Here is a 115,343-nt window from a genome sequence, read left to right as displayed (position 1 = left end):
GAGAGTTGGGGTACCGTTTTCATAAGAATACCTTTCTATTTGACGACCCTGTTTGTCAGCCTGCCCAGCCCCTCGATCTCGACAGTGATCTCGTCGCCCGCCTGCAGGAAAACCTGGGGGTCGCGGGCAAAGCCGACGCCTTGCGGCGTGCCGGTCAGAATCACATCTCCAGGTCGCAGGGTGGCAATCTGCGAGATGTAGCTGACGATTAAGGGCACATCGAAGATCATCTGGCCGGTATTGTCATCCTGCATGATCTGGCCGTTAAGTGTGGTGCGAATCGACAGGCCATTGGGATTGGGGATTTCATCGCGTGTCACAAGGGCTGGCCCCAGCGGGCAGAAGGTGTCCAGCATCTTGCCGGAAGTGAATTGTTTCGTTCGATATTGCAGGTCTCTGGCGCTGACATCGTTGGCCACGGTGTATCCTGCTACGTAATGGATTGCCGATTCCTGTGAGACGGCTTTGCAGGTCCGGCCAATGATGATCGCCAATTCGCCCTCGTAGTCTACCTGTTCCGTGATCGGGGGAATAACAATATCACCACCAGCACCCAGCAATGAGCCAGCGGTCTTGTGAAACAACATGGGATATTCGGGTGGTGTATGGTTCTTTTCGGCAGCGTGGGCCAGGTAGTTCAGCCCGAGGCAGATTACCTTCTCGGGATCCAGGACCGGTGGTCGAAGGGTCACCTGGCCCAGGGCAAGAACCAGGTCGGCGCGTCCGTCGTCGGGTATTTTCTCAAAGGTGCGCTGTAGTTCTTTCAGCAGCCCAAGCCCTTCCTCCCCCATCTCAAGCAGGCCGATCATGGATGAAGGCAGCGAGTCCTGGTTGTTAGGCAGCAGGCGTTTGAGGCCTGTTTCAACCGGAAGAATATGATCGTCTTGCAGGATGCCCAGCTGGGGTCGATTTTCGTGTTGGAAGGTGATGAGGTGCATATCCACTCCGGAGTCGCCCGATGGTTGCGGAAGATTGTGCAAGTGCATTGTACCCGAGCCGCAGCGTACCCGTCAATCTGCAGGCCTCCCCGACACCCTTATCCCTGTGCAATCAGGCGAAATTGACCGACTCCTGGCTGTGATCTGTGGTATAATAGGTGCATTGACCCTCAAAACCACATATTGCGCACGGGAGGCACACCATGAAAGCGTTTCGGCTCATTTCCCTCATGATTGCCCTGGCCCTGTTGACCACCCTGGCTGTGGCGGCAGGCGCACCGGAACCGGCGACCCTGAACAATGGCGGCTGCAGCACATCGACTGGCATCTACGACCCTGCCTGCGATGTCGACCATGATGGCGATATCGACGTCCACGACATTCAGCTTACCGCCGGTCACTGGAGTGAGACCGGCACCTTCACCAGCGACAACGACCACAACCACCTGGGGCAGACCTGGGTGGGCATCGACAACCCTCTGGTCATCAGCGGGGCGTTTAGCTATCCTGACTATGCAGCTCCCCTCTGGCTCAGTAATAGTGTTGGAACCGGATTGGAAGTGGACTGGGTGGCCGGTGACGGCGTGTATGTGAATCATGCGGACAACAACGGCCTGCACGTGAACTCAGTGGGCGGCAACGGCGTGCAAGTGGATTCGGCGCACCAGAGCGGCGTGCAAGTGGACTCGGCGAACAATCACGGTGTTTGGGTGGGCACGGTGGGTGACGCCGGTCTGTACGTGGACTCGGCAGGCGGCGACGGCGTGTACGTGGGCTCGGCGACAGAGATCGGTGTGGTGGTGGAATCGGCGGGCAACCACGGTGTGCGTGTGGGCTCGACGGTGGGCGGCAACGGTGTGCATGTGGACTCTGCGCATGTCGATGGCGTGCACGTGGAATCGGCGGGCAATCACGGTGTTTGGGTGGGCACGACGGTGGGCGGCAACGGTGTGCATGTGGACTCTGCGCATGTCGATGGCGTGCACGTGGAATCGGCGGGCGACCATGGTGTGCGTGTGAGCTCGACGGTGGGCGGCAACGGCGTGCAAGTGGATTCAGCACAGCAGAGCGGCGTGCAAGTGGACTCAGCGAACAATCACGGTGTTAGGGTGGGCACGGTGGGTGACGCCGGCCTGTACGTAGACTCGGCAGGCGGCGACGGCGTGTATGTACACGAAGCTGATAGCAACGGTGTTTATGCCCACACCACCGATGCGGACGGTGAGTGGGGTCTCATCACCCCCGACAAGATCTCGGGCAGCAACGTTACCCTCAGTTCCCTCACCATAATCGCCCAGGTCACGGGCGACCAGGCCCTCACTGCCGGCCAGGTGGTGGCAGCGGTAGGAGTGACTGAACCGCTACCGGACAGCTCCGTACCACTGGCCCTGGTTCGTCCAGCCGATTCCGGTTCCTTCGGTGGTATCGTGGGCGTGGTGGAGGGGCGCATGGCGCTCACCCCCAAGCCCCGGCACGAGGATGAAAAAGACCAGGACCTCGTTCTGGAACTGCGCAGCGCCGAGGGCCCAGCCCAACCGGGCGACTACGTGGCGCTCACCGTGCTGGGCGTGGCTCAGGTCAAGGTGGAAGCCGGCGCGGATATCCAACCGGGGCGGCGATTGACGGCATCGGATGTGGCGGGCAACGCTCGTGCTCTGAAGAAGGTATGGGTTGAAGGTGTACGGCTGGCGGAAGATGCACCGTCGATTGGCATTGCCCTGGCTGCGCCGGAGCCGGGGCAGGACACCATCCCGGTCTTTGTCACGCTGCGCTAGCGTCGCCTCTCCGGCCGGTTGAGATGGTTTTCCATTGAATTGGGTTTACCGGCAGCCGGTCCTCATTCCGACACTATCACGGGCAGGTTGTCCAGATCGGGGGGATTCTCGATGAGAAAAGCGGCGATCCAAACCGTGCCCAATCCATCTACTTCCAGAGCCAGCCAATCGCCAGCCTGATTCCTGCCAATCACAGCGACCACTGTTCCCTCGGTCAGGCCACCTGCCCGATCGAAATCGGCGCCAGGGCCAGCCCTGAGATTGGATCCGGCATTGACCGTCGGTGGTTTGGGTGATGTTTCCCCCAACTGTTCCAGGCCGAGATCGGGCAGGTCAATCTCCGACAGGCCCGGAAGATTCAACTCCTCAAGATTCAGCTTGTCCAGGGGGAGATCATCCAAATCGAGGTTGATCTTTTCCTTCAGCTCATCGATCGCTGCCTGATTGGATTTGAGGCCGTCGAGACAGCTCTGGCCTGTTACGGTGGCCTGGCTGATGGCGTTGACATCCAGGTTGTCAATGCCGTCGAGGACAATGTCTACCGTCTTCTGGCAGTCACCGCATACGTCTACGAGGGCCTGGTAAATGCCTGCCACCCCCTCGGGGGGATCGACAAGATGAATCTGGTTACAGACCAGGCGCACGACCGTCAATTGGGCTCGTACCGAACCGGTCCAGCGCACATTTCCCATCTCTGGCGATTCCAACAGGGCGCCCAGGTTCTCCTGGGAGGCGGTCAACGTGGCAACCTGCCGGGCCAGTGGTAGAAGCTGCCGGCCTGTGTCGATGAGCTCCTTCAATTGGTCGGGAGAAACATCAGGCAGGTTGATCTCGTCGATAGTGCCGCTGCCAGGAATGTCGCAGGCCAGGGAGGTCACAAGGATAAGGACAGGGATCAAAAGAAAGGGAAGGAAAAGGCGGCTCTTCATGGGAATCTCTCCGTAAGCTCTCGGTAGCTACGTGGCAGGTACAGGTAGACGAGGAATAGGGAAACAAGTAGACAAGGAAACAAGTGGACCGGTACCTGCAATACCTGCTACCCGCAGTATTTCGACGTGAGCATCGATCGTCTGGCTATTATACGTTACTTGACGGGGTAATCGAAATGATCGCCGCAGCCCTGGCATCAAGAAAGAAAACTGATCCCACATGATTTGATCCAGAGATCGTGCGGATCTTGCCTGGTTGCCGGGATGAATCCCACATTCTGTTTGACGAAAGCGATCTTCCATGGTAAAATGCGCACGCATAACAAAGATTATGTGCAGAGTTCTGAACCACTGACAAGATGACGCTTTCCTGGGCCCAAGCACTGAACCGATTCGAGCTATACCTCAAAGAGAGCGGACTGGCTCAAAATACAGTTGCCAGCTACCGGCTTGATGTGCGCAGTTTTGTGAACTGGTTGCAGCAAGCAGAATGCAGCTCGACACCGGACACTTTCTCCTCGCTTGATGTGGCAGCCTATAAGCTGTACCTGCAAGAAGCGGTGGCTCGTCCACCTGCCAGCATAAACCGCGTGATGCAGAGCCTGCGCAAGTTCGGACGTTTTTTGCAGGCAATGGGTCTGCAACAGGACAACCCTGCGCAGAAGGTGCCATTGCTGGCCCTGTCGAGCCCATCGACGATCCGAGTGTTGACACAGGAGCAAGTCCAGCATCTCATGGAGATCGCCGAGGCGCCCAACTCCCGGAACGCGGCGCGAGACTTGGTTGTCCTCCATTTGCTGTTGCGTGCAGGGTTACGGGCCCGTGAGATCACCCTTCTTCAGATGGATGACCTGCAACTTGGCCAGCAGAGAGCCCTGTTGACCATTCGTCAACAGGGCAGAACAGCGGCGCGCACTATCCCGCTAAGCAGGGCGACGCAAGCCGCTTTGCAGGACTTTCTCGATCAAAGACGTCCGTCGGAGCCTGGCTGTCCCTACCTCCTTTTCGGTCGAGACGGGGGCCCGCTATCGATTCGCTCCGTGCAACAGAGCGTAGCCAATCTGGGAAAAGCCGCCAGGCTGGATCTTACAGCAAAATCGTTGCGCGATTTCTACGCGAGAGAACTCTGGAAGAGGACCGGTGATTTTGACCTGTTGGTACAACGTCTGGGTATCCGTCGCCCGGAGACTGCTGTGAAGTACATTACGGCCAGAACGATGGCCTGACATCGGCAAGAAGAGCTCAGTCAACGCCTGGATAGGAGAACACAATGGATTTTGCAATCGGTGACCACGTCGTTCACCCGAGATTGGGGACCGGACAAATCACCGGCGTGAGAAGTTTCGATTTGATCGAAGGCTATGAACGCTACTACGTCATCGAAATGAAGGAACAACGCCTTTCGGTGCGGGTTCCGATCGCCAATGCCGTTGAATTGGGCGTCCGTCCGGTCATGTCGAGAAGCAAACTCAATCGGGTTCTGGACATCCTTGGGAGCGCTCCCGACGAGTTGCCGGAGAATTCCAAAGCCCGGCAGGCTACTGTCCGCAAGAAACTGGAAATGGCCAAGGCGATCCCCCTTGCCGAGGCTGTACGTGATCTGGCCTGGCACAAGGAAGTGGATCATTTGACCAAGGCCGATAACGACCTGCTGAACTGCGGGCGAAACATGCTGGCCGAGGAGATGGCCATAGTGACCGGCAGCAATACCGAGGAGGCAGACCAACTGATCATGTCGGAGCTCTCCACTTTCATGAAGGAGAATCCCGATCTGATGGTCGCATAGTCATCCCACAAGCCTGGCTTCTTTTGGAGAACTGGAGTTGCACAGGTAACAATGTGCTTGGAGGACGGCAGACCGCGACACGGCCTTCAGAAGACCGCAGACGACGGACGGCAGTTGTGTGTCGGCAAGAATCAGCCGCGGTCTGCGGTCGGTGGTCAGAGAACGGCGGCCGGCAAGGTATCACTCCAACTGCGTAACATCAGTTAGAGAATAAAATGGGTGAAGAAACGGAAGATTGGTAACTGCGAAATGAAAAAAAAGATGACAGCTGAAGAACAGAAACTGAAAGAGAAGCTGGCGCGGTCTCAGGAGGAATTGGAGACGTTAAACAAGCGACTCCAGGATCGCCCCGAGTTGGGCTTGGGCACTGGCAGCACCGGCGTCTATTCCTGGGAAATGGCTCTGGCACGGAGCGGGCGGATCGAACAGCAGATCGAAGAGTTGCAACAGGCGTTGGCCCGAGTTGCCGCGGGGGATTATGGCCGATGCGATATGTGTGGCGAGCGCATTGATCCCGAACGGTTGGAAATCGTGCCGGCCACGACCCTGTGTGCAAAGTGCGCTCGCAGCCATGCTGCGCAGGCAAACGGACCGGCAACGAGCCGAACGGCAGTGCTATGAGCCAGGCCCAATTCTCGGTTTCCGTTGGCAAGCTGGACCTATGTGCCTGATCGGCGCATATCACGCCCAAAAAGCCTTCTTTCCCACTTTTCCCCTATTCGTGGACGGCCTGCGCCAGGAGAGGGGACAGTTGTTGGTTCTTGACTCTCGAGAAGCCCCGGAACAAACCCGGGAAGCAAGTGTGAGAAGCAGCCAGCACGACCGGTTCTCAGGATGGCGCATCCAGTTTCAACGCAAGCAGATAGCGGTGATGCGCCCAGACTGCCTTGAGTTGCCAGGGCAGCGGGGCTTCGTCCAGCCAGGCGTAGCGCAGGACCTCTTCCCGCAAATCGGGCTGAGTCCCCAGGTAGTAGGCCATAGTGGACCATTGCCAGTCATCGCCGCTGAATTGCCCTTGCAGGCGACTTGATCGAATGCCCAGCTTCTCCAGGACCTCTCCTGCCGGCATGACGGTATCGGGCCAGGGTGGTACGTCAAGCACACCCTGGTCGATGATTTCAAGCTCCAGGGCTTCCAGGTATCTCCTGATTGCTGCCATGTTGGTCCAACCTTCTCGCTGTCCAATGATTTCGAAGAACTCCGGTTCCAGCAGGTATTTCCGCAGAAAATAGCCCACCTGCCAGCGGTTGGGCATGGCAACAAAAATCAGCTTTCGGCTTACCCGAGCCAGTTCCCTTAACAGGCCTCGGCCGTCGGGCAGGTACCAAAGACCTGCCCATTCCCAGGCCAGATCGAAGCAATCGTCTGGAAAAGGCAGACGATCCCACTGCCGCACCTGGACCAGGTTCACCGGCAACGCCAGCTCGTCCCAAATGCATTGGATTCCTGCCAGGCGTTCAGCGTTATCGTCGGCAAGGGTTACCTGGCAACCAACCTGAGCCAATGCGACACTGTTGATTCCGCTGACGCCGGCCATGCCGTAGAGAGGGGCCTCAAGAACCTGTTCAACGCCGTGGGTTCTCTGAAGGGCCAGCAGAAAGTCGTTGAGAATGAAGCGCTCGTAGACCAGGCCGAGTCCTTCGTTGTAGTCGCTAAGATAGTGTTTCCAATCCATCGATTTTCGCTTCTCGTTTCCAGGATGGTTTCGGTGTTGCTACGCCTGGCCAGCAGTTTCAGCGCCAGCCATCGGGGTGGGCCCTGGCCTGGCCAAAGGTGTCGTGCCAAGATAGCGCCAGTTCAACCACAGGAACAACACCACGTTGATCACGGCAAGCAAGACCCGTTCCCCTTCCACCGATGCAAAGCTCCGATAGAGCCAGGGCGCGAAGGGTAATACTTCGAGCAGGTTTATCAATACCGTGAACGATAGCAGCAGGTAGGCAATCAGCAGACCGCGCTGGCACCAGGCGATCATAGCCAGAAAGGCCAGGGCTGGCAAGATGTAGCGTTCGTGGATCTCGGTGGGCAACATGAAAAAGCCGAACACGAGCATGCCGGCGGCGAAAAAAACATGCAACTCGTGATCCATTTCCTCTCGATTTTTCAGCCACCAGCCAGTTCGATCAAGCCGCCAGAGGACCAGCACTGCGTAGCCAGCCATCAGGAGCAGGCCGATCCACCTCAGGGACAGCGGGCCAATTACCTGGTAACTGTCCAAAAAGTGTTCTCCAAACAGCCGCTTGCCAAGAACATCGACCAGCCACCATGTGTTATAGGCATTGACGGTCAATTTGTCAAAATAGCCGACCGAACCCCCATACACCTGCATCATCGGTAGCAGCGTATTTGATCCCGCAAAGAGAATCAGGGTGGTAGCGAGGGTCCCAAGGCTGCCAGCGGCAAAGCGGCCCAATGATCTGTAGCCTGCTCGCCACGCGAGGTAAAGGAGCAATGGCAACAGCACCACGGCCTGCAGCTTAGTCAGCAGTCCCAATACTATCAGGACACCGGACATTCCCCAACGCCTGGTCAGGGCTGCCATAAGTGCAGCCAACAAAAAGAAGGTGTGGATCGAGTCTACCTGGCCCCAGAAGGCGCTTACATAAATTACCGCCGGATTGAGTGCCCAAAGGGCCGCCACCAGAAAGGCAAAGGTGGGAAAACTGTTTACCGGCAGCCATGCCCGGGCGAAACCCAGCCTGTTCGATCCGCTGACCCATCTCGCGCCCCGGTATAATAAAAACACGATGCCAAGATCTGCCAGCACCGCCGGCAGCTTAATCAAAAAACTTTGCAGAGGCGAAGCTGGCATCGCCGGAGCAATGCTCTTGTAGAGGAGTCCCGCCAGTGCCAGCCATGAAAGATAAAGTGGAGGATAGTTAACCGGAGGATCCCCATGGCTGTAGAGATAGGCCAGGCCCTGTTCGGCCCCTTGCTGCATCCAGGGTGCCCAAAAAGTTGTCAGGTCTGCATCATAGGGATCGGGAAGTGGCATGAGTACCAGCCGCAAGGCCAGGGCCACTGCCAGCAGTACCCATAGGTCACGTTGTTTTCCTGTCAAAACCCCGACACCTCATCAGCAAACGATTGCGGGATCAATCAGAATGCACCACCTCACCCGCGTGTCTGGTGGGATCAAAACCGGCCCACAGCCAGTTTTTCCCCGACGATTTCCTGGGCTATGGCAGCGTAGCCTCGAGCCGCGAGCAGTACATCCTCAAGCCGCACATGCTCGTCAACTGTGTGGGCCAGGGTTGGGTCTCCCGGACCGAAGCCGACCGTCGGAACGCCGGCAACCCCTCGCGTATAGGTTCCGTCGGAGGAGAAGGGCCAGATAATTGAGTGCGGATTCTTGCCAGTAACCCGAGCCACACTTTTGATAACCTGCTTAACCAGCGGCGCATCCCGGGGCATCAACCAGGGCGGATAGTACTCTCTGCCGCGGCTTACGTGTCCGGTGTAGGTTCGGGTCTCGTACTCGGCAACCCTGACCTGTCCTTTCACCCCCTCGCGCTCCATGATCTGTCGTACTTCGGCCACTGCCCGTTCCTGCGTCTCACCCAGGGTAAGCCGGCGATCGATGACCAGTTCACAATGATCAGGCACCGCGTTCCTGCTGTTGGCGGAACAGGTGATACCGGTCACTGCCATCGATCCCCGGCCCAGATCGGGATCGCCCGCGAGCCGAGTGCCAAGAAGATCGATGCCGAAGATGACCTTGGCGGCAGCATTCAGGGCGTTTTCGCCCAGGTGCGGGGAGGATGAATGGCAGGCGCGGCCCTGGGTCTCAACTCGCAGTTCGACGCGACCTCGTTGACCCAGGGCCACCTGTAAATTGGTGGGTTCCCCCAACACCACGTGGCTGGGCCAGAGTCCTTCCTGCTCCATGAGGATCTGCATGGCCATTCCTTCGCAGGGCTCTTCCTGTACGACCGCCGCAACAATGATTTCGCCTTCAAGAGAGGGCTGGCGGGCAAGCAGAGATTTGACGCCATAGATCATCGCCGCCAGGCCAGATTTCATATCCACAGCGCCGCGCCCAAAGAGCACTGCATTTTCCACATGAGCCTCGAAAGGATCGTGGGTCCAGGCGGCGCGGTTGCCTGTGCCGACGATATCCATGTGGCCGTTGAAGAGGAGCCGTCGCTCACCGCTGCCAATCCGTCCAATGATATTGCCTGCTCGGTCTCGCTGAACCGACGGAAAACCGACGCGCCGCATCTCATCGGCGACGCGGGCAGCCACTGCGGCCTCCTGACCGGAAAAACTGGGAATGCGAATCAGTTCTTGCAGGAATTCGATGCAGGCTTTTTCATCTTGAGGGGTCAGTGGTGTCATGGGTCCTATCCACGCTTGCCGGCCTGTGTAGTTGGGGCTGTGCCTTCTGCGGCTTTGAAATAGAGATGGTCAGAGTGATCTATCAGGCGATTTTGTGGGCGTCAATAAGCGCCGCTCCCGGCCAGCACCTTTGGAATGGTCCGGAACATGATGCTCAGATCGAGCAAAGGCGACCAATTCTCAATATAGTAGATATCCAGCAATACCATCTCGTCAAATGGAATGTCGCTTCGGCCGCTGATCTGCCAGAGTCCAGTGATCCCGGGAGCTGTCGCCAACCGCGTCCGGTGCCAATCGGCATAGCCTTCTACCTCTTCAGGAAGGGCGGGTCGCGGTCCCACCAGGCTCATATCCCCTCGCAGGACGTTCCACAGCTGGGGAAGCTCGTCCAGACTGCTCCGGCGCAGAAAACTGCCGGCTCGGGTGACCCGGGGATCATCTTTTATCTTAAAGAGGGGGCCGTCGGCCTCGTTTAGATGCCGGATCGCATCTTTTTTCTGGTCGGCGTCCTGGACCATAGTGCGAAATTTGTAGACCTCGAAGCCTTTTCCATTGCGTCCGATTCGGGGCTGACGAAAGATTGGCGAGCCGGGGCTATCAAGCCGGATGATCGTGCCGATGATCAGCAGTATGGGCGACAAGATGATCAGGCCAATTCCCGACCCAATCATGTCGATAAGTCGCTTGGATGCTCTTGCACCACTGCCGAGTTGTGCCTCGCTTGGACTCATCATCGGGATGCCAGCCACGTCCTGTAACTGGACCGAGCTCAAGCTCATCTGGAACAGATCAGGCACGACGCGCGGGCGCACTCCTGCTCTTGTACTCTGACTGACCAGATCCAGGATTTTGGTTCGGAAACGCCAGGGTATCGCAATGATGACTTCGTCGGCTTGTTGTTGCTGGAGCACCTCTGCAAAATTCTCAATACTTCCCAGGGCAGGAATCCGGCCGATGTCCTTGCTGCCGCGTTCGGGGTCATCGTCCAGAACGCCGACGACCTTGTAGCCAAGTTCCGGTCTTGCGACGAGATTTCTTATGACGCTCAGACCGACGCTGCCGGACCCAACGATAAGCACACGATCTACCCCGATTCCCCGGCTGCGCAGGTATCCGAGAAGCATCCTTCGTATCACCCGGGCGAGGATCAGCAGTACAATGATCAAGGCCGTGGCGTACACAAAAATGAGGCGGGAGTAAACCAGCGGACGCCAGAAAAAGACGATAAATACCATCACCACGAACCCGGTGGTGGTACCGTTGATAACTGCATAGATTTCATCGCCAAAGGTTCTGGATCGGCTCGGACGGTAGACACCTTCCAACAAGAAGGCCACGAGGATCAACCCGGCAAGGAGAATCGCCAGAGGAATGTATGGCTGGAAGGTTGTGTAAAAGGCAGGATCGATGTCGCGAAACCATTGAAACCGATAACGGATCTCGTAGGCGAGTCCGAAGGCCACGAAAATCAGGATGATGTCGACGATGGCGGTTATGAGATTCACCGTCTTCATCGTGCGATGACTCACGAGTCGCCTCCGGTTATTCCCAGGGCTTTGCGGTAAACAGCGGCGGTCTCGATGGCAGTGCGCTGCCATGAAAAACGCGCCGCTTGCTGCAATCCCAGTTGCACAAGTCTATCGGCCAGGTCTTGATCCTCAAGGATGGCGATCAAGGCGTCCGACAACGAATCCTGCGATTCCGGATCGACCAGAATGGCCGCGTCACCCGCGACTTCGGGCAGTGATGAGCGCATCGACGTAACTGTTGGGGTTCCCGAGGCCATGGCTTCCAACACCGGCAGGCCGAAACCTTCTAACATCGACGGGTAAGCAAATACCGCTGCAGCACGATACCACCAAACGAGTTCCTCATCGGGAACATAGCCGGGGAAGAGCACATCCTGTTGTAGATTTCGTTTGGCGACTTCCTCGAAGATCGAGTCGTAGCCCCAACCCTTGCCGCCCGCCAGCACCAATTTCAGGTTGCTCGCATCAGGCACAACGGACTTGACCCGATCGAAGGCGGCCACCAGGTGCACCAAGTTCTTGCGCGGTTCCAGGGTTCCCAGGTGCAAGATAAAGCGCTCGGGCAACCCCTTCTGCCGGCGGAATTCCGCGACTCGAGCGGATGGCGCCGGTTCAAAACCCTCGTCGACGCCGTTGTAGACCACGTCAATCCGTTCGGGGGAAACCTGCCAGGCATTGATCACATCCTGCCGGGTCGCTTCAGAAACGGCGATGACCCTGGTTGCCGTTTGGACCGAACGGGGCACCATGGTCCGCAAATAGTGTCGCTGGAATGTGGGAAACGCCTTCGGGTAATGCCAGAAGCTCAGGTCGTGGACACTGATCACTGAGGGACATCGAGCGATTATCGGATTGATGTTGACTGTGCCATGTATCAAGTCAAGATCGTGGCGATCGATCAATGCAGGCAGTGCCAGCTGTTCCCACAGAATTCGCTGCAGCGGGCGTCGTGTGTTCCACTGGCCGCTGTTTTTTACAGCCATGCCGTTTACCGATAGCTGCGAGTTCCCGGGGAGAAAGGCTGTCAATTGGATGTCGGGAGCAACTGAGGGAAGGTGAGTAAGCAACTGCCGGATATAACCACTCACACCCGCGCTACGATACGTGCCACCGTCCGAGAGCAGTTGGCCGTTGATACCGACTCGCGCAGTCCATTGAGCTGTCACGAGCGCAATTATACCACGGAGCCAGTCAGGTTGGAAGCAGTCGCAATGCTCTCTGCCGCGGCCTCCGGACCCCCAAGGCGGGACATTTGGGTCCGCCAATGCAGGTCATGGGATTACGCCAGGACGAACGGTCAGCCGGAACCGGTCAGTTTTTCCTCGGGCCGACGAATGACAGTTGTGTAAACCGCCGTATCGGTGGCGCCGAATCGGTATTTGTAGACCTCATCACCCTGGAGAAAATCGAAAACCGAGTAGCCTCGGTCGATCGCGTCCTCGATGACCAACCCGGTCAATACGATCCCCGGACTCAGTTCGCGATACCTGTTCGGATCATAGCCGGAGTTATATAACAGACAGCGGTCCTCGTAGCATAGGCTGAGCATGGATGCCGCCTTGTCGCCATTGACCTCGATGAAGGCCAGACTCAGCCAACCCGAATCGTACATGGCCCGGGCAATCTGGCGAAAGAACTGTTCCATCTCCCCGGTCATGAAGCCCTCTTTGGCCTCGGCGCTCAAGCGATGGAGCCGGACAAAATCATCGATTTCCGCGTCCAGGGCCCGGGTGTCGTCAACGACGTACCAGTTGACATCAGCCTCTCTTTGAATCTTCCTCTTCTTTCGCCTTATTTCGTGACGCTGTTTTTTATCCAGGCGCGTCTGGAGATAAGTTTCCCAATCTTCAGGCAACTGGATAACCGGGCAGACGTCCTCCAGGCGGGTAATAGCGTGTAGACCCCGGGCAGCAGCATGCTCAGGCAGATACCGGTGACTGGGGGAATGTTGCGCCAGGTTGCAGAGTGCCAGAACATCCCAGTCGGGCGCCTCGGGCCCCAGCAACCAGTCGAGGAAAGCCCTGAAGACTTCTTCTTCGCGGCCGGCAGCGATGATCAGGTCAAGGTAATCGGAGACTTCTATGCAGCCAATCGTGTCCAATTGCCGCTCTCCCTCTGCGTTGATGGTCAGGTAGAGGGGAACAATAGCGACAAGCTCGCCCTGATCACGCCAGGTAACGACCCATAGATCTCCGGTTCCCAGGTTGTTCCACCAGGTGGTCTGCCACTCCCAGGTCAGGAACGGCGTATTGACCTGGCTTTGGGCCAACAGGGTATTCCACTCAGCCCGCAGTTCTGTCAAGCTTTCTGCGTCGCGGTAGATTTGACGCTCCAAGTGGCATTCTCCTCTCACGGATGACGATCGGTCTGTGACAGGGCTTGATACCGAAACGGCATCTGGAGCAGGATTAACCAAGGAAAGAGGCAAGAACGGCCACCGTCACAGCGACGATCACCGTCAACAGGAGCAGCCCGGCCCATGGTGCCAGCGTGCGCAGGATATCCTGTAACGGAGAGCCGCCGGTGGGAATCTGCTCCTCCTCATCCGACGATGGAACAGGAGTCATGGCGTCCTCGATCCCGGGCCAGGGGGTAGTCGTTCCGGTGGCTTCGACGGTAACCACGGTCACATCGGGTGCCAGTATATCTGTCGGCAGCCTCTCGATGTCGAGATCGTCGGGGATGAGCACAACGGGGGGGGTAAGCATATAGTCGATCGGCGGTGGCATAAACTCCTCAGGCGGCGGCATAAACTCCTCAAATGGTATGAACTCCTCTTTCGGAAGATTATAGGGCACTGGCACTGGCAGGGGTTCTGAACAGCTCAACAAGGCCACATCATCCAGGTACATCGCGGTAGGGCCGCGCGTTCCGTCGTTACGAACGTTGAAATAGACGGTTAGCAGCTTGCCCCGGTGGCGGGTGATATCGAACTCCTTAAGGAGCCAGCTGGACGTGTTCTCCGTGACACGCCACAGCAGCTCAATCGTTGCGCCACCCCGGTTCGGATCGAGCAACACCAACTCCTGGTAATTCAGATTGCCGGCAGTCCCATACGACTCGGGATAATAGCGAAATCGGATCGTTGCCCTTGGAGTGTCAGCCGGCACGTACACATCCTGCCGTATGGAAGAGAAGGAATCGACGTTTGGCAGTTCTTGTGCAATTCCCAATCGCATGCTTCGGGTGCCGGCATAATAGGGCGTGGGCACATAGGCCGCGGGCCGGGCGGTTTCACCAAGGAACCATGTACCGTCCCATTCGAAACCACCATTTTCGATCAGATCAACACAGCCTGCGGGAACGGTGGGAGCCACCGTTGGCCACACTGTTGGATATACCGTCGGCCATACTGTCGGGTACACCGTGGGCCACAACGTCGGGTACGCCGTTGGCCACACTGTCGGATACACTGTTGGCCACGACGTTGGATATGCCGTTGGGCTGCCAATAACGGTCAATCGCCCGTTGCCTCCGGCACTGGTGTCAGCCCAAACCTTGGTCGTGCCACCGTTGCCGCTGCACCAGGCAGTATATTCGTAGAGGCCTGCGGACAGGGATCCCAGATTGATGCCGTACCGGTCGGCACTGCCACCCGGGGCGTCACCCGAATAATACATCGGTGCATCGATGATATTGGTCCACGGACCACCGAAAGAAGCGACATTGCCGTAGTGCAAGAAACAGAAGATGCCCTGTCCCTGTCCCGGTGAATCGGTGACATAGCGCGCGAAGACGTCGACGGAAATATAAAGGGCACTGGTGCTGTCGATGGTCTGCGGGTTGTTGCCGCCCGGATACAAATTGCTCACCGAGTTGATCACCACGCCTGGGGTAGTGGTAAGGGTCGGCCAGGGTGTGAAAGTGGGAGCTGCAGTCGGTATGGGGGTACCGGTGGCTGCTGGGGTTACGGTGGTGGCAATAATCGTCAGCCTGCCGTTGCCACCGGTCGCACTGTTGTCCGACCAGATTTTTGTGGCGCCGCCATTGCCCGAACACCAGGCGGTGTATTCATAGAGTCCTGCGGGCAACGGCCCCATATTTATGGCGTAACGGTCGTTGTTGCCGGCGTCCTGGTAGTAGGCCATCGGCACATCGTCGGTATTGAACCAGGGTTCACCGAAGAAATTGACCTCACCGAAATGTAAGCTACAGCCAATGCCAGCCCCCTGTCCAACGGATTCGGTCACGCCAGGCGCATAAACGTCCACCGTGACGAAGAGTGCACTTTGATCATCGATGGTCTGTGGATTATTGCCGGACGGGTTCAGGTCGCCGACCCAGCTGATCGTTACGCCGCTGCCCGGCGGAGTCGGGGTGGGCGAAGGCGTGGGTGGCATCCCGGTACAACTGGTCACGCTCACATTGTCCACGATCATTGCCGTGCGACCACCAAAACCGTCGTTGTAGGCATTGAAATAGAGGTCGAACGTACCGCCGATGTAGTCGTTGAGAGGAATCGTGACTTGCTGCCAGCTGGGGTTGTTCAGCAGGACCCGCCAGAGTACCGCCACCTCGCTGCCGCTGCGTTCGTTGGCGCCAGGAGGCAGAAGTAGCAACTCTTGCTTGTCGGCACCGGCACCAGCCTCGCTTTCGGTCCAGACCCAGAAGGTTACCTGGGCGCTGCTCGCATTCGATGGGATGGTAATCCTTTGTCGAATGGATGAGTAGGCGTTGACATTCGGTTGATTGCGGATGCCCATCTGCATGGCCCAGAAGCCGTCGAAGACCGGCGACTGGACATAGCGGGCAGGGGATGCACTATTGCCTCGTTGCCAGGCGTGGCGAGCCTCGAACCCACTATTGGCAATCAGGTTGGTGCACGTCTGAGCTTCGGGAGCTAAAGCCTTGGCTGGCGGAATGGCCGCGCTTAGACTCAGTGTTATTGTGACGAGCAGCCACAGGAGGATGAGGCGGCGGAAACGGGTCATTCGGCGGCTTCCTTCTGAGAATCGAACATAGGACGCAAGGTATCAAGTGTCTATTTTACCATAATTGCGCAACATAATCAATCAGAACGGCAGCGGGTTTTCGATAGCGTATGGATTTGACTTACCTGTTCAGTTGCACTATAATCTGTCGAGATTTCAGTGGACGCTCCTCTACCGCGGGTCGTATGGGAGCGTTGTATTCGGTGGAGGGCTAGCTTTCCGGCTTCTCTCCGTGACAATCACCCAAAAGGGGGTTGTGATCAGCAGCAAAACGCAACGAATAAATGAAGGCATCAGGGCGCCCGAGTTGAGAGTAATCAGTGCCGACGGCAAGCAACTCGGTGTTATGCCGCGATCTGAAGCCCTGGCATTGGCTCAGGAACAGGATACCGATCTGGTGGAGGTAGCCCCTCAAGCAAGGCCGCCCGTCTGTCGCCTGATGGACTTCGGTAAGTTCCAGTACGAAAAAGCAAAGCGGGACCGTGAAGCCCGCAAAGCCCAGAAGCAAGTTGATGTCAAAGAAGTGCGCCTTCGCCCAAAAACCGGCCAGCACGATATTGACGTGGGATTGCGTCGAGCCCGGCGTTTTCTCAACGATGGTGCCAAGGTCAAGGTACGGGTACGTTTCAGAGGCAGAGAGATCACCCATCCCGAAGTGGCCCGGGACCTTTTGGCCCGGTTTGCAGCCGAGTTGGAGGATGTTTCTGAAATTGAGAAACGGCCTGGCATGGAAGGGCGCAGCTTGTTAATGATTCTGGCCCCCAAGGTGGATAAGAAGTAAACAGTACCTGGCAGGTGCCGGTTCTTTGGGAACCTCAGCTGTCAGGGTTGTCAGATCGAAACGATAGTTTCCTGGTTGCCCAAAACGAGCGGTACGGTTTTTTGTGCCCCTTTTTTGGACCGCAGACCTGTGCTGAACGAAGCCGAAGCACCTGGTTCTGGCTTATCCAGGTTAGGAGAAACGACGTGCCAAAGATTAAGACTCACAAATCGACTGCCAAACGCTTCAGGTACTCCGGCACCGGCAAACTCATGCGAATGCGCCAGGGCAAGGGCCACTTGCGGCGAAAAAAGTCGTCGAAGGTAAAGGCCACATACCGCTACGCCCACGAGGTTGAAGCCAAGGGCGAGCGCGACCGCGTTAAGCGCCTGGCTCCCTACAAGTAGGCCTGGCGAAATCAAAACAGTGCAAAAGGTAGATAACAATGACACGAGTTAAACGTGGTGTGACGGCTCGAGCCCGTCACCGCAAAGTACTGAAGCTGACAAAGGGTCAGAAGGGTTCCAAGCACCTGCTCTTCCGACGTGCCAACGAAGCGATGTTAAAATCGCTTTGGTATGCTCATCGCGATCGTCGGAACCGCAAGCGTGACTTTCGACGCCTGTGGATTGCCCGTATCAATGCCGCTTCCCGGCTGAATGGATTAAGCTACAGCCGCCTGATTTACGGCCTGAAGCGGGCAGACATTGCCCTGGACCGGAAAGTGCTGGCCGATATCGCCGTTCGTGATGCGGCAACTTTTTCGCAATTGACCGAGCTTGCTCAGGAGTCGTTGATCTAGGAAACATTTGGGGCGCATCCGGGGAGTCTGGTGTTACGGGGAAGATGCCCCGGTCACTTCATAGTGTTTCCGGTCGGGACGTTTGCACCGGTAGCCTCCTTTTGGGATTACAGCAGAGCACCATGGCGTCGGGCAAAATGGCAATGCCCGGCGCTTTTTTCGTCCAGGTTTCTTCGTGACCGGTTGCAGAAAAGCATGAAGTGTTGTATCATCACCTGTGGTATTATCTCATGATTATCATTCATCTATTCATCTGTGTCCGGAAAAACCTGTTGGCCGCCTGGCTGATATTCCTCATTGGGGGCTGGACACGAAAAAATACTTATAAGGAGGTGCAGCATACGTGGCAGTCGATAAAATCTTTCGTATCATTGGATTTATCGTTTTTGCAATCATTGGTTGGTACATCGGCATTGTCCTCGCTGGTTCATCCGAACTTACCGTCGATACCCTGAAATGGGCGATTCCTGCCGCACTCATCAGCGCCATATTTGGCGCTATGATAGCACCCTGGATTACGACCAAACCGGCACGCTACGTGCGCCGGGTAATCGGGCAACTTCCGGTGCAGCAACTCATAGCGGCCATCATCGGTGTGATCATCGGTCTCATCGTGGCAGCGTTGCTGGCTATACCGCTTTCTCGACTCCCATCACCCTTCGGTGACGTGCTGCCGGCGGTCGGTGCCGTCGTGTTCGGTTATCTCGGGATTACCGCCATGACGATGCGGGCTCAGGATATCACTGACCTGATGGGTGGTCGCTTCAGGCGTTCCACAGCCCAGGAACCGGTCGAAACTGAGAATTCGGCACAGGATCCGGAAAAGGATTTTGAGGCCGAACGCACGCCGGTCCTCCTGGATAGCAGCGTGATCATCGATGGGCGGATTGCCGATATCAGCCAGACCGGCTTCATCATGGGGCCCATGCTGATCCCTCGCTTCGTGCTCAACGAAGTGCAATACATCGCCGACTCGGCCGATGCCCTGCGCCGGAATCGAGGGCGCCGGGGGCTCGACATGCTGAATCGACTTCAGCAGGAATCTGCCGTGCCGGTGATCATCAGCGATATGGATGTGCAAAATGTTCGCCATGTCGACGACAAGCTGGTCCAGTTGGCCAAAAAGCTCCAATGTCCCGTAGTCACCAACGATTTTAATCTCAATCAGGTAGCCCAACTCCAGGGCGTAGATGTGCTCAATATCAATGCGCTGGCCAATGCGGTCAAGGTGTTGGTGCTACCCGGAGAGACGATCCGGGTCACCGTAATTGACGAGGGCAAGGAGATGGGTCAGGGGGTTGGCTATCTGGACGACGGTACCATGGTCGTGGTTGAAAATGGGCATCGTCATATCGAGAGCGAGATCGATGTCCAGGTAACCAAGGTGCTTCAGACCAACGCGGGGCGGATGATTTTTGGCCAGCCCCAGGAACGGCGCTAGGCATGGCTCTTCAAGTCTATAACACATTGTCCCGCAAAAAAGAGGCCTTTGAGACCATTGAAACAGGCAAGGTACGCCTGTATGTGTGTGGACCGACTGTATATGACAAGGCTCACGTGGGGCATGCCATGTCCTCCATCGTCTTCGACGTGGTGCGGCGTTACCTGGAATACCGCGGCTTCCAGGTGCGTCATGTCATGAACTTCACCGATGTGGACGACAAGATCATTGCGCGTTCGCTGGAGACCGGGCAGGACCCGTTTGAAATCGCCAATCGCTACATATCAGAATACAAGCGCCACATCGACGAGTTGAATATCCTGCCGGCCACGCAATACCCGCTAGTATCCGAAACCATCGGTGAAATCATTGAAATGGTGCAGACGTTACACGAATCACGCTACGCCTACGAATCGGGCGGCGATGTCTATTATCGGGTGCGTCAGGATGAGGACTATGGCAAGCTGAGCCGCCGCACGACCGACAAGGCTCTGAGTGGCACCCGGGTCGAGACGGACGAAAGCAAGGAAGATGCCAATGATTTTGCGCTCTGGAAGGCGCAGAAACCGGGTGAGCCTGCCTGGAATAGCCCCTGGGGACCAGGACGTCCCGGCTGGCATATCGAGTGCTCCGCCATGGCTCTGAAGCACCTGGGCCAGCAGATCGATATCCATGGCGGTGGAAACGACCTGATCTTCCCGCATCACGAAAACGAGATCGCGCAGACCGAGAGTTGCACCGGCAAGTCCTTTGCCCGTTACTGGATGCATAATGGCATGCTGCAGCTGAGCGGCGAGAAGATGTCCAAGAGTCTGGGTAACCTGGTGACGGTGGATGACTTTCTTGCCGGGCACGAGGCTGATGTCCTGCGATTGCTCATCCTTTCCTCCCATTATCGCAAGCCCCTGTCTTTCAACGAAAGGGTGATTGCCGATAACGAACGAGGGCTGGCGCGCCTTCGTACGGCGCTCAAGCCGCCGGCAGGCAGCCAGGTCTCCGGACAGGAAGTGGACGCGTTGCTGACCGCCGTCGAAACAGCGCGGGCGAACTATGTTACGGCGATGGACGATGACTTCAACACTGCCGGGGCACTCGGGCACATTTTCGATCTTGTTTCGGCGATCAATCGGGCCAGGGATGCGGGTATAGGCGGCGAGCCCTTCGAGACAGCCCAGGCGCTGATCAGGGAGCTGACGGGAGTTCTTGGACTGAGGCTCGAAGAAACGGGCAGCGCCTGGGCTGAAGCTACACCCTTCATCGATCTTCTGGTGGAAACCCGTGCCAGGTTGAGAGAGGCCAAACAATGGCAGCTTGCCGACGAGTTGAGGGATCGGCTGACCGGGTTAGGCATCGTTATCGAAGACACCCGCGAGGGCAGTACCTGGCATTTTGGCTAGTTGTAAGGTTCATTGGCATAGGGCGATTTGGTGATTGAAAACCTGTACGGCCGGCATGCAGTCCACGAGGCGTTGCGGGCAGGCCGGAGACGTTTCTACAAACTGATCCTGGGGGCCAATGTCAAGGAGACTGGCCTGATTCAGGATATTGTGCACCTGGCATCCAAGGCCAGGTGTCAGATTCAACGGGTCGAAAAACAGCGTCTGGACAGGGCTTTGCCCGGCGTGCGGCACCAGGGCGTGTTACTGGAGACGGGGGTTTACCCTTATGTGCCTTTGGAGACCATGCTGGAAACTGCTGAGGTCCTTCAGGAGCCTCCGCTGATGCTGTTGTTAGATCATCTGGAGGATCCCCAGAATCTTGCTACGCTGTTGCGCACGGCCGAGGCGATGGGTGTGCAGGGCGTTGTGATCCCGCAGCGGCGGGCCGCAGGGGTAACCCCAGCTGTCGTCAATGCTTCGGCCGGCGCCGTTGAGCACCTCTCGGTCGCCCGGGTCAACAATATGAGCCGGAGCATCGATGCGCTCAAGAAAGGCGGTCTGTGGGTTGCCGGACTGGAGGATAGACCCGATGCGCAGGCTTTGGCCCGGTGCGATCTGACCGGCCCCCTGGCGATCGTTGTGGGCGCCGAAGGCAAGGGGCTTAGCCGGCTTGTTCGTGAGAAGTGCGATTGGCTGATACGTATCCCTATGATGGGCCGGATTCAGTCTCTGAATGCAGCGGTTGCTGGCTCGGTCGTCTTAGTGGCAGCCCGCACAGCTCGGGAGATTGGCTCTTGAAAGCGATTGCAAATTTCTATCAAAATTCAACCAGGAGGTATCCCGGATGACTGTCGATGTGGGCGGTCAACTGCTGAATAGCGTCCGGACATGGGAGGATCTGCCAGATCCTCGCCGGATGCTACATCAACAGGACCCCGAACTGTATAATGCCATTGAGGCAGAGCGAGAACGCCAGAGCGATGGTATCGAGTTAATTGCATCGGAGAATTACGTGAGTCCCGCGGTTTTGGCCGCGCTGGGCTCGGTCTTGACCAATAAATACGCCGAAGGTTATCCCGGGCGTCGCTATTATGGCGGTTGTCAATATGTCGACGTGATTGAAGAGTTGGCGTTAACGAGAGCGAAGACGCTCTTTGGAGCTGACCATGCCAACGTGCAGCCCCACAGTGGTGCGCAAGCCAATGCCGCTGTCTATCTGGCGTTGCTTAAGCCGGGCGACACCGTGCTTGGACTTAAACTCGATCACGGTGGCCATCTCACTCACGGCTCCACGTTCAACTTCAGCGGCAAGCTGTACAACTTCCAGCACTATGGCGTGGATCGGGTGTCAGAACGAATCGACTGTGATGAACTGGCGCGCCTGGCAGACGCTCATCAGCCGCGGTTGATCGTGGCTGGCGCCAGCGCCTATCCCCGCTGGTTCGATTTTCCCCGCCTGCGAGAGATAGCGGACAGCGTCGGTGCTTTTTTGATGATGGATATGGCCCACATCGCCGGCCTGGTTGCCGCGGGCCTTCATCCCGATCCAGTGCCATACTGCGATGTGATCACCACGACTACGCACAAGACCCTGCGGGGTCCCCGGGGCGGCCTGATCCTGAGCAAGAAGAACCTGCAGAAGAAGATCGACAGCGCTGTTTTCCCGGGCACGCAGGGTGGCCCGCTGATGCACGTGATTTCCGCCAAGGCAGTTGCCTTTGGGGAAGCGTTGCAGCCTGGGTTCAAGGCTTATTCTCAACGGATCCTGGACAACGCCCAGGCCTTAGCTTCCGGATTGCAGGAAGAGGGCCTGCGATTGGTGAGTGGTGGTACCGACAATCACCTGATCCTGGTTGACCTGCGCGCTGCCGGCATATCGGGCAAGGCAGCTGAAAAAGCCCTCGATAACGCCGGCATCCACACCAACAAAAATATGATTCCCTTCGACCCTGCCAAGCCTACCGTTTCCAGTGGCATCCGCTTGGGCACACCTGCAGTGACGACTCGTGGCATGGGCCCGGCGGAAATGCGCAAAATCGCCGGCTGGATCGGTGAGATTACCCATGATGTCGGGAACGAGGGCCTACAGGAGCGTATTCGAGCTGAAATCCGCCTTCTTTGCAGCGGATTTCCAGTGCCTGCGTGAGCTACCGGCCCAGAGGTTCCCGATTCGACTGGAATGGCGTGAGCAGTGGCGGTGGCTCAATCCTGGCTATCCATAACCATCTCCCGTGAATATCCTGAACCTGGTTGCAGCAGCGGCCCTTGGCTATCTCCTGGGCTCGATTCCTTTTGGTTACCTGGTGGGCAGCCTGTGGGGCGTCGATGTTCGCGAAGAAGGCAGCGGCCGTACCGGCGGCACCAATGTCTGGCGAGCTACCCACAGGACGATTCCAGTTGCATTGACTCTCTTTGGCGATACCTTCAAAGGGGTGGCTGCGGTCTTGATCGCGCGCAACTTCCTTGAGCCGCCAGAGGCGACCGCTGCACTGGCCGGGGCTGCAGCCGTGCTCGGCCACATCTGGCCGCTGTTTCTCAACTTCAACGGGGGTGCAGGAGGATCGACGGCCGCCATTACGTGGATTGCACTCAATCCAGTTGTAGGGATTCCCAACCTGATATATGCTCTGTTTGTCTTCGCGTTTGGCCGCTATGCCTCTCTCGCTACCCTGACGGTCGGTGTAAGCGGCGTAATCCTGGCGGTACTCTTGTTGATCGTCCGTCCCGATCTTGTAGGAATCTGGGACGTGGTGTTTGGCCTGATCGTAACGATTGCAATGGTGATCACGCTTCAGCCTAATCTTCGTCGCCTGCGCCAGGGAAGCGAGCGACGGATTGATCTTTGGTAGGACTGCAGCAGTGACTCCCGGCCTCGTTGTCCTCCAGGATGCTCAAGGGACCCGGTGGTTGCGATTCAGCGATCCCGTTGCTGTTTTTTCCGCCACTTCCCTGGAGGAGGTGGGTCCCAGCCTCAATGCCATAGACCATGCTGTGACCCATCACGGTCTTCACGCAGCGGGCTACATCGCCTACGAAGCAGCGCCCGCCTTTGATCGGGCTCTCACCGTGCACGCTTCGGTGATTCCTCTTTTATGGTTCGGTCTTTATAAACCCCCCGAAGTTCTTTGGGAGATCCCCGGATCCTCCTCGTCAAGCTACGATCTTGGTGATTGGCAACCAGCGGTCACGGAAGATGCATACGGCCAGGCTATTTCCGCTATCAAACAGGCCATTGCCGCTGGATTAACCTATCAGGTGAACTACACCTTCCCGATGCATGCCTCCTTCGGCGGTGATCCGTGGGGATTGTTCGTGAAGTTGTCCCGAGCCCAGAAAGCCCGCTACGCTGCATTTCTGGATACCGGCGATTTGGCGATCTGCTCGGCCTCGCCGGAGCTTTTTTTCCAACTGGATGGCACAACCCTGTTGTCCAAGCCGATGAAAGGCACTGCCTCCAGGGGCCGCTGGCCAGCAGAAGACCAGGGCCGGCGCCAATGGCTGCGTCATTCCAGCAAGAACCAGGCGGAGAACGTCATGATCGTCGACATGATCCGCAATGACATGGGCCGGGTGGCTGACATTGGAACCGTTCATGTCCCCAGGTTGTTCGAGGTTGAAGGGTACCCTACCGTCTGGCAGATGACCTCCACCGTAATCTCCCGGACCCGGGTGCCAGTGCCCGATATTCTCAATGCGCTCTTCCCGTGCGCTTCCATCACGGGCGCACCCAAGGTTCGAACGATGAAGATCATTGCCGGATTAGAGCCTCATCCCCGAGGGGTTTACACGGGCGCGATCGGGTATATTGCGCCCGGTCGCCGGGCTCAGTTCAATGTTGCGATTCGCACTGTGCTGATCGACAGACGCCTTGGCCTGGCGACCTACGGTGTAGGTGGCGGCATTGTCTGGGACTCGAGTACCGATGACGAGTACCAGGAGGCACAGTTGAAGGCACGCGTTTTGACGGAAACATCCCCTTCTTTTGATCTCCTGGAAACCATCCTCTGGACGCCTGCAGATGGCTATTTTCTTCTGGATCAGCACCTGGATCGCCTGGCTCAGTCCGCGGCGTACTTTGCCATCGATGTGGATCTGAGAGATATCGAACGTCGATTGGCGAAAAAAGCTGTGGGTTTGGGGAAAGGAACCAGGCGCGTCCGCCTGCTTGTTTCGCAAGATGGCGAAGTCGGGATCGAGGCCTGGCCTTTGGACCCGACGCCGGAAAAGGAACCGCTTCGGATAGGCCTGGCCCGATGGTCCGTCGACAGCAACGATCGTTTTCTCTATCACAAGACCACCCATCGTTCGGTCTATGAGCAGGCGAGGGCCTCCCGGCCCAACTGCGACGAGGTGTTGCTCTGGAACGAGCGTCGTGAGATCACCGAGGCCAGTATGGCAAACGTGGTCCTTGACCTGGACGGCGAGTTGGTGACACCGCCGGTTTCCTCGGGCCTGCTGGCCGGTGTCTACCGCGGTCGGCTCCTGGAACAAGGAAAGATCCGCACGCGGGTTCTTTGCCTCGATGACCTGAAGCGCTGCGAGAAGCTGTTTCTTGTCAACTCGGTGCGACAATGGCGCGAGGGGGTCCTTTCCAGATCAGACCACTGATTTTTCGGCTACCCGTTGAAATGTCCGAAAAACGTGATACAATGAAATAGTGGGGAATGATACGGCGCTGCGGTATTGCCGCGGAAAAAGCGTTTGATTCAAGGGAGGCACATCATGCGCACTCGGAAGTATGTCGTGCTGGTTTTCTGTCTGATGCTCGTTTTCGTCGCGACGGCGAACGCAGGGGGGGCCGGGGACGAAATCGAGTTGGGACCAGGATGTTCAACCGGTTCTTCGTATGATCCCGCCTGCGATGTGAATCGGGATGGGGTCATCGATGTGGTTGACATAACGCTGACGGCCTCGCACTGGGGCCACCAGGGACTGTGGACGGCCGATTACTGGTCATTGTATGGCAATGCGGGGACCTCGCTGGGCAGCAATTTTCTTGGGACCACCGACGACAGGCCAATTGTGCTGCGAACCAACGATAGGGAGGCAATGCGCGTGACGGTCGATGGACGGGTCGGTGTCGGCACCGATGCGCCAGGCGCCCAACTTCATGTGGATGCGCAACGGGTCGGCAAGGGGATACGGGTTTCCGGCGCCGGTGACGATGGTGTGGCGGTCGATTTTGCCGGCGGCGATGGGGTCGATGTGTTTACCGCACGCGAGGATGGTTTTCAAGTGTTCGCAGCTGGTGACCCCAGCTTTTCCCAGGACTCCGACCTTGAGAATGGAGTTGAGGTGGCGGGCGCTGGCGGTAACGGCCTCTTCGTGGGACGCGCGGATATCCACGGGGTGTCCATCGAATCGGCTGGCAGCAACGGCATGCTGATCGTGGATGCCGCCAACTACGGTATCGACATCCGCACAGCAGGCGGCGACGGCATCACGATCGGTGAAACGTCAGGATCCGGGATGACTGTTGGCGATGCGGGAGAGTCGGGTCTGTACATCGGACAGGCTGCAGAAAACGGGGTCGTAGTATCGGAAGCGGGAGACGCGGACACCTGGTACTGGTCTCCCGAAAACGATGGTCTTGAAGTGGGGGCTGCCGAAGGACACGGGCTTTTCGTGGGTCGCGCTGACCTGGATGGCATCCATGTCCTCGACCCGGGCCAGTGGGCCGCCGATCTCAACGGCGATGTGAGGATTTCGGGCAGTTGCGTGGGATGTAAATCCGCCAGTTTCGCGCGAAACGTTGGCGACAGATCGCTTGACCCCGGGGAGATTGTCGTGGTACGGGGTGTGGCACCGGGAACGGAAGTTGGCCAGCGGCTGGTTCTGGATGTTGCGCCGGCGAGCGAAGGGGGACGTGCCATTGGTGTGGTCGCTGGTCGGGCGAGCATAACAGAACGCCGCCTGGGTTTGCGGGGAAAGCAGGAGATCGTCCGGACCCTGGTGCCTGCTGAAGGTGCTGCCCAATCGGGCGAGTTTCTCATCATTGTGACCCATGGACCCATGCGGGTGCAGGTCGATGCGGGGCAAAACGCGATCGAGGTAGGTGATTCATTGATGGTCGATAGGGATGATGGTCACGTGCGGGCCGCGCGGCAGGCAGTCGTGGATGGCATCACGGTGGCGGAGATGGGATCGATAGTCGGCGTGGCTTTGGAGCCGCTGTGGTCCGGTGACGGACTGATGTGGGTGCTGGTAGGAGCGCAGTGAGGTCAATAAGTCGCTGAGGCGCAGTCGAGTCTCCCGATTGGGCCGGTGACCTGCGGTTTTCAACCGAAAGGAGCGAAGTCATGATGGCAGCCAGATTACTTGGAGTACTGATTACCGTGGCCGCACTGATGATGGCGAGTGGTGTGGTTGTCGCACAGGGCCCGGAGAATTCGGCCAGCGATGGATGCACCTCTTTACCTGGCTATGATCCGGCCTGCGACGTGAATCAGGACGGCGACATGGATGTTCTCGATATTCAGCTGACGGCAGGGCATTGGGGCGAGACCGGCGTCTTCAGCGCTGACTACTGGGCATTGACCGGCAACGCCGGCACCAGCCCGGGCACTCATTTCCTGGGCACCACCGATAACACGGCTCTGGAACTTCGAGTTAACGGCCAAAGGGCGTTGCACCTGGCGCCCCATGGCACCAGCCCCAACCTGATCGGTGGCTATAGAACCAACGAGGTGAGCGCCGGCGTCTATGGCGCCACCATCGGAGGAGGGGGCAGCAGCGGCGGTCCCAACCGGGTGACCGACAACTACGGCACGGTGGCCGGTGGCTACAAGAACCAGGCCGGCAACGACGGCGGCGCCACCACCGATGCCGATCTGTCCACCGTCGGGGGCGGCTGGGGCAATACAGCCAGCGATGAGTACGCTACCATCGGAGGCGGCGCTCAGAATCTCGCCGATGGCTTTATGGCCTTCGTGGGGGGTGGCTGGGGCAATGCTGCGATCGCGGAATATGCCACTGTGGCTGGCGGAGGACGGACGGTGATCAGTGATCCCGATACCGCCAATCGTGTTACCGACAAATATGGTTTCGTTGGGGGAGGTGGAAACAACCAGGCCGGCAACGGCGATACCAACCTGTCCAACCGAAACTACGCTACCGTAGCCGGTGGCAAGGATAACACCGCCAAAGGAAGTCAGGCGACGGTCAGCGGCGGCGCGGGGAATAACGCCAGCAACAGCTACGCTACAGTAAGTGGCGGTGGATTCAACGTGGCGAGCGGTTTTGTGGCAACTGTCGGAGGCGGCTCGTACAATGAGGCGCCGGGGGAAAACGCCACCGTCAGCGGCGGCGATGGGGGAATCGCCGCTGGTGACTACGCCACGGTTGGCGGCGGCCGGAGCAACCAGGCCTCCGTGGATTACGCTACGGTTGGCGGCGGCCGGAGCAACCAGGCCTCCGTGGATTACGCCACGGTTGGCGGCGGCCGAAGTAACCAGGCCACGGGAAACTATGCCACCATCGCCGGCGGTGGGCGCAGCGATGATAGCGATCCTGACACCGGCAACCGTGCCACCGACGATTATTGTACCGTCGGGGGCGGTGGCAACAATCAGGCCGGCGATGGCCCAACATCCACCGATACAGCCAAATATGCCACGGTCGCTGGCGGTATTCATAACACTGCCAGCAGCCACTACGCCACCGTCGGGGGCGGGTTTGCCAATCTTGCCTCGGGTTGGTGGGCCACGGTGGCCGGTGGCGAGGCCAACAACGCTACGCATTACAACGCCACCGTCGGCGGCGGCGACGGAAACTTAGCCAGTGGCCAGGGCTCTACCGTCTGTGGTGGCATTGATAACACCGCAAGTGGGTATGAGTCCTTTTCCTGCGGTGGCAGCCTCAATGTCGCGGCGGGCGACGGCGCGGTCGCGCTTGGCGGCGAGGGAAACCTGGCCGGAGGCAAAAACAGCTTTGCCGCAGGCTATCAGTCCCAGGCAGCGCACGACGGCACCTTCGTCTGGTCAGATTCGGCGGCCGCGAAGGTCATCGCCTCCGGCGCCCCGAACCAGTTTGTAGCGCGGGCCTCCGGAGGGGTGTTACTTTTCACCGACGGCGATGCCAGTGTAGGCGCAATTCTGCCTGGCGGATCGGGATCCTGGTCGTTTCAGAGCGACGCCGACTCCCGGGTCGAGCTGGAGATGGTTGACGGCGATAGCGTGTTGGACAGATTGGCGGGATTGTCGATTCAGCGATGGCACTATCGAACTCAGCCTTCTGAGGTGCTCCATGTCGGACCCAGCGGTCAGGATTTTTCTACCGCCTTCGGAATCGGCGAGGACAGTCGCTATATCAGTGCGGTGGATGCGGATGGAGTCGCTCTGGCGGCCATTCAGGCGCTCTACCGTCGGACGCTGGACCTGGAGGCCGAGAACAGCGAACTGCACAGCCAGCTTGAGGACCTGTCTGCCCGGCTAGCCACCGTCGAGCAGTCCGGTGGCGGTGGCTGATCGAGTAGCCCTGGGCGTCGCAGCCTGGACTGGAGCGCCGGGGGAGGACAATTATGAACAAACTGTTATCTGCAGATATGATCTGGATCATATTCAGCATGAGGATTGTCGCATATCATGGTAATGTAAGGAGGGAGTCCTTGATCACTGGCTGATTCCTGCAGGGTGGCTCAGCGCGTCGGCGAGCCTTTCGCTCACCGAGGTCTCTGGGGGACAACCCGAAAGCCAGTGCCGACGAATGCTCGTTTTGTACCAGGATTGGAGGGATTCATGCGGCGGTCCATCTACATTTTCATTGTTGTTGCACTTCTTGTGAGTATCAGTCCGTTGGCCTTTGGCTCAAGTGGCACAGCCAACCTGCCGAACGATAACGTCAAAGTAACGGAGGCGTACCATGGGAATCCTCAGGAATCAAGGCACGTAGACAGCGAGACGATCGTTGTACCCTTTGCCGATGGCACTGTGGGAACACAGACCAGCCTGTCCTACTCTGGCAGGGTTCGCGTCACCGTGTCTGGGGTTGGTCAGGCAAACGCGACAAGTTACTCCGACGCGTTTTACATCTATACCGATAACGCGGGGAACCCGATCCCGCCGGTTCATCCCACTGCGTGGTTCAACTGGACGCTCTGGATCAACGACGGCCCTGCCGATAGGTTTGTTGACCCGATTCCTGCTTACCGAGATGATCATGTCTATTCGTTTACCATCGAGGCGCCGGGCGGTCCCCTAACCTTTGCTGTAGGGGATGCTTTGATTAACGACAACACGGGCGAGTATATTGTGACGGTAACGCCCGAATACCCGGCCCCTCACTTCACTTCGCCCCCGACTATCGATGGATTGCTCAATGACTGGTCAAGCAACCCATCGATATATCTGGATGCCGAAAATGCAAGCTACGTCTGGGGCGAAGTGCCTACACCAGCTGACCTGAGCGGCACGATGCGCGCTGGATGGGACAGTCAAAAGCTCTATTTTGCGATAGAGGTCACCGATGACATTTTCATGGTCGATGGCGATGAGATCTGGCGCGACGATTCGATCACGATTTCGCTGGACGGTGCCAACGACGATGTTGGGAACAACGAAGATGACCACCAACTTGTGGTAGCAGCGGATGGGGAGTTCAAGGATTTCGGTTACGCGCCGGTGGATGGGGTCGAGGTCAGTGTGCGCCCTACCGGCCAGGCAGCGGGCTATGTGGTGGAAATGGCTGTCGACAAATCGCTGGTGCTGGGCACACTGGAAACCGGCCGGGTTATCGGCCTCAACTTCGCCTTGACCGATGACGACACCGGTGGCCGCCAGGACTCCTGGCTGGTAATGGTTGGGGAAGAGACTTACCACGGGGAAGAACACTACATCGATCTTTTCCTGGATGATACCTCCTGGTCACCGCAGGATCCTCCCGGCAGCTACTGGAGCACCGTGGGATCGGGAACCAGCAATCACCTGAGAAGCATCGATATGCTGAGTGCTGGTGAGGGGTGGATAGCCGGGAAAACCGGCACGATTCTCCAGTACGAGAACGATGCCTGGGTAAACAACGATGCGCCTGGAAGCGATGATCTCTTCGGCATCGACATGGTTTCGCCTGAATCCGGCTGGGCTGTCGGCAAGGATGGCACCATCTGGAAGTATGAAACCGATGCGTGGCAGACCGAAACCAGCCCCAGCCAGGAGTGGCTTTTTGATGTCGATAGCGTGTCGCAGGAGGATAGCTGGATGGTCGGAACAGGTGGTGAGATCCTGCATTATGATGGCACTGGCTGGGCAACGGCCACCAGCCCCACGACCTCGGGGGGAGGACTGGCCATCGACATGATCGCCGGGGATGACGGCTGGATCGTAGGACAGCATGGGATTATCTGGCACTACGACGGCAGCGAATGGACCGCCGTCGATTCGCCGACAACGAGCGATCTCTACGACGTCGCGATGGTCTCACCCGACGCGGGATGGGCAGCGGGCGAGGATGGCGTGATCGTGCGCTACAAGGAAGGTGAATGGCTTCGCTGGGGAAGTCCCACCAGCGTAACCCTGCTTGGCGTAAAGATGGAAAGTGAAAGCCTGGGATGGGCGGTCGGTGAAAACGGGTTGATCCTGCGTTACAACGACCGCGGCTGGGGTTGGGAAACGTCCCCGACGGAGGACAAGCTGGAGGATATCTCGGTCCTCAATGAAAACAATGCCTGGGCGGTGGGCGAGAATGGTACCATCATTCGTTTCCGGCCACCCGGGGCTCCCACCGAGACTCCAACGCCCACACCCACCGAAACCCATACGCCGACGGCCACCCCGACGCATACGCCGACGGCTACCCCGACGCATACGCCGACTGAGACACCAACCGCGACACCGACGCATACGCCGACTGAGACACCAACCGCGACACCGACGCATACCCCAACCAGGACGCCAACGCATACCCCAACCGCGACACCCACCGATACGCCGACATTTACGCCAACCCCAACGGCTACGGGCACGCCAGTGTTGGCTCCCGATCTCTCCGGGTCGAGCAAGAGCGCCGATCCGGAGGTCGTCGACTACTTTGAGGATATCACCTATACGATCGTGCTGGAGAATGCCGGCCCCGGGGATTCCGACGTGACTCTGGTGGATGTGCCACCCTTGCCTTATCTGGCGGGAAGTGCTATCGGCGGTATCTGGTGGGATGACACCGCTGGGGCAATTCGCTGGCAAGGTTCTCTGGAAGCGGGAGATTCGCGGGTTTTCCAGTTCAGCGTCCATGGTCCGGTGCCGGTGATTCCACACAATACGACAATCAGCAACGAGGTGATCATCGACGATGGTGTCCACGATCCCTTTGTTCGCTCGGTGGAGGTCCTGGCCAATCCTGGGCCAACCCCAACCGCCACGCCCACGCTGCGGAAGTTGTATCTGCCGATCATTCTGAAGTAGCCTGGTGTTTTGACCCACTCCCCGGCCCACTGCCAACCTGGGAGGATGAGAGGTTTCTTCTCCCCTCCCAGAGCCGGTGGCCCTTCGCGGTTGCTCTGGGGGCCGCGCACGGGCTGGGGGAGGGGTTTTGAGAGTCACCCGACAAGAACTGGAGTCCTTCCCCTGGGGCGTAGCCACGATCCTCCGTGGCCTGGTTGACTCTGGCGACTACAAGCAGTTCGTTTACATCACTTACCTTAAAATCCGCGATAGGGGGGCAATAACGGAAAAGGTAACTGGCGATCCCCATGGCATCCATGCTATAATCGTCTGCAGCAATGTCCTGCAGGGAGACTTTGGGTCAACGGCAGGACTTTCATTACTCACGTGATGTCACACACTCCCGTCAACCAACCAAAAAGTGAACGCCCATGACTGACGACTTCGTACACCTCCACGTTCATTCCGAGTTTTCCCTGCTTGATGGCCTGGGCCTGGTCGACAAGCTGGTTGAGCGCGCCAAAAAACTGGGCCAACCTGCGCTGGCCCTTACCGATCATGGTACGATGCATGGGGTGATACCCTTTTTCCGGGCCTGTAAAGAGGCGGAGATTCATCCCGTCATCGGTGTTGAGGCCTATCTGACCCCATGGGGAAGGTCGATGGAGGCGCGCGATCCCCAGAAAGATCGATTCCGGCACCACTTATTACTCCTGGCGCAGAACCAGACCGGCTACCAGAATCTGCTCAAGATATGCTCGGACGCTCAGATGAAAGGGTACTACTATCGGCCTCGCATCGACGCGGCTTACCTGGCCGAACACAGCGAGGGGTTGATTTGCACCACCGGCTGCCTGGCCGGGGAGGTGCCAAGCTTACTTTCGAACGAGAAGGGGCGAGTACCGGATGAACAGCGAGCTCGGGATCGTCTTCATTGGTACCTGGACGTCTTTGGCAAGGATCGTTTCTTCATTGAACTGCAGGAGCACGACATTCCGGTTCTGCAGCACGTCAACAGGACGCTGATCGACTGGGCCGAGCGGGACGATGTGGGCATGATGGTTAGCAACGATGTCCACTATGTCGAGCCTGGCGATGACAAATTCCACGATGTCTTGCTCTGTGTGCAGACCGCCTCACTGGTCAATCAGCCTGATCGAATGCGGATGCCCGGTGGCAGTTTCTACCTGAAAACGGGCCAGGAGATGCGTGATCTCTTCCGCCCCCTGGCGACCCTTCCCGAAAGTGCCTTCACCAATACTCTGCGCATCGCTGAGATGTGCCAGGTGGATCTGGAGGACAGCTCCTTTCACTTGCCCGACACTGAAATCCCGGAGGGCTTCACCTATCAGACCTATCTGCGCCATCTGACTGAGAAGGGTCTGCAACAACGTTACGGCCAACGGGCAGATGATACCGATGTGCGGGACCGTATGGAGCATGAGCTCAAAATCATCAACGACATGGGCTTTGATGTCTACTTCCTGATCGTGGGCGATCTCTGCGATTACGCCAGGGAACGAGATATCTGGTTCAACGTGCGCGGATCGGGCGCCGGCTCCATTGTCGCCTACGCCATCGGCATCACAGGGCTCGATCCCCTTTCCAATAACCTGGTCTTCGAGCGGTTTCTCAACCCGGGCCGCGTCAACATGCCCGACTTCGACCTGGATTTCCCGGACGACCAACGGGAAGAGATGATCCGCTATACCATCGACAAGTACGGCGCCGACCACGTAGCCCAGATCGTGACATTCGGTCGAATGAAAGCCCGGGCTGCCGTGCGCGATGTAGGCCGTGCCCTGGATATACCTCTGCCCGAGGTGGACCGCGTCGCCAAGCTCATTCCAAATGTTCCGGGCAAACCGGTGACTCTCAGCCAGGCCTTGGGCCAGGACGCTGAAAAACCGGAGCTGGTTGTCCCTGAGCTCGTCGCCGAATATGAGAGCAAGGACTACATACGGGATCTGCTCGATACGGCCAGTGCCCTGGACGGGGTGGCTCGTCATGCCTCCACCCATGCAGCGGCGGTGATTGTCACCGATGAGCCGCTGGTGGAGTACCTGCCTGTGATGCGGCCCCAGAAGGCAGTCATCACAGAATCGGTGACCCAGTTCGAGTTTCCCATCTGCGAATCGATTGGCTTGCTCAAGGTTGATTTCCTGGGTCTTCGCACGCTTACCATCATGCGGGAAGCTACCAGGATAATCGAAGAACGCCACGGCGAAAAGTTCACTCTGGAAAACATTCCGCTGGATGACCCGGTGAGTTATCAGTTGCTCTCAAGTGGTGAGGTATCAGGAATCTTCCAGGTGGAGGGCGCCGGGCTGCGCCGGACAGTGGCTGAGATGCAGCCAACGGAATTTAACCACATTGTGGCCGCCATTTCCCTGTATCGTCCCGGTCCCATTGAGTTCATTCCCGATTACATCGCAGTCATGCACGGCGAGAAAGAGGCCGTGTATGTCCACGAGGCCCTGGAACCGATCCTGGCCGAGACCTTTGGCATCTGCGTGTACCAGGAACAGGTCATCCAGCTGCTGACCGACATCGCCGGATACTCGGCCGGTGACGCCGATCTCGTGCGCCGGGCGATCAGCAAAAAGAAGGAAAAGGTGCTGGTCGAAAACCGAAAGATTTTCGCCAGGGGTGCCAAACAGCGATCTGGCCTGACCCACACCGAATCGGACGCTATCTGGGATGCCTTGATGGGCTTTGCTCGCTACGGTTTCAACCGGGCCCATGCAGCAGATTACGCGGTCATTACGGTTGAGACCGCCTATTTGAAGGCCCGCTACCCGCTGGAGTACATGACGGCGTTGCTGCTTGTCGAGCGCGATAACACCGACAAGGTCGCCTATTATATCACCGAATCCCGTCGCATGGGCATCGAGGTCCTTGCTCCCGATATCAATGCCAGCGGGATGGATTTCGTGATGGAGAAATTGCCGGAAGGCGTCCATCCACCTTCCGGCAAGGATTCGCGCATCGGCTATCCCTTTCCCGTGCCCGAGGGCGCTGCCATCCGCTATGGTCTGGCGGCGATCAAAAACGTGGGCGAAGGACCAGTAAATGCCCTTCTGGAGGCTCGCGGGAGCAAGGGGGCTTTCACGTCGCTGGATGATTTCTGCGAACGTGTCGATCTTCGCAAGGTGGGACGGCGCCCACTGGAGAGTCTGATCAAAGTAGGCGCCCTTGACGATTTTGGCGAACGTGCCTGTCTAATGGAAGCTCTTGACCAGATGATCGGTGTAAGCAAACAGAACCATGATGCAGCAGCAGCAGGCCAGCTCAACCTCTTCGGTCTTTTGGGCGCGGGCGACGGCGCGGACGGCGGGCTCACGATTCAGCTGTCTGCTGTGGAGCCGATGTCTCCCAAACAACGATTGGTCGAGGAAAAGGAGCTTCTGGGGGTTTTTGTCTCTTCCCATCCATTGCAACAGATGGCAGCAGATGTGAGTGACGTGATTACCTGTTTCTGTGGCGACCTGGATGATAGCTATGCGGGCAAAAACGTCGTGATGGCCGGAAACGTCGTAAGAGTGAATGAGATTACCACCAAGAAGGGTGCCCGCATGGCGTTCGTTACGCTTGAGGACCTTCAAGGGCAGTGTGATGTGGTCGTCTTTCCGAAGATATGGGAGGAAAGTAAAGCGCTGTGGGAAGTGGATAAAATTGTCCTGATACGGGGCAAAGCCGAAAAGCGGGCGGAAAAGGTCAATGTGCAGTGTGAGCATGTCCAGGATTTCCTGGAGAGGGCTGTCGCCTCGGACGAGCGCGATGACCCCTATGCTGACTTGCGGATCCAGACCGTGTTTGAGGACCGTAACGGTGCTCGCGGCATGTCATCCAGGCAAGGGGTCGAGCGAAATGGGCGCGACCATCTGACTTCTGATCTGGGCACAGGCAGCGACCAGAGCCCCTTCGCTGCGGAAGAACCTGAATGGCTTAAAGAGGGTCCAGGATTGGGGCAACCCACCTTCTCCGCTGGTGCCGGGAAAGTTGAGGCAGGCGCGGATGACTCTGCGGACAAGGGGGCTATCATTCCTGACCAGTCTTCGACAGAGAGGAAAGAAACCGCAGAATCGACGCAACAGGTTGTCGACGGCGGGTCTGCGTTGCCTCCGGAGCCCGTCCAGGTCCGTGAACCGGTGGAAATCCGGGTCACCATTCAACGGAGTCATGTGGCTGAGCGAGACAAACGGCTTCTTACCTGGGTTTACGAGCAATTGAAGGAGCGACCTGGCCCAGACCGTTTTTCTGTCGTGCTTCGAAAGAATGGCGAAGTGTTATTGATGGAATTTCCCAACAACAGCACTACGGTGACACCGGAGCTCGAGGACCGGATAGCCAACCGTCTTGGAATGTCCAATGTGGAGATACGGGAGCCAGGGCGCGGCTAGCGCTCAGTGATAGTGTATTCGTAGGGCGCCACCTCGGTGGTAACGGGTGCCAGGGCGCTGATCGCCAGTATGGCATCCTTGCGGCGACCCAAATCAGGTACCAGCCAACGACCCTCGCCATTTTCGTCGACGCCCAGGCGTGTCAGCACCGGTTCCTGACCGCTTTGAAGCTCTATCAACTGGATCAACCACCTCTGTGGCAGTTGATTGTCCGTTCGAATCCAACCCTCCGATACCCAGTTATCATCCCCATCTTCGGCACCGTACTCATATCCGATCTCCGGAATGCTGATGTCGTCGATAAAAAACCCCGGGTAGGTGACCGCGTCGTCGGTGATGTACTGGAACCGCACCAGTACCTCTTGTCCTGTGTAGGGCGTCAGGTCAACCATCTGTTCGATCCATTTGGCATTGCAGTCATCGCCCGCTTCCTGGCTGTCGGGATCGCCAGAACAACCTGTGATTCCCCAGCCGAAACTGTTGCCATTGGGATTGGTGTCTGTTGTTTCGCCAGTTTGCATCGGGGTCCAGGTCTTGCCATCATCGGCCGAGACCATCACATAGGCATAGTCCCAATCGTGTTCGATATCGTACCAGGACCAGAACCGTAAGGTTGCCTGGTCGACCTCGCTCAGGTCGAAAGCGCGGGTCAAACGTGCATCGGAATCGTCCACCCGGTTGGCCCACCACATAAAATCGCCACCGTGGGCATTGGTGGAGGCAAGCCGGGCAGTGGTTGCGCCACGGAAATCCACATCCAGATCACCGCTGCCACGCAATCTCACATAATCGGTCGCATACTGGTGAACTTCAGATTCTCTCTGCACGGGGTAGCGGCGGTGTTGTGCGTCCACGGCCATCGGCTCAATTTCGTCCCGTTCGTAACCGAAGCGGCCATCAGCCAGGCTGGTATCGTTCAGCAGGTTTGCAATCACCCAGTCCGCGAACACGTCATCAAATCTAAGGCCGGTGCCGCTGTTCTCAAGCGCTTCCTCAAATCCCTCGATGCCATTGGCATCGCTGGCGATCACTGCCTGGGTTAACTCGTTGCCGAATCGATCCAGCCAATAGGAGACGAAGAGATAGGCGTTGCCGTAGTGTTCGGTTCGACCGTCCGGGTCGTCACTCCAGGTGTTGAGCTGGGTATCGGGCAACTGGCTGAACACCCGATCGGCGCCGCCGCGGCTGTAGCCGTTGAGTTCGCTGGCGAGTTCGCTCATGCCCTCATTGACCCAACTGCTTTCGTTTTTATCCTGGTACCAGTGGATCATATGTTGGAACTCGTGGGCTAATACGCCATCGTAGAAATCGGAGTCGGGCTTGGCGTTGCCAAGATGGATGTAGAACATTTCTCGCTCGTTGGAGAATGGCTGTGCCTTGTTGCTTACCTCATCAGCGCCACTGTAATAGCCTGCGATGGTGTCACCGAGCTGATTCGAGTGCAGGATATGGAGTCGAGGATCGCTGTCGATGCCTGGGCTCCACTCACTGCCAAAGAAATTCCGATTGGTGGGATAGGTTTCGTAGGCGAACTTATCAGCCGAGGTTATGATATCGTCAAGATTATACCGCAGGCCCTGCTCGATCCAGATGTAGAGAACATCGTTGGCGTAAACCAGCTCCGCATCTATCTGGAAATGCTCTACGTCGTCGCTGTTGCTCACCCAGAACGACTCGTTTTCGCCGAGCGAATATTCCGGTGGCGACTCGTGCACGATTTCAGGAATCGGACCGGTGCCACGCATTTCTTCGGCCAGGCGTCGCAAGTCACGGGCTGGCACCACGGCTTCCGCCAGGGCTTTCTCAGTGGCAGACAGACCCTGATGCGCCGGCGGCGCGATGGCCGGGTCCGTCCCACTGGACTGCCAGGTCGCCGTGGGCAAGGACGACTGTCCCGATTCGGGAATAGCGTCTATTTCGATGGTGGGAATGGGCACGACCGGTGGTTCCGGTGCGTTGACCGCGTTCAATCCAAAAATAATACCGCTGGTTGCGACCACGAATAGACAGCAGCAAAAAAGAACCGCTGCCAGGATGCCGAGGATCCACCAAATTGTGTTGTTGTCTTGTTTGTTCAAAACCTGTTCTCCCAATCAATTTCTTTTGGCGCAATTTTCGATCGGCTGCTGTCTCAACGTCTGGCCTCCAGAAGCCACCTCAATCGCCAATAGTTACGTCGACAATACATTGGCCGAAATTTCCCGTGTTGTCAACGGTTACCAGCCTGAGTTGATATGGCCCGGGCGGGAGACCTGACGGGTCCCACGTACCCAGGGGGCCATTGAGGACAGCCGCCTCGCGGCTTAGATAGAAGTTGAAGTCTCCAGCACCGCCGACCGGCTTGAATTCCAGCTTGAAGTACTGGAAACTGTCAGTTTGCGCAGTTCCAATCACCTGAATTGGTCCCGTGATCTGCTGGCCGGCGCCGGGTTCCAGGATTACGGCCCGTTGATCGGTACAATTAGCTGGTGCCACTGCCCCTTGTACTTTCTCCGGCTCAGCAGTTGGAATGGGACGCGGCGTGGCCCGCGGGCGGGGAGTGGGCGTAATTGTGGGCGTTACCGTCGCAGTCGAGGTGGGTGCGGCAGTTTGTGTCGGTGTGTTGATCAAGAAGGGTGGCGTTGGGGTCGGATCGGCCTGCGCAATGATCGGTTCGACCGCTTCTACAAGATAGGTGCTGATAAAGAAGATAGCACCCATGAAAAGAGCCAATATGATTGTCAACCGAAAGATGCCATGGGTCCGATTGAGCGCAGCCTCCCGCTCAAGGCTGAACACGGCATGCTTACGTTCGCGCCGAGCCAGAATCGCAGAGCGAAGCAGGACCACAGCGGCGATTGCGCAGAGTGCGTAAAACCAGTTCGAATATTCGCTTATCAACTGGACCACGATGGCCATGCTACGTCAAGACCTCAACATCAAAACAGATGCCCAGCAGTTGGCAGGGCATCTTTTCTCGGAAATACCTCCGATCTTCCCATTATATCACGTTTGCGCTGGGGGGGAAGTTCACAACTGTCTCAGGATTCCCTTGATCAGGCTGGTCAGACGAGGCACCAACAGTTGACCTGCTTCCAGAACCTCTTGATGGCTGGCCTCACCCTCTACGTCGATTTGGTCAATGGCAACATTGCTGATGCCGGACACACCCAACACACGCATCCCGCCATGCCTGGCAACGATGGCCTCGGGTACGGTCGACATGCCGACAGCATCGGCGCCAATCAGCCGCAGGAATCGAATGTCGGCGGGCGTTTCGAAGGTCGGACCAGAGAGGCCCGCGTACACTCCTTTGTGCAAGGGGATGGCCTCCCTGTCGGCCACGTCCACTGCCATTTGGCGCAAATCCCGGTCATAGGTCGCTGACATGTCAAGAAAACGGGGACCGAGGGCGGGATCATGCGGACCACGCAGGGGAGTCGCGCCTCCGAAGCCAACCAGGTTCAGGTGATCCTCGATCAGCATCAGGTCACCTGTGCGAAACTTCTGGTTTATGCCTCCAGCAGCATTGCTCAACATGAGGGTGTCCACACCCAGGAGGCGAAACACGCGAATGGGCAGGGTTACCTCCTGCATCGAATAGCCCTCATAGTAGTGGGCCCGGCCTTGCATGATGAGTACTGGCTTGTTCTCCAGGGTTCCAATGACCAACCGGCCCCTGTGTCCGGGAATGGTCGAAATCGGAAAGTGGGGGATGTCGCGGTAGTCGATGCTGACCGCGTCCTCGACCTCATCGGCCAGCGGGCTCAACCCGGAACCCAGCACAAGAGCGATTGTCGGTTCAAGGGTACTGGAGGCCTGGACCACGGCGGCAGCTTCCAGGAAGTCTTCGCGACTTGGAATTTCGATCATGGATTGTCCTCGTAGATTGGGAAAACGGGCATGCCATAGCGCCAAGGCGCGGCACCAACCGGTGCCGCTACCGTGAAATGTTGACCATGATCCGTAGACAGGCTCTGCTCTGCCTTCCGTTTTCTGGTGACCGGGGATCGCGTGGCACGAACCCTGTCGGTTATGCCCTGGGATGGGCCTCGTTGTACGCCTCCCTCAGATGGTCTCTGGTGACCTGGGTATAAACCTGGGTGGTCGAGATGTTGGCATGCCCCAGTAGCTTCTGCACATCCCTTAGCTTGGCACCACCGTGGAGCATGTGGGTCGCAAACGAATGGCGCAGTGTATGGGGCGTAACCTCGCCTTCAATCCCGATGGCGTCCACGTATCGTTTGATGATCAGCCATAAGCCCTGACGGGTCAATCGCTGGCCGCGATGATTGAGGAACAATGCCGGTTCATCGTCCCCTCTAACCAAGCGAGGCCGCCCACGTTCCAGGTAGCTGGCCAGAACCTGAGCTGCCTGGTCGTAGATGGGTACAACCCGCTCCCGGTCTCCCTTTCCGACACAGTAGATGGTACCGGCATCCAGGTCGACATCGTTGACGTTCAACGAAACCAATTCGGTGACGCGCATGCCGGTGGCATAGAGTACCTCGAGCAGAGCAGCGTCGCGAAGTGATTTGGGACTGTCCGACTTGGTCGGCTCGTTCAGCAGCCTTTCCACATCCTCCACGGAAATGGCCTTTGGCAGGTGCTTTTTTACCTTGGGCGATTCCAGGCTGAGGGTGGGGTCTTCCTGAATAATCCCTTCATCGTAGAGGTAATGAAAGAAGGATTTGATGGCGGCTACTTTGCGCGCGACCGTGGAAGAAGCATATTGCCGCTCCTTCATGTGCAGGATGAAACCCACGATCTGGGCTTTGGTAACCTGATTCCAATTCGTAGGGGCGGCATCGACGGGTAGATCGTTGAGGTACTGGGCGAATTGAGTCAGGTCATTTCGGTAGGCTGCCAGGGTGTTTACCGAGTAGCCTTTTTCCGTTGCCAGATAGTCAAGGAACTCGTCGATACGCGCTTGCATTGCTGCACCCCTTCCGCTGTTTTGCCTTGAAGGTGCTGTTCCGGTCTGACAGGAAGAGCATTTTCACTGCTTATTGAAAACTCGTTATGGTAATTTCTATGTCCCTATTGTACCACAGCTTGCCATAATGTCAACTGGAAATTCTAGACCAAACGCTCTCGCACCACGGCACTGACATAGTCCATGATAGCCACGACGATGGCGATAGCCCATACTGCCACGGCTGCTTGCTTGTACTGGAGTAAATTAATCCACTGGATCAGAAGGAAGCCGATTCCGCCACCGCCCACCAGGCCGATGACAGTGCTCATTCGCACGTTGATATCCCAGCGATAAAGGGTGAATGCAATGTAGGGTGGCACAATCTGTGGCACCACGCCGTAGATGACATTCTGCAGCGGATTGGCGCCCGTGGCGGTGACTGCCTCAATAGGACCAGGATCGATGCTTTCGATCTGCTCCGAATAGAGCTTTCCCAGGGCGGCGATGGAGTGCAGCGTGAGAGCCAGCACTCCGGCAAAGGGACCTACACCCACCCAGACGGCGAAAATGATGGCCCAAATCAGGGGCTCGATTGCCCGCAGAAGGTTCAGGGTGAGCCGAACCACGTAGTAAATCACAGTGCCGATCCGGCTGCGGGTCATCAGGTTACGGGCGGCGAAAAAACTGATGGGCACGGCAAAAACTACCGCCAGTGCCGTCGCCATCATGGCAAGGAGAACCGTCTCGATCATTTTGTCGATGACCAGCTTGGTGGTTTCGGAAAGAGTCAGCGGTCCGGTAACGATGGTATATTGGGCCTGAAGCCGGTGGGCAAGAAACTCCTCTCGGGAGAGCCAGTCCGAGGGGACAGTGATAACCGTTTCGAATGATCCATCGCCATCGCTGGTCACAACATCCAGGATGTCGATACGGGGGTTATCGGCTGCCGCCAGGCGCAAAGAAATCTCCGTATCCGGCGGGAAATTCTGACCAACGACGCCGACCTCCTCCCCTCGATCCGCGCAGGTGCTGCTCAAGATCATGTAACCTTCCTCGCGCGGCTTCATTTGAGCCGGTGGATCATCGCTACATGGCACCTGCAGGAGAGCCGTAATTGTAAAATCCTCTTCCTCTCGCGATAAAACCTCCGGGTGCATCAGTGCACTCAAGAGGGGTTTGACATCGTCGAATCCCTCGGGCAGCGCAGCCAGGTCGATTTCGGTGACTCGCCAAGCCCATACAAAAATGAAAATGCCGGAGATGATCAGAATCCACCGCAGTAGATACTGCCAGAAGGACTTGCGCGGGCGATACTCATCGTAGAGGCTCATCGAACCTCTACCTCCATCGCCTCGTCTCCGTAGATTTCGAGGAATCGGGCATCGTTGATTTCGACTGGCAATCCGTCGAACATTATCACGCCATCCTTGAGAGCGATGATGCGATCACCATACTCCCGGGCCAGGCTCAGAAAATGCAGGGAACAGATTATCGTGATGCCATCCTGTTGGTTCAGGTCCTGAAGATAATCCATAATCGAATGGCTCAGGGCCGGGTCCAGGGAGGCTACTGGCTCGTCAGCCAACATCAGGTGCGGCTGCTGCATCAAGGCCCGGGCGATCCCGACCCGCTGCTGTTGCCCGCCGCTGAGGGCGTCGGCGCGGTTCCATGCTTTTTCGGCGATCCCGACCCGGTCGAGGTTAATCATCGCCTCTTCCTTGACACTCTTGGGCCAAAGGTTGAGCATGGATCGCAGGCTGTTGGTGTACCCAAGGCGCCCACTGATGACATTGGTGAGGACGGAGTTGCGTTTCACCAGGTTGAAGTGCTGGAAAATCATGCCGATTTCCCGCCGGATCTTGCGAAGGTCTCCGCCGGAGGCCGCCGTGATATCTCTACCATCCCAAATGACCTGGCCTGCCGTTGGTTCGACCAGTCGGTTAATACAACGCAAAAGGGTGCTTTTTCCTGATCCGCTCAGGCCGATGAGCACGAGGAACTGACCCTGCGGCACCTTGAACGAAACGTTCTTGAGTGCCTCGGTACCATCCTCATAGGTCTTGCTGAGATCTATGATTTCCAGCACAAACGATCTCCTTGATCGGCACGTTACACCGGGAACGGAATTGGTGTGAGGGATTTTCGAGGTGCTGTCTGCTGGCCAGCTTGTGCATCATACACCGATTCGCAGCGCGGGGCAAGTGGGATCATAGTCGGAACAGCGCCGGCCTGTTGCGCCATCCCTGTTCTGTTGACTCAAACGGAACGCTAACGCTTCGCTAGCACCATTCTGACACAAATCGGGTAAACTGAAAATCAAAAAACAATCCACTCCATTGATTCATTGGAAGAATGTGCTATAATAGATCTCCGTCATCAGAGAAGATCGGCGAGAATCTGCGATGAGAAAGAAAAAAACACAACCGCAGAAAACGCCGATGAACGCTGATGGACGCAGATCAGATATCAGAAAAGATCAGAAAAGATCGGCGAGAATCTGCGCCGGAGGTCTGTGTAATCTGCGGTCCTCTGCCCGGCAAGGGGAATCGATAAAATCGGGAAGGAGTTTTTGAGAAATCGCTATGAGAATGGATAGATATACACAACGAGCCCAGGAAGCCCTGGTGGAGGCTCAGGCTTTAGCCGAAAGCTACAGCCATGCCCAAATGGAACCTGAGCACCTCTTGCTTGCCCTGCTTCAGCAGGAAGAGGGAGTGGTTCCCAAGGTCGTGCAGGGACTCGGTGATGACCCCCTCCAGCTCATGGAGACGGTCGAGGCTGAGCTGCAGAAGCGTGCCAAGGTGTACGGCGGTGCAAGCCAGGTCGGGGTAGGAAGCGCTTTGCGACGTGTCCTGCAGGCGGCTGAGAAGGAAGCCGAAACCATGCGGGATGACTACGTGAGTACGGAGCATCTATTCCTGAGTCTGGCCGACAAACAGGGGGATGCCGCTCAGCGCCTGCTGGCCGCGGCAGGAATCACGAAAGCCGCCATTTTGCAGGCCCTGCAAGCTATCCGGGGCAGTCAGCGCGTGACCACCCAAAATCCTGAAGCCACCTACGAAGCCCTCACCAAGTATGGCCGCGATCTGACGGAAGCGGCCCAGAAGGGAAAGCTGGATCCTGTTATCGGACGGGACGAGGAGATTCGCCGCGTCATTCAAATCCTGAGCCGGCGCACGAAAAACAACCCGGTGCTGATCGGCGAACCTGGTGTTGGCAAGACCGCCATTGCAGAGGGGTTGGCAAGCCGAATCGTGCGGGGTGACGTGCCCGAGGGCTTGAAGGATAAAAAAATCATAGCCCTGGATATGGGCAGCCTGGTAGCGGGCGCCAAGTTCCGCGGCGAGTTCGAGGAGCGGTTAAAAGCTGTACTCAAAGAGGTCACCGAGAGCGCCGGCGAGATCATTCTCTTCATCGACGAACTGCATACCGTGGTGGGGGCCGGGGCTGCCCAGGGAGCGCTGGATGCCGGCAATATGCTCAAGCCATTGCTGGCCCGGGGCGAACTGCATGCCATTGGCGCGACAACCCTGGACGAGTACCGGCAGCACATCGAAAAGGATGCCGCGCTGGAAAGACGGTTCCAGCCTGTGCTGATCAATGAGCCGACGGTGGAAGACACCATCAGTATTCTCCGTGGCCTGAAAGAGCGCTACGAGGTACACCACAACGTTCGGATCACCGATGCTGCTGTCATCGCGGCGGCTGCTTTGTCCCACCGGTATATCTCCGATCGATTCCTGCCTGACAAGGCCATCGATCTGATGGATGAGGCCGCCAGCCGGCTGCGCATGGAGATCACCAGCGACCCGGCGGAGTTGGATGAGATCAAGCGCAAGGTCATGCAGCTTGAGATCGAGCGGGAAGCGCTAAAGAAGGAAAAGGACAAGGCCAGCAAGGCTCGCCTCGAGAACCTGGAGCGCGAGTTGGCCGATCTTGAGGAGCAACAAACGGCACTCAATGCCCAGTTGGATACCGAGCGCCAGATGATTCAGCGGCATGCCCGGCTCAAGGAAGAGATCGAGAATACGCGGCTCGAAATTGAACAGGCTCAGCGGGCCCAGGACTGGCAGACAGCCAGTGAGCTGCAGTATGGCAAGCTGGCCCAGGAGGAAGCTGAATTGGCCCAGGTGGGCCAGCAACTGGCCGAGATGCAGGCCCGCGGCATGATGCTCAAGGAAGAGGTTGACGCGGAGGACATCGCCGAGATTGTGGCACGCTGGACGGGAGTCCCTGTATCCAAACTGATGGAGGGTGAGGTCGAGAAGTTGCTGCAGATGGAAGGCAATCTGCACGACCGTGTCGTGGGCCAGGACGAGGCCATCAAGGCAGTGGCCAATGCGGTACGCCGTTCCAGGGCCGGCCTGCAGGACCCCAACCGGCCCATTGGCAGTTTCATCTTCCTGGGCCCGACCGGTGTGGGCAAGACGGAACTGGCCCGCGCGCTGGCCGAATTCCTCTTCGACGATGAACAGAACATGGTTCGCATCGACATGTCTGAGTATCAGGAGCGACACGCCGTCAGCCGGTTGATCGGTGCGCCGCCTGGATATGTCGGCTATGACGAGGGAGGCCAATTGACCGAGGCTGTTCGCCGAAAGCCCTATTCGGTGGTCCTCTTCGATGAGATCGAAAAGGCGCATCCGGAGGTGTTCAACACGTTGCTCCAACTGCTGGATGATGGGCGTCTGACCGACGGCCAGGGCCGCACGGTGGATTTCAAGAATGCGGTTGTCATCATGACCAGCAATGTGGGTAGCGAGTATCTGAGTTGGGATGCCTTCCAGAATGGGTCTGACGATGCCGTGAGGGAGCAAGCGTTGGAGGCATTGCGCGGCCATTTCCGCCCTGAGTTCCTGAACCGGATCGACGAGACCGTGATCTTCCATCCGCTCAACAAGCAGCATCTGGTTAAGATCGTCGAGATCCAGCTGGAACGCCTGCGCCAGTTGCTGGCCGACCGAAATATCAACCTGGAACTGACTGCGGAGGCGCGCCAATTGTTGGCCGATGCCGGATACGATCCGGTGTACGGCGCCCGGCCGCTGAAGCGGGCCATTCAGCGACTGATCCAGGATCCGCTGGCAATGGCGCTTTTAAGCGGCGAGTTCGAGGATGGCGACACTGTTGTCGTCGACGTGGAAGATGGTGAAATAGTCTTTCGTCGCCAGGTGGCAGGGGAACCGGTGTAGGCATCATCCCGGGAAACGACAACTGGGAGAGGCTGATGGTCGCGATGGATTCTTAGCTTTTTTTCATCCCGCCGGATATTGACATCTGGCAAGGTTCTGGTTAAGATTGCAGCAAAGGCAGATGAGTTCTTTTGCCAGTTGCACCGAACTGGAATTGAAAGGACTCGACGACTGATTTCGTTGCTTGCCTTTGCAGGTTTTCAAATTCACCCACTTGTCCGATCAGGAGGAACACAATGTCTTCAGAAATCCAAGAAACTGCACAAACGGTCAGCTTTCCCCGACTCAACGAACCGGCGCCCGCATTCGAGGCGGTTACGACTCATGGCGTGATCCAGCTTTCCGACTATGAGGGCAGTTGGCTGGTGCTTTTTTCGCACCCGGCTGACTTCACGCCGGTCTGCACAACCGAATTTGTAGGCTTCGCTGAGATCTTTCCCGAGTTGCAGAAAATGAATGTTGAACTGCTGGGCCTGAGCATCGACAGTGTCTATTCCCACATTGCCTGGGCCCGCAACATCAACGAGAACCTGGGCGTGGAGATTCCCTTCCCCATCATTGCGGACCTGGATAAACAGGTCGCGACGGCGTATGGCATGATCATGCCGGGCGAAAGCAAGGTTGAGACATCCCGCTGCGTCTTTGTGATCGACCCCGAGGGCATTCTGCGGGCAATGATCTATTATCCGCTCACCACGGGACGCAACATGCAGGAGATCCTGCGTTTGATTACGGCGCTACAGACCGCAGACGAGCATAAAGTTGCGACGCCAGCCAACTGGATACCGGGTGACCAGGTCATTGTTCCGCCCCCCCAGACGGCGGAAGCGGCAGACGAGCGGGTGGCGGCTGGCTACGAATGCATTGACTGGTATCTTTGCAAAAAGGATCTTGAGGTATAAGGATGGCCTGCATCAACGCTGACGGGACCATCTCCGCTTCAGGACAGGCGGTGCTCCAGGCCCTGCAACAACCGGCCTCGGCCGGCGACATCGCTGAGCGTACCGGCCTGCGTTTGTTTAAGATCCGCGGCAGCCTGCGGGAATTGGTGGATGGTGGGCTGCTGCTTGAAGAAGAGGGTCAATACAGCCTGACCGGGCAGGGCATGGCTGCGATTTCTACATAGAGATTCCCGTTTCCTGAATCAAAAAACGGCCCGGCCGATTTTTCGGTTGGGCCGTTGCGCGTAGTCAATTAACGTTTTTCAGGATCAATCGATGCTGTTAGTATCTTGCTCGAGGAACTCGATGATCTGCTCGATGCAGGCGGGAATGGCCGCCGCAACCTTCGGAGATAGCGCCTGGCCCGGGGCCGTGGTCCTGGCCTCGATTCCCCACAAGCGGATCCTTTCGGGAAGACGGTCCAGAGACTGCGCCAGCGCCAGGACTTCAGCCACCCCAAAGCCATGGGTAGAGGCCCGTTCCACATGCCGGCTGATTGCTACATCTGGTTGCCATTCAATCTGGTGGATAGTTCCCGGCGGGGATCCGCTGGAGACAGCGTCGATGATCACAACAGCCTGGCACCCCTCGATAAACTCCAGCAATTGCAGACCAGGTTGGCTGAGCGTGAATAGTTGAACGCGCGTTTGCAGATCGGGCCGTTGTTCAAGAAGGTGTGTTCGTAGTTTTTCGACAACCACCGGGCCAATACCGTCGTCGGAAGCCCATGGATTGCCGATTCCGATCACGCGGAAGCTGGTTGAAGTCACTTTTGGGACGTGGGAACCGCAAGATATCGAGTGGGCCTGGAGCCAGGCCCACTCGATGGTCTCGGGAAGGGCGAGTATCAGCGCCTTTGAATATTCAGCTTAAGGAAATGGGTGGCGCACGAAATACATGGATCGTAGTTGCGCACCAATTGCTCACATCTCCAGGTGGCATCCTCCAGCGGCAGATCGAGCACCTGCGGGACAAACGCCCGGAGGTCATCTTCCATTCGCCGCAGGTTTTGGGCCGTGGGTGCATCGATACGGACATCCTGGATGATACCCTGGTCATCGATGCGGTAGCGGTGGTAACACATGCCCCGGGGCGCCTCGGTGATGTGACAACCCACGCCGGCCTGGGGAACTGCCGTGATTCGACTGGGCACCGGTCGCTCGTAGCTGTCGATGATCTCCAACGCCTCTTCAAAGGCGTGCACTACTTCGATGCTGCGGGAAACGATGCTGATAAAGGGGTTGTTGTTCGGAAACTCGATTCCCGTATCCTGCATCGCCTTCTGCGCCTGGGGGGATAGCTTGTCCAGATTGAGGTTCACCCGGGCCAGCGGACCGGTCTGGTAGCTGCCGCCGTGATCGCGATGCACCTGCACCGCATTCGAGTGGGCGACATGCTCGGTAAGGAAGTACTGCTCGAACTCCTCGACGGGGATGTCGAGTCCTTTGTTGCTGACCACCCGCCCCTCATTCATCGGGTACTCATCGGGGTGGGACAGGGATACGACTTCGTAGTCAGGGGCAAAGTCTGGAAAGTCCAGGGTTGCCGTCCAGGCGACCGTGCTGATGGCCGCCTCCAGACCCCACTCGAAATCCTCCTTGAGAGCCTGGAGCTCTTTGAGGGTCGGCGCCCGATAGAATCCCCCCACTGTGGGCGTGACCGGATGGACTTCTCTTCCTCCGATAGTGGCCAGCAAGTCGTTGCCGATCTTCTTCATGCGCAGGCCCATTTCCACGGTGGGAAGCAGCGCCGGAACGGCAGCCATGGAAATGGCGCTCTCGTAGCCCAGGAAATCAGGGGCGTGGAGCAGAAAAATGTGAAGGGCGTGGCTTTCGATCCATTCTGCACAGTAAAGGAGGCGGCGAAGTCGACGGATCTCGGGCGTGATTTCGATCTCCAGGATCTTCTCCATGGCGTGTACCGAACTCATTTGATAGGCCACGGGGCAGATTCCGCAGATTCTGGCAGTGATGTCAGGGGCTTCCCAGTAGTCACGGCCTCGCAGAAAGGCCTCGAAGAAGCGGGGCGGCTCGAAGATGTTGAGCTCAAGGTGTTTGATCTCGTCGCCTTCGATAATGATATCCAGCGCGCCTTCTCCCTCGACGCGGGCCATGTAGTCTACTTTGATTCGCTTCTGACCGTTTTCAGATGTCATCGACCCATCTCCTCGTACTCATCGCTGGTAGCCTTAAAAGGCTCTGCATAGCCATTGAAGCCCCGAAACAGTCGAACGATCTGGTCAGGTGAGGATCCCATGCTTTCCAGCTGTTGGGCCAACGCGGCGCCATTGGGCGCTTCCATGGGCCCGTAACAGCCGTAGCATCCCCGGTTGTAGGCAGGGCATATGGCATCACATCCAGCCTGGGTTACCGGTCCCAGGCATGGGACACCCTGAGCAACCATGATGCAGGTCGTGCCCCGGCGTTTGCACTCGACGCATACGCTGTAGGTGGGAACCCGCGGCTGTCGACCGATCAACAGGGATGTAACCACGTCCAGCAGCTGATACTTGTTGATCGGGCAACCCCGCAGTTCGAAGTCGACCGCCACATGGTCGCTGATCGGCGTCGAGGTCGCCAGGGTGTCGATGTAGGAGGGATTGGCATAGACAATATTGATGTAATCATCCACATCCTGCCAGTTCCGCAGCGCCTGGATGCCGCCGGCTGTTGCACAGGCGCCGATGGCGATCAGGAAGCTGGATTGACGCCTGATCTCCTGTATTTGTTCGGCCTGTTCCTCATTGGAAATTGAGCCCTCGACCAGGGCAACGTCGTAGGGACCTGGAAGTGTCTGGCGCCGGGCTTCCACGAAGTAGGCGATTTCCACGGCACCGGCGACTGCCAGTAGATAGTCCTCGGCATCCAGCAGGGATAGCTGGCATCCGTCGCACGAGGCGAACTTGAAAACGGCCAGCCTTGGTTTTGATTGGCCGTTCGCTCCGTCTGTCTTGCTCATTAGAAATCCTCCACGCCGAAGAAGGGCTCGAACTGTGCGAACGAAAGCACCGGTCCCTCCTTGCACATAAATTTGGGGCCAATCTGGCAATGGCCACAGAAGCCCACACCACATTTCATATTGCGCTCCATGGAAACGTAGATATTTTCCCTGGGAATGCGCCGAGCCAATGCTTCATAGATCACGAAGCGCATCATGATCTCCGGGCCACAGGTCAAGACCAGGGTGTTGGCAGGATCGAGTCGCAGGTGATAGAAGAGCATGGGAACCACGCCGACGTGTCCCGACCAGCCTTCTTCCGCACGATCAATCGTCGTATGTACCTGGATATCATGGTTTTGCCATGTGTCGAACTCATCCGTGTAGAGCATGTCGGCTGATGTTCGAGCACCGTAAAGCAGTATGACTTGCCCGTAATCGTCGCGCTTGTTGATGATCTCATAGATAGCGGGGCGCAAGGGAGCCAGCCCGATACCACCGGTGACAATGCAGATATCCTGGCCGATGGCTTTGTCCATAGGCCAGTGGCTACCATAGGGACCGCGAAGGCCTACAATGTCACCTGTTTGCAGGCGGGCGATCGCGCTGGTGACATTGCCTGCGTAGCGAATCGTGTGGCCCAGTGATTGGGGTGTGCCTGGATCTGAACTTATCGAAATCGGAACCTCGCCAATGCCGGGCAGCAAGATCATGTTGAACTGGCCGGCCGAAAAGTTGAACTGCTGGCCAACATCGACATCCTGGAAAGCCAGCATGTAGGTGGCGACGGCGACCGCATCTTCGGTGATCTCTGTCACAACAGCTGGATAGTCCTGCATGGGATTTCCATTGGTCATCGGTGTTGCTGTTAAGGTGTTCGGTACATTCATTGTTGCGGACCCTCCATACGAATGGCAGCAACTTCCTCGGTAACGTCGATGCCGACCGGACACCAGGTGATACATCGCCCGCAGCCGACACAACCTGAGCTTCCGAATTGATCGATCCACGACGCGAATTTGTGAGTCAACCACTGGCGGTAGCGTGAGCGCGTAGCGGGTCGAATATTGCCACCGTGGACATGGGAGAACTCCAGGCTGAAACAGGAATCCCAGACGCGGACCCGGTCTACCTTTTGACCAGTCAGGTCACTGATTTCGAGTACGTCGCTACAGAAGCAGGTGGGACAAACCAGTGTACAGTTGGTGCAGGATAAACAGCGCTGTGCAACATCATCCCAGCGTGGGTGATCCAGATTGTTGTACAGCAAGTCTGGCAGGTCTGATGTATCCAGCTGGCGGCCCATTCGCGTTTCGGCGCTGGCAATCGCACGGCGCGCTGCCTGCAGCTCGAAGGCACCGCTCGGTTGCCAGGGGATTTCGCTCATTACGTGGCGGGCTATGTCCGAGCCAATCTCAACCACGAAGACATCGTCCAACTCGGTTAGCGCCAGATCGAAGCCGGGGCCGACTTGGGGACCTGCGTCCATGGAAGTGCAAAAACAGGTACCGCCAGGCTCTGTGCAGTTGACCGCCAGCACGAAGGCCGACTGCCGGCGCGATTTATAACAGGGCGCCTGGTAATCACCGCCCAGAAAAACGTTATCCTGGATGGTGATGGCCTTTAGCTCACACGCCCGCACGCCGATCAAGGCGTACCGAGGCGCTTCCTCGTCGTTGGGAGTCGAACTGTAGCTGCCGTTCTTTCGTTCTACCGTGCCGAGCCTGTACGAAGGCGGGTAAAGGTACTTCTTCCAGGATTGCGGGCCGACGACGTAGCCAAAATAGGAGTCATCGCCTCGCTTCTGAAGCTGGTAGGTTGCTGCGTCCTGACGATCGGTCCAACCGCGAGGCAGATCGTCTATGCCGTCGATGTCGTCATAGACGATAGCTCCTTCGCCCAGCGTTGGTCCGACCAGGGAATAACCCATAGTTTTCAGAACATCCAGGACTTGTTGAAGACTTGATTTTTCGATGCTCACATGGGCACCGATGTTTGGGGTAAGGTCTGGCATCGTTCCTCCAAGAGCATGGTCATGCAACGAGTGGGTTGACGCGTTGCAGTTCAACTGAGAGTACCCAAACCTGGACAAGCCAGAGGAATAAGGTCACTATCTGCAGTGCAATCCTCGGCGGGACTCTCTAATCAGGTGTCAGGTGCTTCGTGTGCAAAGATATCGAGCAGCTGAAGCCGTGTTGCGGTCAGGCGCCCAGTGATTACTTCCACCAGTTGCTGGAGCAGCGCGAATCCGAGATCATGGTCAGCCTGCATGGTGTCCCGCAGTTCTTTGGCGTCGATGGCCAGGGCCTGGACAGGCGAAACCGTCCTGGCAGTGGCTGTTTTGCGGGTAGTAGGTATCAGGGACGACCATCCCAGAACTTGACTGGGGCCAAGGGTCAGGATAGTAGAACGACCCTGGCCCGGTACATGGATCTCTATTGCGACCTGACCTTCGCGGATCATGTACAGCAGTTCTCCTTCATCGGCCTCACGAAAGATCAATGTTTCTTCCGGGAAACTGACTTGGAACGCCATAGACGCCAGCTTTTTTTGCTGGTCTGGCTCCAGGTCACGCGTGAAATCCATCTCTTGGAGTATCTCCAGGATGGTATCGGTCATAGCGGCCTCCTTTCAACTGGACTTGCTTGCACAGGGGTGTGCCCAATCAGTTCGTAGACGATGGCGGGTGGACGGCGGTGTCACCAGTGATCGCCAACCGTCAACCTTTCCTCTGTGTGATTATTATAACAAGAATGGTGCATTTTGTCCACTCCTTTCTCGGAAACTGTTTGAAAAGCCTTTTTCATGGGCTTGTTGGGTCTTCAAAGTGTGCTTGGCGGCATCAAGCGGGTTTCCAGGCCTGAATTGCAGCTTTCGAGTGGCCTGGGGAGACCTTCCATCCTTTTTCAAACAGCTACTCATGGTTCGGCGGGAATCGATCTGATTGTCATCCCTCTGGCTCTATGTTATACTTCGCGATACTCCGGATAAGGAAGGCGATCATCGATGACCACCTATGCAGAAAACGTCTCCAAACGGCTGGATCAGGTTCGAGCAAGCAATAGCCTTCAGCAGGTGCGCGAACTCGGCGACCTCCGCCTGATCCTGCTCTCCGATTTACACAAAGGTGTCAGAGATGGCGCCGATGATTTCAGGCGTTGCGAGCAGGTGTATCTGGCTGCTCTGGAACACTATTGGCAGCAGGGATATGAGCTCTGGTTGATCGGCGATGTGGAGGAGCTGTGGGAGAATCTGCCCCAGCCGGTCATTGACGCCTATGAGAACGTGCTGCACCGGGAACAATCGTTCGCCGAGGCACGCCAGCCCGATCGCTATATCAGGTTCGTGGGGAACCATGATCTGAATTGGTACGACTCCCGTCAGGTGATGCGCTATCTTGGACCGTTCCTGGGCGGCAAGCAAGTCATCGAAGGGTTGCGCGTCACGGTGACCGATCGCGGCCAGGAGTTGGGCGAGCTGTTCCTGGTTCATGGACACCAGGGCACGCTGGACTCAGACCACCTTTCGGGGCTCTCCCTTTTGGTAGTGCGCTACATCTGGCGGCCAATTCAAAGGCTTCTGAACATACCCAGCAGCACGCCCAGCAACAATTTCCAGCTCAAAAAGCGGCATGAACTGGCTATGTACTCCTATGCTGCCGGCCAACCAGGTACCGTCTTGATTGCAGGCCACACCCACCATCCGGTCTGGGAAGGTCTTTCCTTTCAACAGGCGATGGAAAAAACGATAAGGGCAGAGGGCTTGCCGTCGGCAACAGGCAAACAATGGATCGAGGAGGAGATTGGGGGCGAGATCGTACTGCCGGGGGAAAAGCCTTGCTATTTCAACACCGGTTGCTGCTCCTTCGGGGACAGTACCATTACCGGAATCGAGATCGAGGGTGGGGAAATCAGGCTGGTCCGTTGGGGCGATCCCAATAATCCGACTCGAACCGCTCTTTTCGGCGCCGACCTGGCCCAGGTGCTGCGGGCTGTTGCGCCTGAGGAGTAGTTAATCGGCACTCGTCGGTAGAAAGACCGGCGGCGAAGTCATCCAATATGACAGACCGTGGCGCGCTAACGGCGGGGACATTTCCCGCCCGCAGGGCGTGGGATGCACACGAGGATCTGGCGGCGCAGCCGCCCGCGAGTGGTGAGCCGGAACCGTTCGGATTCACCAACGACTTCCAATGTCTTTCCTTCTCCTTCTCCTTTTGCTTTTGTGTCTTATCCACGAAAACCGTGTTGAATGTTCCATGCCTACGACAGGTTCGATGCCGTCAGCCCGAGGGAAACAATGAACAGGGCGAAACTCAGCAGCAGAGCAGCCCAGGCATTTCGCAAAGACGGCAGTACTATGTTGTCCTCCTCCACGGTCGCCTCACCGGCAAGCAACCAGACGGGTAGGCAATCAAGCCGGCGGCGTGCCATCCAGGCATTGAACGGGTAGACAACGAGCGCAGCAGCGATGGCAGCCAGTGAAATCATGAACCAGACCAACGGATTTCTCAGATCAGGGGGGCCTGGAAACCACCGCTCCACCAGGAAAAGGATCACCGGAAACATGCCCGCAAACGCTAGATGCACCGAGATGAGCTCGGTTAGGGCCGTACGGCGGAGTGCAACCCAGTATCTTTCCCCCAGCCGTGAGACCACAAGTAGAGGACGGAAAGCCAGCAGCCCAATGATAAGCGGGGCAATGTATGTGACAACCAGAATGTGCATTGGTTCGGGGTTGGGCAGGAAATAGGCAAAGTACACAATCCCAAGGAGCCACACTATGGCATATCCAGCCACGCTGTATGATGTAGCTGCAAGAGCACGCTGCCAATTCGTCACCGTGGCTTGTGGCTTTGCTGAGCGCATTGGCTGGCGGTACGACAGCAAGTAGGCCATTAGCCCCAACGGACCAAAGATGGCGGTAATACACGTCCACACCAGCCTGCCCCCCCAAGGTACTGGCGTGCCACGCACCGAGTCCCAGATCAAAACAATCAGAGAGCCCACTGTCAGGAGCAGCCAGACCCAGGCTACGTTTTTCTCAGCGATTATCTTCCCCACCCAACCGTACTCAATGGAGACGCTGTTCAATATCTCACGCCAGAGAGCGTCGCCATTGTCTCCGTTCGTCAAGATAACAACACCCTGCCCTCTTTGCGGGTAGACAACCAAGACAGACTTATATCCATCATTTGCGCCTGGATGCATAAAAAAGAATAGGTCGCCACCGTCGTCACCCAATACTGGTCCAAGACCTCGGTCGTCTATCTGAGGTGTCAGCATTTGGATTGCCATAGCATGTGAAAGAACCCCTCCAGATTCTCCTGCATAGGATAGCATCACTCCTATCCCAAATTGCGCCAAGTCAGATGAAGTCGACCACATGCTTGCTCCTGACCCCATCTCGGGGTACGTATGCCACCCTCCTGGAATGGGTGACCCATCCGCGCGGTGACCGGATGCAGCGATTGCTCTCAACCTTTCTGGAAGTGGCGATTCAAGCGTACTGGCAGTCATTCCCCATGGCTCAAGTACAGAGTTCTGTATGATGTCCGGAAAAGGCTCACCCGTCACGTCTTCCAGAAGCTGCTGCACAATCATATACCCACCACCCGAGTAGCGATGTTGTGTTCCTGGAACTATGTCCACACGGATCGAAGGTGAGTTGGCAGGCCATTCCCCATTCAATATCTGCTGAGGATTGGGCACCTGCTCACCAAGAGCATACCCCCGAAATCCCTCAACTGTCATCCCTGCGTTATGGCTCAAGAGACGGCGCAGTGTGACTTTTTCTTCCGCTGTGAATTCGTTCTCCGGTACCTGCCAGGAAACCAAGCTGCTATTAACATCACTATCCAGATCAACAAGTCCCCGCTCAACATAGTACAGGGCAGCCACAGCGACAACAGGCTTTGCGACAGAAGCAACCTGAAAGAGTGTCTCTGGTGTAACCTGTTCACTCCCTCCTGCTTCCAACACCCCGTATCCTCTTGCCCACTCAATCTGATAATCATTGATGACGGTTATACTCGCACCAGGTACATTATAGTACGCCATACGTTCTGCTATCTCCATCCTTTCCCAGGGCGGATCACCATATGCACTGAGCAAACCATCCTCTACGTTCTGGATTCTCCTTTCAATGGAGGTTTCAGAAGATTGAGCACAGTTCGCCAAGGATAGAACAAACACGATGACGATAAAGACCAACCTTACTCTCATTTCACCTCCTCATCTGATCTCGGCACACAGGGTGAGGCGCCTGGGTTCGGTCCGTCTCAGGCTTTTCTAGAACCTCCATCATACAACTTTCATAGCAAATCGCGCCGCATCCCAGGTCGCTTCCAGCGAATGGATAGCCGACCTTTCAAACATCCCAATGTGATATTAATCAACAGTCGGGCAGAGCTTGTGCCCTATTCGCCGGGTGGACGAAAGTCAACACTCATCTTAATCGCATCATCAAGCTCTTCAGGAGTAAGAAGAGCAACACCATTAATGCTAAAAGTTCCAGTGATGTTGCCAGCGAGAGTTACGGCTGTTGTGGTTACATTGTCAGGCAAATCTACAATGATATAGAAGTCGTTTTCACCGAAGGAAAAAAAAAGACCTCAAGTGATCCACCAACACTTCCCAAGGCCTGTTTTGCTGCCTCAATTCTTTTTGAGCCACCCTCTTCCATAAGCCCTTTATAACCTTCTGGCGTATACGAACCATAGAAAAGGTACTTGGGCATAGAAAACCTCCTAACAACTATGAATTGATACAAATAGGACGGCTAACGGTTTTGAGCTGAGCGGCCCCCAAGACTACCCTACCGATTTTACGCTCCTCGTGCGTGATCCGCTCCAGCGAGACGTTAGCCGCCATTTCTGGGCGTGTGAATGGGATATCTTATTTCTAGCCTATAGATCACGCTTTGACAAAAGGACTAATTGGGGTGAAATCGGCTTGGAGCATATTACGTCAGAGCATATCTACCGAAAGTGTTTAAATATGCTGTTCACAGCAAGGAAAGTCCAGGCGACGATACCGGCAAATCCCAAAAGACGACCAACTGCCGGCCAAGAAGACTCCCAAATCCATAGCGCTACCATGATCGGTAGAAACAGCACCCAGACGATAATCTTTGGCACCGTAGGCAAAGCCTGAGTCCAGATCCAGATCTCGTCGAGCCACTCATGATTCATGATCAGCGCGACGACTAACCCGACCCATAGCACAACGAAGATTAAATTTGCATAGAGCGTCATACTCTTTGAAATGAAATCGTTCCAGAATGAAGCTTCCCTCATAGTCACCATCTCTGACTTACATGATAGACAATCGTAAAAGGATTCTCCAGCCCAATAAAGTTTTATGGCGCATAACGTGTTATTCAGGCGCTCGGCGTTTTTGACCCTGACGCGACTTTGCTCATAACCAAATACCTAAAAATCGCGCTGCTTACCTTGAGGCGAAGCCGAGTCGCCTGCAATTTGGGTTAGCTGCCGCCCGGTCGTTATCCTGATTTTCTGACCTGCCTGCCTATTGCATTTTCCGACTTTGCTCGATTAAGGTACATTACCGTCAAACCTTGCAAATCTCAACGTCATTCCAATTGCCGCAAGATTTTCTTTACCCTTCTCTGCTGCGAAGACGATAATACTCCTAATCGTTTGTTCAATACGCCGATGTATTCTTCCTGATTTTCCAATTTTACCGCACAAAAAATACTCTCCGCATATTGCGCCACACTCTTGGAGCGACAAGTTTTTAGTTTTTCTATCAAATATGGAAATATCGCCTGATTGTATTCGTCTTCTACCGAAGCAACTTTCGCCAATGTTCTTATGCCATTATCTTGTGTTATGACTGAACCTTTTTCCACCGCTTCAATGATGTATTCCCTATTCTCAAATATTTCTTGTGCTTTTTGTTCTGCTATCAAGGATAAGCAGATCATTGACTGCCATACTCGACGATTTCGTTTGTCTGATAGTAATTTCAAAAAATCGAATACGTATTCTTCTATCAATTCAGGATCGTTACGGCCGATTTCTTCCATGACTCCATCGCAGTCACTTTGAATTTTCTTGTCCTTGCTCCAGAGATTTTCTGCGATTTCTTGGATGCCTTCAGTATTTTTCGTCCGAACAAGTTCTCTGGCCAATTCCTTGTTCGGCTCTTCATCTCTTCGGTCTTGCATGGATGCTAATTTTGATAAAACAGACATCACTTTATCCTCACTTTTTTATTTGCGCTTAGGCAGCTATCGGTGTGATTCTGTGGATTAGATGGCAGATAATACCCGAGTCTCCACCATATGCAGAAAATCTTCTATGTAATACCCGGATCCAGGCGCATATTTGGAAGAACGTCCGCATATCCATCCCACTCCCGGTATTATGCAGACCACCCCGTTCTGACACTGCTACTCCTGTACAAGCAGGCTTGCCCAACTCCGGTAATCCGAGTATACTTTTGGCGCTTTCTCGATTCTAGCACAACCAACCTCGGGCGCCAAACCATCTCAAATAAGGGGGAACTTTATGTCAGGCCAGCCTCGACGACTCCTGGATCAGGTCAGGGATCTCATCCGGCTCAAACACTATGCCTACAGCACGGAGAAGACCTACGTCCAATGGATCAAGCGCTTCATCCTCTTCCACAACAAGCGCCATCCCCGCGACATGGGAAGGCCGGAGATCGAGGCCTTTCTCACCCACCTGGCCGTGGAGCGCAACGTGAAAGCCTCAACCCAGAACCAGGCCTACAGTGCATTACTGTTTCTCTATCGAGAGGTCCTGGATATCGATCCCGGTTTCCCGATCCAGGCAGTACGCGCTCGCAAGCCCAGACGTTTACCAACCGTGCTCACGCGGGAAGAGGTGCACCTCGTGATCGGCTACATGTCCGGTATTCAGCAGATCCAGGCCCAGCTACTCTACGGAAGCGGCTTACGCCTCATGGAAACCCTGCGGCTCCGCACCAAGGACCTGGACTTTGCCCGGCACCAGATCATCGTGCGGGACGGCAAAGGCGCGAAGGATCGCATCACCATGCTGCCCGACAGCCTCGTCGTGCCACTGCGAGAACACCTGCCGCGTGTCAAACGCCTCCACGACTGTGATCTCGCACAAGGCTACGGATCTGTCCATATGCCTTACGCCTTTGAGCGCAAGCATCGTAACGCCAGCCGGGAATGGATTTGGCAGTATGTGTTTCCCTCTGCAAAGCTGTCCATGGATCCCCGCAGTGGGGTGACTCGGCGCTGGCACCAGAGCCCGAGCACTTTGCAGAAAGCCGTTAAGCGCGCTGCCAGCCAGACCGGCATAACGAAACGCATTTCCTGCCACACTTTCCGTCACAGCTTTGCCACTCATCTTCTCGAAGAGGGCTACGACATTCGCACTGTACAGGAACTCCTCGGCCACAAGGATGTGAAAACCACCATGATCTACACCCATGTGCTCAACCGGGGCGGCCTGGCTGTAAGGAGTCCGCTGGATACCTGGGCCCCAGGGTCTCACTCAGCGTGCAGGACCAAGGTGTCCCAACGGGTGTAGCTACACCAACGGTCGCTGGTGATGTCCTCCACGAACACCGTGACACCTTCGGGAAATCGCATCATGTTGCGCAGATTGGAAAAAATGAGGGCATCAATGCTGCGTTTCCCGCGCGATCGCCATGATCAGTCGTGCCAGCAACGCAGTGCGCGGGACGATGCTGTCGACGAGCAGGTATTCCGCAGGGCTGTGGTCCTTGGCGCCAACCGGGCCCAGGCCATCCAATACAGGCGCTCCGGCTGCTGCCATATAGCTGGCATCTGATGTGCCACCGGACACGAATTCCGATAACGAAAAGCCCAATGCTGCTGCTTCCCGGTGGGCCAGGGCAGCCAGCCAGGCACTGGCGACAGGTTCCATTGCCGGCATCATGAAAGCCCCCTCCAGTTGTCCCTGGGTGCCGCCGACATCGCAGCGCTCTGCAATGGCGCGAATGGCCTGTTCGACCTCCGGCACGTCCTCGGCCCTGCCAACCCGCACGTCGACTTCTGCATAGGCGTTACCGGCCACCGTGTTGTGGGTTACGCCGCCGTGAATCACGCCCACATTGACCGTGACTCCGGGCCACCGGCCCGTCAAACGGGCCAGGTCATCGATTTTCCTTGCCAGTGCCAGAGTTGCACTGGCTCCCCGCTCAAATTCGGAACCCGCGTGGGCCTCGATTCCCGTGATTTGCAACCGGAATCGTCCTCCTGCCTTACGCGCCACTGTAAGCGCACCGTACGGCAGAGGCGCCATAGGCCAGCCCGCCTCCAGGACCAGCGCTGCATCCGCCATTCGCACCAGAGGCAGATAGCCTGGTTCCGAGCAGGGGGAATTGATTTCTTCATCGCTGTTGCAGAAGAATATGATCTCGGCGAAGTTGCTGAAGCCTTCGAGTTGCAGTGCTTCCAGGGCATATAGGCCCGCCAGCAATCCCCCTTTCATGTCGCAAGTACCCGGTCCAATTGCCTGACCCTCCTCGATCACCAGGGGGCGGCTGGCGGCCGTTCCTTGAGGATAGACCGTATCCATGTGACCTGAAAGCAAGATCCGTGCCCTGCCAGTCCCGCGCAAGGTACCGATGACACTATCCCCCAAACGTTGATCCCGGCATGGGTACCGGTTGATGGTGCAGCCGAGCGCTGTGAGCCTGCGGGCCATCAACGAGCCAATGGTGTTGACGCCATCCGGATTGTAGGTGCCGGAGTCGATCGCCGTAAATGTTCTAAGATCATCCAGGAAGCGGGGAAGCTGGCTATCGAGCCAGGTCATCATGGCATGGGAAGGCATGTCTCGTTCCAGGGTAGGTAGTGGACGCCGTTTGACAGGTGGTCGTTTGCCTGCGGACAGGGGACGGCGGACCGCAGACCAACGACTGCGGCCCGTCGTCCGTCGCCCGCCTGTTGAGGATGAGTATACCGACGCGCGAGCGGATGTCAAACAGAAAGAAACCGGTCCGCGGATCTCGATATCCGCGGACCGGCCGACTGCTCAGTTGACATAGACTTCGCGAGAGATTGCTTTGGCCCAGGCGAGACCCATGGTGTTCCAGGTGCCTGGTCCCGGGCCTCACAATGACAAGTTCACTCTCCTGGCTAACAGAGCAATTAGTGAACGCGACTACACCCGTGGTTTACATGCCAGTTGCGTCCTTCTTGCCTTCCCAGTCCATCACGAAGGTCTCGAAGCGGTTGCCGCCCAGGTTGTAGTAGGTTCGGTCCAGGTATGGTTTGGTTACCTGAACGGTGGTATAATAGTAGATGGGTGTGTAGGCAGCAGCAGTTTCGCTGAGGATCATTTCAGCTTCCTTATACAGTGCCTTGCGTTCTTCCGGATCGGTGCTGCGCTGGGCAGCTACAGTCAGCTCGTTGAAACTCATGCCATTGGGGGCAAGTGGCGCATTGGCGCTCTCGTCCCAGCGCAGGCGATTGGAGCCAGCCTCGGTGTTGAATACCTCGTGGACCCAGTTGTTCTGATCGGGGTAGTCGGCGCACCAGCCCATGCGGAAGACGTGGGGCACCTCCTCGATGGGCGACTCCTTCTTGATGGTATCCAGGAACACCCGCCACTCCTGGTTCTCGACCGATACGTCGATTCCCAGGCCATCCTTCCACATGGCCTGAATGGCCTGGGCGATGGCAGCATGCCCCTCGGAGGTGTTGTGCATGATGGAGATGGTCGGGAAACCTTCACCGTCGGGGTAGCCCGCTTCAGCCAGCCACGCCTTGGCCTGTTCAAGGCCCTTGTCGTAGCCCCAGCCACCCTGCTCCTCCGACAGCGCCCACGGGGCAATGTCGGGATCCTCGGCCGCGTTGCCGAAGATGTTGGAGAGAGCGAAGGTGTTGGCAGGAATCTGGCCACCCTTGGTCACGAACTCCACCAGGGTCTTGCGATCGATGGCGGCGGAGAGGGCCTTGCGCACCAGCACGTCGTCCATCGGGGGTTTGGTGTTGACGAAGCCGTAGTAGTAGGTGCAAACTCCAGGCGCAATGTAGAGTTCTTCGCTCAGGACAGGATCGGTTTTGACACGATCCATGTCAGGCAGTGGCACGGGAACGGTATCCATCTCGCCCGCCTCGTACATCGCGAAGGCGGTGGAGGCCTCCTGGATCATGAACAATTCGACTTTGTCGATGTTGCCGGGCGCGGTGCCGTCGCTCCAGCCGTACCAGGTGGGGTTCTTTTCCAGCGTCATGCTGTCACTGTGGAACCACTCGTTGAGCATGTAGGGGCCGTTGGTGACGATGTTGCCCGCCTCGGTCCACTTCTCACCGAATTCCTCGATGGTGGCCTGGGGCATGGGGCGGTTGACCCACATGCCGGCGATGGCCGGGAAGTAGGGAGCCGGTGTGTTCAACGTAAATTGAATCGTGTAATCGTCAAGAGCCTCGACGCCGACACCGTCGAGCAATGCCTGTAGTTCCTCTTCACCCAGGCCTTCCACATCGGCCGTGTTCAGTTCCTGGCAACCGGCGATGATATAGTCTACATAAGCGTAGGACGATCCCGTATTTGGGTTACAGGTACGCTTCACGCCGTAGACGATATCGTGGGCAGTCACAGGGCCTTGTTCCGTGATGCCGGTGCTGGGCTTGAAGTTGATCCATAAGCCATCATCCCTCATGTTGAAGATCCAGGTCAAGCCATCGTCGGAGATGCTCCATTCGGTGGCCAGTTCCGGCTCGATGATGCCCCCTTCGTCGAAGCCGGTCAAACCCAGAAAGAGGTTCTCGTCCAGGTCAACTGAGATATTGTCGGTGGCCAGCGAGGGATCCAACGTCGGAGGTTCCGAGCCGAGATTCCACTGCATGGTGGTCTTCTCCATGCTGGCATCTGGAGTCGGCGTGACCTCGACGATCTTTTCTTCGGTGACGATCTTCTCCTCGGTTACCACGACTGTTTCGACGACGGTCACTTCTTCGGTTACTACGACCGTTTCCTTTACGGTGACGACCTCTGCTTCTGGGGCTGGACAGGCTGTCAGGATCAAACTGGAGATGATCAGCAGGCCAAGCAATATGGCCCATCGTTTACCGGACATGGTTTCTCCTCCATATTATCAGGTATCGTTCTTGTTTGGGATAAGCAGGCAAATGGGGAATGACCAGCCTTGCAGACAGGCCCAGTATCGCCCTATCTACCTGGAACTATGGAAGCCTGCCAAACTTCATGGTGCGATTGCAGGGGCTCATTGGGCGGGACACCTCCTCGATAAACATGCCACATCGCGCCGGTCACGAAGATGGAACCAGCGTCTGTGGAAGATTCGAATGTCCCTGGCCAGGGGGATGGTGCTGCAAGCACCATCCGTTCATAACACCATGAGCCATCGTTTAAGGTTCAATGTTGGAAGAACCGCGAACAGGAAGCCCCCACGGTTTTTCCGGGGCAACAAACCTTGTCAACCCATGTTGGCTGGGCTATAATGGCCCAGTATGACAACCAGTTGGATTTCGCCGACCGTGGTTACCGGTGGGATTGCCAATGGTGATTGCCCGTTGCTTCTGAACCCACGATCGAGTGGGGAGAATGCGTGAGCACAGTGCTTTCCCCGCGAGAGCCGGAGGATGGATAATGAGTGAGGAAAACGAAGCGAAGACGTTTGAGGGAACAAGCTCCGTAGCGCAACGGCTCCAACAGGTCGGGCAGATAGCCGGGATGACAGCAAGTGGCGCTGTTGCGACAGCTGATGGTTCCGCCAGCATGGCTGCGGCCGAGTCGGAACGCCTTTCCGATAAGGCGGTTGAGGCATCTGATGATCTGGCTAAGGCCCTTGGCGATGCCCTCACAACATCTGTTGTCGGCGGCGCGCGGTCCTCAGGTGCCTGGGCAGGTGCTTTCAAGGGCACAGCCGAGGGTCTCTTGATGGCGTTAACGATCGGTGGCGAGTCCTTCGGCGAAGCAACCCGCAGCATCCTTCGCAGTTCTGGCAGGGCTGCCGGCAAGATGACCGAGGCATTTCTGGTAGCGCTGGAAGATGAGGAAAAGGGCGCCGTCCAGGCCAAGGCCACCAGCAAGGAATTCGCCCAGGAGGTTTTTGATGCTACCGCGGAAGCGGCTTTCGGAGCTCTGGGTGGAACGTCAATGGCAGTCGGTGCCGTGGCCGGCGGTGTGAAAGGCGCAGCTCATGGCACCATCGAGGGCGTGAGGGAAGTGGCCGATGCTGGCGCGGAAGCAACCTGGGTTGTCACCACAGAGTCGGCCAGGGGTGGCACGCAGGTCATGCGCCGAGTGTTGCGACGGCCTGGGGAGGAATGAAATCCTTCAGGTGCTCGCTTTTTCCAAGATGATGAATGCTCGACCCGCCGGCGGTCGAGTTTTTCTTTTTCGCCGGCTCTATTGAGCAAGGACCCGCTCCACCGACTCGGCAAGGGTGAGCTCGCCCGCCATTACGGCATCCTGATAAGCAACTGCCCACTGGTAGAGCTGAGACCTGGCTTCCAGGAGTTCAATTCTCATGAGCCGGGCCAGGGGGCCACCATCCTCGAGAAAACCAGTATCGAAAAAGTCACGTTCGGCCAGCTGAAGGTTATACTCCAGCCGAACGATCCTGGCCTGCCAGCCATTCATGTGCCATGTCATCTGACCATAGCTGACCCGCTGATCGCCGTCGAATGGTAAACCGGCGGCACCCACATTCACCACCAGGGTCTCGTCTACCTGACGCACCAACGGCCAGTGGGTGTGGCCAACCACAAACAGGGGAACCACTGGACGCCCGATCTGCTTGCGAAGTGAAATGTCGTCGGTCGTGGGATAAATGCCATCCCGGTTGCCGCGCGTGGAGGCATGCGTGATTCGAACCTCATGTCCATTTGGCGTTGGCAGACTCTGTTGAAAGGGCATTGCCTCCAATGCTTGCACGTCGCAATTCAACTGGCGATATGTCCAAAGTGAACTGCGAAAGATCTCCCCTAATGGTCCGCTGCGAGGCGAATCTGGTTTCGATTGGGCAATGACGTAATCCTCATGGTTACCTCGAACCAGATGCCACCCATCGCGAGCCTGTCGTTCCAGGATCAGCTGGAGGCATGCCAGTGGCTGCGGACCGCGATTTACCACATCTCCCGCAACTACCACCGCGTCTGGTTTCCAGCAGTCGATATCCTCGAGGACTCTTTCAAGCGCACGCAGGTTGGCGTGAATATCGGATAATACGGCTAGCTTCATATTCCTAACCTGGACAGGCCAGAGGAACGCTGATTACGCAGACCTTCGGCGCAGATAATCGCAGATCTTTTTATGATGGATCTGCGATTATCTGCGTTCATCAGCGTTGATCCTTCGGCTACGCTCAGGACAGGTCTGCGGTACGCCGTCGTTAGGTTCGCGGATAATTTCCTTGCCCAGTGTGCAAGAATCTGACTCGAAAGGTACTTTCCTGAGTCCCGCAGGGCCAGTGGAGTGGATGCGAAGCACCGCTGGGAACCACCCCGGAGAGGTAAGCGATGCGAGACGCCAGTACACCAATATGCCGATGCGAATGCAAGTCCTTCGGCGAGGCGTCCCCGCCAACTGTGACCACTGACCATTGGCTAGATTCTCAGGTCATCTTGGACATAGTGCGCCGCTGGGCCGAAATCCATGACCTGCCCGCCGAAGCCGCGTTGGAAGCGTATGGCATCTTTTTTGCTTTCGAATACAAGTACTGTTGGGGTGCAGCATAGCGTGATCGACGGGCTGATCAGATAACTGCCCCTTTTGCCATTGAAAGTCCGATCAAACAGGTAATCGGTCGCAAGGAATGTTCGTACCTGTTCGGATGATCGGGCATAGGCCAAAAGCCCACAATGAGGACAACAGGCCCGCCGCCGGGTCCCATCGTTGAACTCGATTAGTACGCGGATGCGCCCGGTTGAGGTGCCAAGACAGGTCACACAGTCTTCGTCACTGCGGGTTGTTTCGTCGGGCAGGATGGCGCCGCCTCGAACCTTTTTCAGTTGGCCAGCCTGGTCCAACCGCTTCAGATCTCGATGGATGGTCATGCCAGACACGCCCAGTTGTTCAGCCAGGTCTTCGATGCGCACCGTGTTCTGGTCTGAGAGCTGCTTCAAAATATAACGGTGTCGGTCAGTTGGCATCATTTCGTCCGTCCTTGTGAAACACAACAGAATTGGTCATGTTATGACATAACAGGAAAAGCATGTCAAGTTCTGATGGATGATCAGTCTGTGCAGGCAGGCGCAACCACGGTATGGGAGGGCGGCGGGTCGGGCAGAACTGTCAGCCGTCCGGTGCGCACGCTGGAGGCTGCCCCCTCCAGTCCATCGACGAACATCGTGAAGGCATTGAGCGCCGGCGAATGGGGAGTTCTGTCATTGTCGACCATGTGCAGCCAGCGTTTCATACTGATTCCCTTCAGTGCAAGGGCCTTGATACTGCCCCAGGCGACGCCGCGCTCCGCTGTGACTTTGGAAACGAACCCAAGCCCAAACCCTTCCTCGACCGTCATGATGATGGCTTCCGAGTTGTCGAGGACGAGTACACATTCCATCCGTTCGATGTCTATGCCTGCTTGATCCAAGCCCTCCACCAGGGCAGAGTGTGTTCCTGAGTCTGGTTCCCGCAGGATGAATCGTTCGTGGTACAGCTCGTTGGGATTGATGGATTCCCGATCGGCCCATTCGTGATTGCCTGGCACGACCAGAACGATCTCATCCTCGAAGAAGAGACGATGGTGGAGTCCGCCTCGATTGACGCGTTCGCTGGTCACGGCCAGGTCAACTTCGCCAGCCAGCAGCCACTCGATGACTCGGGATCTGTGGCCGACTTTCACTGTGCCCCGAACCAAAGGGAACTCCTCTCTGTAACGGGCCAGAAGGTGGGGCAGCACGTATTTTCCGGAGGAAGTTGAGCAGCCGATGGTCAGGTGACCGGAGACTTCGCCGGTCAGGGCAAGGGCTGCCTCCTCCAGTTGTTTGCTGGAACGCAACAGATCTTTCGATAACGGCAGAAGTGTCTGCCCGACCGGGCTGAGTTTAATCCGGCGACCATGGCGAACGAAAAGCTCGATTCCCAGGTGTCGTTCCAGCGACTGCACGTGCTGGCTTACACTGGGTTGACTCATGTTCAACTGGCGGGCCACTCGCGTCAAGTTCTCGGTTTCTGCTGCCATCACGAATACTCGCAGGCTTTCCAGATTTAGCATGGGGGACCTGTCCCTTCTTACCCATTTGACTCTATGATCATCATCTCGAATTAGAGTATATCAGAAAATCCAATATAAATACATGATCTATGTCATAAAACTTTTATTAGAGATCGGGTATTATCAGAAGTACGTGGGTGTGTGGACACGCGATCTTTTCGCATGTCTGGCAGCTTATGCCCATGATTTCCAATCCGAAGACGGCAATCCTTCGAGTGCAACAGCATGTCGGAGCTTCCGTTGAACTTTCGATGATCAGGAGGAGATAATGACTCGTCACCGTTTGTTAGTAGGACTGCTGGTCCTGCTGCTCATTGTTCTGGCAGGGTGTGGAGGTTCATCTGAACCTGAGGCCACAGCTGTGCCGCCCACCAACACGCCGGTGCCACCGACAAACACCCCGGTGCCACCGACAAACACCCCGGTACCGCCAACTGCAACTCCGGTGCCACCGACGGCAACCCCGGTGCCACCGACGGCTACTCCCGAACCAGAACCGGAACCTGAGGCAGGTGCATTTGAGGCAGTCCAGGCTGCCGCCGAGGCCTATGTGACATCGGACGCCAAGCCGGTGATGACGGCGGATGCCCTCTTCGAGAACCTGAACGACGGCGATCCCGACAACGATCCCTTTGTTGTGTCAGTGCGCTCGCCCGACCACTACGCTTTGGGTCACATTCCTGGCGCGATCAATATTCCCTGGAAGAACATCGCCAAGCCGGAGAGCCTGGCCAAGCTGCCCACCGACCGGCCAATCGTGACCTACTGCTATACCGGCCACACGGGCCAGGCGGCGGCGACGGCACTCAACCTGCTGGGCTATGATACCATAAACCTGAAATTCGGCATGATGGGCTGGACGCAGGACGATGAGGTGCTGGCCACCAAGCGCTACGATCCGGCAACCTCGCCCGATTATCCGTTGGAGACGGAGCCCAACGAGGCGACCGAGACCTATGACTTCCCCGAACTGGCCATCGAAACCGATATGCCCGACGACGTGGTGCGAGCTGCGGTGGATGCCTATCTGAATGCCGAGGGCATGAAACCGGTGATCACTGCGGATGCTGTGTTTGAGAACCTGAACGACGGCGATCCCGACAACGATCCGGTGATCGTGTCGGTGCGCGGGCCCGATCACTACGCCCTGGGTCACATTCCCGGTGCGATCAACATTCCCTGGAAGACCATCGCTGATCCGGCGAATCTTGCCAAGCTGCCCTCTGACAAGCCGATCGTGACCTACTGCTATACCGGTCACACCGGCCAGTTGGCCAACACGGTGCTCGGTGTGCTGGGTTATGACACCGTCAACATGAAGTATGGTATGATGGGCTGGACGCAAGACGATGAGGTGTTGGCGACCGGGCGTTATGATCCTGCAACCTCGCCTGACTACCCACTGGAAACCGACGGGGACAAGGCCACGGAAACAGGAATGGCCGACAACGCGGTTCAGGTGGCTGCGGTGGATTACTTCAGCCAGGGTACCAAGAACATTACTGCCGAGGCGTTGTTCGAGAATCTCAACGACGGCGATGAAGGCAATGACCCCTACATCATCTCTGTGCGCAGTCCCGACGACTACGCCAAGGGCCATATCGCTGGTGCCGTCAACATGAGCCCCAAAGATGTTCTCAATCCTGAAACTCTGGCAGCGTTGCCTGCCGATCAGGAAATCGTGGTTTACTGCTACACCGGCCAGACTGCCAGCCACGTTACTTCTCAGTTGAACACGGCCGGCCTGGACGCCAAGAATCTGCTGTTTGGAATGAGCAGCTGGAGCGACGATCCCGAGGTCTACAACAAACGCTTTAATCCCGACGCCACGCCAATGGGATATGCAACGGTTACCGAGCCCTTTGAAGCCGAGGGCACCTTCGATCTTGCTTCACCGCTGGCAGCCGAGCCTGCACCGGCGGGTGATGCCTACTTCGACGGCGGTGGGCCAAGGTATACATCGGCAGAGGCTCTCTTTGAGAATCTCAATGATGGCGACACCGACAACGATCCCTATATCATCTCGGTCCGCTCGCAAGAGGACTACGACAAGGGCCACATCGACGGCGCTGTCTGGTACAGCCCCAAAGAGTTGTTCCAGCCAGACGTGCTTGATTCGCTGCCCACCGACCGGGAAATCGTGGTTGCCTGCTATACCGGCCAGACAGCCAGCCAGGTTACGTCGGCGTTGAATGCGTTAGGATACGATGCCAGTTCGCTGCTGCATGGCATGAGCGGCTGGACCGATGATCCTGAGGTGTTTGTCAAACGCTTCAACCCTGGTGTCCACGTCCAGGGCTATCCGACGGAGTCTGGTTCTTAACGACTGTTGCTAAACGACACCGACTCTGCCTGTCTCGCATCGATCACGATGCGAGACAGGCGTTTCCCGCTTTCGGGTAAGGAGCCAGCCCTTGAAACAAGCAAGATTTCGCCCCATCTGGCTGTGGATTGTATTGGGTCTGATGGTTGTGACCCTTGTGGCCCTGCTGGTTCAATCGGCGCCGATGTCACAGGCGCTGGCGAGCCGGTCCACGGGCAGTTCTCTCGAATTGACCACTGTCCCCGCTAAAGACACGAGCCAATCACCGGCCGGGGAGACAGTGGACGAGGAACAACCCGTACAGCTGGCCCTGGTGGCCGATGCGCCGGCGTCCGACAATTGCGTGGCGTGTCACACCAACAAGGAACTGCTGCAGCAGTTAGCGGAGGAACCCATCGAGGTGGTTTCCGAGCTGGCTTCAGGTGAAGGCTGAGCGGGAGAATTACCTCCGTTGGAGGTATGGGAAAAGGTTCTGGTCAGCCAGGAGTTCCTCGAGGAAGATATCCATAGCGAGCCGGGATGTATCGCCTGCCACGGCGGCCAATCGGAGACGCTGAACAAGGACGAGGCCCACGACGGCCTGGTCGCCAAGGTAAGCGCCAGCCCGGATGAACCCTGCGGCAGCTGCCATGTTGGGGTTGTGGAACAGGTTCGCGACAGCCAGCACCGCATGCAGCACGGTTATCAAGAGGTGCTGAAAGATCGCGGGGCAGACTTTACGATTCCGGAGATGGCAACTGCCTACACAACCCATTGTACCTCCTGTCATGCCGATTGTGGGGATTGTCATATCAGTCGTCCATCTGCGTTGGATGGTGGCCTGATCTCCGGCCATAAGGTGAAACGGGTTGCCAACGTCAATCTGACCTGTGGTGGCTGCCATGGTGCACGTATCGCCGATGAATACAAGGGCAAACATGAGGGTATCCCCGCCAGCGCCCATTGGAAACAGGCCGGCATGCCCTGCACCAAGTGTCACACCATGGATGAATATCATAACATTAGCCACGGCACGCGTTACGAAGGCGCACCAAAGCCATCCTGTACCCAGGCAGGCTGTCATGAAAATATCGAGCCCGGCGATGGCAATCTGCAGCACGCCATTCATAACAACACCGTGTCCTGCCAGGTATGCCATGCGGCGGGCGAGTATAAGTCCTGCTACAATTGCCATACCGGGCGGGATGAGCAGGACATTCCATACTTCACCACCGACGAATCGGAAATGACCTTCAAGATCGGACACAATCCGATTCAGAGCGAAGACCGCCCATGGGATTGGGTTCTGGTGCGACATGTGCCGGCCACCAGCGAGATCTTTGATTTCTACGGCGAGGGGTTGCTGCCAGAATTCGATGAGGTTCCCACGTGGAAGTACACGACGCCTCACAACATGCAGCGCATCACCCCTCAAAATGAGAGCTGCAACAACTGTCACGGCCAGGATGATCTCTTCCTCATGGAATCTGATGTGATCGACGAAGAGCTGCAAGCCAACCGGGACGTGATTGTCACCGATATCCCCGCTGCCCGAACGGAGGTGTCAGAGTGACGAACCGCTGGAAACTCCTGTTGCTGGTATCGACAGCAGCATTGGTATTGGCGGCCGTCGTGATGCTTCCGGCTGCTACTGTGAATGCCCAGGAGGCCACGCCTCAGAGCAATGAGGACTGTCTGGTTTGCCACCAGCAGGAAGGGCTCGAAATGGAGCTGGCCTCGGGGCACATATTGCCTGTGACGGTGGATGGCGCTGAGTTGGAGGGTTCCGTGCATACGGGCCTTGGCTGCCAGGAATGTCACACGGACATCGAAGGCTATCCCCATGGTGAGATCGTGATCCAGGATCGACGCGACCTCACGATTCACTACAGCCAGAGCTGCGCCAACTGCCATTCCGATGAGGCACTGAAGCAGGTAGACAGTGTTCATGCCCGGGTGGCTGCTTCCGGTGTGCGAGAGGCGGCTGTCTGCGCGGACTGCCATGGCAGCCACAATATTCAACCCATCAGCAGCGAAAAGCACGATGATATTCCGCCAACCGCCTCATCGGACATGTGTCTGAAATGCCACAGCGTCATTCATCACAAATTCATGGGCAGCGTGCATGGCGAAGCGCTGGAAGCAGGAGATCCCGATGCGCCATCATGTATCTCTTGCCATCCTGCCCACACGGCGACCGACCCCCGCTCACTGGAATTCCGACTTCAATCGCCGGAGATGTGTGGCACCTGTCATGCTGACGAGGAAATGATGGAGCGGCACGATATCTCAACCCAGGTCTTCGAGACATACGTGGCTGACTTTCATGGCACCACGGTTATGTTGTTCGACAAGATCTCTCCGGACCAACCGACCAATAAGGCTGTCTGTACAGATTGTCATGGCACCCACGCCATTGCCAGCCTCGATGATCCTGAAGCTGCCATGGGCCTCCAGGAAAACCTGGTCGAGACCTGTCGGGAATGCCACCCTGATGCCAATACCAACTTTGCAGAAAGCTGGCTGGGCCACTACTGGCCGAACTGGGAAACCTTTCCCCTTGTCACTGCCGTCACCTGGTTTTATCGCATCCTGATACCGGCGTTACTTGGGTTCTTCATCCTGTACATCGTAATTGATGCACAGAAGCGGATTCGAGTTCGACGGGCGGAGCGAAAAGGAGCGGAGTCATGAGTGATCAAGGCAGACAATACCTTCGCTTCATCAAGTCGGACAGGATACTTCACCTTCTGTTGCTGTTGTCCTTTACCGTTCTTGGCTTGACAGGCGTTCCACAGAAATACGCGGATTCTGGCTGGGCTGTGAGCATGATCCGTTTCATGGGCGGCATTGAGCAGGTGCGCACGATACACCATATATCGGCTGTAGTGCTCATCCTGGTTTCCATTGCCCATATTGTTCAGGTCGGCTATCGCGTCTTTGTGATGCGCGTTGAGCTCGACATGTTCCCGACCCTGAAAGACTTCACCGACTTCGTAGACGCGATCAAGTATAACCTGGACATCTCCGAGAAACATCCCGATTACGCCCGCTACAACTTCATGGAAAAACTGGAGTATTGGGGTGTGATCTGGGGTACAGCCCTGATGACTGTCACCGGCTACGTGTTGTGGAATCCCATCACGACGACCAAGTATCTTTCCGGTGAGGTTGTACCGGCCGCAAAGATTGCGCATGGACTTGAGGCGATACTGGCAATTCTTACCATCCTTACCTGGCATGCCTACTTCGTGCATATCTCCCGGTTCAACAAGAGCATCTTCACAGGGTACCTCGACGAAGAGGCCATGAAGGAGGAACACAGCGCCGAGCTGGAAAAACGCCTGGCTGGTGAGGTTCGGCAGCCACCAGACGCAGAAACCCGCTGGCGGCGATTGGTCATCTACACTCCTATTGCCACCCTCTTCATCATCGGATCGTTTCTGGCAACCTGGTGGTTTCTAACCGATGAGACGACGGCGATCTCCACAGTACCGCGGATTGCCGCCGAGGAAGAGGCGTATAAGCCTGTGCCACTTCCGACACTGGAACTGGCATCGCAGCGACCGGCACCACCGGAAGCGCCTGCCGTGATTCCACAGCCGACCCCGGCGCCAGTTACCATCAGCTCCCATGATGTCGGACCGGAACACAGCGACTGCCTGCTCTGTCACGACCCGGATGGTCTGATCGCGCCGGCGCCGATCGATCATAAGGGACGAACCAACGATCAATGTCTCTCCTGTCACCAGGCCGGGGGAGGTGAACAATGAGGGTCGCAACACGTTCCCATATCCTGTATCTGGTAATCGCCGCAGTGGCGCTCGCATTGTTGTTACCCTGTTCGGGGCTGGCGCAGGCACCGGAACCTCACAAATACATCGAAGAGTATAACGGGCCAGAAACCTGTGAGATGTGTCATGCCGGCATTACCGACGACGTGATCCACACCGTCCACTACACGTGGGAAGAAAAAATGGATCACTACAGTCCCATCCCGGCTACCATCGCGCGGATCAACTGGTTGGGAATCCTCAATTCGGAGCTGAACATTCCTGGAGGTTGTGGTCGCTGTCATATCGGCGATGGCAGTTTACCCATGCCACCCGATGAGGTGACCGCCGCGGAGAAGGCTGGGATCGACTGTCTGATCTGCCATTCTCCTACCTACGACACCAGTCTGCGGTTCCCGGAGAGGGACGATGAAGGCAACTGGAAGCTGACACAGGATCAGACCTTGATGAGCGCCCGTCAGGCACAGCGGCCACCTTCTCAGAACTGTCTGCTGTGCCACCAGAATGTCGAGGGTGGCCCCTTGATAATACGTGGCGTCGACTTCGCTCCCGTAGCTGACAGGCACGGCGAAACCAGCGTCGGCGACTATCATGCCGATGCCGGTTTCGATTGTGTGGACTGCCATGAATCAGAGAACCACAAGGTTACCGGGTTCGGACCGACGCTTTTCAGCCGCGATCTGCCCGATGATCGTCTTTTATGCGATACCTGTCATACCAGCACTCCCCATGGGGATCCGATCCTGAACAATCACCTTCGTCTGGACTGTCGCGCCTGCCACGTGCAGAGCACCGGAGGTCTGATCCATCGTGATTGGACAGCCGAACCAGATTTTGACCCGATTACCGAACTTTTTTCGCCTGTCAGCGATGTGCAACCCCCAAATTCGGTGCCGGTAGTTTTCCGCTGGTTTGACGGCGGTATGGCAAAACCGGACGAACCCTGGCCCGGCGATCGCGCCGACGAAAACTCTCGTATTCAACCCTTTAAGGAATACACAGGTATCGTACCAGTAGACGCAGATTCTGGCATACCGATTCCCTTGAAGTTGGATCCCTTCTTCACAGAGGGTGATCTTGAAAAGGCGATTCTCGTCGGTGCCGAGCAGTCCGACATGGACTACAGTGGGTCCTGGGAACCCAAGGAACTCACCACTTATATCCAGATCAGCCATGGCACTGCGGGAGGTGATGCGGCCCTTAGTTGCCCCGACTGCCACGTGGCCGATGGTGTGATGGACTTCGAGGCGCTTGGCTACACTGCCGACGAGGTTACCTTGTTTACCTCGCTTAGCTCGGCCGATGCCGGCGTCCGACAACCTCTCAAGATGAATGTTGTCGTACCCGAGCCTGTGCCCTTGCCGACACCGGTAGTCCTCAGTGGTGAGGTGGAAGCGGGCTCTTCCGAAGGAATGAGGATTTCCTTTAACCCGTGGCTGGCAGCTCTGGCTGTCATCGCAATCTTGGGCGGGGTAGGGTTCTGGCTTTCGCGCCAGCGCCCCCCATCCAAGACTAAAACTGGCGCATAGACGAAAACACACCCACGTTTACTCGTCTTTGCATGGCCTCTTGCTGGCAATCCCCTGCCGGCAGGGGGCCAACTTCGTTAATGGTTCTGGCTTGTCCAGGTCAGGTACTCAGCGCCCGGTTCAGATCCTCCATCAGGTCCTCCGCACCCTCGATTCCAATAGACAGCCTCAACAAACCATCTGTGATGCCGAGTTCGGCGCGGGCCTCCGGCGGTACAGCGCGATGGCTTGCCATGACAGGATAGAGAGCCAGTGAGAAGACGTCGCCCAGGGTAGTGGCGGGAAGGATCAACTGCAACGAGTCGAGAAAACGGAAAGCCGCTTCCCGGGTGGCTTCCTTCAACTCAAAAGCGATCATGGCCCCGAATCCCCGGGTGCCGAACTGCTGGAGAGCCAATGCATGTTGGGCGTGGCCCGCTAAACCGGGATAGTGTACATGGTTCACGGCGGGATGTTGAACAAGCCAGGCCGAGATCTCCCGGGCATTGGCACATTGTTGCCTCATGCGCAGGGCAAGGGTCTTGAGTCCCCGGAGCGCCAGCCACGCGACCTCCGGCGCCAATACGGCACCGATCATCTTTTCTATCGCAAATAACCGGCTGCGATTCTCGTTCGAGGTTACCACAACCCCGGCCAGTACATCACCGTGTCCGCCGATATATTTGCTGGCTGAATGAACGACGAAATCGGCGCCAAGGTCAAGGGGTCGGCAAAGATAGGGCGTGGAGAAGGTGCTATCGACGATCAGCGAAGCCCCGACCCCCTTGGCGATCGTGGCCAAACCTGGCACATCGGCTACAGTGAGAAGCGGGTTGGAGACCGTTTCGGTGATGATTGCCGCCGGATTTATTTCCTGAGCAACGGCACGAATCTGCTCGAGATCGGTTATGTCCATGAAATGGGTCACCGTGCCTTGCTCCGCCATCAGCGTGTTGAGCAGCGCGTAGGTCGCGCCGTAGCAGGCGCTGGCGGCGATAACGTGGCTGCCGGCACGCACACCGGCAGCCAATAGCGCAGCGTGGACCGCGGCCATGCCCGATGCGGTGGCAAAAGCGGCATCTCCCTCCTCCAGCGTGGCCATGGCACTCTCGAAAGCTGACACCGTGGGACTCCCGTAGCGTCTGTAGACATAACCGGGCTCAACGCCACCAAAAACGGCGTCCATATGCCGGGCCGAACCGTGTACGAATCCTACACTGTGGTAAATCGGCGTTGTTACCGGGGTAGCTTTGGGGGCCGAAGCGCCCTCGCCGGCATGAACCGCCTGGGTGAAGATGTTGGTCATGGGGACTCCCTATGCCAGATCGTGCTCGAAAGCGTAAAGGGCCGCCTGGATGCGATCCCTCAGTCCCATTTTGCTGAGGATATTGGAGACGTGGTTTTTGACAGTGCCTTCGCTGACGACCAACTGATCGGCGATCTCCCGGTTTGTGGCGCCGGTGGCAATGAGACGAAGCACTTCAAGCTCGCGATCGGTCAGGCCATGGCTCTGGGGCTTTTTTGGGGAGGGGGAGGGGCGCTTCTCAGGTTGCGTATTGAGCATGCCAACCAATTTGCCAGCCACTGAGGGATCCAACTGATAGATGCCTGCATTGGCCAATTGCACGGCTTGAGCCAGGTGTGTCGCCGGAATGTCCTTGAGAAGATAGCCAGTGGCCCCGGCATGGAGCGATTTGATGATATATTCATCGTCGTCAAAGGTGGTCAACATCAAGATCTGACAGGAGGGCATGCGTTGACGGATCTGAGCCGTGGCAGCAATACCATCCATCACCGGCATCCGCACGTCCATCAAGATGACGTCGGGGCGCAAGGCAAGCGCTTTTTCAACCGCCTGGCGTCCATCGGTGGCCTGTCCGACAACGGCCACGCCATCCTGGATGTTCAGCAAGGATGCGATTCCTTCACGCACCAGTCTCTGATCGTCGACAACCAGCACAGTGACATCACTCATGCTGCACCTGACAGCTGCAACTGGGCGGGATTCTTTGGCACGGTAACGACAAGCTCCGTTCCCCTCTCCGGATCGCTGATGATGGCAATCTCTCCTCGCACCAGTTCGACCCGTTCCTGCAATCCAAGCAAGCCGAAGCTGGCATCCGGGGAGGATGCAAACTCCCCAAGATCGCCGGTGTCGAAACCATCGCCGTCGTCGCGAACATTGAGACGGGCCAGTTCATCACCAAGCTGCACATCCAGGATTACATGGTGGGCGCTGGCATGTTTTTGAACGTTGGTCAGGCCTTCCTGGGCGGCTCGATAAAGGGCGACCAGGGCCGGCCGGGCATAGCCAGATTCGTCGCCGTCGACGTGGAGTTCCACGGACAGAGTGTCGCTGTCCAATCTGCTGACCAGGTCTTCCAGCGCCTCCCTAAGGGAGAAGACCTCCTCGGGACTGCGTAAGGCGGCAACGGATTGGCGTACATCCTGAAGCGCAGCTTGAGCCGACAAGCGGGCATCGACAATCGCCTGTTCCGCCTCTTCCGGACTGCGTTCACGGTAGGCCTGGGCTTTCTCCAACTGAATGGAGACCGCCGTCAGGTGATGGCCCAGGCTGTCATGGATCTCTCTCGCCAGCCGGTTGCGCTCTTCGGCGGCGGCCAATTCGGCGGCTCCTATTGCGTAGACCTCGAGCTGCCGGTGGGAGGTGGCCAGCCGGTCCAGAAGCTGTCTCATCTGCTGGCGGCTGCCTTCCTCGCGGCGAAGGATTCGGGCGATGGAGAGCATGAAGATCATGGCCAGGGTATAGATAACGCTGTTTGTGATTCCTGTGCTGTCTGATAACAGAGCGGCCTGGTCCAGGAACAGGGCTCCTGCACTGCCCAATACCCAGTAGAAAAGGGCGAATATCAGACCTGCCTTTGGCCCGATGGCGAAATAGGCAGCAAAGGGAATAACCGGATAAAGAAGAATAGCCAATCCAGAACAGTCGAGCAGCACTATTCCCTGGACGAGAGCCATTCGCATCGTGAGCAAAACTACACCGAGACGGGATGGTTCCAATAAGTGGCCACGGGCCAGTTCGAAACGCTCCACCACGGGTAGTGCTGCGATCATTAACAGCATGGCAAAAAATCGCCCCGACCTGGGCCCGGTCGCGCAGGGGCTGATCAGGTTCAAGTACAGTACGATGCCGCCGACTATCCAAACATAGGCGGCCATGAAACCGACGCGAAACGATCCCGGGGTACCCGGGTCTGGATTGAGCCACTCTCTCAGCTTGTCTACCATCGACTGACCTCGTGTGCGCCAACTGTTCCATTAGTATAACACAAGGCGGAAATCGGAATCAATATGCCGACCGACACATCCTCCTGTTAGCCGATAGTCATGTGACTATCGGCCTATGGGCCGGGAAAAATGGGCCCATGAATGTCCCCTCTGGCACATGCACGAAAATTGACAAGCGACTATACTGGGAGTATACCTAGAAGAATGTCCATTCCAGGAGTAGCAAATGAAGAACGGTGGAATAGTTAATCGGGATTCCCTGAGGATTATGAGGATGCCCGCGGCAACAGCGAGTATGTTGCTGGTCTTTTTCATGATGCTGACCACGCCCGTTTTGGCGTACGCGCCGCAAGAGTCGCGAAACCTGCTCGGATCCAAGACGCTGGCCATTGTGCGTGCTCGTGGCGCCACAATGCACGAGTCTCCAGGAGGCGAGGTGCTGGAAACGCTTCCACGGGGTACTGTTTTGTGGGCAATCGGTCGCTCGGAGGACGCCAGCTGGGTCTCTGTGGTAGTTCCCGATGGCCTGTCGGGTTGGGTGCAGACCGATGAGTTGGTCGTGTTTGCCGTGGAATACTTGCCCGTGACCAGCGATTACGCGGCTGGATTCAGCGGCGGCGTTGACGCGCAATCACCTGATGATCCAACTGTGACTTCATCCACATCCGAAGCGGTTTCATCGGGAGCTGATAAGTTATCGATGGATGCAACGGTGACGACCGCCAGTCAGCGACTCAACGTGCGATCAGGTCCTGGCACCGGGTATCCTGTGATCGGCCGTCTGGCTCCTTCCGAGGCGGTTGCTGCTCTGGGTCGAAATGTCGATGCGGATTGGATCCAGGTGGCGTTGCAGGATGACGGTTTCGGCTGGGCAAGTGCCGCGTTTCTGGAGGTGGACGGCGAGGTCGATGCGTTGCCGGTGTCCGATGTGGTCAGTGCCGCAGAGCCATTGCCGATTGCAGCGGCGACTTCCGCCAGGTCGACCGGGCTAACAGGCAAGCTTGTGTTTCAGGACCGGTCGGGTGGCAAGATCTACAGCTATGATCTCGGCAGTGACTCGCTAAGGCCATTGACCGACGGCGCCGATCCTGCCATCAGTCCCGATGGCCGGACCGTTGCATTCTGGCGGGGAGGTGGGCAGCATACGCTTCACCTGATCGACATTGACGGCAACAACGAGCGCCAGATGCTGACCCGTGCGGAACCGTTGCGCGGGCCAACCTGGAGTCCCGATGGACAGTCGATCGCCTTCTCCAGAGTCAACGGCGAGGGTGCTTGTCGTGATGCCGGACATGGCATTTGTCTGCCCGATCAATTTCCTTACAACCTGCTCTTTCCCCTCAAAACCATGGATCTCTGGGGAGTCAGTCGCGTGGATCGGGACGGTGGTAATTTTCGTGACCTGCCCACTTTGAACTCCGCCATGGCGGCTGATTGGGGTGACGCCGGAGTGCTCTACCACAGTGGCACCGGTATTCAACTCACCGGCGATTACAATGGCGCGGAAAATCAGGCGATCCTGAACGAGTTTCGCTTTCAGGACCCGGCGTGGCAGCCGGGAGGCAACCGTCTGGCATTCCAGAGCCAGGAGAAGGACCATTGGGAGATCTTCACAGCTACTGCTGACGGGCAGAATGTGGTGGCCTTGACCAGGCCTGCCACTACGCTGGTGGATGCGTTGCCCCACAATGTGGCACCGGCGTGGAGTCCCGATGGCCAATCGATTGTTTTTCTCAGCAATCGTAGCGGCGATTGGGCGATATGGGTGATGAATGCTGACGGCAGTAATCAACGGCAGCTTTCCATCGATGTCCCCATCCAGTATGGCTTCGTGGCCGATCAGCCGATTTCCTGGGGCAGGTAGTCCCAGCTTATGAATTGAGGAAGTTTCCATGATGAACGATCAAAGTAACATTGCCCTGAGACGCGTTGGGTCGGCGGCGGCCCTGCTGATCCTTCTATTCCTGGTTGGCTGTTCAGCGACCGAGCCGTTCACCACGGGCCAGGCAGAGCCTGTAGAGCCGGTGGCGGCGGCAGTCGCCGGCCAGCAGGCCACGCCAACGCCCATTGTAGTCAGCACACCATCGACAGAAAGCGCTCAGGGGATCGAATCGGAAAGTGGGGGCGCTGTTGCTTTGTTTGGTGCGCCGGCCCTGACCTATAACGGCGAGATCATGGCCGATCGGGTTGTACCGGTGATCGGTGAGCTGGCAGGCCAGATCATGGACCTCAACGTCGACGTTGGCGACCATGTCAATGAGGGTGATATTTTACTCAGGGTCGACAGCGCCATCTACGAGGCTCAACAGGCCCAGGCGCTGGCCGGCCTGGAGTTGGCCCAGTCACAACTGGATTTGGCGATGACGGAGCCCAAACAGACCGATCTGGATGCCACCCGGTCCGCCGTGGATGCTGCCCGCGCCGCTTACGAGCAGGCGTTGAAAGGGGCCTCCGAAGAGGACAAGCGACTGGCCCTTTCTCAACTCAAGCAAGCAGAGGCTGGTGTGAATATCGCCCAGGGCATGTATGACCGCATCGCGGGTCAGCCCTTTGCCAGCATGATGCCGGAAAGCCTTGAGCTTCAAATGGCTACCCTGGGTCTGGAAGCAGCGCGGGCCGGGTATGACAAAGTGTTGAAGGGCGCGACTGCGGATATGATTGCAGGAGCCTATGCCCAGTTGAAAGGCGCTGAGGCACAGTTGGCGATGTTGGAGCGTGGTGCGGAACCCGCTCAGATCCGGGCTGCCGAAGCGGGCGTCAAGCAAGCGGAGTTGGGCCTTTACCTGGCACAACTGCAATTGGGAAAGGCCACCATCGAATCACCGACGGATGGCTTTGTCTACCAGTTGGATGCGACCGAAGGGGCGATGGCAGGCCCCGGTGCGCTTCTCATGATCCTTTTCTCCGATGATGTCAAGATACTCGTTAAGGTGGAGGAGTCGCGTTACCAGGATATCTCCGAGGGGATGCCCGCAAGGATTCGTGTCGATGCCTTCCCGGGGCGTTCCTTTGACGGCGTTGTCTCGGCAATCGCGCCGAGCTTTGATCATGCCACACGTACGATCGAAGTCACAATCCGGCCTGCCGGCGACGGTGCCGGAGATCTCAAACCTGGCATGTTCGCTACCGTCGAGCTGATGGAGCAGTAGCCATGAAAATTTGGGATGTCTCGATCAAAAATCCTGTCTTCATCACCATGATCATGCTGGCCCTGGCGGTGGTGGGCATCATTGCGTACAACAATATGCCGTTGGACTTCTTTCCGGATGTCTCCTTTCCTACACTGGCCGTGATAACGGTCTATCCGGGCGCCGGTCCCGAGGAAGTGCAGAATCAGGTTACTCGACCTATCGAAGAGGCGTTGGTAACTGCCCCAGGGGCCGAAGAGGTACAATCCCAGTCGGGCGAAGGCTTCTCCATGGTGTTGGTCAGCTTCAATCTGGACAAGGATGTCGACCAGGCAATTCAGGATATTCGCGAGAAGATAGCCAATGTGCGGAGCGAGCTGCCGGAGGATATTCTCGAGCCTTCCCTGCAGGCTTTCGATCCTTCCTCTTTTCCGATCATGAATGTATCGGTGTCGGCGCAAGCAGGAACGGCTGCGGCTGAGAATGTTCGCTTGACCGTTTCTGATGAGGTCCTTCCCCGCCTTCAACGGATCGAAGGAGTGGCCGATGCTTCCGTGAGCGGTGGGCAGGAGCGCGAGATCCAGGTACTGTTGGATGCGAGTGCTCTCAAGGCCCGCAATGTTGCGCCGCAACAGGTCATAGGCACTATCATGGCCGAGAGCTGGAGTATCCCCGGCGGCAGCGTGCAGCAGGAAGGCAAAAATCTGCTGATTCGTACCCCGGGCAACTTTGACACGGTCGATGATATTGCCAATCTTCAGATCGCTTCACCTCTGGGGGCCGTTCGCGTCGGCGATGTCGCGACTGTGCAGGATGGCTGGAAGGAACTGGACACCTACAGCCGCTTGGATGGACAGGACTCGGTGACCATCGCCATCAACAGGCAGTCTGGTACCAACACGGTTCAGGTAGCCGGGCGTGTTCACAAGGAACTGGACCTCCTGGGCGAGGCGCGGCCCGACCTTCACTTGATCGTCGTGCAGGATCAGTCGGAGTTTGTGGAAGAAAGCTTTGACGATGCCATGCGCGAGTTGCTTATCGGCGCGTTGATGGCTTCTTTAGTCGTATTCATCTTTTTCCGAAACATCCGCAACACCCTGGTGACCGTTGCCGGCTTGCCTTTCATTCTGCTGGGCACCTTTGCTGTCATGGCGGCGCTGGACATGACCCTGAACATTGTGTCACTTCTGGCGTTGAGTCTGTCTGTTGGTCTGATCATCGACGATGCCATTGTGGTCCGGGAGAACATCTTCCGCCACATGGAGATGGGTAAAACGCCCGAACAGGCGTCCAGTGACGGCACCGCCCAGGTTGCCACGCCGGTCGTCGCCATGACTCTGACCATTGTTGCGGTCTTCCTTCCCATCGCTTTCGTTGGCGGTTTGGTTGGAAAGTTCCTCAACTCCTTTGGCGTTGTAGTAAGCGTGGCCGTATTGATCTCCTTGTTCGAAGCGCTAACCTTTGCACCCATGCTGTCTGCCAAGTTTTTCAAGCAGGAGGAGGCGAAGTTCACCGAGGAAGAGGCAGAATCCCTGGAACATGCCCATGCCAGTCTCGGTTGGTTGGATCGGGCCTATCAAACAGTTCTCGGTTGGACCTTGCGGCACCGCTGGATTACCCTTCTGGCCGGCGTGGCCCTCCTGGTAGGCGCTCTGTACGGGACCACGTTCCTGAACAAAGCTTTTATGACCACAATTGACCAGGGTACTGTGAATATGGCCCTGTCGCTGACTCCCGGCACGGCCCTGGCCGAAACCGACCAGGCCAGCCGCGAACTGGAGACAAGACTTCTGGCTCGGGAGGACGTTGACTCCGTATTGACCAGTGTGGGCGGATTGGGAACCCCCGAAAATGCCACCTTTTTTGTTGCGCTGGCTGAGGGTAAACCCCTGGAGGATTTCATCGCCTCCGCTCGAACCGAGTTCGCTGAGGTGCCGGGACTATCCATCAGCGGCGGCGACTTCATGTCCATGATGGGCGGAGGAACCTCCGTTCTGGGAAAACCGGTCCAGATCATTCTCCAGACCATCGGCGACCCCGACGAACTGAATCAATTCAGTGTTGGCCTCGCGGAGCAATTGAAGCAGGTACCGGGACTGGTGGACGTAGATGTGTCCTATCGACCGGGAAAGCCCGAGGTTCTTCTGGTGGTGGACCGGCGTCGAGCCGCGGATCTCGGCCTCAACATAGCGACGATTGGTAGCACAGTCCGTACCCTGGTCGAGGGTTCGGAGGTGGCGACCTTCCGGGGCGAAGGTCCTGAGGCTGAGATCCGTGTCCAGTTACAGGAAAAGGATCGGGATGAACTCGACCAGATCCTCGATCTGCAGGTGCCGACGGAACGGGGTTTCGTGCCATTGCGTCAGATTGCTCATCTGCAGGCGGCGAGCGGTCCAACGCAGTTCAATCGACTCGACCGCCAGAATGCCGTCATTATCGGTGCCAACACCTTCGATCGCGTCGTTGAGGACGTGGTGGAGGATGTGACATATTCGCTGGAAAACACGCAGTTTCCGCCGGATGTCTCCTGGAAATTCAGTGGTGAACAGGAGATGCAGGATGAGGCTTTTACAGCTATGGGAACCGCCATGCTGTTGGCCATGGTCTTTGTCTATATGGTGCTGGCCTCCCTGTTTGGTTCCTTTGTTCAACCTTTGGTCATCATGTTGGCGTTGCCTCTGGCGGCCATTGGTGGCCTGCTGGCCCTGCTTATCTTCAACTTCCCGCTGGATATGACTGCTATGATCGGCCTTATCCTTCTGATGGGGCTGGTTACCAAGAACTCGATTCTTCTGGTGGACCTGACGAATAAGTTGAGACGTGACAAGGGAGTCCCGCGGGACGACGCTCTGATGATCGCCGGTCCCATCCGCTTGCGGCCCATCCTGATGACGACTCTGGCGCTGATTCTGGGCATGTTGCCCGTCGCTATCGGCCTGGGTTCAGGCAGTGGCTTCCGCCAACCCATGGCGATAACGGTCATTGGAGGCTTGATCACTTCCACCTTGCTGACGATTCTCCTGGTACCCACGGCCTACAGTCTGGTCGAGGGCGCGACCGGGCGTTATCATCGGTGGCGACTGGATCGGGCGGCGCGCAGAGAGCAAAAACGGGACGCCAAAGAGCAACAGGAGGCGGCAAGCCAGGCTTAGTAGCTGTTTGAAGAGGGTTTGAAGACCCAACAAACCCATGGACAAGACTTTTCAAACAGTTTCTGATGAATCACGACGAGGTCCGCCTGCAGAAATCGGGCAGACCTCGTTTTTCTGTTGGCACGGTTGGCATAATCCTTATGCCCTCAAAGGATCAGCATGGCATCTCCGAAGGAATAAAAGCGGTAGCCCTCCTTGATTGCCTCCTGGTAGGTGTGGTCGATCAGGTCCTTGCCCGCAAATGCACTGACCAGCATCAACAACGTGCTGCGGGGCAGATGAAAGTTGGAGATCATCGCATCCACGGCACGAAAGCGGTAGCCAGGCCGGATGAAGAGATTGGTTTCTCCTTCGAAAGCGGCCACCCGTCTCCATGGGCAGGCATCGACGTCGTATGGATCAAGGCCTTGAGCACCTGTCGCCCCCCATTCCAGGGATCTGACGGCTGTGGTACCCACAGCCACGATCCGTCCTCCTGCCAGCGTTGCCTCGTTGACCCGACGGGCGACATCTGCCGAAAGCGTTGCCCATTCGCTGTGCATGGGATGGTCTTCGACACGTTCGGTGCGCACAGGCTGAAAGGTATCGAGACCGATATGCAGGGTAATGAAAGCCAGACCGATGCCCTGGCGACGCAGGGCCACCAGCAGGTCGGGAGTAAAGTGTAGCCCGGCTGTCGAGGAGGCTACCGAGCCCTCGATACGGCTGTAGACGGTCTGGTAACGCTCTGGGTCGTCCAGCTCCTGGTGAATGTAGGGCGGTAAGGGTACCTGGCCGGCCTCATGCAGCCACTCGCCAACTGCAGGCGAGAACCGGACCACGCGACTGCCCGAGTCTGTTTCGGCGACGATGGTGCCGGTGATAGCGGCTTCGGACGCCTTGGGCGTCTCGATGAGGATGGTTACGCCGGGGCGCAATCCCTTGCCCCGCACCAGGCACTGCCAGTTGCCGTCAGCCAAGGGGTGTAAAAGCAAGATCTCGACGCGGCCCCCGGTCGGTTTGTGGCCAAACAGGCGGGCTGGAATGACGCGGCTGTCGTTGCCCACCAGTTGATCACCGGGCTCAAGATAGTCGACCACATTCCTGAACATCCGGTGCTCCAGCCTTCCGCTGTTCCGGTGTACCACCAGAAGGCGGGATGCGTCCCGGGGTTCAATGGGGACTTGAGCGATCCGTTCGGCGGGAAGATAGTAGTCAAAATCGGATGTTTTCATCGCCCTGCTTCTGCGACGGCTACGAACTCTTTGAAGAGACGGCGGTGGACCTCATGCAGTTCGAAAAACCGTTCAGGATGCCATTGGACGGCCAGGACCCATCCCTCTTCTCCTGTTTCGAGTGCCTCAATCAGCAGCGGCTCCCCGGTCGTGGACGCCGATGGGAGGAATGCTGGCGCCAGAGTGTCCATGGTCACCGCCTGGTGGTGATAAGTGTTGGTAACAAAGTGCCCATCCAGGCCCAGGACTTTGGCCAGGAGGGATCCTGATGTCACGTCGACATCATGATATCGCACGCTTTCCTCGGGAGATTTATGGCCTTCTACATGCTGTAGCAGGCTGCCTCCTGCTGCGATGTTCAACACCTGCAGGCCCCGACATACGCCCAGGATGGGAATACCGGCCTGCAACGCTGCACGCGCCAGTGGAAGCTCAAGTTCGTCTCGGTCGATGTGAATGTCATCGGGATCACTGCCCTGAAGCGGCTCGTTGTAGAAACGAGGGTGGATGTCGCCGCCCCCGGGCAAAAAAAGGCCATCCAGACGCGCGATTTGTTCATCCGGTGCCAGATCGGCCGTTTCCGGCGTCAGCACCACCGGTTCGCCGCCAGCCCAGACGACTGCCCACCAATAGTCACGAAACCAGCGATTCTGGTAAGGTCTCTCATTCGTCCGGGTCGTAATGCCGATACGTGGTGAGGGTGTGACAGTCATTGAAGAGACCCGAGTTCAGTGCGGGGGAGAGAGGCAGTTGATGCAAATGTAAGTGACTGGGACACCTACCAGAGGCCCGGTTGCTGGCCAGATGGCGAGTCCGATTCGGGCCGGGCGATTCCGAGGTGTTGGTAGGCTGCACGAGTCGCCACCCGCCCTCGCGGGGTGCGGTCCAGAAACCCCAACTGAAGCAGGTAAGGCTCTACCACGTCCATGATGGTGGCCGAATCCTCGCTGATCGCCGCAGCAATGGTCTCCAGGCCCACCGGCCCACCGTCGAATTTCTGGATAATCGTGTGCAGTACCTTTCGGTCCAGGTCGTCCAAACCCAGCGAATCGACCTCGAGCAGCGCCAGGGCTGTGTCTGCGATTGCGGGTGTGATGATGCCGTCTGCCCTGACCTGAGCATAGTCTCTGACTCGCCGCAAGAGGCGTAGGGCCACCCGAGGGGTTCCGCGCGCCCGCCGGGCGATCTCCTGGGCGCCTTCAGGTGTGATGTCGACCTCCAGCAGCCTGGCCGCCCGGTCGACAATCTGTTCAATCGCCGCCTGTTGGTAGAAATCGAAGCGGTAAATCGCACCGAAGCGGGAGCGCAGTGGTGCCGTCAACAGGGCGAGGCGCGTGGTCGCGCCGATCACCGTGAAGCGTGGCAGCTTGAGGCGAATGGAACGGGCACTGGGACCCTTGCCGATCACGATGTCCAGAGCGAAATCCTCCATGGCTGGATAGAGGATTTCCTCCACTGCCCTGCCCAATCGGTGTACCTCGTCGATGAAAAGGATGTCGCCCTTGCGCAGATTGGTGAGGATTGCCGCCAGATCGCCGGCGCGCTCGATGGCCGGTCCGGCGGTGACCTTCATGTTGACCCCCATCTCGTTGGCCAATATGTGGGCAAGGGTGGTTTTGCCGAGGCCGGGCGGGCCGTAGAGTAACACGTGATCAAGGGCCTCTTCTCGTTGTCGGGCGGCCTCGATCAATATCTCCAGATTGCTGCGGAGACGGTCCTGCCCGATCATTTCCTCAAGCAGTTTGGGCCTTAACGCGGAATCAAGGACGATCTCTTCCGGGCGCTTTTTGGCGGATATTGTGCGTTCTTCCATGACAATGATCGGCAAGGTTGGGTTGATTCAGATCAGCGGGGCTGATTATACCAGACAGGAAACGAATGTGCGAACACGTCAGACACAAAAACGACCCCACTGGACACCAGTGGGGTCGTTAAGCTCAATCGTTGCTCAGAATCTGGCGATTAGACATTCAACCAGCCTTGATCCTCCAGGAACTGGGTGAGACCAGGAATGCTGAACTTTTTGCCCTCGTAAGCCAGAATGGCATAGTAGAGTGGCAGTAGCCAGAGGAAGATCATCACCGGCAGCAGAACACACAGGAACGGCAGACAGATGATCGACGCCGTGAGAATGGGGATCACAATGATCCACATGATCGACTGCAGCCCCCAAAGGATCAGGGAGAGCACCAGCGATTGCACGGCGTGATAGCGCTGGAAGGGTCGTTTGTTGCTTGTCTCCGAGATCAGGATGATGATTGGCAGCAGCAAGCCAAACACCGGCAGCAATTGGGCCGTGTAGGAAAGAGCCGCCATAACCTTATCGTCGTTGCTGGCAGCCGGATCATACTCGGTGGTGCCGACCAAACGATCGGTCAGCGTTGGTGTCTCCTCCGGCAGTGACTCGGCTGTCTTTTCGACCGACTCAGTCCGCTGGTTGGGAGAATCGCTTGAAACGTCGCTATCAATCCCATCAACTTTCACTTCATCCGTCGCTGTATCCAGATCACCCATTCGTTTGTCGACCGCTCGCAGGATGGTCGTACGGTTGCTGTGGGCAGCTTCATAGTCTCTGATGGCCTGTAGACCATCTCTATCCAACTCGGGTAGCAGAGGAACCACCTCTCTAACCGTCAGATTTTCGTAGCCCTCGATGGGCAGATTGACCTGAGCACCTTTGCCGGTGCTGATGTTTTCGGTCACATTATCCTCCTTCGATCAATTCATACTGTGGACAAGCAGGCAAGAAAACAAGTAGATAAGTAGACAAGTAGACAAGTAAATAAGTAAATAGGTTAGCCGCCCTTGTTTCCTTGTTTCCTACTTTCTATACGGTCAAGTGGTGTCAGGGTTTCAGAATCTGGGTGGAAAAATGGAATGAATCGCCAGCCTGTGCTAAAATTGCTGGAGGAGGTACTCGGATGACACGTGTTCTTTTTATGGGGACGCCCGATTTTTCCGTGCCAAGCCTGGCAACACTGGTTTCCGGACCCTACGATATCGTGGGGGTGGTGACCCAGCCAGACAGGCCAGGCGGGCGCGGTCGAAAGCTGCGGGAGTCGCCCGTGAAGTACTACGCGCGGCAAGAGGGGATGGTTGTGCTACAGCCTCAGAGCCTCAGGAACCCGGAAGCGGTAGCGGACCTGGCGCGTCTCGCGCCGGAGGTCATTGTGGTTGCCGCCTTTGGGCAGATCCTGCGGCCTGCGCTGCTAAATCTTGCTGCTCACGGTTGCATCAACGTGCATGCATCCCTCTTACCCCGTTGGCGAGGGGCTGCACCGGTGCAGGCGGCAATCCTGGCGGGCGATCAGGTGACCGGCAGCACCATCATGTTGATGGACGAGCATTTGGATACTGGACCCCTGCTGGCCCAGGCGGCAATGCCGATTCGTGATGACGATACAGGTGCTACCTTGACAGACCGGTTGGCCCACCATGGTGCGGGTCTGCTCGGCGAGACGCTGCCCAGGTGGCTGGCCGGGGAGATCAATCCTCAGGAGCAGGAGGAGACCCTGGCCACGATCTGTCGGCCGCTGCGCAAGAAACAGGGATGCATCGATTGGCGAAAGGCTGCAGCAGAGATCGCCCTGGCTATTCGAGCCTATTACCCCTGGCCCGCGGCTTTCACAACCTACAGCGGCCAGCCGCTCAAGGTATTGTCCGGCCGCGCGGATCAGGAATCCAGGTCGGATCGGCCTGCTGGGACTGTTATCAGAGGACCTGATGGTATTGGGGTCGTGACCGGAGAGGGTGTCTTGATCCTTGATAGTGTGCAGCCGGCTGGAAAGCGCGCCATGCCGGTTTCAGATTTTGTGCGGGGACGGCCCGGATTCCTGGGGGCCAGGCTGGGGGATGATGGCTGCTCGTAATGCCACTCCCACAAAGTTAGCATTTGGCGAAACAAAGGCCGCGTGCTATAATCGTCGTGTTCGTCGGGGCGTGGCGCAGTTTGGTAGCGCGCTTGAATGGGGTTCAAGAGGTCGGAGGTTCAAATCCTCTCGCCCCGACCAGACACTTATCACACCTCCCTCGCAATCTATTCGCGGGGGATCGGTGTGTTTCAATGCCTCGGATTTTTTTCCTCGCTTTCCACGATTATCAATACGGGGTGGCTTCTCTACCGAGAGCTGGTAGACATAACCCGTTAGAATAGGACAGGTATAGAAGGTGCCTATGTTTCACCAGATAAATGTCGATGGCTCGTGGGCAATGAAGGATCACTATTCATCCGATGCCAATCTGGTGCTGTTATGAAGGCGATGTGAATGATTTCCTTGCTGAGGTGCCGGATAAATCGGTGAAGTTGATTCTTACGTCGCCTCCATACAACCTCGGGAAAGAATAAGAGAATCGGGTGGCCATCGAAGCCTACCTGGAGCAGCAGGCCGCCACCATTGCAGAGCTTTATCGTGTGCTGGCTGATGACGGCAGCATTTGCTGGCAGGTGGGTAACTTCGTCGAAGATGGTGAGGTCTTTCCGCTCGATATTCTCTACTACCCTATCTTCAAACGTCTTGGACTATATCTTCGAAACCGGCGGGCAATGGGGGCCGAGCGGGAAGCTCGATACACCGACTTTATCCGAGAGCGTATTGCAGCCTATTATGCGGGCACATTACGAATTCGCCCTATGGGTAAACCGGTTCACAAGCCTACAGGCAAAGAAAAGATTACTCAGGTACCAATCGAGTGGCAGTCAAATGCTTATCATGGAAAGGGAGAGGAAGAAGGGTAGTTCCTCATGAGGATCGTCAAGCGGTATTCACATCTGAACGGAGAAGAGTATTTGTTGGTGCACCAACCAGAACTGTATCAAGAGGTCGAGGATGCTATCACGGCTGTTGATGCGAAAGTTTGTCTGATCAAGGAGTCGAAGGAACGAGAAGGAAGTACATAATGTCCTGCGGCATGGGCGAACCACCCCTCCGGTACCGGTGATTATCATTGGCATAGCCCCCTGAGTGTTCAGGCGAATGCGGCACCTACCTCGATACACAAGCGATCAAATCGACGTTTGCTGTATCATGACAACTGTGCTAGTATTGATTGACGCAGCCTGAGTCATTTTTAACGATGTACAGCCAATTTGGCCGATGGCGTTCTTGCCATCGGCCTTTAACTATGGAAGCTGCGGTTTCTCGGGAATCATGGACCTGTCAACATACGGCGCGGAGTGGCGTTACCGGTTTACTGCCGATGAGATCGACCATCTGGAACGGGTTGAACAAGGGTTGGCCCTGATATCCGATATCAGCCGTGCCGACGTAACGCTGTTGGTACGGGATGGCGATGTCGCCCTGGTGGTTGCCCAGGCACAGCCTCACTCCATCGCCACGCTGTACCGTGAGCCCTGGGTCGGACGACCTCTTTCTTTCCAGGAGAACCCTCTGATATCGTCCGGCTTGATGCAGGGGCGAAGAGGGCAGCGTCAGAGGAACCTGCTCGACCAGGGAACTCCCATTATCCAACAGGTGCTGCCGGTTATTTCTTCCAGTGGCCGAACTATTGCGGTGCTCCAGATCGAGACCAATCTGATTGCCTATGAACGGCACAAGCGCCGCCATCGCAGCTTTCGAAAGGCGGTTACGTGGCTTCAGACCATGGTGTTGCGCGGAGATCTGGAAGGCGCAGAGCAATTGAGTCGGTTTGGTGAATGGGACGGCATCCTCTTCGTGGATCAAACCTACCACATCCGTTACCTGAGCGGCATCGCCAATAACCACTATCGACGTTTGGGCTATCTGGACGATCTGCACGACAAGCACATCGGCGATCTCCAGACGCGCGACGAAATGCTTGTGAGGGATGCCTTCAAGACCGGCATCTGTCAGGAGCATGAGGTGGTGGAAGGGGACCGTCATTGGACACGCAAAGTTGTTCCAATCCGGAGTTATGGTCCCGGCTGGTGGCCGCGCAATCGTATCAGCACGGGCAATAGCGTGCCTACCCTACGTGGCGCCATTATCATGGTACACGATGACACCGAGGCTCGACGCCGGGAACTGGAGCTTCAGATTCTGGCGACCATGATCAAGGAGGTCCATCACCGGGTTAAGAATAACCTCCAGACCGTTGCCTCGATCCTGCGCATGCAGGGCCGCCGCACCGATAATCGGGAGACCCGACAGCAGTTGAATGAGGCGGTAAACCGGGTGTTGGCAGTGGCAATCATTCACGAGTTCCTGTCGGGCGATGACAAACAGGCCATCAATATTCGGGATGTCTGCCAAAGAATCGTCAAACAGACCCAACGGGCGGCTGTCAGTCCCGACAAGAACATCGACCTGAACGTGATCGGACCAGTCATTTATCTACCCAGCCAGCAGGCGACAGCCTGCGCCCTGGCGGCCAATGAGTTGGTGCTGAACGCCCTGGAACATGCGTTTGTTGACAAGGAGTCAGGCAGCGTCCTGGTACGCCTGGTCGATGCAGGCGATCAAGTGACACTGGAGATTTCCGACGACGGCGGCGGTCTGCCAGAAACCTTCGACCCCCAAACAACCAGTGGACTTGGTCTGATGATCGTGCGGGCTCTGGTGGAAAGTGACCTGAAAGGGTGTTTTTCCATGGAACAGACCAGCGGTGGTACCAAAGCCCTGGTGACTTTCCAAAAAGATAATCTGTAAGAAATCAATTCTGGTGACTGGCCCAACGGAGGCACCGGCAAGGAGATGGAAGTGGACGAAAATAAGAAACCCAATCGAGTAATCATCGCCGACGACGAGGCCCTCATTCGGCAGGACCTGAGGGAGATGTTAAGCAATCTCGGGTACCTGGTAATTGGCGATGTCGGCGACGGACTCAGTGCCGTCAACCTGGCCCGGGAACTCAAGCCCGATCTGGTGATCATGGACATCAAGATGCCTGACATGGATGGCATTGAAGCTGCCAGGATACTGACCGAGGAAGGTGTTGCACCGGTGTTGCTGCTCTCCGCCTACAGCCAGCGTGATTTGGTGGAGCGGGCTGCGGAGGCAGGTGTCTCAGGCTATGTGATCAAACCCTTCGACGAGTCCAATCTACTGCCGGCAATAGAGGTTGTGCTGGCCCGCTTCGAGGAGTACCAGGAGATATCAAAGGACGCGGCGCGACTTGAAGATAGGCTGGCGACCCGGGTCGCGGTGGACCGCGCAAAGGGGATATTGATGGACCATCGGGACATGACCGAGCAGGAGGCGTTTCGCAATATTCAGCGCATGAGCATGAATAATCGTAAGTCCATGCGCGAGGTTGCGGAAGCAATCATCCTGGCTCATCAGATGACTCTGCCCGAGGAAGATTGATCGCCTGTTTCCCGGAATCGATAGAACCTGGCAAGGTGGGCGGCAGCCTCGTTGAGCAAGTCCCCACTCTGTCGATGCCATTTAACGCCTGGTCACCTCATGGGGACGAGGCGTTTTGGCATCAATCAGGCATTGCAGGGCCGCTTGGATTGGGATCAAACAAGGGGGAAAAAAGATGTTGTGCTTCCGAGAAGATCACCAAAGAGGTTGAAGCCGGTCAGCGAGAGAATCAGAAGAGTCAGGAGTAGAACCAGAAGAGCGAGCAAGCCGGCAATCAAGCCAGCTACGAAAAAACCACAGCCAAACTGAAAGCCGTCGCCGAAGCTCAGACCAACCGGTGGCCTGGCTTGCGCGGCCTGTTCCGGAGAAGGTTCTGGCGTTGTGGGATCGGCTGGTGTCATTACTCTCTCCTGAGTCGGTCCAACTTGTGGTTCTTGGTATTGTAGCACAGCCTCTGGACCGCTACAAAGATCATCTTTGCCAAAGGCAGCCGCTCTGGGCTATAATCGACACTGTGCGCTGGTCATGTTGACCGGCGCATTACGATGTTGACTGACAGGTCGCCAGCTAAGGAGAAACTGTGAAGGTATCGATCCTGGTTCCGGTACATAATGAGGAAAACACTTTGCGTGAGATTTTGCGGCGAGTACGTTCGGTGGACCTCGATTTTGGCGAGAATGAGCAGATTTACGTCGAGCGTCCGCTGCAATTCGAAAAGGAAATCATCGTCGTCGATGACGGCTCGACCGACAAATCCCGGGCGATATTGGAGGATGAAGCTTCCCAGGGAGACATAGTTGTCCTGTTCCACAAGCGCAACCGGGGCAAGGGAGCGGCCGTTCGAACGGCCATCGAGGCTGCCACTGGTGACATACTTATCATCCAGGATGCGGACCTGGAATACGACCCGCGAGACTATCCCGCGATGCTGTTGCCGATCGTTGAAGGGCGCGCCGATGTGGTCTATGGCTCTCGATTCCTGGGTGGACCGCACAAAGCGATGATGTTTTGGCACATGGTTTTCAACAAGTTCTTCACGCTCCTGGCGAATGTACTCTATAATAGCATTTTGACCGACATTGAAACCTGCTACAAGGCCTTTCGAGCCGATGTATTGAAGCCGATTCCTCTCAGATCTGAACGGTTCCAGATCGAACCGGAGATTACCGCCAAGGTGCTGAAGCGTGGATACCGGATTTACGAGGTTCCGATTTCCTATACGGGTCGGGAATATCATGAGGGGAAAAAGATCGGCATCTCCGATGCCTTTGAGGCGGTCTGGGCCTTGCTGCGCTACCGGGTCATGGATTAGGTGTCGGCATCCCTGCAGCGCACGCTTTCTTCTCAATATCGTTACACCGCGGCCTCTCGTGACGTTGGCGCGCTATGGTCATGGTTGAGAAACCACTCATGGCTGCTTCTGGCAGCGGTGCTGGCGTTTGCTGCCGGGATGCGGTATCTGTTCCTCAGCCAACCGGGACTGCATCCCGATGAGGCGCTGTATGCCGGCTGGGCACTGCAGATCGCGGGTGGCAGCGATCCGACTCTGCTTGGCGTTTACGTAGATAAGCCCCCCTTCCTGCTTTATCTTCTGGCAGGTCTCTTCCGCCTGGCCGGTTATGGTCCCGAATCCCGCCTGGACGCTAAGCTTCTGGTGCTGGTGGCGCGTACGGCGGCGCTTGCCATCAGCCTCGCCAGCATCGGTCTGTTGTACGGCATCTCCCGGCGTTCTTATGGGCAGGGCGTCGCCATTCTGGCTGCGGTTCTCTTTGCGCTTTCTCCCCTGGCTGTTCGCCTTTCAGGCACCCTCTTGACCGATCCCTGGCTGGTGTTGTTTTTCCTGGTGGGCCTTTGGGCGGCGACCGAGGGCCACGGGTGGATCGCTGGCATCGCCTGTGGTCTGGCGTACGCCACTAAACAACATGCAGTTATGTTGATTCCCTTGGTTCTTTTGGCCTGTTTATGGCTGGCGCCCCAACTGACGAGACGATCGGCATGGCGGATCACGAATGGATTCCTGTTGATCTTCGCTGTGGTTACCTGGTGGGATAGCCTGCGCTGGCAGTGGATGCCCAGCTTCTGGGATCGAAGCCTGACGACCTACGGCGGAGTCGAACTGGCATCGGCGCCCGGCCTGGCAAATTCGCTCGGGAAATGGCTCGAACTCCTGGGAAACGTCTTCGGGTCACCGATACTGGGTTTTGCCATAATCCCGGCCTTCATGCTTGTGGGCTGGTCGATATTCCGATCAAGGAATCGGTCGGGCGTTGAAAGGGATTGCCAGCCAGGGTGGCGTGGTCGTCTGTCCCTGGCCGTCCGAACCGACTTGTGGGTTGCTGGATTTCTCGCGGCCTATCTGGCGGCTCATCTGGTTACCAGTCTGGCGCCCTGGGACCGATATCTTCTGCCTGTGGTACCCATTCTCTCGCTGCTACTTGCGCGAGGGGTGTTCCTTCTGCTTGCGGCGCTGCAGAAATCAGGTCCAGGCCAGCGATCTTTTTCGTCGATGGCAGCTCTTGGCCACCGTTCGGTATTTGTGCTTCTTCTTCTCCTGCTGAGCATCGGACTGCTTCAATCCGGGTGGATTTCAATGGCGGCTGATTTGCCGGTTGGCGACAACACGGCCTATGATGGAGTGGATGAAATCGCCGGTTTCCTCAGGCAGGACTCAACCAGTAACGCGGTGCTCTACCACCATTGGCTTGGATGGCATTACAGCTTCTACTTGCACGACAGCGATATCGAACAACGGTGGTGGCAATCGACCGAGGACCTGGCACAGAAGACCCAGGGCAGTCTGTTGCGATCGCAGTTCATTGCCTTCCCTGCCGGACGCGACACGATACCGGCGAGGGAAGCGCTGGAGTCGGCAGGCTTTACCTTGTCCCCGCAACTCGTTGTCCGTCATGGCGACGGCACTTCTTCGATTACTCTATTTCGCATTGATCCCCAATTGGCGGAAGTGATTCCCGATGACCACTAGGACCGGAGCCAGCTCTGGAGCGTCCAGGCTCATCCTGGCAGCTCTCATCCTGGCGGGAGGAATCGGACTGATCTATTGGCGGCTCGTCGTCACAAATCGCGTGCTGGCCACAGGTGACGCGTTCACCTACTTTCTGCCATATCGGGATTTCGCCAATGCCAGCCTTCGCGAGGGAAACCTTCCCCTGTGGAATCCCTATCTGTTCCTGGGGGTACCTTTCCTGGCAAACCCGCAAACGGCTGTTCTCTACCCGCCCCATTGGCTCTTTATCGGGATTGAACCTGCCAAAAGCCTGATAGCATCGGTCGTGTTACACCTCTGGATTGCCGGTCTTGGCATGGTGATCTACTTGCGTCGGGTAGCCGGGCTGCGTTGGGTGCCCGCCCTGGTTGGCGGCCTGTTATTTGCCTTGAGCGGTTACCTTGGCGCCCATGTCGGTCAGGTCAATCAGGTGAGCGCCGCTGCCTGGCTGCCCTGGTTGCTCTGGTTGTTGGAAGAGGCAACCGGTAACCGATGGCGGCAGGTGGGAGGCGTCGATCACACCATCGAGTCGGTGCCCGGAATCAACTTGTTTGCCCTGGCTGGTCTGGCGCTGGTGATTGGCATACAGCTTCTGGCCGGGCATTCCCAGGCTTCCTTTATCAATTTGGTGGGGACCGGCATCGCTGCACTCTGGCCGGGAATCGTGGCATTGGGGGCATGGGCTGGACGGCGCATCCAAAAGAAGCCCGCCCCATTCAGCACCACCGCTTTCAAGGAGACCGGAGTTCGCCTTGTGGTGCTGGCATCAGCGGTTATTCTGGGGTTACTCATTTCTGCCGTACAATTGCTTCCCACATTGCAGCTCACGGGACAGTCGGTGCGCAGCGCCGGGCTGCCCTATCGGGAGGTTGTCTCCTTTTCGCTGCAACCGCGCGGTCTGTTGTTGTCACTCTTGCCTACCTACGGTGAGAATCTGGCTGATCGATTCGGCACCCCCGCTTTCTCTGAGTATCTTGCCTTCGTTGGCGTCACCGGTGTAGTCCTTGCTATGTTGGCCATTTTGAACGCTGCAAGAGGAAAGCGGGATCAAACGATCCTTTCACCCATGGGCCTGGCGACGGCCTTTGTTTTTCTGGGCATCTTTCTTGGGTTCGGCCTGTATAACCCGGTCTACTATCTGCTCTACCTGCTTGTCCCTGGGTTTGATCTGTTTCGGGCTCCGGCCCGCTGGATGCTTCTCTATACGGCGGGCGTAAGCGTTCTGGCAGCCTATGGGGTGCAAGGCCTGTCGGCGGCACTGCCACGCGCCGGTGGGCTTTCTGACGGCATGAGACAACTCACTGGCAAGCGGAGGCTTCTTTTTGTCATCCTGGTGATCCTCACGCTGGCATTCCTGGTATTGCAGAAGTGGCCTAATCTGCTGACACTGGTTCTATGGGTGATTGCCGGCGGATTGACGCTCTTTTTTGTTGCCTGGCCAAGGCTGGCTCGCTGGCGAGCGGCGCTGCTGATTATTCTGATCCTGGGAGAACTGGCGCTGGCAAGTCTGTCTCTCAACCACGCCCGCCCGACGGCACCTGAGGCCGTTACCAGCCTTCGCACGGCACCGGCTCATCTCCTTGCAGCGAACCAGCAAGCGGTGGAGTCGGGGCGCCTGCCCGGACGATTCCTGAGTATGTCGGGGATTACCTACGATCCGGGTGATCTGGCGGAAATCGAAAGGATCTATGCCGGTCAACTTCCTGAGCAGGCTATCTACGATCTGGTCGTAGCGACGAAGCTGCAGGAGATCGTAGCACCGAATCTTGCGTTGCTCTGGCGATTGCCCGGCGTTGACGGTTATGGTGGCGGCGTATTGCCTTTGCAGCGTTTTGTTCAACTGCAATCGTTGCTGCTTCCCGAAGGAGAGATCTCTGCGGATGGCCGTCTGCGCGAGCAACTGCACACGGTGCCGCCCAGCCGCCTTCTGCGACTCCTGGGCGTTGATCATGTCATCACTGATAAGGGGTTTGACGCCTGGGTCGACGGCGTTTATTACGATCTGGAACTGTCGACTGAGTTGGAGCCAGGTGAGCAGGTCGAGATCGATGTGGGCAATCGCCTGGAGTCGACGCGGTTGGGCCTGTTCAGCCACATCCAGGAAGGCGAGTCTCTGCCGGAGAACAGCCCGGTCGCCGAAGTAAGCGTCGTGACGACCACAGGGGATCAGCGCGGATTCATCCTGGTTGCCGGGCGAGACTCGGCAGAGGGTGAATGGACCAGCGCATCCAACCATGCCCAACCTCAGGTACGACAGCCATGGTCCCATGATTCACCAGGATGGGACTATCTGGCATCACTTGAATTTGCGCAACCTGCAGCACTGGAAACGATCACCGTTCGATCGATGATCCCTGAAGGTGATTTCGTATTACGCGGAATCAGCCTGATCGATGACAGCACAGATGCCCATGCCGCGCTTACCCTGCCTGCCGATGGGGGATTTCGCCGGGTGCACTCTGGTGATGTCAAGGTGTACGAGAATCTTCAGACTTTGCCTCGCGCCTACGTGGTACACAAGGCAACCATTGTCGCCGACGACGGAGCAGCCCTGGAAAGCATGGCGCAGCCCGACTTCGAGCCAGGTGACCAGGCGGTCTTGGTCCAAGGGGACCTGGAAGCGTCTGGCCTGCTGGACTGGGCGAATAGCCTCACCGGCAAAGATGGACTTGCACATGTGACGCCCATTAGCTACGAACCTGAGCGGGTCATCGTCGAAACCACTCTGGAATCTCCCGGACTATTAATCCTTGGCGACACGTGGTACGATGGTTGGCATGCCCTGGTAGACGGGGCAGAAGCACCGATTCTCAAAGCGAACTACCTGTTTCGTGGCATTGCCCTGGATCAAGGCAGTCACCGGGTCGAGCTGGTGTTCCAACCGGAAAGCCTGCGCACTGGCGCGATCATCACGGGACTTGGGTACCTGTTACTGGGTGGTTTGTTGATTGCGGGCCTGTTGCGGCGGTATGGCAGAAGGTGAAAAAGGAACAAGTAGACGGGTAGATAAGGAAACAAGGAAACAGGTAGACAAGGAAACAAGGAAACAGGTAGACAAGGAAACAGGTAGACAAGGAAACAGGTAGACAAGGAAACAAGGAAACAGGTAGACAAGGAAACAAGTAGACAGGTAGACAAGGAACAAGTAGACAAGGAAACAGGTGGTTACCGTGAACGCTTTCAACCGCGTCATAACTATTTTGGTGTTGATACTGGCCTGGGCGGCCGTCGTATTGGTGGCGGCTATTCCAGAGACAGCCCTTAGCTGGGTGCAACAGGGTTTGCTTTGGCTGGAACAGAGTCTTGCCACACTGGCCGGGTTTAATCCATCCTGGCTTTACCCCTTGCTGCGGGCGGCGACGATTGTCCTCAGCACGATAATCGCCGCTGGGCTTCTGTGGCTCGAACTTCGTCGCGATAAGACCCCTGCCGTAAAGGTTTCTCTGCAATCGGGCGGCGAGGCAGCAGTTACGACGGAGTCGGTGGCGCGACGGCTTTCCTGGCATGTCGACCAGTTGGCTGACGTGATCAGGTCAACACCCAATGTGAGGGCGCGGGGAAATAGCGTCGATATCCAACTCGACCTGGAAACGGCGCCCGATGTGGACGTGCCGATGAAAACAGAAGAGGTTATGGCCGTGACCCGCGAGGTTATCGAGGATCAGATGGGGCTGCAGTTGAACAGGTTGAAAGTGAATATCCATCACGCGCCATTCCCGGAATCGAAATTTGAGTGAGATTTTGGCGTATGGGACTCATGGATGCCGTGCGAAAAACATCAGGTCAGATGGCATCTGTACCCGGACTTGTCGCACGCGACCACCCAAACATCGATGACAAAGATCAGCTATCGGGATTTTGATCTGAAGATTAGCGCGGCCAATGATGGGCGCTATGAGATCGAGGTTCTGCAATCCCCGTCGGGACAGGGCAGCAGTGTCATACCCTTTCTACTTGCCGATGGTGATCTCCAAGAGAAACTGGCAAGGCTGGAGAAGGCGATTCTGGGTCCCGCGGGCCCTGAAGGCATAGAAGAGGCCCGGCTGTTTGGGTCTGCCATTTTCGATACGTTCATCTCAGGAGATGTTCGCACAGTCTATGATCGCAGCCGGCAGGCCACTCAGGATGCTGGCGTGGGGCTGCGACTCCGGCTGCGCATAGCGGCGCCCGAGCTGGAGGGCATTCCCTGGGAGTTCCTCTACGATTCGAGACATGGCGAGTTCATCTCTCTGTCACGTTACACCCCCCTGGTTCGTTATCTCGAACTTGCTCTTCCCGACTCCGGGCTCTCGGTGAAGCCACCATTACGCATCCTGGGCATGGTCGCCCGGCCTCAGGATATGGATGACCTGGACGTCAGGCGCGAGCGCGAACGGTTGGAACAGGCACTGGCGCCACTCAGACGCAAACGGAAGGTGGAGCTGGTCTGGTTGGAGGGGGATAGCTGGCGGGATCTGCACCAGGCGATGCAGGAGGGACCCTGGCATATCTTCCATTTCATCGGACACGCTGCCTACGATGATGTGGCCCAGGAAGGGGTGTTGCTGCTCGCGGATGACAGCGGCAACCCTTCCCTGGTGACTGCAAGCCAACTGGGCCAGGTCTTGTCAGATCAGCCGACCTTGAGGATGGTAGTTCTCAACGCGTGCGAGGGAGCAAAGGGTGGGGAGCAGAGCCTTTTTTCCAGCCTGGCGGCTGCCCTGGTCCAGCGCGGCCTGCCAGCAGTTCTGGCGATGCAGTATGAGATATCCGACCGGGCGGCGATCGAATTTACAACTGGACTCTACGGCGCCCTGGCCGCCAACCTGCCGGTCGACGCCGCCGTTTCCGAGGCTCGCAAAGCCATCGACCTGGCCATTCAGAACTCGATAGAATGGGGTACTCCGGTGCTCTATATGCGATCGCCGGATGGTGTGCTCTGGGATGTCAAGCCTCGATTTTCCTTGCCCCTTTTAGCAGGCGCGGGTGCTGTTGTGATTGTCGCGATCCTGCTGGCCGTAATCGCCTGGAATGCCGTCAATCTGAATCGGGTTGAATCCATCGTCAGTGCCACGCCAACATCAACCAACGTGCCCACACCGGTGATCATGGGTGGTGGCTTCAATGTCGCCGTGGCCGATTTTGGCCAGCGGGATGAACCAGGACGTTCACTACCTTCGGAGACGGGCCGTGTGCTCAGTGGCTGGCTGGCGGAGGGCCTCGTCAAAGAGCTTCAGCAAAACCCGGATGTCGAAGGGGCCGCCGACTTTCTTGTATGGCACGACACACTGCCTGATTCCGAAAAGAACATTGTTTTCGGCACTGGTGAGGGGACGACCTCCGAGGAAAGACAGCAGTGGGCCGCCGACCTGGCGGGAAGAGTCAAGGCCCATATGGTGGTCTATGGCGACCTGGTCGACGAGGCCGGCGAGTCGGGGCTGCAGATATCCTTCTATCTGGCGCCGGAGGTAGCAAAGGAACAGTCATCCATTGTTGGCACTCACAGTTTGGGCAAGCTTTTGCTTCTGCCCGAAAGCTTTGACCTGGGCAACCCCACGGTGAATCGAGCTGTCCGCAGCGGGCTGGCGACCCGGTCGAAGGCATTGTTCTGGCTCACATCGGGGTTGACCGAGCAACTCCTGGGCCAATCGGACAAGGCTCTTGAAACCTTTCTTCAGGCGGAGGAAGCATTGAAGGAGTGGGACGACAAGGATGGCAAGGAGTTGCTCTATTTCTTCATCGGACGCGAGTATCTTTCCCAGGATCAGTATGACGATGCTGAGGCCTACTTCACTCGGGCAATTGATATCAACCAAGACTATGCTCGAGCCATGATTGCCCTCGGAAGTGTCTTCCGGCGCCGGCTGCAGGCCATTCCTGTGGCGGAGCGGTCTCAACATGCCGAAACAGAGGTCCTCATCAGTGGAGCGGCAGGTGCCATGGAGGAGGGCGCAAGGCTCGCGGATCGGACCGGCGACAGCCTGCTCAAAGCAATCGCCCGGATACAGTTGTCAAAAACCAAGGCGTTGATCGCTGAGATTGCATTCAACGGCGGAGACCTGGATGTTGCTGAGGAACGAGCCAGCGCGGCGGGAAACCTGGCCGACGAGGCATTGAGTCTTCTGGGCGATACGCAGCAATACAGAATCATTGCGCAGGCCTACGAAGCACTCGGTGCCGCACATTTTGTACAGGGAATTGTTCAACAGGTAGGGGGAGAGCAAACGAAGGCTCAGGAGCAACTGGAAATCGCCGCGGAAGCCTATAGGGAATGTATTGACCTGGGTGAACTTGATCTGTTCGACGCAACCTTGCAGGATATAGTCATCGAAGAGGGTTGTCGGCCGAATCTGGAAAAGGTACAGGAGTTTTTGCCAGAGGCAGAGGGAAAGTGACCATGAAACTAATTCGAGAAAAACTGATAGCTGTGTCGGTGATGTGTTTGATCGGTATGGCAGCCTGTGCTCAACCTGCACCTTCGGGTGATCAGATTGCTCAGGGTGTGGAGACTGCTCTGGCCCTGACAGCTGAGGCGGAGAGTGGCATCGCGCAATCGGTGGAAAAAACGGTGGCTGCCCGTGCAACCGAAGCTGCCGCAGCGGAAGACTCTGCCGCTGTCTCGCCTACCGATACACCCGCGCCGCCGACGGATACCGCTGTACCACCGACGGATACCCCGGTTGCCGCGGAGGCCAGCGACACGCCGGTGCCGGACGCAGCACCGACCGAGACACCTTTCATTTTGTCGATAGGCCAGAGCGACGTCGATGGCGATGATGGCAACGATTTTCTACGGGGAAGTTCCAACAGCAACCAGGGGCGGGTAATCCTGTTACCTGGATTCGAGCAATCGCAAGTGGCTGACCCCATGGTTTTTCAGGATAGCCTGGTATTTCAGGTTGAGATATTTGACGTTCGCGACAGCCTTTACGATGGAGCGGGCATCCAGGAGGTTCTGTTTTCGATCGAAACGAACGATGATGGTCAGGTTGTCTATGAGCACAGCGATTCGCTGCCTCCCTTCTGTGTTTTCGGCGGCGAGGCCGAATGCCAGGTATTGCCGTTGATCCCCAACAGAGAAAATCACTGGCCGGCACCTTCCGGCCTGTCGATGGAAAACAAGACCTATCTGGCGAGGATCGACATCGTTCCGGAGAATGGTGACACCACGCAGTGGCGCTGGCGTTTTGAGCTTGATATTGCTGGCCTTCCGGAGACGCCACCGTCAGTGCCTAATACGGCCAGTATCAACCATATTACTCACGACGGGAGCCGTTATCTGGTTGACTTCGAGACCTTCGGCTTTGAAGCAGTGTTGCCAGGTCAGCATGTACATTTTTTCTACGATACGGTGCCGCCGGAGCAGGCCGGGATGCCGGGAAGTGGTCCGTGGATCCTGTACGGGGGTCCAACTCCGTTTGGCGAATACACCGTTGACAGCCGGCCATCCGGCGCGACTCTGATGTGCATTCTGGTCGCCAATCCGGATCATTCGGTGATTGCGGAGAGCGGAAACTGCTACCCATTGCCATAGGAACACCTTGACAATGGTTTCAGTTCGCCCGTATAATTGTTTCGTTCACTATCTGAAGCCATTTTGCCAGCGACGGTGCTGGGAATCCGCCGCCAGCTGACCCCATCAACGTTGGCGGCCTTGATTTCTCTATGGTATTTCGACCTGGATTATCTGGATTTGGAGGAAACCGTATGGCAGAAAAGCTTGTCAAGCACATCATGCATAATGGTGTGATCGGCTGCAAACCCGACACTCCCCTATCGGAAGTAGTTCGAATTCTCAGCGATACAGACATTCACGCTCTGGTTGTGACCGGTACAGATGGCGAGGTGGTTGGGATCGTATCTCATATGGACGTTATCCCAATGCTGGGGAAGGACCTTGCGGAAGAAACCGCAGAGGAGATCATGACCGACAAGGTCATCAGTGTTGCGCCTGGGGACTCGATAGCGGACGCTGCTCAGGTGATGGTGGACAAAGGAATCCATCGCCTGGTAGTAACGGAAACTCAGGAGGGGAGATTGATGCCGGTCGGCGTGCTTTCAACCACCGATATCGTGCGCGACATGCGTGGCTCAAAGTGGACCTGGTATCTCTAAAAAAAGCGTTTATCCGGGGCCCGCTGCGGATCAGCGACAGCCTGCCAATGTGAAATTCGGAGATGGACGCAGATCAATCCAAGAGAGAGCAGAAAAGATCAGCGAGAATCTGCGCCGGAGGTCTGCGCAAATCAGCGTTCCTCTGGCTTGTCCAGATTAGGAAATTACAAAACCGCCAGGCCCGGAGTACAACGCTCCGGGCCTGGCGGTAAAAAAGAGATGGGGATTAGCTGTAATTGGCCACGTTCCAGTGTTTCAGCCACCGGGATGTCTGGGGAGCGGGTGGACTTAAGCGTTGCCAGTCGACATTGGCTTGAAGCAGGATTTGGCGCAGGCTTTCCCGACTGATCTCAGTGATAACACCATTGGCGATCAGATATTCTCTCAATGAGTCAAGAGTCCAGCTCGAACGGAGTTGGCCCAACTGCCGCGGTGGGGTCGACGCGATGCTCAGTATCTGCGATCTGTCCGCGTCGCTGAACTTGCCGCGCGGTCCGGGCTTTCTTCTGACAGGTTGAAGACCGGGCAAACCTTGCAGATTGAAACGACTGATCCACTTGCGAACCTTGTCTTCGTGGAGACCAACGATAGGGGCGATCTCGGGAACCCGATAACGCTCCTCCGACGAGAGAAGGATAATCAGCGCACGTTGCTTCAGCGCATCGTCGTCGCTTGTCATAATCCTTTCGAGTGAAACGCGCTGCTCGTCTTCGAGGGATTTGGCAAAAATCAATTTCGGCATACGACGCCCTCCTTCAAGGCAAGATGATGGTTCTATTTGTGGAGAAGTTATTGGCAGAGATTCTGAAAAAGCCTCGGTGAGCTTCTGAGCGATATGCAGCATCGTTGGGCAGCCAAATGCTTGACATGTCTACAGTATATCAACCGCAAGATTGTATTGCAATAGTACAATAGTACTAATCAATGCACATGAATTTGCGCTTACGTTGTCGTGGCAATACACTATTTCGCGTCATCCCCTCGGGTCATCAGACGAATAGGCGCAGAAGCAGACGTATGCCGGTACCTTCGGGCCATCCCTTTCTGTTGTTGTTTGGCGATTTCTGGGCTGTGAGTATAATCACCCTGGTGTGTTCTTCCGCCAATTCAATCGCAGTGCCTGTTAGAAACCATTGTTATGCCAATCTACGAGTATCAGTGCGAAAGCTGTAACACCAGATTTGATAAGATGCAGAGGTTCAGTGAGGATCCTCTGACCGAATGCCCTATGTGCGGTGGACCTGTTTATCGGGTGATCCAACCTGTGGGGATAATTTTCAAGGGTTCCGGCTTTTATGTGACCGATAATCGTGGCAAATCCTCCACAATGCCTTCGTCAAACCGTGATGAGAAGGGAACCAAGGCCGAGGACAAGTCGGAGAGTTCGTCGACCGAAAAGGGGTCAACAAAGACATCAGAAAAGAAGGCATCCGAAGGGTCGACCGCAAAAACTGAATCGGGATGATGGCCTCAAGCCCGCCTGGTTTTTGTCGAAAGAAAAAGCCTCACCGCTTCCGGTGGGGCTCAATATTCCTTGTCGGTCCCGTGATTCGTCGGGTTTTCTAAAGCTGGAAACTGCCGTCAGCCGGCACAACCTTGTGATCGAAATTGGTGACGAAGCTAAGAAGACGTTCCTTGAGGCCACTCCACTCCTCGCTGGTAAGAATCTCGTTCATTGTCTCCATGTCGCCAGCGACACCGCCGGTCAGAATCTGAGGTCCACCGCCATAGACGGTATACCACGCTTCCGTGGGTTGCAGACCCAAATTCATCAGCCCTGGCGCGAACTCTCGAATAATAAACTCAAAATAGGGCTGTTCGCGCCCGTTCTTGATGTCCCAGCTCATCAATAGCTTCATCATCTTGGAGATTCTCCTTGCCTCTGGCTGCCGGAAGACACACTTTAGCATACCAGCAGTATCGGGAATCGGCAAGTTCAAGGCGTTTCAATGACGTAAGCCGGAGGCAATGCATATCAAAACCGGGCACAGTTTAGTGAGCCCGCTAACTTGACTCTGTCGCAGCCCCGTTCTAGAATCAAGGATAGACCGGACGCATTTTCGGTGCGTTTGCCGTTGAACCTTTCTGCAGGGGCTGCTGTGTTAGGGACGTAGTATCCGGCCGGTGGCGCTAACCATCGATTCGAACAGAGGAGACTATTGAATGCAAGCGACCAGATCCCGACGCCCGCAGCGTTTCGCTGTACCAGGCGCCTGGATGAGCGGCTTTTTACTGCTGGTCTTGCTTCTCAACCTGACTATGTCGCTCAAGGCGGCACAGTGGACCGATGGTCTCGGGATTCTGAGTCCGGTGGTACTCGGCGGATTTCTCCTGGGCACCGCGATTAGCTATTCCCGCTGGCGCGGGATTTTCCCCGTTTTTTACAGTCTCATCGTGGGAACTGTCTGGGTGTTGATTTGGGTCGGTCGGGCCCCCCAGATTCCCGGGGAACTGGTCGGACCAGAACGCATCGCCTTCATTGGCGCGAGTCTCTGGAGCTGGCTGCTGCTGCTTTTCAGTGATCAACCAGCCCGCAGCAACCTGGTGTTTATTCTTGAGCTTGGATTCCTGCTCTGGTGGATCGGTTATCTTTCAGCCTGGGCTCTGTTTCGAGAAGGCAAGGTTTGGCGAGCAATCATCCCGATTGGTTTGATCATGCTGGTCAACCTGTACTTCGGCCCGTCGACTCTTGGGTTTTACCTGGCGATTTTCGTCGTTGCCGCTCTTTTGCTTGCGGTGCGAAACCACCTTGCCGAGCGCGAGGCGGGTTGGCGCTACGAACGGGTGCGTTATGCCAGCGATATCCAGTTCGACTTTCTCCGGGATGGCCTGATATTTGCCTTGATGGTATTGGCTATTGGTCTGTTGACTCCCAATGCCGCTGGCAGCGGAACCCTGTCCTCCTCCCTTGAACCACTGCGCGAACCATGGCGTGAGGTCCAGGAGGAATGGGGACGTCTCTTTAGCTCACTCAACTATCAGGGTGCCGAGGGACGTCCTGCTTTTGGCGATACGCTGACCCTTTCAGGTCCCCGTGATTTGGGAGACACAGTTATCATGGATGTGCGCTCCAATGCGGGACGCTATTGGCGAGCCGCTACCTTCGATACGTTCACCGGAAGACGCTGGATCAACTCCAATACGTTTGCCCAGTATGTTGACAATGGGTCGCACGTGCAAACTCCGGAATACCAGGCGCGTCGGGAAATTACGCAGACGGTAACAACCCACTATCCGGCCGGCAATGTCCTCTTTGGCGCGCCTCAACCTGTGCGGATTAGCTTGAAAGCGGAGGCCAGTCTGGGCATCATCGAGGAGGCCAGTGGTGACGAAGAGCTGCCCCTGGCGGAGATCGCAATGCTGCGGCGGCGCGGCGCCGATCTGCGACCGGGTGAATCCTATCTGGTTGTGTCCCAGATATCCGATGCCAATATCGAGGATCTTCAGGAGGCGGGCAGCGATTATCCTGATTGGCTCATGGGCCGGTATCTGGACACTCCTGCCACCATGAGCAGCCGCGTTGGAGAATTGGCGGCTCAAGTCACCGCTTCTGCTGAAACGCCTTTCGAAAAGGTATTGGCCCTCGAACAATACTTGCGTGGTTTCACCTACGATGACAGTATTCCTGCACCCCCTTCAGGCGTGGATGCGGTTGATTATTTTCTCTTTGATGTGCAAGCGGGCTACTGCGACTACTACGCCAGCTCCCTGGCCATGATGGCGCGTACTCTTGGCATTCCAGCGCGGGTGGTTGCGGGTTACAATCAGGGAGAATACATTCCGGAAGTTGAGGCTTTTCGGGTGAGAGAATACAACGGTCACTCCTGGCCCGAGGTTTTTTTCCCGGGCTACGGCTGGATCGAGTTTGAGCCAACTGCCTCGGAGGTGGAGATTGTGCGTACCCACCGCCCACCGGAAATGCCACTGGATGAGTCACAATCGGATGTGAATCCCCTGGAGGAAGAAGAAGATCGTTTTGGTGAAGATCCCGCTCTGGGCGAGGGAGGCCCACCACCGGCAGATCCCGGCGCGGGAAGTATTAGCGGTGGTAGTTGGATTGCGGGAATCGGCGGGATGTTATTGCTGGTCGCACTGGCAGCATTTGTTCTGTTGCGGCCCTCCAGCAGCCGCAACAGGCGAGCTCGTCTGGACTCCCAATTTGCCGTGAAGCTCTATGGCAGGCTGATGCAGTGGGCCAGGCGTTTGCGGCTGCCCATCTTGCCAAGCCAGACGCCCAACGAGCACGCGGCCGTGTTGGCCAACGCTGTTCCTGAAGGTCAGGACGCGATTACGTCGATTACTGACATCTATGTGCAAGAGCAGTATAGCCCCTTCACGCCGGACGAGCGGGATGCCGATTCGGCTTTCGAATTGTGGAAGGGTCTGCAACCCCTCATGCGCCGCGCCTGGCTGCGCACTCGCTTTTCAGCGATCACAGGGCTTGGCAAGCAACGCGGAAAGTCTGAGTAGCTGTTTGAAAAAGGGTCAGAATGAGAGGTCTTTCCCTGTGATACATTTCGTATGCTGGGGCTGATTGTTAAAAAGTACCGTTGTTCAGGATCGAGTTGAAATGAGCGGCGTCGGCTTCCTTGTGGGGACCGACAATGGCCAGTCGGGCGCCCTCCGGCTTAAATAGACGATCTGCGGCACTCTGTAGATCTTCGACGGTGATTCCACGCACTTGCTCCAGGGTCTGCTCAACTGAATCGATGGGACCGCCCTGTATCTCCTGTCGCCCACCCCAACCTGCCACCGACAGGGTGTCCTCCATGCTCATCAGTAGTCGGCCTTTGACGTACTCCTTGGCCGCATTCAGCGTTTTTTCCTCTACCTGTTCATCCCGTAGCCGCTGCAATTGGACGAGGATAGCGTGCAGTGCCTCATCAACCTTCTCAGGGTTTACGGCAGCATAGACCCCAATGACTCCGGTGTCGGCCAGAAAACTGATGTAAGAATCAACCGCATAGGCCAGCCCCAGTCGTTCTCGTACATCCAGGAACAGGCGAGAGCTCATACCCTCCCCAAGTATCACATTCAACAGTGCCAGATGATAACGGTCCCTATCCAATCGGGAAATACCGGGCAGATGCAACTGCAGGTGTGTTTGTTCGACTTTCCTGGTTACAACGGTTGCTGCGGGATCCGTGCCATTCTTTGGCGCTGGCAGGAAATCGGATATCAGGCCGGTCTGCCAGTCGCCAAGGCGCGAGTGGGCCAGGTCGACAACCTCATCGTGTTGGATATCCCCGGCAACGCTCAGTACCAGGTTTTTCGGATTGTAGTGGGTATCCAGGAAAGCTTCAAGGGTCTCACGAGCCAAACCGGCAACGCTCTCCGGAGTTCCGGCTACATCCCATCCCAATGGGTGGTCAGGCCAGGTGAACTCCCGGGCAACCAGACCCACCAGTTCGTCCGGAATATCCTGGGAAGAACTGATCTCTTCCAGGATTACCCGGCGCTCCTTCTCAATCTCTTCCTGCACAAGCAGGCTATTTCGCAGCATGTCAGAGAGGATATCGATGGCCAGGGAGAGATGGCCTTGCTGCATTTTGGCCCAAAGAATCGTCGTTTCCAGGCCCGTGCTGGCATTGAAAAGACCGCCGTTCCCCTCCAGCTCAACGGCGATCGCTTCGGGGGATGGTCGCTTTTCTGTACCCTTAAAAATCATGTGTTCCAGGAAATGAGCGGCGCCTGCGGTCGATGCCTCTTCGTAGCGAGAGCCTACCGAAAGATAGAACCCCACACCGACTGAGTAGGTGTGGGGCATGGCGCAGGTGAGCACGCGCAGACCGTTATCAAGTGTGGTCTTTTCGGTTGCTAATTGAAACTTCATCTAACCTCGTCTCAGAGCGGGACAAATTGTTTTTTGCTCATATCTGTTTATTGTCCAGCTCGAAGCGTGTTGAGCTGGGCCTCTGCTTCGGGGATCGCCTGCGGATCCTGGCCGGGACCAATCTCCAGAAACTTTTCGAAGGCCTTGATGGCCTCTTCCCGATTGCCCTGGAGGCGATATAGGACTCCCAGACCGAAATAGGGTTCCGGCAAATCAGGATTCAGCTGCACGGCCTGCTGCAGGCGACTCTGGGCATCGGCCAGCCGCTGGGTTTGCAGATAAACGGCGCCCAACAGGTAGTTCAACTCAGAGTCATCCGGAGCCAGTTTCAGGCCCTCCAGGTAAGTCTTTTCCGCCTCGTCCAGTTTCCCCAGGGAGTATTGGCTGACGCCCAGGTTGGCGAAAAAAGAGGGATTCTTGCCATCCAGATCGATGGCCTTTTGAAAGGCATCCTGTGCTTCGAGCAACTTGCCAGCCTGGAAGAATTCGTTGCCCTGTTTGAAGTAGTCTTCCGCAGTCTGGGTCTCAGCGGCGCAACTACTCAGCAGGAGAACGGCTCCAATGATCAGTAATGCAAAGAGACTTTTCGTTTTTGGCATGTGTTTCGCAGATTGCTGGATGATACTACCTGGAACCACTGTTATTTCAGGAGTCAACGCTATTGCCGTGGCGTCAGGAGCAGGACCTGAGTCTCGGAAGGCAACTGGCTCTTTTTGGTCAATTTCAGCGAGCCAATAGGCTCTGGCGCCGGTACACCCATCTCCTTCAAGAAGCGGTCAACCGACTCCAATTGCTTTTCGCTGGTCTTCATGAGGAAGTGCATCGGTATCACGATCGCTGGTTCAATGATGCTGATTACCTCGGCGGCCTTGGCAGCATCCAGAGTGTGCCGGCCGCCAACAGGTACCATCAGGACATCGATGTTTGGCAATGCTTCCACTTCAGATTCCTTGAGGATATGCCCCAGATCTCCCAAGTGACAAATGTTGAGGTCGGGATATTCAAAGAGGAATACCGTGTTTGGCTCACGCGAGTCGCTCTCTTCGGTGCCATGGTAGGTGGGGATTCCAGTGATGAACACACCCTCGATCTCATACTCGCCAGGTCCTGAGAGCACCTTGCGCCAGTTCTTGACTCCCTTGGCGTTGCTATGCCCGTTTGTGCCGTGGCTGATAGTTACAACGTCAGCGGTGAGTCGCGGCAGACTCATACCGACACTGCCGTCGTAGGGATCGCAAACGACAGTAAGTATGCGGTCCTGTAGCCGAAAACAGGTGTGTCCGAACCAACTAATTTCCAAGTGATGCCTCCAAAAGATGCGAGAAGTGAAGCTCGCTCAGTTCTGCAACAAGCCGGCCATCTGGCCGGCGATTTATTATACCCCACTCCCGTTGGAATGGGAAAAGCGTGCCGGTTGCGGTGGACGCTTCTTGTTATGCCTGCAGGGTTTCTGCGTAGGCAAAAAGGGCTGGCTGCCCGCCTGTGTGCCAGAATACGGTCGTATCCCCGGCGCCAAAATCGCCCTGGCGGACAAGGTCGAACAGGCCGGCCATTGCCCGTCCTGTGTAGACTGGATCTAACAGCAGGCCTTCCGTTTTTGCCAGTACGTTGAGGGTTTCAAGTTCCGCTGGCCCCACGATGCCATAGCCATCGCCCAGGTAGGAATCGTGCACAATGAAGTCATCGGCGGAAAAATCCATGCGCTGGCCCAACAGCGCAGCCGTCTCTGCGGCCAGATCCGCCAGGCGAGACTGCAAATCGCCGGCTCGCTGGTCGATGCTGATCCCGTGAAGTTGACCTGCAAAGCCAGTGGCCCGGGCGCCGACAGCCAAACCAGCTTGCGTGCCGCCGCTGCTGGACGCGACGATCACATGATCAGCCTGCCAACCTTGCTTCTGCAATTGAGTCGAAAGTTCCTCGAAAGCTGCCGCATACGCAGCCGCTCCCACCGGATTGGATCCACCATAGGGCACGATAAAAGGGTGGTGGCCTGCATCTTTTGCCGCCGCTGCCCTATTCTTTAAGGTCTCCCGGCGTTCTTCGTCTTTGGCCCAAATGATCTCGGCACCCAGGAGCCGATCAAGCAGCAGGTTGCCTCCTTCCAGCATTGGTGCTGTTCCACCAAGTATCAGAATACAACGGAGACCAGTTTTCGCCGCCGCTGCAGCGGTTTGACGACAGTGGTTCGATTGCGGGGCGCCTTCGGTAAGAACAGTATCTGCACCCTGGGCAATTGCCTGCGCAAAGAGATATTCCAGCTTACGCGTCTTGTTGCCCCCGCCCGCCAATCCAGTCTGGTCATCTCGTTTGACAAGCAGTCTTGGAACGCTGCGCTCACCACCCGTTTCTGTCTGCAACCAGGCCCGCAGGCGTGGTAACTCCTCGAGTGGTGTGGGCAGGTGGGCAAGTGGTATTCGAGGCAATACACTAGAAAGCATGACGTGCTCCTTCTGGCGCCGCGAACAGATCGAGCTGTTCAGCCGGCGCAGTAAGAATCTGGTCCATGGCGATACGTGCCCGGAAGCCGGACAGCGTCAGATCGGACAAGGCTGCAAGTTCATGTATGCCTTGGGTTTTCACAAACAGCCAACCGGTCCAGGTGAGCCTGCCATGCAGGGCAGGAGTGCGCTGCAGTTTTTGAACCAGCAAACCTGCTCGCTCATCCGGAACGACAACGAATCGGGCTGAATCGTCGATGGCTGTTCCGGGATCGCGGAGCCACGGCTGCAGGAAAGCGCTGCTGGTCAAGGCGAAACAGCAGGAGGGACGGCCGTTCTGATGCCAGACCAGGCTTGCCGGGGCCCAATGCAGTGGCTCCTTTGGTCCTCCCTGGCTCAACGGGATGAGGCCGACAGCCATATCAAATTGCTCTGGAGAAATCCAGACCGAGAATCCCAGCCGATGGCCCAATTCGTGTAGTCTGTTAAGTAGATTTCCCAGTTGCATGGCCCGGTTATCAGGCTGATCCTGCGCTCGCAGGGTCCATTGGCCGTGCTGGTGAACTGCGTAGGAATCAATACAAGCCTGGAGGAGGCCGGCGTCCGGTGTTTCAAGTCCCGGGAACCAGTTATACAGCTCTGCCGCGAGGTCGGCCTCTGCCCATGACTGGTCAAGCAGCAGGTCGCGGGTTTTTCCTTCGACGCGGTCTGCCAGAGGGGCTCGTTCCGGAAGTTCGTCCGTAAACCATTGAAGTGAAACCTGGGGATCCCGGTCCGGCGGCGAGAAAACTCGTAACCCTGGCGCTGGCAATTCCGGGTTTAGCGATAGCCGCGCCTGTTCCACCAGGAATGATACGGGATGTTGGCGGCCCATCCTGGTTTCACCCATCCTCGCCAGCAGACCGGTTTCAGCCCATGCTATGGCACTGGCGGAGTGGACCAGAAGGGCCGGACAGGGTTCTCCCCGACTGTCGATGACCTGGCGGGCCGACTCTTGAGCTGTCTGCCGTAAAGCATCAGATAAATTGCCTGCAGGATAGGTCGTTTCGCCGATTGCCTGGGGCTGAAGGACGAAACGCCAGAAGGTCAAACCATCATGCGCTGCCAGCTCGGTTTGCACGGAATGTGCCACCAGTCGCCAGCCTGACTGAGCGGCGGCCACCAGCAAGGCCAGGGCTCGACGGGTAGTTCGATCGGAAAAGGCCAATACCAGGTGTCCGTCGGGCTTGACTGTCTCGCGCAATGTGCGGAATGCAGTCGTCATCACGCGGGCGTACCAGTCCCAATTCCAACGTGTGATGGTGAGGGTAGATCTGAGTCGATCTGCTGCCGCGCGCCCAAACAGCCATCCGGTCCACACGAAGCTGGTCGCGTAAAACAGTGGATCCAGGCGAGGAGGATCGGTCAGCATCAGGGATACGCTGGCGGGCCCCAATCGTTTGGCCAGATCGGGCAGAGCGCTACTTTGGAGCAAGAGACGATCGTCTGCATCCTCCAGGAAACTGTTGAGGTTGAAAGCCAGGGGAAGTGATCGTTCGGGCCGGTTTTTTAAGGTTTGGTAGGCCTGTTCAAATGCAAGCCAGACATTGTATTCCACAAAGGTGTCGGGAGGCGTCAGGCCATGGGCTCGAGTCATTGGATGGATGGCCATCGCATCCAACTGCTCAGGTGGTTCGTGTAGTGAAATACAGCGTTCGAGCACATGTAACAAGAGAGCTCTGGCTGCCTCTTGCTCCTCCTCCGCGACTATTCGCTGGTCGATGGCTGTAATCAACTCGCCCAACGCAACAAGAGCCCGGGGGGTATAAAGATTCAGAAGCTGGCGTGCCGGGTCAGTTTCGGGATCACCTGGAGCGACAAGGCGGCTGAGCATACCCCAATAGGCGGCACCGCGCATCTCAAAATTTGCTGCCCTTTCGACGTCAGCCAGATCGCTCGCGATCTCACCCGCGCTCTGGCAGGCATCGCAAACATAGCCCTTGGCAATTGGTTCGCCCGCAACCCGATCCCAGACGAAGTAGCGGGCGACCGTGTTGCGCGCGCATTCGGGACAGATAGTCTCATATAACTGTTGAATGTAATCGGAAAGGGGGTGGCCCCGGCGTGGCGCGTCGGCAACGCGGCTGAATGCCGGTGAAAGCACCGATTGCGCCGGCGGTGTTGCACTGGTTTTGACGCCTAGCATGGTAGCGGGGCTGAAGTGACTGAGCAGGATCTGTCTGTCGAGGAATCGGCTGGCTTCGGCCAGTGGCGATTGGCCGGCAAACGGATCCAATACCAGATCGCCTGACCTGCTGTAATGCTCCAGGTAGTGGGTGACCATCCTGGTTGTCCAGGGTTTGCACTCGCTTGCCCAAAGCGCTTCTTTGGCAGGTGGCTGGTCAGGGACGAAGGGTTCGGCGGTGGAAGGTGGAAAGTGCTGGCCTGCGCCGCTCATCATGGATTCATGGTATCATAGTTTGTGGCTCCCGACAAGAGGTGTTGCAGTCAAGGAAACAAGGAAATAGGGAAATAGGGAAATAGGGAAACAAGGAAACAAGGAAACAAGGAAATAGGGAAACAAGGAAACAAGGAAATAGGGAAACAAGGAAACAAGGAAACAAGGAAATAGGGAAACAAGGAAATAAGGAAACAAGTAAACAAGGAAACAAGTTTGCCGATACACCCACCATGGCCTGGCGCCTACTTATTTCCCTGGTCCTTGTCTACCTGGTCCATGTCTACCTGGTCCTTGTTTCCCTGGTCCATGTCTACCTGGTCCTTGTCTACCTGGTCCATGTCTACCTGGTCCTTGTGTCCCTGGTCCTTGTGTAC

General features: G+C 56.9%; 91 protein-coding genes, 1 tRNA gene and 1 pseudogene (1 of these 93 running past the window's edge). 46 read left to right on the top strand and 47 right to left on the bottom strand.

The features are described 5' to 3' along the window. Both U9R25_01725 and U9R25_01720 read right to left on the bottom strand, forming a co-directional pair. Positions 1 to 23, bottom strand: the start of a protein-coding gene (locus tag U9R25_01725; GenBank protein ID MEA3334599.1) for a 3-oxoacid CoA-transferase. It extends 1,336 nt beyond the left edge of the window; only the first 23 of its 1,359 coding nucleotides appear in the window; the start codon lies at positions 21 to 23; the stop codon falls past the left edge of the window. 12 nt (positions 24 to 35) lie between these two features. Next, complete coding sequence (locus U9R25_01720) at positions 36 to 938, bottom strand: fumarylacetoacetate hydrolase family protein (protein ID MEA3334598.1); 903 nt, start codon at positions 936 to 938, stop codon at positions 36 to 38. 203 nt (positions 939 to 1,141) lie between these two features. Here U9R25_01720 and U9R25_01715 point away from each other — a divergent pair, with 203 nt between their 5' ends. Then, positions 1,142 to 2,713, top strand: a complete 1,572-nt coding sequence (locus tag U9R25_01715; protein MEA3334597.1) for a hypothetical protein — start codon at positions 1,142 to 1,144, stop codon at positions 2,711 to 2,713. Positions 2,714 to 2,775: 62 nt separating this feature from the next. Here U9R25_01715 and U9R25_01710 read toward each other — a convergent pair whose 3' ends face one another. Further along, positions 2,776 to 3,642, bottom strand: a complete 867-nt coding sequence (locus U9R25_01710) for an SH3 domain-containing protein (GenBank protein ID MEA3334596.1) — start codon at positions 3,640 to 3,642, stop codon at positions 2,776 to 2,778. 359 nt (positions 3,643 to 4,001) lie between these two features. On the opposite strand from U9R25_01710, the gene U9R25_01705 reads away from it, so the two are divergent. The 3 genes from U9R25_01705 (at position 4,002) to U9R25_01695 (ending at position 6,049) form a co-directional block, all read left to right on the top strand. Next, complete coding sequence (locus U9R25_01705) at positions 4,002 to 4,868, top strand: tyrosine-type recombinase/integrase (GenBank protein ID MEA3334595.1); 867 nt, start codon at positions 4,002 to 4,004, stop codon at positions 4,866 to 4,868. A 44-nt stretch (positions 4,869 to 4,912) separates the two neighbouring features. Next, positions 4,913 to 5,428 (top strand): CarD family transcriptional regulator, encoded by a 516-nt coding sequence (locus tag U9R25_01700; GenBank protein MEA3334594.1) that lies wholly within the window; start codon positions 4,913 to 4,915, stop codon positions 5,426 to 5,428. A 261-nt stretch (positions 5,429 to 5,689) separates the two neighbouring features. Next, the gene (locus tag U9R25_01695; protein ID MEA3334593.1) at positions 5,690 to 6,049 is read left to right on the top strand and encodes a TraR/DksA C4-type zinc finger protein; all 360 of its coding nucleotides are present in this window, start codon (positions 5,690 to 5,692) and stop codon (positions 6,047 to 6,049) included. A gap of 208 nt (positions 6,050 to 6,257) precedes the next feature. Here U9R25_01695 and U9R25_01690 read toward each other — a convergent pair whose 3' ends face one another. From U9R25_01690 to U9R25_01660, 7 genes are all read right to left on the bottom strand, one after another. Beyond that, a complete protein-coding gene (locus tag U9R25_01690; protein MEA3334592.1) occupies positions 6,258 to 7,103 on the bottom strand; it encodes a methyltransferase domain-containing protein in 846 nt (281 codons plus the stop codon). Between the two features lie 39 nt (positions 7,104 to 7,142). Continuing rightward, positions 7,143 to 8,489, bottom strand: a complete 1,347-nt coding sequence (locus U9R25_01685; GenBank protein MEA3334591.1) for a hypothetical protein — start codon at positions 8,487 to 8,489, stop codon at positions 7,143 to 7,145. A gap of 74 nt (positions 8,490 to 8,563) precedes the next feature. After that, positions 8,564 to 9,766, bottom strand: a complete 1,203-nt coding sequence (locus U9R25_01680) for a YgeY family selenium metabolism-linked hydrolase (GenBank protein ID MEA3334590.1) — start codon at positions 9,764 to 9,766, stop codon at positions 8,564 to 8,566. Between the two features lie 101 nt (positions 9,767 to 9,867). Next, the gene (locus U9R25_01675) at positions 9,868 to 11,295 is read right to left on the bottom strand and encodes a sugar transferase (GenBank protein ID MEA3334589.1); all 1,428 of its coding nucleotides are present in this window, start codon (positions 11,293 to 11,295) and stop codon (positions 9,868 to 9,870) included. Beyond that, a complete protein-coding gene (locus U9R25_01670) occupies positions 11,292 to 12,461 on the bottom strand; it encodes a glycosyltransferase family 1 protein (GenBank protein ID MEA3334588.1) in 1,170 nt (389 codons plus the stop codon). The genes U9R25_01675 and U9R25_01670 overlap by 4 nt, the downstream gene beginning before the upstream one ends. 131 nt (positions 12,462 to 12,592) lie before the next feature. Next, complete coding sequence (locus tag U9R25_01665; protein ID MEA3334587.1) at positions 12,593 to 13,630, bottom strand: GNAT family N-acetyltransferase; 1,038 nt, start codon at positions 13,628 to 13,630, stop codon at positions 12,593 to 12,595. Positions 13,631 to 13,703: 73 nt separating this feature from the next. Continuing rightward, positions 13,704 to 16,226, bottom strand: coding sequence for a PT domain-containing protein (locus U9R25_01660; protein ID MEA3334586.1), 2,523 nt, complete (start codon positions 16,224 to 16,226; stop codon positions 13,704 to 13,706). 232 nt (positions 16,227 to 16,458) lie between these two features. Between U9R25_01660 and infC the strand changes: the two genes are divergently transcribed. From infC to dnaE, 13 genes are all read left to right on the top strand, one after another. After that, the gene (infC, locus tag U9R25_01655; protein MEA3334585.1) at positions 16,459 to 17,007 is read left to right on the top strand and encodes a translation initiation factor IF-3; all 549 of its coding nucleotides are present in this window, start codon (positions 16,459 to 16,461) and stop codon (positions 17,005 to 17,007) included. A 185-nt stretch (positions 17,008 to 17,192) separates the two neighbouring features. After that, positions 17,193 to 17,393, top strand: a complete 201-nt coding sequence (gene rpmI, locus U9R25_01650) for a 50S ribosomal protein L35 (protein ID MEA3334584.1) — start codon at positions 17,193 to 17,195, stop codon at positions 17,391 to 17,393. A 38-nt stretch (positions 17,394 to 17,431) separates the two neighbouring features. Continuing rightward, positions 17,432 to 17,788 carry a 50S ribosomal protein L20 gene (rplT, locus tag U9R25_01645; GenBank protein MEA3334583.1) on the top strand — a complete coding sequence of 119 codons (357 nt, stop codon included), beginning with the start codon at positions 17,432 to 17,434 and terminating at the stop codon, positions 17,786 to 17,788. A gap of 343 nt (positions 17,789 to 18,131) precedes the next feature. Then, positions 18,132 to 19,229, top strand: coding sequence for a TRAM domain-containing protein (locus U9R25_01640; GenBank protein MEA3334582.1), 1,098 nt, complete (start codon positions 18,132 to 18,134; stop codon positions 19,227 to 19,229). 2 nt (positions 19,230 to 19,231) lie between these two features. Next, on the top strand, positions 19,232 to 20,626 hold the full coding sequence (gene cysS, locus U9R25_01635; protein ID MEA3334581.1) for a cysteine--tRNA ligase: 1,395 nt from the start codon (positions 19,232 to 19,234) through the stop codon (positions 20,624 to 20,626). Between the two features lie 30 nt (positions 20,627 to 20,656). After that, positions 20,657 to 21,406 carry a 23S rRNA (guanosine(2251)-2'-O)-methyltransferase RlmB gene (gene rlmB / locus U9R25_01630; GenBank protein ID MEA3334580.1) on the top strand — a complete coding sequence of 250 codons (750 nt, stop codon included), beginning with the start codon at positions 20,657 to 20,659 and terminating at the stop codon, positions 21,404 to 21,406. A gap of 118 nt (positions 21,407 to 21,524) precedes the next feature. After that, complete coding sequence (glyA, locus tag U9R25_01625; GenBank protein ID MEA3334579.1) at positions 21,525 to 22,754, top strand: serine hydroxymethyltransferase; 1,230 nt, start codon at positions 21,525 to 21,527, stop codon at positions 22,752 to 22,754. Between the two features lie 85 nt (positions 22,755 to 22,839). After that, positions 22,840 to 23,457: a glycerol-3-phosphate acyltransferase gene (locus U9R25_01620; protein ID MEA3334578.1), complete on the top strand. Its 618-nt coding sequence runs from the start codon at positions 22,840 to 22,842 to the stop codon at positions 23,455 to 23,457. A 10-nt stretch (positions 23,458 to 23,467) separates the two neighbouring features. Then, positions 23,468 to 25,216 carry an aminodeoxychorismate synthase component I gene (gene pabB, locus U9R25_01615; GenBank protein MEA3334577.1) on the top strand — a complete coding sequence of 583 codons (1,749 nt, stop codon included), beginning with the start codon at positions 23,468 to 23,470 and terminating at the stop codon, positions 25,214 to 25,216. A gap of 114 nt (positions 25,217 to 25,330) precedes the next feature. Beyond that, on the top strand, positions 25,331 to 26,827 hold the full coding sequence (locus U9R25_01610) for a hypothetical protein (protein MEA3334576.1): 1,497 nt from the start codon (positions 25,331 to 25,333) through the stop codon (positions 26,825 to 26,827). 80 nt (positions 26,828 to 26,907) lie between these two features. Then, complete coding sequence (locus U9R25_01605; GenBank protein ID MEA3334575.1) at positions 26,908 to 29,073, top strand: hypothetical protein; 2,166 nt, start codon at positions 26,908 to 26,910, stop codon at positions 29,071 to 29,073. 270 nt (positions 29,074 to 29,343) lie between these two features. Further along, the gene (locus tag U9R25_01600) at positions 29,344 to 32,001 is read left to right on the top strand and encodes a sugar-binding protein (GenBank protein ID MEA3334574.1); all 2,658 of its coding nucleotides are present in this window, start codon (positions 29,344 to 29,346) and stop codon (positions 31,999 to 32,001) included. Positions 32,002 to 32,411: 410 nt separating this feature from the next. Continuing rightward, on the top strand, positions 32,412 to 36,383 hold the full coding sequence (dnaE, locus tag U9R25_01595) for a DNA polymerase III subunit alpha (protein ID MEA3334573.1): 3,972 nt from the start codon (positions 32,412 to 32,414) through the stop codon (positions 36,381 to 36,383). Here the strand turns inward: dnaE and U9R25_01590 are convergent. The 6 genes from U9R25_01590 to phnC all read right to left on the bottom strand — a co-directional run bounded on the left by U9R25_01590 (position 36,380) and on the right by phnC (position 43,366). After that, positions 36,380 to 38,461, bottom strand: a complete 2,082-nt coding sequence (locus U9R25_01590) for an immune inhibitor A (GenBank protein MEA3334572.1) — start codon at positions 38,459 to 38,461, stop codon at positions 36,380 to 36,382. The genes dnaE and U9R25_01590 overlap by 4 nt on opposite strands. A 79-nt stretch (positions 38,462 to 38,540) precedes the next feature. Next, positions 38,541 to 39,281: a hypothetical protein gene (locus U9R25_01585; GenBank protein MEA3334571.1), complete on the bottom strand. Its 741-nt coding sequence runs from the start codon at positions 39,279 to 39,281 to the stop codon at positions 38,541 to 38,543. Between the two features lie 111 nt (positions 39,282 to 39,392). Beyond that, positions 39,393 to 40,235 carry a purine-nucleoside phosphorylase gene (locus U9R25_01580; protein MEA3334570.1) on the bottom strand — a complete coding sequence of 281 codons (843 nt, stop codon included), beginning with the start codon at positions 40,233 to 40,235 and terminating at the stop codon, positions 39,393 to 39,395. Positions 40,236 to 40,395: 160 nt separating this feature from the next. Then, positions 40,396 to 41,298: a site-specific tyrosine recombinase XerD gene (xerD, locus tag U9R25_01575; GenBank protein MEA3334569.1), complete on the bottom strand. Its 903-nt coding sequence runs from the start codon at positions 41,296 to 41,298 to the stop codon at positions 40,396 to 40,398. 143 nt (positions 41,299 to 41,441) lie between these two features. Next, positions 41,442 to 42,611 carry a phosphonate ABC transporter, permease protein PhnE gene (gene phnE / locus U9R25_01570; protein MEA3334568.1) on the bottom strand — a complete coding sequence of 390 codons (1,170 nt, stop codon included), beginning with the start codon at positions 42,609 to 42,611 and terminating at the stop codon, positions 41,442 to 41,444. Further along, the gene (gene phnC, locus U9R25_01565; protein MEA3334567.1) at positions 42,608 to 43,366 is read right to left on the bottom strand and encodes a phosphonate ABC transporter ATP-binding protein; all 759 of its coding nucleotides are present in this window, start codon (positions 43,364 to 43,366) and stop codon (positions 42,608 to 42,610) included. The genes phnE and phnC overlap by 4 nt, the downstream gene beginning before the upstream one ends. Positions 43,367 to 43,862: 496 nt before the next feature. Between phnC and clpB the strand changes: the two genes are divergently transcribed. From clpB to U9R25_01550, 3 genes are all read left to right on the top strand, one after another. After that, positions 43,863 to 46,472 (top strand): ATP-dependent chaperone ClpB, encoded by a 2,610-nt coding sequence (clpB, locus tag U9R25_01560; protein MEA3334566.1) that lies wholly within the window; start codon positions 43,863 to 43,865, stop codon positions 46,470 to 46,472. Positions 46,473 to 46,708: 236 nt separating this feature from the next. Further along, on the top strand, positions 46,709 to 47,374 hold the full coding sequence (locus U9R25_01555) for a peroxiredoxin (GenBank protein ID MEA3334565.1): 666 nt from the start codon (positions 46,709 to 46,711) through the stop codon (positions 47,372 to 47,374). 2 nt (positions 47,375 to 47,376) lie between these two features. Then, positions 47,377 to 47,598 carry a hypothetical protein gene (locus U9R25_01550; GenBank protein ID MEA3334564.1) on the top strand — a complete coding sequence of 74 codons (222 nt, stop codon included), beginning with the start codon at positions 47,377 to 47,379 and terminating at the stop codon, positions 47,596 to 47,598. Between the two features lie 84 nt (positions 47,599 to 47,682). Here the strand turns inward: U9R25_01550 and U9R25_01545 are convergent, their stop codons facing one another. From U9R25_01545 to U9R25_01520, 6 genes are all read right to left on the bottom strand, one after another. After that, positions 47,683 to 48,183: a hydrogenase maturation protease gene (locus U9R25_01545; protein MEA3334563.1), complete on the bottom strand. Its 501-nt coding sequence runs from the start codon at positions 48,181 to 48,183 to the stop codon at positions 47,683 to 47,685. Between the two features lie 77 nt (positions 48,184 to 48,260). Further along, complete coding sequence (locus tag U9R25_01540) at positions 48,261 to 49,568, bottom strand: Ni/Fe hydrogenase subunit alpha (GenBank protein MEA3334562.1); 1,308 nt, start codon at positions 49,566 to 49,568, stop codon at positions 48,261 to 48,263. Continuing rightward, positions 49,565 to 50,371 carry an oxidoreductase gene (locus tag U9R25_01535; protein ID MEA3334561.1) on the bottom strand — a complete coding sequence of 269 codons (807 nt, stop codon included), beginning with the start codon at positions 50,369 to 50,371 and terminating at the stop codon, positions 49,565 to 49,567. Before U9R25_01535 ends, U9R25_01540 begins: the two co-directional genes overlap by 4 nt. Continuing rightward, complete coding sequence (locus U9R25_01530; protein ID MEA3334560.1) at positions 50,371 to 51,240, bottom strand: FAD/NAD(P)-binding protein; 870 nt, start codon at positions 51,238 to 51,240, stop codon at positions 50,371 to 50,373. The genes U9R25_01535 and U9R25_01530 overlap by 1 nt, the downstream gene beginning before the upstream one ends. Next, complete coding sequence (locus U9R25_01525; protein ID MEA3334559.1) at positions 51,237 to 52,364, bottom strand: 4Fe-4S dicluster domain-containing protein; 1,128 nt, start codon at positions 52,362 to 52,364, stop codon at positions 51,237 to 51,239. The genes U9R25_01530 and U9R25_01525 overlap by 4 nt, the downstream gene beginning before the upstream one ends. 131 nt (positions 52,365 to 52,495) lie before the next feature. After that, complete coding sequence (locus U9R25_01520) at positions 52,496 to 52,969, bottom strand: cyclic nucleotide-binding domain-containing protein (GenBank protein MEA3334558.1); 474 nt, start codon at positions 52,967 to 52,969, stop codon at positions 52,496 to 52,498. Positions 52,970 to 53,356: 387 nt separating this feature from the next. Between U9R25_01520 and U9R25_01515 the strand changes: the two genes are divergently transcribed. After that, positions 53,357 to 54,361 carry a hypothetical protein gene (locus U9R25_01515; protein ID MEA3334557.1) on the top strand — a complete coding sequence of 335 codons (1,005 nt, stop codon included), beginning with the start codon at positions 53,357 to 53,359 and terminating at the stop codon, positions 54,359 to 54,361. A gap of 248 nt (positions 54,362 to 54,609) precedes the next feature. Here U9R25_01515 and U9R25_01510 read toward each other — a convergent pair whose 3' ends face one another. From U9R25_01510 to U9R25_01490, 5 genes are all read right to left on the bottom strand, one after another. Then, positions 54,610 to 56,571: a serine hydrolase gene (locus tag U9R25_01510; protein MEA3334556.1), complete on the bottom strand. Its 1,962-nt coding sequence runs from the start codon at positions 56,569 to 56,571 to the stop codon at positions 54,610 to 54,612. 194 nt (positions 56,572 to 56,765) lie between these two features. Continuing rightward, positions 56,766 to 56,912 (bottom strand): hypothetical protein, encoded by a 147-nt coding sequence (locus tag U9R25_01505; protein MEA3334555.1) that lies wholly within the window; start codon positions 56,910 to 56,912, stop codon positions 56,766 to 56,768. A gap of 2 nt (positions 56,913 to 56,914) precedes the next feature. Continuing rightward, positions 56,915 to 57,085, bottom strand: coding sequence for a hypothetical protein (locus U9R25_01500; protein MEA3334554.1), 171 nt, complete (start codon positions 57,083 to 57,085; stop codon positions 56,915 to 56,917). Positions 57,086 to 57,326: 241 nt separating this feature from the next. Further along, positions 57,327 to 57,644 carry a hypothetical protein gene (locus U9R25_01495; protein ID MEA3334553.1) on the bottom strand — a complete coding sequence of 106 codons (318 nt, stop codon included), beginning with the start codon at positions 57,642 to 57,644 and terminating at the stop codon, positions 57,327 to 57,329. Positions 57,645 to 57,940: 296 nt separating this feature from the next. Next, the gene (locus U9R25_01490) at positions 57,941 to 58,564 is read right to left on the bottom strand and encodes a hypothetical protein (GenBank protein MEA3334552.1); all 624 of its coding nucleotides are present in this window, start codon (positions 58,562 to 58,564) and stop codon (positions 57,941 to 57,943) included. A 316-nt stretch (positions 58,565 to 58,880) separates the two neighbouring features. Here U9R25_01490 and U9R25_01485 point away from each other — a divergent pair, with 316 nt between their 5' ends. Continuing rightward, positions 58,881 to 59,897, top strand: coding sequence for an integron integrase (locus U9R25_01485; protein ID MEA3334551.1), 1,017 nt, complete (start codon positions 58,881 to 58,883; stop codon positions 59,895 to 59,897). A gap of 93 nt (positions 59,898 to 59,990) precedes the next feature. Here the strand turns inward: U9R25_01485 and U9R25_01480 are convergent, their stop codons facing one another. Both U9R25_01480 and U9R25_01475 read right to left on the bottom strand, forming a co-directional pair. Continuing rightward, the gene (locus U9R25_01480) at positions 59,991 to 61,169 is read right to left on the bottom strand and encodes a M20 family metallopeptidase (protein MEA3334550.1); all 1,179 of its coding nucleotides are present in this window, start codon (positions 61,167 to 61,169) and stop codon (positions 59,991 to 59,993) included. 343 nt (positions 61,170 to 61,512) lie between these two features. Further along, a complete protein-coding gene (locus U9R25_01475; GenBank protein ID MEA3334549.1) occupies positions 61,513 to 63,420 on the bottom strand; it encodes a peptide ABC transporter substrate-binding protein in 1,908 nt (635 codons plus the stop codon). Between the two features lie 533 nt (positions 63,421 to 63,953). Between U9R25_01475 and U9R25_01470 the strand changes: the two genes are divergently transcribed. After that, entirely contained in the window at positions 63,954 to 64,637 is a 684-nt protein-coding gene (locus tag U9R25_01470; protein ID MEA3334548.1) for a hypothetical protein, read from the top strand. A 78-nt stretch (positions 64,638 to 64,715) separates the two neighbouring features. Here U9R25_01470 and U9R25_01465 read toward each other — a convergent pair whose 3' ends face one another. From U9R25_01465 to U9R25_01455, 3 genes are all read right to left on the bottom strand, one after another. Next, positions 64,716 to 65,549: a metallophosphoesterase family protein gene (locus U9R25_01465; GenBank protein MEA3334547.1), complete on the bottom strand. Its 834-nt coding sequence runs from the start codon at positions 65,547 to 65,549 to the stop codon at positions 64,716 to 64,718. Between the two features lie 365 nt (positions 65,550 to 65,914). Further along, positions 65,915 to 66,463: a DeoR family transcriptional regulator gene (locus tag U9R25_01460; GenBank protein MEA3334546.1), complete on the bottom strand. Its 549-nt coding sequence runs from the start codon at positions 66,461 to 66,463 to the stop codon at positions 65,915 to 65,917. An 80-nt stretch (positions 66,464 to 66,543) separates the two neighbouring features. Then, a complete protein-coding gene (locus tag U9R25_01455) occupies positions 66,544 to 67,527 on the bottom strand; it encodes a LysR substrate-binding domain-containing protein (GenBank protein MEA3334545.1) in 984 nt (327 codons plus the stop codon). A gap of 268 nt (positions 67,528 to 67,795) precedes the next feature. Here U9R25_01455 and U9R25_01450 point away from each other — a divergent pair, with 268 nt between their 5' ends. The 6 genes from U9R25_01450 to U9R25_01425 all read left to right on the top strand — a co-directional run bounded on the left by U9R25_01450 (position 67,796) and on the right by U9R25_01425 (position 75,152). Next, positions 67,796 to 69,850, top strand: a complete 2,055-nt coding sequence (locus U9R25_01450; protein MEA3334544.1) for a rhodanese-like domain-containing protein — start codon at positions 67,796 to 67,798, stop codon at positions 69,848 to 69,850. 91 nt (positions 69,851 to 69,941) lie between these two features. Further along, positions 69,942 to 70,283: a hypothetical protein gene (locus tag U9R25_01445; protein ID MEA3334543.1), complete on the top strand. Its 342-nt coding sequence runs from the start codon at positions 69,942 to 69,944 to the stop codon at positions 70,281 to 70,283. Positions 70,284 to 70,301: 18 nt separating this feature from the next. Then, entirely contained in the window at positions 70,302 to 71,402 is a 1,101-nt protein-coding gene (locus U9R25_01440) for a hypothetical protein (protein ID MEA3334542.1), read from the top strand. Further along, entirely contained in the window at positions 71,399 to 72,523 is a 1,125-nt protein-coding gene (locus tag U9R25_01435; protein MEA3334541.1) for a cytochrome c3 family protein, read from the top strand. Before U9R25_01440 ends, U9R25_01435 begins: the two co-directional genes overlap by 4 nt. Next, positions 72,520 to 73,602 (top strand): cytochrome b/b6 domain-containing protein, encoded by a 1,083-nt coding sequence (locus U9R25_01430; protein ID MEA3334540.1) that lies wholly within the window; start codon positions 72,520 to 72,522, stop codon positions 73,600 to 73,602. The genes U9R25_01435 and U9R25_01430 overlap by 4 nt, the downstream gene beginning before the upstream one ends. After that, positions 73,599 to 75,152, top strand: a complete 1,554-nt coding sequence (locus tag U9R25_01425) for a hypothetical protein (GenBank protein MEA3334539.1) — start codon at positions 73,599 to 73,601, stop codon at positions 75,150 to 75,152. Before U9R25_01430 ends, U9R25_01425 begins: the two co-directional genes overlap by 4 nt. Before the next feature lie 100 nt (positions 75,153 to 75,252). On the opposite strand, the gene U9R25_01420 is transcribed toward U9R25_01425, so the two are convergent. Genes U9R25_01420 through U9R25_01410 form a run of 3 tightly spaced genes read right to left on the bottom strand, consistent with a single transcriptional unit; the run spans position 75,253 to position 78,383 of the window. After that, a complete protein-coding gene (locus U9R25_01420) occupies positions 75,253 to 76,437 on the bottom strand; it encodes a PLP-dependent aspartate aminotransferase family protein (protein ID MEA3334538.1) in 1,185 nt (394 codons plus the stop codon). Positions 76,438 to 76,446: 9 nt separating this feature from the next. Further along, entirely contained in the window at positions 76,447 to 77,106 is a 660-nt protein-coding gene (locus tag U9R25_01415; GenBank protein MEA3334537.1) for a response regulator transcription factor, read from the bottom strand. Beyond that, on the bottom strand, positions 77,103 to 78,383 hold the full coding sequence (locus U9R25_01410) for a histidine kinase (GenBank protein ID MEA3334536.1): 1,281 nt from the start codon (positions 78,381 to 78,383) through the stop codon (positions 77,103 to 77,105). Before U9R25_01410 ends, U9R25_01415 begins: the two co-directional genes overlap by 4 nt. Positions 78,384 to 78,609: 226 nt before the next feature. Here U9R25_01410 and U9R25_01405 point away from each other — a divergent pair, with 226 nt between their 5' ends. The 3 genes from U9R25_01405 to U9R25_01395 are packed head-to-tail and all read left to right on the top strand — an operon-like array spanning position 78,610 to position 84,663. Beyond that, a complete protein-coding gene (locus tag U9R25_01405; protein MEA3334535.1) occupies positions 78,610 to 80,247 on the top strand; it encodes an SH3 domain-containing protein in 1,638 nt (545 codons plus the stop codon). A gap of 28 nt (positions 80,248 to 80,275) precedes the next feature. Continuing rightward, complete coding sequence (locus U9R25_01400) at positions 80,276 to 81,532, top strand: efflux RND transporter periplasmic adaptor subunit (protein ID MEA3334534.1); 1,257 nt, start codon at positions 80,276 to 80,278, stop codon at positions 81,530 to 81,532. A 2-nt stretch (positions 81,533 to 81,534) separates the two neighbouring features. After that, a complete protein-coding gene (locus U9R25_01395; protein ID MEA3334533.1) occupies positions 81,535 to 84,663 on the top strand; it encodes an efflux RND transporter permease subunit in 3,129 nt (1,042 codons plus the stop codon). A gap of 146 nt (positions 84,664 to 84,809) precedes the next feature. On the opposite strand, the gene queA is transcribed toward U9R25_01395, so the two are convergent. From queA to U9R25_01375, 4 genes are all read right to left on the bottom strand, one after another. Then, positions 84,810 to 85,877 carry a tRNA preQ1(34) S-adenosylmethionine ribosyltransferase-isomerase QueA gene (gene queA / locus U9R25_01390; protein MEA3334532.1) on the bottom strand — a complete coding sequence of 356 codons (1,068 nt, stop codon included), beginning with the start codon at positions 85,875 to 85,877 and terminating at the stop codon, positions 84,810 to 84,812. Then, positions 85,874 to 86,590 (bottom strand): gamma-glutamyl-gamma-aminobutyrate hydrolase family protein, encoded by a 717-nt coding sequence (locus tag U9R25_01385; GenBank protein ID MEA3334531.1) that lies wholly within the window; start codon positions 86,588 to 86,590, stop codon positions 85,874 to 85,876. Before U9R25_01385 ends, queA begins: the two co-directional genes overlap by 4 nt. A 65-nt stretch (positions 86,591 to 86,655) precedes the next feature. Continuing rightward, positions 86,656 to 87,699, bottom strand: coding sequence for a Holliday junction branch migration DNA helicase RuvB (ruvB, locus tag U9R25_01380; GenBank protein MEA3334530.1), 1,044 nt, complete (start codon positions 87,697 to 87,699; stop codon positions 86,656 to 86,658). A 140-nt stretch (positions 87,700 to 87,839) separates the two neighbouring features. Then, on the bottom strand, positions 87,840 to 88,580 hold the full coding sequence (locus U9R25_01375; GenBank protein ID MEA3334529.1) for a DUF4870 domain-containing protein: 741 nt from the start codon (positions 88,578 to 88,580) through the stop codon (positions 87,840 to 87,842). A gap of 218 nt (positions 88,581 to 88,798) precedes the next feature. On the opposite strand from U9R25_01375, the gene fmt reads away from it, so the two are divergent. From fmt to U9R25_01350, 5 genes and pseudogenes are all read left to right on the top strand, one after another. Continuing rightward, the gene (fmt, locus tag U9R25_01370; GenBank protein MEA3334528.1) at positions 88,799 to 89,746 is read left to right on the top strand and encodes a methionyl-tRNA formyltransferase; all 948 of its coding nucleotides are present in this window, start codon (positions 88,799 to 88,801) and stop codon (positions 89,744 to 89,746) included. 64 nt (positions 89,747 to 89,810) lie between these two features. Further along, a tRNA-Pro gene (locus tag U9R25_01365) sits at positions 89,811 to 89,887 on the top strand. A gap of 163 nt (positions 89,888 to 90,050) precedes the next feature. Continuing rightward, positions 90,051 to 90,612: pseudogene (locus U9R25_01360) on the top strand (DNA methyltransferase). Positions 90,613 to 91,024: 412 nt separating this feature from the next. Beyond that, positions 91,025 to 92,503, top strand: coding sequence for a histidine kinase N-terminal domain-containing protein (locus tag U9R25_01355; GenBank protein MEA3334527.1), 1,479 nt, complete (start codon positions 91,025 to 91,027; stop codon positions 92,501 to 92,503). A 51-nt stretch (positions 92,504 to 92,554) separates the two neighbouring features. After that, a complete protein-coding gene (locus tag U9R25_01350; GenBank protein ID MEA3334526.1) occupies positions 92,555 to 93,160 on the top strand; it encodes a response regulator in 606 nt (201 codons plus the stop codon). A 155-nt stretch (positions 93,161 to 93,315) separates the two neighbouring features. Here U9R25_01350 and U9R25_01345 read toward each other — a convergent pair whose 3' ends face one another. Further along, the gene (locus U9R25_01345; protein ID MEA3334525.1) at positions 93,316 to 93,561 is read right to left on the bottom strand and encodes a hypothetical protein; all 246 of its coding nucleotides are present in this window, start codon (positions 93,559 to 93,561) and stop codon (positions 93,316 to 93,318) included. Positions 93,562 to 93,740: 179 nt separating this feature from the next. Here U9R25_01345 and U9R25_01340 point away from each other — a divergent pair, with 179 nt between their 5' ends. From U9R25_01340 to U9R25_01310, 7 genes are all read left to right on the top strand, one after another. Then, positions 93,741 to 94,472 carry a glycosyltransferase family 2 protein gene (locus tag U9R25_01340; GenBank protein MEA3334524.1) on the top strand — a complete coding sequence of 244 codons (732 nt, stop codon included), beginning with the start codon at positions 93,741 to 93,743 and terminating at the stop codon, positions 94,470 to 94,472. Next, on the top strand, positions 94,473 to 96,143 hold the full coding sequence (locus U9R25_01335) for a glycosyltransferase family 39 protein (protein ID MEA3334523.1): 1,671 nt from the start codon (positions 94,473 to 94,475) through the stop codon (positions 96,141 to 96,143). Continuing rightward, positions 96,133 to 99,147, top strand: coding sequence for a YfhO family protein (locus U9R25_01330; GenBank protein MEA3334522.1), 3,015 nt, complete (start codon positions 96,133 to 96,135; stop codon positions 99,145 to 99,147). The genes U9R25_01335 and U9R25_01330 overlap by 11 nt, the downstream gene beginning before the upstream one ends. A gap of 187 nt (positions 99,148 to 99,334) precedes the next feature. Continuing rightward, on the top strand, positions 99,335 to 99,901 hold the full coding sequence (locus U9R25_01325; protein MEA3334521.1) for a hypothetical protein: 567 nt from the start codon (positions 99,335 to 99,337) through the stop codon (positions 99,899 to 99,901). A gap of 96 nt (positions 99,902 to 99,997) precedes the next feature. Further along, a complete protein-coding gene (locus U9R25_01320; GenBank protein MEA3334520.1) occupies positions 99,998 to 102,538 on the top strand; it encodes a CHAT domain-containing protein in 2,541 nt (846 codons plus the stop codon). A gap of 2 nt (positions 102,539 to 102,540) precedes the next feature. Next, on the top strand, positions 102,541 to 103,677 hold the full coding sequence (locus U9R25_01315; protein MEA3334519.1) for a hypothetical protein: 1,137 nt from the start codon (positions 102,541 to 102,543) through the stop codon (positions 103,675 to 103,677). Between the two features lie 173 nt (positions 103,678 to 103,850). Beyond that, positions 103,851 to 104,258 carry a CBS domain-containing protein gene (locus tag U9R25_01310; GenBank protein ID MEA3334518.1) on the top strand — a complete coding sequence of 136 codons (408 nt, stop codon included), beginning with the start codon at positions 103,851 to 103,853 and terminating at the stop codon, positions 104,256 to 104,258. 226 nt (positions 104,259 to 104,484) lie between these two features. Here the strand turns inward: U9R25_01310 and U9R25_01305 are convergent, their stop codons facing one another. Continuing rightward, on the bottom strand, positions 104,485 to 105,000 hold the full coding sequence (locus U9R25_01305; protein ID MEA3334517.1) for a helix-turn-helix domain-containing protein: 516 nt from the start codon (positions 104,998 to 105,000) through the stop codon (positions 104,485 to 104,487). 396 nt (positions 105,001 to 105,396) lie between these two features. Here U9R25_01305 and U9R25_01300 point away from each other — a divergent pair, with 396 nt between their 5' ends. Beyond that, complete coding sequence (locus U9R25_01300; GenBank protein ID MEA3334516.1) at positions 105,397 to 105,723, top strand: FmdB family zinc ribbon protein; 327 nt, start codon at positions 105,397 to 105,399, stop codon at positions 105,721 to 105,723. Between the two features lie 97 nt (positions 105,724 to 105,820). Here U9R25_01300 and U9R25_01295 read toward each other — a convergent pair whose 3' ends face one another. Further along, the gene (locus U9R25_01295) at positions 105,821 to 106,120 is read right to left on the bottom strand and encodes a hypothetical protein (GenBank protein ID MEA3334515.1); all 300 of its coding nucleotides are present in this window, start codon (positions 106,118 to 106,120) and stop codon (positions 105,821 to 105,823) included. A 301-nt stretch (positions 106,121 to 106,421) separates the two neighbouring features. On the opposite strand from U9R25_01295, the gene U9R25_01290 reads away from it, so the two are divergent. Continuing rightward, a complete protein-coding gene (locus U9R25_01290) occupies positions 106,422 to 108,728 on the top strand; it encodes a DUF3488 and transglutaminase-like domain-containing protein (GenBank protein ID MEA3334514.1) in 2,307 nt (768 codons plus the stop codon). A 67-nt stretch (positions 108,729 to 108,795) separates the two neighbouring features. Here the strand turns inward: U9R25_01290 and U9R25_01285 are convergent, their stop codons facing one another. The 5 genes from U9R25_01285 to U9R25_01265 form a co-directional block, all read right to left on the bottom strand. Continuing rightward, positions 108,796 to 110,091, bottom strand: coding sequence for a pitrilysin family protein (locus U9R25_01285; protein MEA3334513.1), 1,296 nt, complete (start codon positions 110,089 to 110,091; stop codon positions 108,796 to 108,798). A gap of 47 nt (positions 110,092 to 110,138) precedes the next feature. Then, positions 110,139 to 110,690, bottom strand: a complete 552-nt coding sequence (locus U9R25_01280; GenBank protein ID MEA3334512.1) for a tetratricopeptide repeat protein — start codon at positions 110,688 to 110,690, stop codon at positions 110,139 to 110,141. 59 nt (positions 110,691 to 110,749) lie between these two features. Next, complete coding sequence (locus U9R25_01275; protein MEA3334511.1) at positions 110,750 to 111,391, bottom strand: MBL fold metallo-hydrolase; 642 nt, start codon at positions 111,389 to 111,391, stop codon at positions 110,750 to 110,752. A 133-nt stretch (positions 111,392 to 111,524) separates the two neighbouring features. Then, a complete protein-coding gene (locus U9R25_01270; GenBank protein ID MEA3334510.1) occupies positions 111,525 to 112,529 on the bottom strand; it encodes a D-cysteine desulfhydrase family protein in 1,005 nt (334 codons plus the stop codon). Continuing rightward, positions 112,519 to 114,969 (bottom strand): hypothetical protein, encoded by a 2,451-nt coding sequence (locus U9R25_01265; protein MEA3334509.1) that lies wholly within the window; start codon positions 114,967 to 114,969, stop codon positions 112,519 to 112,521. The genes U9R25_01270 and U9R25_01265 overlap by 11 nt, the downstream gene beginning before the upstream one ends. Positions 114,970 to 115,343 lie beyond the last annotated feature (374 nt).

This window comes from Chloroflexota bacterium (assembly GCA_034717495.1).
In the GTDB taxonomy this organism is placed as follows: domain Bacteria; phylum Chloroflexota; class Anaerolineae; order JAAEKA01; family JAAEKA01; genus JAYELL01.
The sequence above is the reverse complement of the archived record's forward strand: the minus strand, read 5'-3'. Positions and strand labels throughout refer to the sequence as shown.

Excerpts from the sequence above, each read along its gene's own strand:
- U9R25_01720 (MEA3334598.1), bottom strand. The coding sequence starts at position 938 with ATGCACCTCATCACCTTCCAACACGAAAATCGACCCCAGCTGGGCATC.
- U9R25_01715 (MEA3334597.1), top strand. The coding sequence starts at position 1,142 with ATGAAAGCGTTTCGGCTCATTTCCCTCATGATTGCCCTGGCCCTGTTG.
- U9R25_01710 (MEA3334596.1), bottom strand. The coding sequence starts at position 3,642 with ATGAAGAGCCGCCTTTTCCTTCCCTTTCTTTTGATCCCTGTCCTTATC.
- U9R25_01705 (MEA3334595.1), top strand. The coding sequence starts at position 4,002 with ATGACGCTTTCCTGGGCCCAAGCACTGAACCGATTCGAGCTATACCTC.
- U9R25_01700 (MEA3334594.1), top strand. The coding sequence starts at position 4,913 with ATGGATTTTGCAATCGGTGACCACGTCGTTCACCCGAGATTGGGGACC.
- U9R25_01695 (MEA3334593.1), top strand. The coding sequence starts at position 5,690 with ATGACAGCTGAAGAACAGAAACTGAAAGAGAAGCTGGCGCGGTCTCAG.
- U9R25_01690 (MEA3334592.1), bottom strand. The coding sequence starts at position 7,103 with ATGGATTGGAAACACTATCTTAGCGACTACAACGAAGGACTCGGCCTG.
- U9R25_01680 (MEA3334590.1), bottom strand. The coding sequence starts at position 9,766 with ATGACACCACTGACCCCTCAAGATGAAAAAGCCTGCATCGAATTCCTG.
- U9R25_01660 (MEA3334586.1), bottom strand. The coding sequence starts at position 16,226 with ATGACCCGTTTCCGCCGCCTCATCCTCCTGTGGCTGCTCGTCACAATA.
- rplT (MEA3334583.1), top strand. The coding sequence starts at position 17,432 with ATGACACGAGTTAAACGTGGTGTGACGGCTCGAGCCCGTCACCGCAAA.
- cysS (MEA3334581.1), top strand. The coding sequence starts at position 19,232 with ATGGCTCTTCAAGTCTATAACACATTGTCCCGCAAAAAAGAGGCCTTT.
- glyA (MEA3334579.1), top strand. The coding sequence starts at position 21,525 with ATGCTACATCAACAGGACCCCGAACTGTATAATGCCATTGAGGCAGAG.
- U9R25_01610 (MEA3334576.1), top strand. The coding sequence starts at position 25,331 with ATGCGCACTCGGAAGTATGTCGTGCTGGTTTTCTGTCTGATGCTCGTT.
- U9R25_01605 (MEA3334575.1), top strand. The coding sequence starts at position 26,908 with ATGATGGCAGCCAGATTACTTGGAGTACTGATTACCGTGGCCGCACTG.
- U9R25_01600 (MEA3334574.1), top strand. The coding sequence starts at position 29,344 with ATGCGGCGGTCCATCTACATTTTCATTGTTGTTGCACTTCTTGTGAGT.
- dnaE (MEA3334573.1), top strand. The coding sequence starts at position 32,412 with ATGACTGACGACTTCGTACACCTCCACGTTCATTCCGAGTTTTCCCTG.
- U9R25_01585 (MEA3334571.1), bottom strand. The coding sequence starts at position 39,281 with ATGGCCATCGTGGTCCAGTTGATAAGCGAATATTCGAACTGGTTTTAC.
- U9R25_01580 (MEA3334570.1), bottom strand. The coding sequence starts at position 40,235 with ATGATCGAAATTCCAAGTCGCGAAGACTTCCTGGAAGCTGCCGCCGTG.
- xerD (MEA3334569.1), bottom strand. The coding sequence starts at position 41,298 with ATGCAAGCGCGTATCGACGAGTTCCTTGACTATCTGGCAACGGAAAAA.
- phnE (MEA3334568.1), bottom strand. The coding sequence starts at position 42,611 with ATGAGCCTCTACGATGAGTATCGCCCGCGCAAGTCCTTCTGGCAGTAT.
- clpB (MEA3334566.1), top strand. The coding sequence starts at position 43,863 with ATGAGAATGGATAGATATACACAACGAGCCCAGGAAGCCCTGGTGGAG.
- U9R25_01555 (MEA3334565.1), top strand. The coding sequence starts at position 46,709 with ATGTCTTCAGAAATCCAAGAAACTGCACAAACGGTCAGCTTTCCCCGA.
- U9R25_01550 (MEA3334564.1), top strand. The coding sequence starts at position 47,377 with ATGGCCTGCATCAACGCTGACGGGACCATCTCCGCTTCAGGACAGGCG.
- U9R25_01540 (MEA3334562.1), bottom strand. The coding sequence starts at position 49,568 with ATGACATCTGAAAACGGTCAGAAGCGAATCAAAGTAGACTACATGGCC.
- U9R25_01535 (MEA3334561.1), bottom strand. The coding sequence starts at position 50,371 with ATGAGCAAGACAGACGGAGCGAACGGCCAATCAAAACCAAGGCTGGCC.
- U9R25_01530 (MEA3334560.1), bottom strand. The coding sequence starts at position 51,240 with ATGAATGTACCGAACACCTTAACAGCAACACCGATGACCAATGGAAAT.
- U9R25_01525 (MEA3334559.1), bottom strand. The coding sequence starts at position 52,364 with ATGCCAGACCTTACCCCAAACATCGGTGCCCATGTGAGCATCGAAAAA.
- U9R25_01520 (MEA3334558.1), bottom strand. The coding sequence starts at position 52,969 with ATGACCGATACCATCCTGGAGATACTCCAAGAGATGGATTTCACGCGT.
- U9R25_01515 (MEA3334557.1), top strand. The coding sequence starts at position 53,357 with ATGACCACCTATGCAGAAAACGTCTCCAAACGGCTGGATCAGGTTCGA.
- U9R25_01510 (MEA3334556.1), bottom strand. The coding sequence starts at position 56,571 with ATGAGAGTAAGGTTGGTCTTTATCGTCATCGTGTTTGTTCTATCCTTG.
- U9R25_01500 (MEA3334554.1), bottom strand. The coding sequence starts at position 57,085 with ATGCCCAAGTACCTTTTCTATGGTTCGTATACGCCAGAAGGTTATAAA.
- U9R25_01495 (MEA3334553.1), bottom strand. The coding sequence starts at position 57,644 with ATGAGGGAAGCTTCATTCTGGAACGATTTCATTTCAAAGAGTATGACG.
- U9R25_01490 (MEA3334552.1), bottom strand. The coding sequence starts at position 58,564 with ATGTCTGTTTTATCAAAATTAGCATCCATGCAAGACCGAAGAGATGAA.
- U9R25_01485 (MEA3334551.1), top strand. The coding sequence starts at position 58,881 with ATGTCAGGCCAGCCTCGACGACTCCTGGATCAGGTCAGGGATCTCATC.
- U9R25_01480 (MEA3334550.1), bottom strand. The coding sequence starts at position 61,169 with ATGCCTTCCCATGCCATGATGACCTGGCTCGATAGCCAGCTTCCCCGC.
- U9R25_01475 (MEA3334549.1), bottom strand. The coding sequence starts at position 63,420 with ATGTCCGGTAAACGATGGGCCATATTGCTTGGCCTGCTGATCATCTCC.
- U9R25_01470 (MEA3334548.1), top strand. The coding sequence starts at position 63,954 with ATGAGTGAGGAAAACGAAGCGAAGACGTTTGAGGGAACAAGCTCCGTA.
- U9R25_01465 (MEA3334547.1), bottom strand. The coding sequence starts at position 65,549 with ATGAAGCTAGCCGTATTATCCGATATTCACGCCAACCTGCGTGCGCTT.
- U9R25_01460 (MEA3334546.1), bottom strand. The coding sequence starts at position 66,463 with ATGATGCCAACTGACCGACACCGTTATATTTTGAAGCAGCTCTCAGAC.
- U9R25_01455 (MEA3334545.1), bottom strand. The coding sequence starts at position 67,527 with ATGCTAAATCTGGAAAGCCTGCGAGTATTCGTGATGGCAGCAGAAACC.
- U9R25_01450 (MEA3334544.1), top strand. The coding sequence starts at position 67,796 with ATGACTCGTCACCGTTTGTTAGTAGGACTGCTGGTCCTGCTGCTCATT.
- U9R25_01430 (MEA3334540.1), top strand. The coding sequence starts at position 72,520 with ATGAGTGATCAAGGCAGACAATACCTTCGCTTCATCAAGTCGGACAGG.
- U9R25_01425 (MEA3334539.1), top strand. The coding sequence starts at position 73,599 with ATGAGGGTCGCAACACGTTCCCATATCCTGTATCTGGTAATCGCCGCA.
- U9R25_01420 (MEA3334538.1), bottom strand. The coding sequence starts at position 76,437 with ATGACCAACATCTTCACCCAGGCGGTTCATGCCGGCGAGGGCGCTTCG.
- U9R25_01415 (MEA3334537.1), bottom strand. The coding sequence starts at position 77,106 with ATGAGTGATGTCACTGTGCTGGTTGTCGACGATCAGAGACTGGTGCGT.
- U9R25_01410 (MEA3334536.1), bottom strand. The coding sequence starts at position 78,383 with ATGGTAGACAAGCTGAGAGAGTGGCTCAATCCAGACCCGGGTACCCCG.
- U9R25_01405 (MEA3334535.1), top strand. The coding sequence starts at position 78,610 with ATGAAGAACGGTGGAATAGTTAATCGGGATTCCCTGAGGATTATGAGG.
- U9R25_01400 (MEA3334534.1), top strand. The coding sequence starts at position 80,276 with ATGATGAACGATCAAAGTAACATTGCCCTGAGACGCGTTGGGTCGGCG.
- U9R25_01395 (MEA3334533.1), top strand. The coding sequence starts at position 81,535 with ATGAAAATTTGGGATGTCTCGATCAAAAATCCTGTCTTCATCACCATG.
- queA (MEA3334532.1), bottom strand. The coding sequence starts at position 85,877 with ATGAAAACATCCGATTTTGACTACTATCTTCCCGCCGAACGGATCGCT.
- U9R25_01385 (MEA3334531.1), bottom strand. The coding sequence starts at position 86,590 with ATGACTGTCACACCCTCACCACGTATCGGCATTACGACCCGGACGAAT.
- fmt (MEA3334528.1), top strand. The coding sequence starts at position 88,799 with ATGACACGTGTTCTTTTTATGGGGACGCCCGATTTTTCCGTGCCAAGC.
- U9R25_01355 (MEA3334527.1), top strand. The coding sequence starts at position 91,025 with ATGGACCTGTCAACATACGGCGCGGAGTGGCGTTACCGGTTTACTGCC.
- U9R25_01345 (MEA3334525.1), bottom strand. The coding sequence starts at position 93,561 with ATGACACCAGCCGATCCCACAACGCCAGAACCTTCTCCGGAACAGGCC.
- U9R25_01330 (MEA3334522.1), top strand. The coding sequence starts at position 96,133 with ATGACCACTAGGACCGGAGCCAGCTCTGGAGCGTCCAGGCTCATCCTG.
- U9R25_01320 (MEA3334520.1), top strand. The coding sequence starts at position 99,998 with ATGACAAAGATCAGCTATCGGGATTTTGATCTGAAGATTAGCGCGGCC.
- U9R25_01315 (MEA3334519.1), top strand. The coding sequence starts at position 102,541 with ATGAAACTAATTCGAGAAAAACTGATAGCTGTGTCGGTGATGTGTTTG.
- U9R25_01310 (MEA3334518.1), top strand. The coding sequence starts at position 103,851 with ATGGCAGAAAAGCTTGTCAAGCACATCATGCATAATGGTGTGATCGGC.
- U9R25_01305 (MEA3334517.1), bottom strand. The coding sequence starts at position 105,000 with ATGCCGAAATTGATTTTTGCCAAATCCCTCGAAGACGAGCAGCGCGTT.
- U9R25_01300 (MEA3334516.1), top strand. The coding sequence starts at position 105,397 with ATGCCAATCTACGAGTATCAGTGCGAAAGCTGTAACACCAGATTTGAT.
- U9R25_01295 (MEA3334515.1), bottom strand. The coding sequence starts at position 106,120 with ATGATGAAGCTATTGATGAGCTGGGACATCAAGAACGGGCGCGAACAG.
- U9R25_01290 (MEA3334514.1), top strand. The coding sequence starts at position 106,422 with ATGCAAGCGACCAGATCCCGACGCCCGCAGCGTTTCGCTGTACCAGGC.
- U9R25_01285 (MEA3334513.1), bottom strand. The coding sequence starts at position 110,091 with ATGAAGTTTCAATTAGCAACCGAAAAGACCACACTTGATAACGGTCTG.
- U9R25_01280 (MEA3334512.1), bottom strand. The coding sequence starts at position 110,690 with ATGCCAAAAACGAAAAGTCTCTTTGCATTACTGATCATTGGAGCCGTT.
- U9R25_01270 (MEA3334510.1), bottom strand. The coding sequence starts at position 112,529 with ATGCTTTCTAGTGTATTGCCTCGAATACCACTTGCCCACCTGCCCACA.
- U9R25_01265 (MEA3334509.1), bottom strand. The coding sequence starts at position 114,969 with ATGATGAGCGGCGCAGGCCAGCACTTTCCACCTTCCACCGCCGAACCC.